The following is a 104,842-nucleotide window of genomic DNA, read 5'->3' on the forward strand; positions in this document are numbered from 1 at the left end:
CATCCCCAGCAGCACCTACTACAACTGGTACGCCCGGTGGAGCGATGGCGGCCTCGACGGGCTTGCCGATCGTTCACCACGGCCAGCGTCGGTCTGGAACCGCATCCCGGATGCGGTTCGCGACGATGTTGTCGACTTTGCGCTGGAGCACGAAGACCTGACGCCGCGCGAACTGGCCGTCAAATACACCGATGAGAAACGCTATTTTGTCTCAGAATCCTCCGTCTATCGCATCCTCAGCGCTGAGGATCTGATCACCGCCCCTGCGCATGTGGTGATCCGGGCAGCGGATGAGTTCCGCGACAAGACCAGCCGTCCGAACGAGCTCTGGCAGACCGACTTCACCTATCTCAAGGTGATCGGCTGGGGTTGGTTCTATCTCAGCACAATCCTGGACGACTACAGCCGTTACATCATCGCGTGGAAACTGTGCACGACGATGAAGGCCAGCGATGTCACAGACACGCTGGACCTGGCGCTGGAGGCGTCCGGTTGCGATAGCGCGACGATCATTCAAAAGCCTCGGCTACTCAGCGACAACGGCTCGTCTTACCTTGCCTCTGATCTGGCCGAATACCTTGAGCAAAAGGGAATGGACCATGTTCGTGGCGCGCCGCATCACCCACAGACCCAAGGCAAGATCGAGCGCTGGCACCAAACGATCAAGAACCGGGTTCTGCTGGAAAATTACTTCCTGCCCGACGACCTGGAACGACAGATCGGCGCCTTCGTCGATCACTACAACAACCACCGATACCACGAGAGCCTGGCCAACCTGACACCCGCCGATGTCTATCACGGTCGAGGCGCGAAGATCCTGAAGATGAGAGAGGAGATCAAGAAACAGACAATCCGAAAACGCCGGTTGCAGCACCAAGCCGCTGCCGCCTAAACTCTGACAGAAAGCGAACCAGAGCCTCCGATACGAAACCGCTCATGATGTCCGGAAAACTCTGACGACGGACAATTTTTGATGGCTTCCAGTCGCGCCAGTTGATCCGCGACTGGATCACCTTTGACGATTCGTAATGAGCTGATTTGTCCCTTGATCAGAAAACACCGAAGGAGACATGCTGGATTGGTCGAGATCGCAAATTCGCGGCATGGTACCCAAGCAAGGCGCACCTTGGATATGCTGTGCCCTGTCCGAAAGGATGGGAGGACTTCACTCCGGCTCGGTCACCAGGTAATTCGACCGCGCCAGCCAATCCGGATTCACTTCGACGCCCCAGCCGGGGGCGTCTGTCACTGTTGCATGGCCATTTTCGATCCGGAAGGGGGTCGACGTGAAAAGACCGTCTTGCCAAGGATAGTAATCCAGCCCCTCGATGGAGAACTCCAGATATTTTCCTGCGTTCGGGATGGCGCGCAGCAGGTGCATGGTAAAAAGCGTCACCATCGACAGGTTGGCCGCGTGCGGGGTGATCGGCATCCCGGCGGCATGGGCCATGCGGGCCACGCGCAGGGTGCGCGACAGGCCACCCAGATAGCAGATATCGGGTTGCAGCACATCGACCACCCGGTCGGCGATCATAGTCTGCCAGCGCTCCATCATGCAATCCTGCTCGCCGCCGGTGACGTCGATGTCGAGCGTCTCGGTCACTTCGCGGGTCTGCGCGAATTCCCAGTAGGGGCAGGGTTCCTCATAATGCGAGATGCCGTGCTGTTCCAGCATCCGTCCCACCTCGATGGCGCGGGCGGGGGAGTAGCAGGAATTGGCATCGACCAGCAGCGCCACATCGTCGCCCATGGCGCGGCGCATGGTCGGCACGATCTCTTCGGTGCGGCCGGGCCATTCGTCCCGGTCACGGCCGACCTCGGCGCCGATGCGGAATTTGAAGGCGTCAAAGCCCAGTTCGTCGCGGAGGCGCGCAAGCCGCGCGGCCTCGTCCACCGGCGTGATGTCGCGTTTCATCGACGAGCCATAGGCGCGCACCGGTCCGGGCGTGCCGCCGATCAACTCGCAGACCGGTTTGCCCGCGCGCCGCCCGTGCATGTCCCAGAGCGCGGTGTCGACCCCGCCCATCGCCCGGCGCAGGTAGGAGCCGGGGAACTTGTGCTCGCGGTCGCGCACGATGTCGAGCATGGCGTCAATGTCGGTGCAGTCCATCCCAAGCGCGTAGGGTGCGACCTGCCGGTGCAGCACCTGTGCGGTGATGTCGGCGTAATAGGGCGCCACCTGTCCCCAGCCCTGCGCGCCGTCCTCGGCGGTGGCCCGGACGAAGCAGACGAATTCGGTGGAAAAGGTTTCGAGTTTGGCAAGCTTCATGTGGTTTTCCGGTTTTGGCCGGCCGGGGCGGACGGGCATTGCAAAAATGCTGGCGAAAAATCGGGCTGGCAGGTATATCCATTTCGACATTTTCGCCAGACCAATTAAGAGGGCTGCCCGTGAAACATGCCGCAGGCGCCTTGCTGTCCTCGATCCGGCTGGACCGGACGCTCAGGCGCAGTGTCAGCGTTCAGCTCTACATGGCGCTGCGCGACATGATCCTGTCAGGCGCCCTGCGCGCGGGTGAGCGGCTGCCGGCGACCCGGACGCTGGCCAAGGAGGTGGGCGTGTCGCGCACAACGGTGATCGACGCCATCGACCGGCTGGTGGCCGAAGGCATGCTGGTGTCGCGCATCGGGGCGGGGACATATGTCAGCGAAACACTGGAGGACCAGAGCGTAACCGCCCCCAGTCAGGGGGCGGTCAGTGCCGGTCGCGAGCCCAGGCTGTCTTATGTCATCAGCCACGCGCAGGGCGCCTATGCCCAGCGCGCGTGGTTGCCGCACAAGCCGCGCGCCTTTGTCACCGCGTTGCCCGCGCTCGATGCCTTTCCGATGGCGCATTGGGCACGGCTGTCGGCGCGGCACCTGCGGGGCGGGCGCGGCGACGTCATGGGCTATGGCCAGCCCAAGGGGCTGGCCGCGCTGCGCCGGGCGATTGCCACCCATCTGAGCGCGCTCAAGGGCATACGCTGTGACCCCGAGCAGGTGTTCATCACCTCGGGCGCGCAACATGCGTTTTCACTGATCGGGCGGCTCTTGCTCAATCCGGGCGACCGGGTCTGGATGGAGAATCCCGGCGCCTCGGGCGCGCGCAATGCGCTGTTGTCCGAAGGCGCCGAGCTGGTGCCGGTGGATGTGGATGCACAAGGCATGGTGGTGTCTGACGGGCTGGCCAAGGCGCCACACTTCCGGCTGGCCTTTGTCACGCCCTCGCACCAGCAGCCGCTGGGCCATGTCATGTCGCTGCCCCGGCGGCTGGAGCTGTTGCAGGCGGCCGAACAGGCGCAGGCTCTGATCATCGAGGACGATTATGACGGCGAGTTCTACTTTGGCAACGCGCCGCGCCCGGCGCTGCACAGTATCGACGCCAATGGGCGGGTTCTGTATGTCGGCACCTTCTCGAAATCGCTGTTTCCCTCGTTGCGACTGGGGTTCGTGCTGGTGCCCGAGCGGATGGTCGCGGCCTTTGATGGCATGTTCGACACCTGGGCCAGCGGGCCCTCGACCGCTACGCAGGCGATCGTGGCCGAGTTCATGGACGAGGGGCATTTCGCCACCCATATCCGGCTGATGCGCCAGCTGTACAAGGCGCGCTACGAGGCCTTGATGGAGGCCGCGCACGGTCTGCCTGAAAACATCCGCCTGCAAGAGACGACCAGCGGGTTTCACACGCCTGCATTTCTAGATGCGCGCGTGGACGAGGCCGAGGTGGTCGCGCAGGCCATGCAGCAGGGTGTCACGCTGGCACCGCTGCGGCGCTACTGCCTGACCCCGATTCCGCAATCCGGTCTCGTGTTCGGCTTTGGCTGCGCCACGCCCGAGGATATCGCAAGGGGGATGGGTATCCTGGGCGGGCTTTCTGCCCTGCGCTAGGATTGGTCTGAAAGTTTTGTCATATTGGATATGAATTGTGAGCCAATACTGGCCTAGCGTTTCAATCGGAGCCAGCGGGTGGGGGATGTCCTGCCCCGGCTGTAGGGAGCGTCGCGTTCAATCCAATGCCACTTTCGACCATCAGGCAGACGCCATTCTGGCACGATCAGCTCGGCGCCATGCCAGCCTTGCAAACGCAGCCATCGGCCAGGGTCGATGTGCTGATTGTCGGCGCGGGCTATACCGGGCTGAGTGCCGCGCTGACCACGGCGCGCGGCGGCCGCTCGACGCTGGTCGTCGATGCCGAGGATCCGGGATACGGGTGCAGCAGCCGCAATGGCGGCCAGATCAGCACCAGCGTGAAACCCTCGCTGGAAAAGCTGGCCGCGAAATTCGGGTTGGAGCGGGCGCGGGGCATCCGGGCCGAGGGTGCCAATGCGCTGCGTTGGATCGGCGAGTTCGTCGCGCGCGAAGGGCTTGACTGCGACTTCCGCCGGGCCGGGCGCTTTCACGCGGCGCATACGCCGGGCCATTACGAGGAGTTGACACGCGATGCCGAGAAGCTGCGCCAGCAGGAAGGCATCGAAAGCTTCGCCGTGCCGCGATCCGAACAACGCCGCCAGTTGGGCACGGATGCCTATTTCGGCGGCGTGGTGTTTTCTGCGCATTGCTCGCTGCATCCGGGCAAGTTTCACCGCGAATTGCTGCGTCTGGCCCTCGGGGCCGGGGCGCAGGTTGTGGGCCAGTGCCGGGTGCAGGGGATATCGCGCAACGGGTCGGGGTTCCGGGTCGAGACCGCCAAGGGCGTGGTCGAGGCGCGGGACGTGATCGTGGCCACCAATGGCTATACCACCGCATTGACGCCCTGGTTGCAGCGGCGGGTGATCCCGATCGGCAGCTATATCATCGCCACCGAGGAGCTGCCCGAGGCGACCATTGACGAACTGTTCCCCGGCGACCGGATCGCCAGCGATACCTGCAAGGTGGTCTATTACTATCGCGCCTCGCCCGACCGGCGGCGGGTGCTGTTCGGGGGGCGCGTCTCGGCCTCGGAAACCACGGCGCTGGCCGGGGCGGCCCGGCTGCGGCAGGACATGTGCCGTATCTTTCCCCAATTGGAAGACGTCGCGCTGAGCCATGCCTGGAGCGGGACTGTGGCATACAGTTTCGACGAACTGGCCCATACCGGGGTGCAGGACGGTATTCATTACGCCATGGGCTATTGCGGATCGGGCGTGTCGATGGCGCCCTATCTGGGGATGCGCGCGGGGCAAAAGGTGCTGGGCCTGGCCGAGGGACAAACCGCGTTCGACGGTCTGCCCTTTCCCACCCGGCCCCTCTATCGCGGCAAGCCCTGGTTCCTGCCCGCGGCGGTGGCCTGGTATCGCTGGAAGGATCAACGACAGTTTCGAAAGGCTTTGCGCATGACCTGAACGGGCCGGGCAGGACGGCACCGCCAGCCTGACCCGGTATTAACGGATCGAAACCAAGGTTTAGGATTCGAAATTTCATTTGTCCCGCTGGTGCCCGCACTATCGCGACAGGTGGAACACGACTTGGGCGCCTTGCCCGCTGCCTGCCGATCTGGACGGGGCAGGACCCGGAAAACCACCAAAGGGAGGAAACCAATGAAAACGAGAACAATTCTGACGATCTCTGCCGCAGTCTTGGCGACGGGCGCATTTGCGCAGGGCAAGAGCGTGACCATCGCGTCCTGGGGCGGCTCGTATCAGGAGGCGCAAAGCAAGGCGCTGTTCGAACCCGCCGCCGCCAATACCGGTATCGAGGTCAAGCAGGAGACCTATGGCGGCATGTCCGATGTGCGACTTCAGGTCAGCTCGGGGCAGGTGACGCTGGATATCGTGGCCAGCGGTTCCGGTTCTGCGGCACGGGCTGCGGCCGAGGGGCTGCTGGAGAAGCTAGACTATAACGTGATCGACGTCTCGACCTTCTATCCCGGTCTTTACAACGATTACTGCATCGGCGGCGATGTGTTCTCGACCGTCTATGCCTGGAACACCAACACCTATGGCGAGAACGGACCGCAGAGCTGGGCCGATTTCTGGGATGTCGAGAAGTTCCCCGGCTCGCGCGCCTATCGCGGCAAGGTGGCGGGCGCGCTGGAGGGCGCGCTGATGGCCGATGGCGTGGCGCCTGCCGATGTCTATAGCGTGCTCGACAGCGAAGAGGGGATTGAACGGGCGATCGACAAGATCCGCGAGTTGAAGCCGCATATCTCGGTGTTCTGGACATCCGGCGCACAGCATGCGCAGCTGATGAAGGATGGCGAGGTCGATATGACCACCGGCTGGAACGGCCGGTTTGACAATGCCAAGAAGGACGGCGCCAAGGTAGCCTATAGCTTCAACCAGGCGCTGCTCGACTACGACTGTTTCGCGGTGCCCAAGGGCGCGCCGAACCGCGATACGGCGATGGAATTCCTCAACGAGATTTCCAAACCCGAGTACCAGGACGATCTGCCGAAATACATCACCTATGGGCCGACCAACAAGGCGGCCTATGAGACCGGCGTGATCACCGCCGACGTGGCGGCGGGCCTGCCTTCGTCGCCCGAAAACGCGGCGATGCAGCTGCCGGTCTCGCTGGACTGGTACGCCAAGTGGGAGACCATCGCGGCCGAGATGTATCAGGAAATGCTGACCGAGTGAGGCGGGTTTCCAGCCATTCAAGGGCGGGCGCTGCGGCGCCCGCTTGTTTCTCGAACGAAGATTGCGAGGGTTTGTCTTGACCTCCAGAACCAACGAAGCCCTGCCGATCTCGGTCAAGAACGTGACCAAGACCTATGGCCCGGTGCATGCGCTCAATGATGTCTCGCTAGAGGTGCAAAGCGGTGAGTTCCTGACGCTTCTGGGCCCGTCGGGGTCGGGCAAGACGACGCTGTTGATGGTGCTGGCGGGGTTCACCCGGCCCGATTGCGGCAGTCTGAAATTCGGCGACCGCGAGGTGATCCGCACGCCGCCGCATCTGCGCGATGTGGGGATGACATTCCAAAGCTATGCGCTGTTCCCGCATATGACGGTGGCAGGCAACGTGGGGTACCCGCTGAAGCTGCGCAAGGTGCCCAAGCCCGAGATCGCCGCCCGCGTCGAGGCGGCGCTGGACACGGTGCAACTGGGGGGCTTTGGCGACCGGCGGATCGACCAGCTGTCGGGCGGCCAGCGCCAGCGCGTCGCGGTGGCCCGCGCCATCGTGTTCGAACCGCGCATCCTGCTGATGGACGAGCCACTGTCGGCGCTGGACAAGAAGCTGCGCGACCAGATGCAGATCGAATTGCGGCACCTGCATGAGAAACTGGGCATGACCACGGTCTATGTCACCCATGACCAGCGCGAGGCGCTGACCATGTCGGACAGGATCGCGGTGGTGAACCATGGGCGGATCATGCAACTGGCCACGCCGCGCGACCTGTACGAGCGGCCCGCCAACCGCTTCGTGGCCGATTTCATCGGTGAATCCACCTTTCTGCCGGTGTCGCGCCAGGGTGACACGGTGCTGTTCGACGGAACGCCCCTGTTGCATGACAGCCCGCCGCCCGAGGCGGCCAGCCTGCTGTTGATGATCCGCCCGGAACGGGTGGTGCTGTCGCGCGAGGGGCCGCGCGAGGGGGCCAACAACTTTGCCGCCATGGCGACCGAGGTGGTCTATCAGGGCGACAGTTTCCTGCTGCATGCGGCGCTGGCCGATGGCGCGCAGATCGTGTTGCGCGGCGCCATGCGGGGCGCCAATGTCACCGCCCTGCCTGCGGTGGGCGAGGCGCTGACCCTGTGCCTGGCACCCGAGGATACGGTGCTGATCGACGGAAGCGAGGCCTAGGATGGAGGTGGTACGCACCAACGAGGCGGGGCTGAGGCGGGACGAATGGCTGGAACGGCTCAGGCTCTTTGGCCTCGGCTCGCCCGCGATCCTGCTGATCCTTGTCATTCTGGTGATCCCGGTGGGCTGGCTGTTCTATGTCTCGTTCATCGGGGCGGATGGCACGTTCTCGCTGGAAAATTACGAGCGGATGCTGAAGCGGAAATCCTATGCCCGCATCTTTCAGACCACGTTCGAGGTCAGTTTCCTGACCACCGGCCTTTGTATCCTGATCGGCTATCCGCTGGCCTATTTCATCGCGGGCCTGCCCAATCGGATCGCCAACCTGTGCTTGATCACGGTGCTGCTGCCGTTCTGGACCTCGCTTCTGGTGCGCACCTATGCCTGGCTGGTGCTGCTGCAAAAGCGCGGGCTGGTCAATGAATGGGCGATCTCGCTGGGGCTGTGGGACGAACCCATCAAGATTGTCCACAACATGACCGGTACCCTGATCGGCATGGTGCATATCATGCTGCCCTTCCTGATCCTGCCGGTCTATGGCGCGATGAAGGCGATTGACCGCGACCTGATGAAGGCGGCCTCGAACCTGGGTGCCAGCCCGCGCCGGGCGTTCTGGACGGTGTTCTTTCCGCTGACGCTGCCGGGCCTCTTTGCGGGGTCGCTGATGGTGTTCATCCTGTGCCTTGGGTTCTTTGTCACCCCGGCGGTGCTGGGCGGCGGCAAGGTGATCATGGTATCGATGAAGATCGTGTCCAATATCGAGCTGTTCGTGAACTGGGGGGCGGCCAGCGCGTTGGGAGTTGTGCTCCTGGTATCGACCATGGTGATCCTGTGGATCGCCTCGCGTTTCCTGAACCTTGAGAAGATGACCGGGGGAGGGCACTGATGCTGCGCTGGTTCCAAAGCCCCGCGACCGAGACCCAGATCACCCATGGCCAGCGCCTGTGGCTCTACGTCATTGCGGTGATCACCATGGTGCTATTGGTGACACCCACGCTGATCGTCGTGCCGATGTCATTCTCGGACAGCCAGTATCTGGAGTTTCCGCCCGAGACCTGGTCGACGCGCTGGTACGACCATTACTTCGGCTCGCCCGAGTGGATGCTGGCAACGCGCACCTCGTTCAAGGCGGCGTTCCTGACGATGCTGGTGGCGACACCGATTGGCGTGCTGGCGGCTTATGGCCTGCATTGCTCGAAAATCCGGTTTGTCCGCGCGGCTTTCGTGCTGATGATCACGCCGATGATGGTGCCGGTGGTGCTGGTCGCGATCGGGGCCTTCTACGCCTATGTGCAGCTTCAGATCCTCTACACGATCACCGGGCTGGTGCTGGCGCATACGGTGCTGGCACTGCCGCTGGTGGTGATCGTCACCGGCTCGGCGCTGAAAAGCTTCGACATGAGCCAGGAGGAGGCCGCCCGCAGCCTGGGCGCACCGCGGTGGAAGGCGTTTCTGACTGTGACGCTGCCGCAGATCCGCTTTGCCGTGGTGACGAGCGCGCTCTTGTCCTTTCTCACCTCGTTTGACGAGGTGGTGGTGGCGATGTTCGTCTCGGGCGGCGACAACCCGACCCTGACGCGCAACATGTTCAACGCGCTGCGCGACCAGATCGATCCGACCATCGCCTCGATCTCGACCATCATGATCCTGGTGACGACGGGGATGATGGTGCTGGCGCAGCTGTTTGGACAACAGAAGAAATCAACGAAACCAAGCGAGTGATGCCCGGGTTCGGGCATTCCCCCCTGATCGAGAGAGCTGCCATGATCGACCTGCAAACATTCGCCGACCTTGCCTCGGTACCGCTGGGCGCCTTTGCCGACAAGCCCACCAGCCTGACCAAGGGTCAGACCGAGGCCTCGACTGTGTTGTGGACGTCGGCCGATGGCGGCACCATGATCGGGGTCTGGGAGTGCACGCCGGGCCGGTTTACCGCAGACCGCACCGGGGGCGGCGAATATTGTCATATCCTGTCCGGACGGGCGACTGTGACAAATGCCGATGGTAGTGGCAGCCGCGACATCGGGCCGGGCGACCTTCTGGTGCTTCCGCAGGGCTGGACCGGTCAATGGGAGATACATGACCACATGCGCAAACTTTTTGTCATCAGCGCGGCACCTGCGACCTAGATGCTCGGCAACAGGGGGCGGTGCCCGCCATGAGCGAATATGACTTCATAATCGTGGGTGCGGGGTCGGCCGGCTGCGTGCTGGCCAACCGGCTGAGCGAGAACGGCCGGCACACGGTGTTGCTGCTGGAGGCGGGGGGCAGCGATCTGAACTTCTGGATCTGGATGCCGATCGGCTATGGCAAGACCTTTTACCGGCCCAGCGTCAACTGGATGTACCATACCGAACCCGATGCGGCGCTGAACGGGCGGGTCAGCTATTGGCCGCGCGGCAAGGTGCTGGGTGGGTCAAGCTCGATCAACGCGATGGTCTATATCCGGGGACAGGCACAGGATTTCGACGCGTGGCAGGCGATGGGCAATCCGGGTTGGGGCTGGGACGATGTGCTGCCCTATTTCCGGCGGTCCGAGACCAACGACCGGGGTGGAGACGCCTTTCGCGGCGACAATGGTCCGCTGCATGTGGCGACCATGGACCGGGATCTGCACCCGCTCTGCCGGGATTTCATCGCTGCGGGCGGAGAGCTTCAATTTCCGCACAACCCCGATTTCAACGGCGCCACGCAAGAGGGGGTGGGCACCTATCAGAACACCGCCAAGGGGGGCATGCGGATGTCGGCGGCGCGGGCCTATCTGCGCCCCGTTTTGCGACGCGCGAACCTGCGTGTCGAGACGAGGGCGCTGGCCGAACGGGTGCTGTTCGAGGGCAGGCGCGCGGCGGGTATTTCCTATCGCCGGAACGGGCAGGTCAAGACCGTGCGCGCCCGGCGCGAAGTGATCCTGTCGGGCGGTGCGATCAACTCTCCGCAATTGCTGCAACTCTCCGGCATCGGCCCCGCCCGCCTGTTGCGGGGCAAGGGCATAGAGGTGGTGCATGCGCTGGACGGGGTGGGGCGGAATTTGCAGGATCATCTCTGTATCGACCATCTCTACCGCTCGCGCGTGCCGACGCTGAACACCCAGCTGCACCCGTGGTATGGCAAGCTGTGGCACGGGCTGCGCTATGTGCTGACACGGCGCGGGCCGCTGTCGCTGGGCGTCAACCAGGCGGGTGGCTTCGTGCGCTCGCGTCCCGGTTTGGATCGTCCGAACATGCAGCTGTTCTTTTCGCCGGTCAGCTATACCAAGGCGCCGCCGGGCAAGCGGCCGCTGATGAACCCCGACCCGTTCCCCGGCTTCCTGCTCAGCGCCCAGCCGACCCGACCCACCAGCCGGGGGCATCTGGAGATCCGCTCCTCGGACCCGAAAGAGCCACCGGCGATCCACCCCAATTACCTCTCCACCGAGATCGACATGCAGGAGATTCTCGAAGGTACGCGGCTGCTGCGGCGGCTGGCCGAGGCCCCGGCGCTTGCCCGGCTGATCGAGGCCGAGATGCTGCCCGGTGCGGATGTTCGTTCCGATGACGATCTGATCGCCGACATCCGGCAGCGGGCCGGAACCGTGTTCCACCCGGTCAGCACCTGCCGGATGGGGCCGGACGTGGCGCGGGACGTGGTGGACGCACGCCTGCGGGTGCATGGCATCAGCGGGCTGCGGGTGGTCGATGCCTCGATCTTTCCTACGCTGACCTCCGGCAATACCAATGCCCCGGCGATCATGGTGGGCGAAAAGGGCGCCGACATGATCCTGGAAGATTGCGGTGCAGGCGGGTAAATCTTGCTGCAATGTAACAAAATGATAATCTGCCTGTCCCCTGATGTTTGGTTTCTTTTAGTCTCGCCATACATCTGAAGCTGCGCCATCTCGAAGTCTTTCATGCCGTGATGGAAGAGGGATCCGTCTCGAAGGCGGCGGATCGGCTGCACCTGACCCAGCCCGCCATCAGCATCGCGCTCTCGCGGCTCGAGGATATGCTGGGCTTTCCCCTGTTCCATCGATCCAAGGTCCTTTTTGCCCGCCCCCCATAGGCGTATCTGCTGTATATGGATGCGGAACCGTCGATCCTTGCGGTCGAGCAGTTTGCTAACCGGGCGCGCCTGATCAGGCAGGGCGGGGCCGGGCTGTCGGTGCCCGCGTGGGGCTTTGTCCCACTGATCTGCGACAAGACGGCGGCTCGGGCCATGTTGCCGATTAGCGGCCCGGTATAAGCCGGGTAAATCGCTCGTTTCCAATTCGGAATGTCCCGATCCAGAGATGCGCCGCCTTATCGGCGATCGGGTCTGCGCGGCTGGCGCCGCGCTCTGCGGCCCCAACAGCATGGGGTTTCATAACTTCAGTTGTGCGCTGCGGGTGACTCCGTTTCCGGTACCGCTGAACCCGAAACCGGGGGGGTATTGCGCAATCGGGCTCGATCCTTGGGCGTTGATGAACAACGACCGGCGGCTGCGGTTTTCGCCGGCGGTCAGCACCGGCTCCGAGACGGTGACCACCACCGCCGACTACCCGCGCTGGATGGTCGACCAGCCGGAAACCCGCGTGGTCGGCCTGTTCCTCGAAACCGTGCACGACCCGGAGGGAGTTGTCGCCGCGATGGAGGAGGTGGCCACCCGCGACATTGCGGCGGCGATCCTCAAGGCTGGGCGCTCGGCCCTGAGTGCACGCATGGCGAGCTCGCATACGGGCGCGCCGGTGGGCGACGATGCCCTGTTCCGCGCGCTGGTGCGGCGGCTGGGCGGTTATATGGCGGGGTCGATCGACGAGGTGGCGGCGATGCTGGCGCAATTTGCGCTGGGTTGGGGGGAGCATCCGCTCCGGGCATCGCCTCGATCCACAATTCCGGTTGCGAGCTCGAATTAATGGCTGACATGGCAGACGATCACCGCCTTGACTATGCCGAGCTGTCGCCCGGCACCATGGCGGCGGTTCAGGCGGTGCTCGAACCCGGTATCGCGGCAGAGAACCCGCTTGACGCCTGGGGTACGGGGTAGGGCGTGCGCGAGACCTATACGCGCTCTCTCGCCACGATCATAGCGGACGAGCGCGTGGGCACCGGATCATACGTGCTGAATTGGAGCGGTAGTTACTATCTGCACGAGATGCACGCCCAGGCCCTGGCTAAAGCCTTCGGCCAGACTGGCAAGCCGTTGGCGGCTGTCTCGAATTTTTACGCAGCGATGACGCGGTCCTGGCCGAGCGTTTCTCCAGTTGCTATGGTGAGCTTGACAGCAAGCGACATTGGATCTGGGCGATGGCTGAGTTCTAACTGCCAAAGTCAGTTCTTCAGCGTCCCGTTGGGAAAGTAGATTTGACACTTTGGCGCTGAAAGCGTCACCGCCTTATTTTCTTGGTTCTCTATAGACAATCATTTGCTGCCTTGTTACATGCTCCCAATCTTGCGCCCTGGGATTCGTCCCGGGGCTCGTGATTTTTGCAGCCGGGGACCTTCGGGGCCCTATACAATGGGCACCTACGGGGGCCTCAATACATAGGCGGGGCAACCCGCCGTTGCTAAACGGAAGACAGAAAGCATGGCACTCAAGTCGTATAAGCCGACGACGCCGGGCCAGCGCGGGCTGGTGCTGATCGACCGTTCGGAGCTTTGGAAAGGACGTCCGGTCAAGTCTCTCACTGAGGGTCTTACTAAATCGGGCGGTCGGAACAACACCGGACGGATCACCTCGCGTCGCCGCGGTGGTGGGGCAAAACGCCTCTACCGGATCGTTGACTTCAAACGGAACAAATTCGATGTGGCGGCCACCGTCGAGCGGATCGAGTACGATCCGAACCGGACCGCGTTTATCGCACTGATCAAATACGAAGACGGCGAGCAGGCCTATATCCTGGCCGCGCAGCGTCTGGCGGTCGGTGACAAGGTCGTGGCATCCGCCAAGGCCGACATCAAGCCGGGTAACGCGATGCCCTTCTCGGGCATGCCGATCGGTACCATCGTGCACAACATCGAGATGAAGCCCGGCAAGGGCGGTCAGATCGCACGTGCCGCCGGCACCTACGCCCAGTTCGTGGGCCGTGATGGCGGCTACGCTCAGATCCGTCTGAGCTCGGGCGAACTGCGCATGGTGCGTCAGGAATGCATGGCCACCGTCGGTGCCGTGTCGAACCCCGACAACAGCAACCAGAACTACGGCAAGGCCGGCCGCATGCGGCACAAGGGCATCCGTCCGTCGGTTCGCGGTGTCGCAATGAACCCGATCGACCACCCCCATGGTGGTGGTGAGGGTCGCACCTCGGGTGGCCGTACGCCGGTGACCCCGTGGGGCAAGGACACCAAGGGTACCCGTACCCGCAACAAGAACAAAGCGTCGCAAAAGCTGATCATTCGCTCGCGTCACGCCAAGAAGAAAGGGCGTTAAGCAATGTCTCGCTCTGTTTGGAAAGGTCCTTTCGTCGATGCTTATGTCCTGAAGAAGGCAGCAGCAGCGCGCGAGTCGGGCCGCAACGAAGTCATCAAGATCTGGTCGCGCCGGTCCACTATCCTGCCCCAGTTCGTGGGTCTGACCTTTGGCGTGTACAACGGCCAGAAACACATCCCCGTCAACGTCTCCGAAGACATGATCGGTCAGAAGTTCGGTGAATACTCGCCGACCCGGACCTATTACGGTCACGCGGCTGACAAAAAAGCGAAGCGGAAGTAAGTCATGGGCAAGGAAAAGAACCCCCGCCGCGTGGCCGAAAACGAAGCAATGGCGAAAACCCGCATGCTTCGCACCAGCCCGCAGAAACTGAACCTGGTTGCAGCGATGATCCGCGGCAAGAAAGTCGGACAGGCCCTGACCGATCTGACTTTTTCGAACAAGCGGATCGCGCAGGACGTGAAGAAATGCCTTCAGTCCGCCATCGCCAATGCCGAAAACAACCACAACCTGGACGTGGACGAGCTGATCGTTGCCGAAGCATGGGTTGGCAAGAACCTGGTCATGAAGCGCGGCCGCCCGCGGGCCCGTGGCCGGTTCGGCAAGATCATGAAGCCGTTCTCGGAGCTCACCATCAAGGTGCGTCAAGTTGAGGAGCAAGCCTAATGGGACATAAAGTCAATCCGATCGGCATGCGTCTTCAGGTCAACCGCACCTGGGACAGCCGCTGGTACGCAGATACCAAGGACTATGGCAATCTGCTGCTCGAAGACCTCGCGATCCGCGAGTTTATCAAGGAAGAGTGCAAGCAGGCCGGTGTCGCCCGTGTGATCATCGAACGTCCGCACAAGAAGTGCCGCGTGACGATCCACACTGCGCGTCCTGGCGTGATCATCGGCAAGAAAGGCGCCGATATCGAGACCCTGCGCAAGAAGCTGGCGAACATGACCGACAGCGAGCTGCACCTGAACATCGTCGAAGTGCGCAAGCCCGAGATGGATGCTCAGTTGGTCGCCGAGTCGATCGCACAGCAGCTGGAACGCCGCGTGTCCTTCCGCCGTGCGATGAAGCGCGCGGTGCAAAACTCGATGCGGATGGGTGCCCTGGGCATCCGTGTGAACGTCGCCGGCCGTCTGGGCGGTGCCGAGATCGCACGGACCGAGTGGTATCGCGAGGGCCGCGTGCCCCTGCACACCCTGCGCGCCGACATCGATTATGCTCTGGCCGAGGCCTCGACCCCTTACGGGATCATCGGGATCAAGGTCTGGATTTTCAAAGGCGAGATCCTCGAGCATGATCCGCAGGCGCGTGACCGCAAGGCACAGGAACTCCAGGACGGTCCGGCCCCGCGTGGCGCCGGTGGCCGCCGCTAAGGAGGATTAGAGATGCTGCAACCAAAGCGCACTAAATTCCGCAAGATGTTCAAGGGCCGTATCCACGGTCTCGCAAAAGGCGGAAGCGACCTGAACTTCGGCACCTATGGTCTGAAGGCTCTGGAGCCCGAGCGGGTTACCGCCCGCCAGATCGAAGCCGCACGTCGTGCCATGACGCGTCACATGAAACGTCAGGGCCGCGTCTGGATCCGGATCTTCCCGGATACGCCGGTGACCTCGAAGCCGACCGAAGTCCGTATGGGTAAAGGTAAGGGTTCGGTGGATTACTGGGCCTGCAAGGTCAAGCCCGGTCGCGTGATGTTCGAGATCGATGGCGTCAATGACGACATCGCCCGCGAGGCCCTGCGCCTGGCCGCGATGAAGCTGCCGATCAAGACCCGCGTCGTGGTCCGCGAAGACTGGTAATCCCGGTCTTACGACAAGTATTTGAAACCCCCGCCGGGACACCGGCGGGGGTTTTCCTTTTTCGGTATCCATCGTAGGTTTTGTGCATTCCGTGTCCGGAGGTGACCCTTGGCGCAGCCCCGCAAGACCGTTTTTCAACGTGAAATCATTACCGCGAATGCCTTCGGTGAACCTTGCCATCCCGTGACCCGGGTGGCTGTCATGGTCGCGTTTCGCAATCCGCTGGCGGGTCGGTTCTTTCGTGACCTCTCGCCCCTGTTCGAGATCGGTCGCGAATTGGGCGAAGCTCTGGCACGGCAAGCCATCGCCGAATTGGGCAATCCCCCGATTTCCTACGGCAAGGCCGCGATTGTCGGAGCAAATGGCGACATGGAACAGGGCGGGGCGGTTGTGCATCCCAAACTGGGTGCGCCGATGCGCGTGGCAGCGGGCGGCGGAGCGGCGGTGATCCCTTCCAATGTAAAACTGGGCGGACCGGGCACAACGATTGACGTGCCGCTGGGTCACAAGGACAACCCCTGGTCCTTTGATCATTTCGACACGATGACCCTGGTCATGGCGGATGCGACGGGCCCGGACGAGATTGTCATGTGCCTGGCCTATGCGGACGGCGGACGCCCGATCCCCCGCTGCGGCAAGGGTCCGGTCCAGACCTGAACAGGCAAAGGGTGGAAAGTGGTGCGCCAAACCATAAGGAGACCCGCCGATTTCCCGACGGGCGCTTTTTGTTCATTGCTGTGCATTCTACCAGTTTCTGGACTGGCGAAGCCGCGTCTGCTCAATCTGGTCAACTCCGCTGGTATCTCGTGCAACCGACATGACATCGTCGCGTGTCAGCCCGATGTCGCGCAATCCGCGGTCCGATAGCAGGGACAAAGTGGCCATCGCATGCCAGCGGAGCAATAGCCCTTGGGCGATCAAAAGTAACCGATTTACGGAAAGGGCATTATGAAGGCGGGTCTGCTCGGTTGCGGCATGTGCGAGGGAGATCATCTGTCGTAGTCCTTGTTCGGGGTTCATCTGACGACAGGGTGCCACCTCAATCATGGCGCGGGGCAGTGTAGGAAGTGAACCAGAACCGGTACAGCTTCTGTACTGGAGCGATATCCCGGGCCCGGATAGACTGTCACATATCCGACAGACCATAAGATGGAGGTACGAGATGACGACCAAACCGTTTGGTCTCTTTTGCCCGACTTCCAAGGCTTGCGAAGTCCTCAATCCCCGTTGGACCATTCAGATCCTCGGAGAACTCTCCACCGGTTCGACCCGTTTCAACGATATCAAACGCGGCCTACCCGGAATCTCGCCGACTCTGCTGGCCAAACGCCTGAAAGAGATGCAGCAGAATGGGCTTGTCGAACGGATCGATGACCCAGCCAGCGGTGTGATTGACTATATCCGTACCGAGAAGGCCGTCGAACTGGATCCGATCCTCGAAGGTCTCGCGCGATGGGCGCAGCGCAATGTATCTGTCGATGTGGCGCTCGAAGACCGTGATGCGGATGTCCTGATGTGGACCCTTCGAAACCGGATCGTGGTCGATGCGCTGCCGCCGGGCCGGACAGTTGTCCGTTTCAACTTTTCGGACGCAACCTCCCCTGCGTCGACCTATTGGCTGGTCGTTCGTCCGGGTGTTCCGGTGGAACTATGTGCTGCGGATCCCGGCTTTGAGGTGGATTTGTTCATCGAGACGGGTGTGTCCGTGATGACCGGCATCTATCTTGGCCGGATGTCTTACGGTCGCGAGATCGACAGCGGAAGGTTTTTCATGTCAGGAGACAAACGACTGGAAAAGACGATCGGAAGATGGCTCAGACTAAGCATGTACGCCGGGGTCGAGGGTCTGGCTCGGGCCGTTTGACATCGAATATTGCTGTCGCGGCGACTGGCTCTCGCGCGTGTTCCCGGGTTGGTCTATGACTCCGCCATGTCCCAGATCGAATCCCTCTTTGTCACCCGCCTCTATCGCGCCCGCCTGTCCGAACATGGCCCCGCCATCGACCCGGACGAGATGGAGGCGTCCTGCTATTCCATCGCCGAGGATGACGAGGCCGGGCAGGAGTGGTGCGAGGAAAACGGCTATCCCGGCTATACCTCCTATGCCTCGCTCACCGATCTGCCCTGGCGCTTTCCGATCTTTGCCGATCTGGTCACATCGCTCGACGCCCATGTCGCGGCTTTCGCAGCCGATCTGGAGTTCGATCTGGACGGGCGCAAACTGGTGCTCGAGGATCTCTGGATCAACATCCTGCCGCAGGGCGGCATGCATTCCAGCCACCTGCATCCGCATTCAGTGATTTCCGGAACCACCTATGTCGCCATGCCCGACGGTGCCAGCGCGCTGAAGCTGGAAGACCCCCGTTCGGGCCGGATGATGGCGGCGCCGACGCGCACCAAGACCGCCCGGCGCGAATTGCAGCCCTTTATCTATATGAAACCCGATGTGGGCGATGTGCTGCTCTGGGAAAGCTGGCTGCGCCACGAGGTTCCGATGAACATGGCTGAAGAGGAACGCATCTCGGTCAGCTTCAACTATCGGTGGGAGTGATCCTGGCGCCGGCAGCACCGGATTTGACCGAAGTCATGGGGATCATTCGCGCGTTGCTCTAAATTGGGCGCGCTGCTCCGGCGTGACGCGCCAGCGGCAGCGCTTGTCTTTGGTCGCGAATGTGCCATGCCGCGTATCTCTCTGCCCCTTTTGACTGCCCTTCTTGCCCTGTTTCTGGCTGCGCCCGCGCGGGCGCAATCGGTCGATCCGCATCGTCTGTACGAGGAACGCTGCGCCGGGTGCCATCTGCCGCATGCAGGCGATTTCGTCTTGCAGGATCTGGCGCTGACGCAAGAGGGGTTGAGGGGGCAACGGTCGGGACGCTCCGTCGCGGCCATGCTGAAGGCGGGCCATGGAGGCCTGACCCCGCAGGAGGCTGCGATCCTGCTTGCCCATTTCGACATGATCCGTGCCTCGGGGCAGCTGTTCCGGCAGAAATGCCGGGCGTGTCATGTTTCGGCCCGCGATCTGGCGCGCCAAAGTCTGATTCTGCGCGAGGGGGTGCTGACCGGCCGCTATACGGATCGGGATATCGCGACGTTCCTGGTGGGGCATGGCCGGCTGACCCCGGAACAGGTCGCCCAGATGCTTGAGGTGTTGAAACGCGCGACCGCCAACCGTTAGGCCCCCGCGCCGTGCTTGAATGCAACCGAGGGGACCGCTATCGCTGAAAGGAGGCCGGAGAAACACCGGCGGGACTAGCGGACATCGCGCGCATGGATCTGGGGTTCATCATCGAAGGCTGGGCGGGGCATCTGTCCTATCTGCTGCTCGTGCTGTCGATGCTGATGCGCCACATGCTGTGGCTGCGGCTGTTCGTGATCGCCTCGGCATTGGCGGGCATCGCGTTCGATCATTTCTGGCTGCAAAACCCGGTGGGCGTGTTCTGGCAGAGCCTGTTGGTTGTGGTGAACGTTGCCGAGCTTGCCCTGCTGTGGCGCAACGACCGGCGCGCGCGGTTCACCCCTGAGGAGGACCGGTTTCGCGAAACCCTGCTGAGCGGGCTTTCGCCGGGGCGTACCCGCCGGTTGCTGGATATGGGGCGCTGGGAAACGCTGCCATCCGAGACGGTGCTGACACATGAAGGGCAGCGACCCGAGTTCCTGACCTATGTGGCGTCGGGCGTGGTTCGGATTGAACGACAAGGTCGGCTGCTGCGGCTGGTGGGCGAGGGCCATTTCATCGGCGAGATGTCCCTGATGGGGGATGGACTGGCGGTGGCGACGGCGGTGATGCAGAACGAAGGGTGGGTCTGGCGGATCGAGCGGCCCAAGCTCGACCGCCTGCGCGAGAGCAACCCGGCGGCCATGGCGGCCGTCGAGGCGGGTGTTGCCCGCGACATGCGCGCCAAGCTGGCCTATCAGAGTACCGGTCCCGAACCCTTGGTGCGACCGGCCGGCGGCGCTATCGACTGACGACGGGTCGCCGGTCATGTGTACGGGCGAACTTTCCCTTGCCCTCCCATGGCAACTCTCCTATAGAGCGGCATCTTGCGTTCCCCCGCGCCAGCGGGGGATTCGCTTGTTTGTCATTCATCCACCAGGTCAAGGGTGACCCGGCCACGGGGCCCTCTGGTGTTTTGAGCAAAGGAAAAGGCGATGAACGCCCAGGAACTGCGTAACAAGACCCCGGATCAGCTCCGGGAAGATCTGGTCAACCTGAAGAAGGAGGCGTTCAACCTGCGCTTCCAGCAGGCCACCGGTCAGCTCGAAAGCACGGCCCGCATCCGCACCGTCCGCCGCGACGTTGCCCGTGTGCAGACCGTGTTGAACGAAAAAGCCGCTGAAGCTGCGAACTGAGGAGCCTGAGAGATGCCCAAACGTATTCTGCAAGGCACCGTGACCAGCGACGCCAACGCACAGACCGTGACCGTCCTGGTGGAGCGTCGCTTCACCCATCCGGTTCTGAAGAAAACCATCCGTAAGTCCAAGAAATACCGGGCTCACGATGAAAAGAACGCTTTCAAGGTCGGCGATACCGTCCGCATCATCGAATGCGCGCCGAAATCGAAAACGAAACGCTGGGAAGTTCTGGAAGCCTAAGAGCCTGATCCTTCAGGCTCCTGGCGACTAGGCCTCTTGGCACAGTCGAAACCCTGGGGATACCGCCACGCATCGGCGCCCCAAAGGTCGGGAGAAACCACATGATCCAGATGCAAACCAATCTGGATGTTGCTGACAACTCCGGCGCTCGCCGGGTTCAGTGCATCAAGGTTCTGGGTGGTTCCAAGCGTAAATACGCCTCCGTCGGCGACATCATTGTCGTCTCGGTGAAGGAAGCCATCCCGCGCGGCCGCGTGAAGAAAGGTGACGTCCGCAAGGCCGTCGTCGTGCGCACCGCCAAAGAAGTCCGTCGCGAAGACGGCACCGCGATCCGTTTCGATCGCAACGCCGCCGTCATCCTGAACAACAACAACGAGCCGGTCGGTACCCGTATCTTTGGCCCGGTTGTTCGTGAACTGCGCGCGAAGAACTTCATGAAAATCATCTCGCTGGCTCCGGAGGTGCTGTAATCATGGCCGCAAAACTCCGCAAAGGCGACAAGGTCGTCGTGCTGGCCGGCAAGGACAAGGGCAAAGAGGGGACCATTTCCTCGGTTGACCCGAAAGCCGGCAAAGCTGTTGTCGACGGCGTGAACATCGCCATCCGTCACACCCGCCAGACCCAGACCTCGCAAGGTGGCCGCCTGCCCAAGGCACTGCCGATCGACCTCAGCAACCTGGCGCTGCTGGACAAGAACGGCAAGGCAACCCGCGTCGGCTTCCGCATGGAAGGTGACAAGAAGGTCCGTTTTGCCAAGACCACGGGGGACGTGATCGATGCTTGATGCTGCAAACTATACCCCGCGTCTGAAAGCACAGTACGCAGAAACCATCCGGGCCGCTCTGAAAGAAGAGTTCGGCTACAAGAACGACATGATGATCCCCAAGCTGGACAAGATCGTTCTGAACATCGGCTGCGGCGCCGAGGCGGTGAAAGACAGCAAGAAGGCCAAATCGGCTCAGGAAGATCTGAGCAAGATTGCCGGCCAAAAAGCCATCACCACCACGGCCAAGAAGTCGATCGCCGGTTTCCGCGTTCGCGAAGACATGCCGATGGGTGCCAAGGTTACGCTGCGCGGCGAGCGTATGTATGAATTCCTCGATCGTCTGATCACCATCGCGATGCCCCGCATCCGCGACTTCCGTGGTGTGAAGCCGTCGTTCGATGGCCGTGGCAACTTTGCCATGGGGATCAAGGAGCACATCGTGTTCCCGGAAATCGACTTCGACAAGGTCGACGAAGTCTGGGGCATGGACATCATCATCGCCACCACTGCGAAAACCGACGCCGAAGCCAAGAGCCTGTTGAAGCATTTCAACATGCCCTTCAACGCCTAAGCGCGCGAGGATTAGACATGGCTAAGAAAAGCATGATCGAACGCGAGAAGAAGCGCGAGCGCCTGGTGGCACAATATGCCGCAAAGCGCGCCGAGCTGAAAGAAATCGCAAACGACGAGAGCCGCCCGATGGAAGAGCGCTTCAAGGCGCGTCTGCAACTGGCGAAACTGCCGCGCAACAGCTCGGCAACCCGTCTTCACAACCGCTGCCAGCTTACCGGCCGTCCGCACGCTTACTATCGTAAGCTCAAGGTCAGCCGGATCATGCTGCGCGAGTTGGGGTCTGCTGGTCAGATCCCCGGCATGGTGAAATCGAGCTGGTAAGGAGAGAGTGATATGAACGATCCTATCGGCGATATGCTCACCCGTATCCGCAACGCTCAGCTGCGCGGCAAGACCACGGTCAGCACCCCCGGCTCGAAACTGCGCGCCTGGGTTCTGGATGTGCTGGCGGACGAAGGCTATATCCGCGGCTATGAGAAGTCGACGGATGCCAATGGCCACCCGACGCTGAACATCGAGCTGAAATACTACGAAGGCGAACCCGTCATTCGCGAACTGAAGCGGGTGTCGAAACCCGGTCGTCGCGTTTACATGGGCGTCAAGGACATCCCCTCGGTCCGTCAGGGCCTGGGCGTGTCGATTGTCAGCACTCCGAAAGGTGTGATGTCGGACGCAAACGCTCGCTCCAACAATGTTGGCGGCGAAGTGCTCTGCACCGTCTTCTAAGGAGGTCTGCAAATGTCTCGTATTGGTAAGAAACCGGTCGAGCTGCCCAGTGGCGTTTCCGCCTCTGTGTCGGGCCAGACCATCGAAGTGAAGGGCCCCAAGGGCGCCCGCAGCTTCACCGCCACCGACGACGTGACCATCACCGTCGACGGCAATGTGGTGAGCGTCACCCCCCGTGGCATGTCCAAGCGGGCGCGCCAGCAGTGGGGCATGTCGCGCACCATGGTGGCCAACCTCGTCGCCGGCGTGACCGAAGGCTTCAAGAAAGAGCTGGAGATCACCGGTGTGGGTTACCGCGCCAACGCACAGGGCAACACGCTCAAGCTGAACCTCGGCTACAGCCACGATGTCGACTTCGCCGTTCCGGCGGGCGTCACTGTGAGCACCCCGAAGCAGACCGAGATCGTTGTCGAAGGCATCGACCAGCAACAGGTTGGTGAAGTGGCTGCGAAAATCCGCGAGTGGCGTTCGCCCGAGCCGTACAAAGGCAAGGGTATCCGCTACAAGGGCGAGTTCATCTTCCGCAAAGACGGCAAGAAGAAGTAAGGACGCGAACAATGGCAAACAGCAAACGTACCCTGTTTCTGAAACGCCGCCTGCGCGTTCGGAACAAGCTTCGCAAGGTCAACGCCGGGCGTCTGCGCCTCAGCGTGCACCGCTCGAACAAGAACATCAGCGCCCAGCTGATCGACGACGTTCGCGGCGTGACCCTGGCGGCAGCCTCGACCATGGAAAAGGACCTTGGCGTTGTTGGCAAGAACAACGTCGAAGCGGCCAAGAAGGTGGGTGCGGCAATCGCCGAGCGTGCCAAGAAGGCTGGCATCGAAGAGGCCTATTTCGATCGTGGCGGCTTTCTGTTCCACGGCAAGGTGAAGGCTCTGGCCGACGCCGCGCGTGAAGGCGGTCTGAAGATCTAAGACCTGAGGGGGGCGCCTGCCGCCCCCCCGATGATCCGGGGCCGCGCCCGCGTGGCCACCAGGGATCGGAGACAACGGCGCCCAGGCGCCAACAGAGAAAGAGGAATGCCGCATGGCAGAACGTGAAAACCGCCGGGGCAACCGTCGCGACCGCGAGGAAGCAGCCCCCGAATTCGCCGACCGTCTGGTCGCGATCAACCGCGTGTCGAAAACCGTCAAGGGCGGTAAGCGCTTCGGCTTCGCCGCTCTGGTGGTCGTGGGCGATCAGAAAGGCCGCGTCGGCTTTGGCAAGGGCAAGGCGAAAGAAGTGCCCGAGGCCATCCGCAAGGCAACCGAGCAGGCCAAGCGCCAGATGATCCGCGTGCAGCTGCGCGAAGGCCGCACCCTGCATCACGACATCGAAGGCCGTCACGGCGCCGGTAAGGTCGTCATGCGCGCCGCGCCCGAAGGTACCGGTATCATCGCCGGTGGTCCGATGCGTGCCGTGTTCGAAATGCTGGGCGTCAAGGACGTCGTGTCCAAGTCGCTGGGCAGCGCGAACCCTTACAACATGATCCGCGCCACCATCGACGGCCTGAAAAAAGAGCAGAGCCCGCGTTCGGTCGCACAGCGCCGCGGCAAGAAGGTCGCCGACATCCTGCCCAAGCGGGACGAAGCACCGGCTGCTGAAGCCGCTGAAGCCTAAGGAGACGCACCCATGGCAAAAACCATCGTCGTCAAGCAGATCGGCTCTCCGATCCGCCGCCCCGCCGACCAGCGCGCAACCCTGGTTGGTCTGGGCCTGAACAAGATGCACAAGACCCGCGAGCTGGAGGATACCCCCTCGGTCCGCGGCATGATCCGCAAGATCCCGCATCTGGTCGAGATCGTCGAAGAGCGCGGCTAAGCCCCTCTCGATGGAAGTTTAAACGCCCCCGGTTCGCCGGGGGCGTTTTCGTTTGCGCCGCGCGGATCAATTTCGCGTGTGCGGACATGGCGCGGGATGCGCCGCCGCTCTTTGCCGCATACCCTGCGCCTCATGGCACGCATCGACTATTTCTACTCCGCCCATTCCGCCTATGCCTATCTCGGCGCGCAGGAGCTGTATCGCATCTGCGCCGCTCATCCCGGTACAGAGCTGGTGCATCGCCCCATCCTGCTCAGCCCGGTGGTCGAGGCGGCGGGCGGCCTGTCCTTCGCCGCGCGCAGCCAGGCGCATGTCGACTATTTCTTTGGCCGTGAAATCGAACGCTGGGCCGAATGGCGTGGGCTGCCGGTGATCGACCACCGCCCGACTTATCATGACAACCCGCTCGATCTGCCCAACGGTTTGATCATCGCCGCGCAGCGGGACGGATTGGATGTGAACGCGCTGTCCTTTGCGATACTCCAGGCGCATTGGCGCGACGATGCGGATATCGCCGATCCCCGACTGTTGAGCGAGTTGCTGGCGCGGCTGGGACTGCCGGTCGAGCCGTTGATGGCGGCGGCCCGATCCGCCCCGGCAATCGACGAGCAGGCCGTCAATACGCAAGAGGCGATCGACCGCGCGCTGTTCGGATCACCCACCTATGTGGTCGATGGCGACCCATTCTATGGCCAGGACCGGCTGGAACTGGTGGCCCGCGCCCTGACGCGGCCGTTTCGGCCCGGCAATTGGCACAATCCGCCGGTTGGCTGAGCCAAGCCATGCCGCCGCTGCATGGCGGCTAGACCAAAGCACCTCTTGCTGATGCTGCGGCGCAGCACTATCTGCCAGCCATGTTCGGAATGCCCGAAAAACAGGCAGTGGGGAAGGACCCTGCTGCATCCGTATGAGGTAAGAGAAAATGGCATATGCAACCGTGACCGCCGACCGCGCCCCCTCTGTGGTGACCCGCGTCCTGTCCGCCCTGAAATCGACCCGCGCCACCTGGGCCCGGAACGCCGCCTACAAGCGTACGTTCAACGAGCTGGACCGCCTGTCGAACCGGGAACTGGCAGATATCGGCATCCGCCGTTGCGATATCGAGGATATCGCCCGCTTTCACGTCTATGGCGCCTGATCGGCCCATCTGACGGACTGCTGCACCGCCCTCGGAGATCCGGGGGCGTTTTGCATTTCGGGGCGCTTGCATGACAGGCTTTCAGCGTCTATACGCCCCCGGTGGCCGCAAGGCCGCGAGAATCAACAAGCAAGAAATGCCGAGGTTGGCCCGTCACGCTTCGTGGGTCACATCCGGCGAAGGAGAAGCGATATGAAACTGCATGAACTCAGCGACAATCCGGGCGCAGCCAAGAAACGGATGCGCATCGGCCGTGGCCCCGGCTCGGGCAAGGGCAAGATGGGTGGCCGTGGTATCAAGGGTCAGAAATCCCGTTCGGGTGTGGCCATCAATGGCTATGAAGGCGGCCAGATGCCGCTCTATCAGCGTCTGCCCAAGCGTGGCTTCAACAAGCCCAACCGCAAGGCATTCGCCGTCGTCAACCTGGGCCTGATCCAGAAATTCGTCGAGGCCGGCAAGCTGGACGGCGCCGCCGCCATCACCGAGGACGCGCTGGTCGCATCCGGCCTGGTTCGCCGCAAGCTGGACGGCATTCGCGTGCTGGCCAAGGGCGATTTCAACGCCAAGCTGAACATCGAAGTCACCGGCGCGTCGAAATCGGCTGTCGAGGCTGTCGAAAAGGCGGGCGGCTCGCTGAAGGTCACAAACGCTGCTGCGGCAGAGTAACGGCTTGTGAGCGGGCGCCGACCCGCTTACATAGACACCCAAGTTTTCCAAAACGCCGCCCGAGCCGGAAAACGGTTCCGGGCGGCGTTTGCATCAGAGAGACCGATACAACATGGTATCAGCAGCAGAACAAATGGCGGCCAACACCAGCTGGTCCGCCCTGGGCAAGGCCACGGACCTGCGCAATCGGATCCTGTTCACGCTGGGGCTTCTTATCGTTTATCGTCTGGGCACGTTCATTCCCGTGCCGGGCATCGACGGTGTGGCGCTGCGCGAGTTCATGGAACAGGCGGGGCAGGGCATCGGCGGCATGGTGTCGATGTTCACCGGTGGCGCGCTGGGGCGGATGGGCATCTTTGCCCTGGGTATCATGCCCTATATCTCGGCCTCGATCATCATTCAGCTGCTGACGGCCATGGTGCCCTCGCTTGAGCAACTCAAGAAAGAGGGCGAGCAGGGCCGCAAGAAGATCAACCAATATACCCGCCTGGGCACCGTGGCCCTGGCCACCGTGCAGGCCTATGGCCTTGCGGTCTCGCTGGAATCGGGTGACCTGGCCACCGATCCGGGGCTCTATTTCCGCTTTGCCACCATGATTACCCTTGTGGGTGGCACCATGTTCCTGATGTGGCTGGGCGAACAGATCACCGCGCGCGGCATCGGCAACGGCGTTTCGCTGATCATCTTCGTCGGCATCATCGCCGAGGTCCCCGCCGCGCTGGCACAGTTCTTTGCCTCCGGCCGCTCGGGCGCCATCAGCCCCGCCGTGATCATCGCCATCATCCTGATGGTGATCGCGGTCATCACATTCGTCGTGTTCATGGAACGCGCCCTGCGCAAGATCCACATCCAGTATCCCCGCCGTCAGGTGGGCATGAAGGTCTATGACGGCGGCTCCAGCCACCTGCCGGTCAAGGTCAACCCCGCAGGCGTGATCCCCGCGATCTTCGCAAGCTCGCTGCTGCTCTTGCCGGTGACCATCTCGACCTTCTCCTCGGGCGCGGCCAACGGGCCGGTGATGTCCTGGCTTCTGGCAAATTTCGGCCCCGGACAGCCGCTCTATCTGCTGTTCTTCGTGTCGATGATCGTGTTCTTTGCCTATTTCTACACCTTCAACGTCTCGTTCAAACCCGATGACGTGGCGCAAAACCTGAAGAACCAGAACGGCTTTGTCCCAGGCATCCGACCGGGCAAGAAGACCGCCGAATATCTGGAATATGTGGTCAACCGCGTGCTGGTGCTGGGCTCGGCCTATCTGGCCGCCGTCTGCCTGCTGCCCGAGATCATGCGCGGCCAGTTCAACGTGCCGTTCTATTTCGGCGGCACCTCGGTGCTGATCATCGTCTCGGTGACCATGGACACGATCCAACAGGTCCAGAGCCACCTGCTGGCGCACCAGTACGAAGGTCTGATCGAAAAATCGCAGCTTCGCGGCAAGAATCGCAAGCGCACGAACAGGAAGGGACCGGCGCGTCGATGAACATTATTCTGTTGGGACCCCCGGGTGCGGGCAAAGGCACCCAGGCGCGGCATCTGGTCGAAACACGTGGCATGATCCAGCTGTCGACCGGTGACATGCTGCGCGAGGCGCGCACGTCTGGCACCGAAATGGGCCAGAAGGTCGCTGCCATCATGGATGCGGGCAAGCTGGTCACCGACGAGATCGTCATTGGCCTGATCGAGGAACAGCTGACCACCAAGAAAGGTGCCGGTTTCATCTTCGACGGGTTCCCCCGCACCCTGGCCCAGGCCGACGCGCTGGCCGCGTTGCTGGCCAAGCACGGCCAGTCGCTGCATACCGTGATCGAGATGCGCGTCGATGACGCGGCGTTGGTCAGCCGCATCACCGCCCGCTCGACCTGTGGCGGCTGTGGCGAGGTCTATAACGACATCACCAAACCCATCCCGGCCGATGGCAAGTGCAGCAATTGCGGCAGCACAGAGTTCAACCGCCGCGCCGACGACAACGAGGACAGCCTGCGCACCCGGCTGATGGAATATTACAAAAAAACGTCACCCTTGATCGGCTATTACTATGCCAAGGGCGATTTGCGCCCGGTGAACGGTTTGGCCGATATCAAGGAAGTGACCGCCTCGATCGAGGCGATACTGGGCTGACATCGTAAGGCTGGAATGCCATGCGGTCGGTCGACAAGGATTTGACGCATGAAACGCATTCTTATTGGATTGGCGATTCTGGCCGGGCTTCTGGCCGGACTCGCGCTTGCTGCCACATTGCTGGCCACAGGCAAGCGCCCTGTTCCCGACCAGTTGGCGGCTTATCACGAAACCACCCTGTCGGTCGGGCATCGCGATGTCCCCGTGTCGCTGCATGTCTGGTATCCTGCCGAGCAGGGCGGAGCGGCCGAACTGGTGGGGCAGAACGCCCTGTTCTACGGACAATATGTGACCCGGGATGCAAAGCCAGCGCCTGGCGCGCATCCGGTGGTCGTCTTCTCGCACGGGTCGGGCGGCAACGCCAACAATCACAGCTGGCTGGCGACGGAACTGGCGCGCCAGGGAATGATCGTGGTGGCGCCCAACCATCCCGGTACCATGTCGCGCGACAGCGATCCGCACCGTACACCGCATATCTGGGAGCGCGTGCATGATCTGCACGCCATTCTCGACCATCTGAAGAGCAACCCGCCGCTAGGGTTGGAACCCGACATGGATCGGGTTGCCTCGGTCGGGTTCTCGCTGGGCGGCTTCTCGGCCCTCAGCGTTGCCGGGGTCCGGGTGTCCAAGACGGCCTTTATCGACTATTGCGACCGCCACGCTGGAAAGCTCGATTGCGGCTGGATGCAAGCGGCTGGTGTCGATTTCACCGCCATCGACCAGGCCGCGTATGAGGCCGATTATCGCGACCCGAGGATCAAGGTCACGGTGGCGGTCGACCCGGCATTGCCGCAGGCGATGACGGGCGAGAGCCTGGCCGCGGTCGATCTGCCGATCCTGCTGGTCTCGCTGGGGCAGGGTGAAGAGGTTCCCCCCGCGACCCGCGTCGATGCCGTGGCACGCCAGATACGGCAAGCGCGCCTTGTGGAAACGCCGGGCGCCTGGCATTTCAGCTTTCTCTCCGAATGCAGCACACTGGGTGCGATCGTCATCGGGCTGATGGGCGAAGAGAACATCTGTTCGGATGCCGGCATGCGGGATCGGGGTGTCCTGCACGAGGAACTGAAGGCGGTGATCTCATCTTTCCTGAATGAAAATCTGGCTTTGTCTCCATCCGGTTGAGGGCAGGCCTTGACGATCTTGGCAAAAGCCTCTACCCACGCCCATCCCTGACGGGAATCGATTCCTGTGGATGGATTCGTTCATCCTCAAGACCACCTCATGAAATGCTGGACCCTCTGGCGACACTGCCATGGTCAAGCGTTGTGAAAAAAGGTTCTGGCGCTACGGAACCGCAACGAAAAGGAAAGTGACACGTGGCACGTATTGCCGGCGTAAACATCCCGACTGCCAAACGGGTACCCATCGCCCTCACCTATATCACCGGTATCGGCAACACCACGGCGAAAGCCATTTGCGAAGCTGTCGGCATCGACGCGACCCGTCGTGTGAACGAGCTGAGCGATGCCGAGGTTCTGGCCATCCGCGAGCATATCGACGCCAACTACAGCGTCGAAGGCGACCTGCGTCGTGAAGTTCAGATGAACATCAAGCGCCTGATGGACCTGGGCTGCTATCGCGGTCTGCGTCACCGCCGCAACCTGCCGGTTCGCGGTCAGCGGACCCACACCAACGCTCGTACCCGCAAAGGCCCCGCAAAGGCCATTGCCGGCAAGAAGAAATAAGGGGGCGTTGAGATATGGCACGCGATAAGACCCGCACCACGAAGAAAAAAGAACGCAAGAATATCGCATCGGGCGTGGCCCATGTGAACTCGACGTTCAACAACACCAAGATCCTGATCTCGGACGTGCAAGGCAACGCCATCTCGTGGTCGTCGGCTGGCACGATGGGCTTCAAGGGATCGCGGAAATCGACCCCCTACGCCGCTCAGCTGGCTGCCGAAGATGCCGGCAAGAAGGCGCAGGATCATGGCGTCAAGACGCTGGAAGTCGAAGTTCAGGGCCCCGGTTCGGGCCGTGAATCGGCTCTGCGCGCTCTGGCTGCCGTGGGCTTCAACATCACGTCGATCCGCGACGTGACCCCGATCGCCCACAATGGCTGCCGCCCGCCGAAGCGCCGCCGCGTCTAAGCGACCCAGGAATTACGCTGGGGCCGTGTCTGGTACACGGCCCCAGCACGCCGTTTGAAACCTCGGGCGTTTGCACCTTGCTGGACATGGGGTGCGAACAGGAATGGAGGGATTACATGATCCACAAGAACTGGGCAGAACTGATCAAGCCGACCCAGCTTGAGGTCAAGCCGGGCAACGATCCGGCACGCCAGGCGACCGTGATCGCCGAACCGCTGGAACGCGGTTTCGGTCTGACGCTGGGCAACGCGCTGCGCCGCATCCTGATGAGCTCGCTGCAAGGCGCGGCCATCACCAGCGTGCAGATCGACAACGTCCTGCACGAGTTTTCGAGCGTCGCCGGTGTGCGCGAAGACGTCACCGACATCATCCTGAACCTCAAGCAGGTCTCGCTGCGCATGGATGTCGAAGGGCCCAAGCGCCTGTCGATCAATGCCAAGGGCCCGGCTGTCGTCACCGCCGGTGACATCAGCGAAAGCGCCGGTATCGAGATCCTGAACCGCGACCACGTGATCTGTCACCTGGACGATGGTGCCGACCTGTTCATGGAACTGACCGTGAATACCGGCAAGGGCTATGTCTCGGCCGACAAGAACCGCCCCGAAGACGCGCCCATCGGCCTGATTCCGATCGACGCGATCTATTCGCCGGTCAAGAAGGTCGCCTATGACGTGCAGCCCACCCGCGAGGGCCAGGTGCTGGATTATGACAAGCTGACCATGAAGATCGAAACCGACGGTTCGATCTCGCCGGACGATGCCGTGGCCTATGCCGCGCGTATCCTTCAGGACCAGCTGTCGATCTTCGTCAACTTCGACGAGCCGGAATCGGCTGGCCGCCAGGACGACGATGACGGTCTGGAGTTCAACCCGCTTCTGCTCAAGAAAGTGGACGAGCTGGAACTGTCGGTGCGTTCGGCCAACTGCCTCAAGAACGACAACATCGTCTATATCGGCGACCTGATCCAGAAGACCGAAGCCGAGATGCTGCGCACCCCGAACTTCGGTCGCAAGTCGCTGAACGAGATCAAGGAAGTGCTGTCGGGCATGGGCCTGCACCTGGGCATGGATGTCGAGGACTGGCCGCCGGACAACATCGAGGATCTGGCCAAGAAGTTCGAAGACGCGTTCTGAGAACAAGGGGCGGGCGAACAGCCCGCCCTGCCAATGCCCGGACCTGCCGGGGAATATCAGGGCCAATGCCCCAAGGAGAGCCGGTGACACGCATCGCCGGTCGGACAAAGCAAAACGCAAGTTAGGAGATAGAAAATGCGTCACGCACGTGGTTACCGCCGCCTCAACCGCACCCACGAACACCGCAAAGCCTTGTTTTCGAACATGGCCGGCTCGCTGATCGAGCACGAACAGATCAAGACCACCCTGCCCAAGGCCAAGGAACTGCGCCCGATCGTCGAAAAGCTGATCACGCTGGGCAAGCGCGGTGACCTGCACGCGCGCCGTCAGGCCGCAGCGCAGCTGAAAGAGGACAAGGACGTCGCCAAGCTGTTCGACGTTCTGGCAGAGCGTTACAAGGATCGTCAGGGCGGTTATGTCCGCATCCTGAAGGCCGGCTTCCGTTATGGCGACATGGCGCCGATGGCGATCATCGAATTCGTCGATCGTGACGTCGATGCCAAGGGTGCCGCCGACAAGGCGCGCCTGGCCGAAGAAGAGGCAGCCGCCGAAGAATAAGCTTTCCGGGACATGTCCCGATTGCGCCCCGCCCGGTCCACCGGGCGGGGTTTTTCGTTTCCGGCGTGTGTTGCCCCGGCTTGACTGCGCTTCTACCGTGAAAGCATGACCAACTCTGTTGCTGCGGGTTATTCGGGTCGACCGCTGGTGGCCAAGCTGGGGTTCAAGCCCGGCTGGATCGTCCGCGCCGTCAACGCGCCACCCCACTACGCCGACCTGATGGCCGAGGCGGTGGATATCGTCTTTGACCCCGGCGCCCGCGATGCCGATGCGGCGCATCTTTTCCTGCACGGTCCCGAACCGGTGGCCGAGGCCGTCGCGACCGAGATCGCCCATTTGCGGCTAGGCGGCATGTTGTGGCTGTCCTGGGCCAAGAAATCCTCGCCCCAACATGCGGGCATCACCGAGGACCTGCTGCGCGCCGAAGTGCTGCCGCTGGGCTGGGTCGATGTAAAGGTCTGCGCCATTGATGCGGACTGGTCCGGGCTGAAATTCCTGCGCCGCCGGGGCTGAGCGCGCGGCTTGCATTTGTGGCCCATGCCCCGCATATCGCAGGGGACTGCAAATGGAGGTCCCATGATCCGCGCCATCCTGCTTTGTCTGCCGCTTGTCCTGGCCGCGCCGGTTCAGGCGGAAACCCGGGTGCCGACCTCGCAGGCCGAGATCGGGTTGGGCTTTGCCCCGGTGGTCAAGAAAGCAGCCCCCGCCGTGGTCAACATCTATGCCCGCATCATCACCGCCGGGCGGCAAAGCCCGATCTTTGACGACCCCTTCTTTCGCGATTTCTTTCGCGGATTTGGGACGCCGCAGCCGCGGGTTCAGAACTCGCTGGGATCGGGCGTGATCCTGTCGGATGATGGCTATGTCGTGTCCAATTACCACGTGGTCGGCATGGCCTCGGAAATCCGGGTGGTCACCACCGACCGGCGCGAGTTCACGGCGCAGGTGGTGCTGGGCGACGAGGAGAGCGATATTGCCATCCTGCGCCTGGACCAGGCGCGTGATCTGCCGTCCCTGGCGCTGCGCGACAGCGACCATGTCGAGGTGGGCGAACTGGCGCTGGCCATTGGCAACCCGTTTGGCGTGGGCCAGACCGTCAGCAGCGGCATCGTCTCGGGGCTGGCACGTTCCGGGGCGGCCACCGGCAACGGGCGAGGCTATTTCATCCAGACCGATGCGCCGATCAATCCGGGCAATTCGGGCGGGGCGCTGATCGACGTGAATGGCGATCTGATCGGCATCAATACCTCGATCCTCAGCCGGTCGGGCGGCTCGAACGGGATCGGCTTTGCCATCCCCGCCAATCTGGTGGCCGAATTCCTGCGTCAGGCCCGGCAGGGCAACAGCAGTTTTGCCCAGCCCTGGGCCGGTATCGCGGGGCAGCCGATGACCGCCGACATTGCCGACTCGCTGGGGCTGGGCCTGCCCGAGGGGGTGGTGATCTCGGACCTGCATCCCGACAGCCCGCTGGCGCGGGCGGGCTTTGCCGTGGGCGATGTGGTGACCGAGGTAGATGGACAGGCGGTCAACTCTCCGGCCGAGATGAAATTCCGAATGTCGGTGGCCGGGATCGGTGGCGAGGCGCGGATGACCCGGCTGCGGCAGGGACAGCGTGAAACCTTGACGGTGGCCCTGATCGAGGCGCCCGATACGCCCCCCGCGCAGGAAACCACGCTGACGGATCGTACCGCACTGCCCGGCCTGACCGTGGCCCGGCTGAACCCGGCGGTGATCGCGCGTCTGGGCCTGCCGCTATCGGCGCGTGGGGTCGTGGTGCTTGACCCCGGCCCCTATGGCGCGCGGGCGGGGTTGCGACCGGGTGATGTGCTGGGCGCGATCAATGGCGACGCGGTTGAAACCCCGCGCGATGTGGAGCGGGCGCTGACCGAGACCGGGCGCCGGGTGCAGATCGACCTGCAACGGCGGGGCCAATGGGTCTCGCTGCGGTTCCGGCTCTGAGCGATGGCGGACCTGTTCGATACCGGCGCCAAGCCTTCGCCCGAGCGTGAGCCGCCCCGGCCGCTGGCCGACCGGCTGCGCCCACAGAACCTGGCCGAGGTGATCGGGCAGCAGCAGGTGCTGGGGCCTGAGGCGCCGCTGGGTGTCATGCTGGCCTCGGGTTCGTTGTCGAGCCTCGTGTTCTGGGGGCCGCCGGGGGTGGGCAAGACCACCATCGCCCGCCTGCTGGCGCAAGAGACCGATCTGCATTTCGTGCAGATCAGCGCGATCTTCACCGGGGTGCCCGATCTGAAGAAAGTGTTCGAGGCCGCGCGCATCCGGCGGGGCAACGGGCAGGGCACGCTGTTGTTCGTCGACGAGATCCACCGCTTCAACAAGGCGCAGCAGGACGGGTTCCTGCCCCATATGGAGGATGGCACCATCCTGCTGGTGGGGGCCACGACCGAAAACCCCTCGTTCGAGCTGAACGCCGCGCTCTTGAGTCGGGCCCAGGTGCTGGTGCTGGAGAGGCTGAGCGCCGAGGATCTGGAACATCTGACCGCGCGGGCCGAGCGCGAACTGGGCCGCGAATTGCCACTGACGCCCGACGCGCGGTTGGCGCTTCAGGAGATGGCAGATGGCGACGGGCGCGCGCTGCTCAACCTGATCGAACAGGTGGCGGCGTGGAAAGTGGCGGCGCCACTCGACCGCGAAGCTCTGGCGGCCCGGCTGATGCGGCGGGCCACCAAATACGACAAGAGCGGGGATGAGCATTACAACCTGATCTCGGCGCTGCACAAATCGGTGCGCGGCTCGGACCCGGACGCGGCCCTTTACTGGCTGGCGCGGATGCTGACCGGGGGTGAGGACCCGCGTTACCTGGCGCGTCGGATCACCCGGATGGCGGTCGAGGATATCGGCCTGGCCGACCCACAGGCGCAGTCGATCTGCCTGCATGCCTGGGAGGTTTACGAGCGACTGGGCAGCCCCGAGGGAGAACTGGCGCTGGCGCAGGCGATTGTCTATCTGGCGCTGGCCCCGAAATCGAACGGGGCCTATGTGGGCTACAAGGCGGCGATGCGGCTGGCCAAGCAATCGGGCTCGGCACCGCCACCCAAACATATCCTCAACGCGCCCACCGGGTTGATGAAGGATCAGGGCTATGGCGCGGGCTATGCCTATGACCACGACGCGGAGGACGGGTTTTCCGGCCAGAATTACTTTCCCGACGGGATGGAGCGCCCGCAGCTTTATCAGCCGGTCGAACGCGGCTTTGAGCGCGAGTTGAAAAAGCGGCTCGATTATTTTGCACGCCTGCGGGCGCAGCGCGAACAGGGATAGGGCGGGCAGTCCGCGGCCGCCCCACCCACCCGCCCGCGCCCGCGGACTGCCCTTGGTCCCTTGACTCTCGGGCGCGTGCGGGTGAGAGACGGCGATGTTTTCTTTCGATCTTCAACGAGGGGTGCGGCGGGCCGGAAACCGCCCCGCGCACGGGTTGCTGGCATGAGCGGCGTACAGATGATCACCGTGGGTGAGGGGGACGGCGACCAGCGGCTTGACCGCTGGTTCCGCCGGATGTTCCCGCATGTGGGGCAGGGGCGCATCGAGAAAATGTGTCGTAAGGGCGAGTTGCGCGTCGACGGGGCGCGGGCCAAACCCGCGACCCGGCTCGAGGTAGGTCAGCAGGTCCGTATCCCGCCGCTGCCCGCACCCGGCGAACGGCCCGAGCCGGTGAAATCGCGCGTCTCGGATGCCGATGCGAAGATGATCCGTGCCTGTGTCCTGTATCGCGACGATGATATCATCGTGCTGAACAAGCCCGCCGGGCTGGCGGTGCAGGGGGGTAGCGGCCAGACCCGCCATGTGGATGGCCTGTCCGAGGCGCTGCGCTTTGGCAATGACGAGAACCCGCGCCTGGTGCACCGGCTGGACAAGGACACCTCGGGCGTTCTGGTGCTGGCGCGCACGCGCGAGGCGGCGGCGCGTCTGACCGCCGCCTTTCGCCACCGCAACACGCGCAAGATCTACTGGGCGCTGGTGGCCGGGGTGCCGACGCCCTATCTGGGCGAGATCAAGACCGGTCTGGTCAAGGCCGGTGGGCATGGCGCCCGGGGCGAGGGCGAGAAGATGAACGTGGTGCATCTGAGCGAGATCGACGACACGCCCGGCGCCAAGCGGGCCCATACCTATTACGCCACGCTCTACCGGGTGGCGGGGCGGGCGTCCTGGGTGGCGATGGAGCCGGTCACCGGCCGCACCCACCAGCTGCGCGCACATATGGCCGGGATCGGGCATCCGATCATCGGTGACGGCAAATATGGCGGCTCAGGGCAAGAGAACCTGGGCGATGGATGGGGCGCGCAACTGGGCGGTATCATCAGCAAGAAACTGCACCTGCATGCGCGGCGGCTGAGCTTCGAGCACCCCTCGACCCGCAAGCAGGTCAGTTTTACCGCGCCCTTGCCAGATCACATGCGCGAGAGCTGGGACACGTTCGGTTGGACCGAGGATCTGGCAGCGGAGGATCCGTTCGAGGAGCTGATGTGATCCAGCCGCTGCACCTGATCCTCTTCGATGTGGACGGGACGCTGGTCGACAGTCAGGCGTCCATCGTCGGGTCGATGACCGCCGCATTCGACGCTTTGTCGCTGCCGGTGCCCGCGCGGGCGGATATCCTGTCTATTGTTGGCCTGTCCCTGCCGCAGGCGATGGCGCGGCTGGCACCGGGGCAGAGCGAGACCGATCAGGCGCGGCTGGTCGAGGCCTACAAGCAATCCTATCACGCCACCCGGCTGGCGCTGGGTGAGGCGAATTCTCCGCTCTATCCCGGCGCACGCGAGATGCTGGAGCAGCTGCATGCCGTCCCACATTACCTGCTGGGCGTGGCGACGGGAAAATCCAAGCGCGGCCTCGATGCCCTGATCGAGGCGCATGGGCTGGAGAGGGTCTTTGTCACCCGGCAGGTGGCCGATCACCACCCCTCGAAACCGCATCCGTCGATGATCGAGACCGCGTTGGCCGAAACCGGGACGGCGCCGGGGCGCGCTGTGATGATTGGCGATACCTCGTATGACATGGAGATGGCCGCCGCGGCCGGGGTCGCGGGGATCGGCGTCAGCTGGGGCTATCACCCGCCCCATGCGCTGGACCGGGCCAGCTGTATCATCGACGACTTTACGCAGTTGCCCCGGGCACTGACACAGATCTGGATGTGAAAGATATGAGCGACTGGAAACCGAAACGCTTCTGGAAACAGGCGGCCGTGGCAGAAATGGCCGAGGGCTATACGGTGGAACTGGATGGTCGCCTGGTGCGCACCCCGGCCAAGGAGCCGCTGCTGCTGCCGACACGGGCGTTGGCCGAGGCGATTGCCGCGGAATGGGACGCTCAGGAGAAAGAGGTCGATCCGACCAGCATGCCCTATACCCGCACTGCCAACGCTGCCATCGACAAGGTGCGCATTCAGCATGGCGAAGTGGCCGACATGCTGGCGGCCTATGGCGATTCGGATCTGTTGTGTTATCGGGCGGATAGCCCTGCCGAATTGACGGAACGACAGGCGCTTTCCTGGGACCCGGTGCTGGATTGGGCCGCGGAAACCCTGGGCGCGCGGCTGTTGCCGATTGAGGGAGTCATGCACCAGCCACAACCCTCGGGTGCGCTCGATACACTGACGCGACGGGTGCATGCACTGAACCCGTTTCAGCTGGCGGCCTTTCACGATCTGGTCAGCCTGTCCGGTTCGCTGGTGCTTGGCTTTGCTGCGGCGCTGAATTGGCGCGAAGCTGACGAAATCTGGCAGATTTCACGCCTCGACGAGACCTGGCAAGAGGAACAATGGGGTCCCGATGAAGAAGCGCGCGCGTTGGCCGCGCTGAAACGCGTGGCCTTTCTGCATGCCAAGGCGGTCTTCGATATCTCGACATGAGACTGATTCCGTCAGACTGACGAAAACCTCAACGGATATGGGGCGGAAAGCGACATAGAAGCCTTGACCTTTGTCGGATATTGCGCCCAAACTCCTGCCCATCGAAGGGTTAACCCCTTCGCGATCCGCTCCGGCGCCAACGTGTGCCGGTCGAACCGCCCCGGGACAGGGGTGGAAAATCAGGAAGAGGTAAAAATGAAGAAATCCGTATTTTTGGGCGCTCTCACGGTCGCCGGGATGGCCGCTGGCGTTGCTGCGGCGGGCACCATGGACGACGTCAAGGCGCGCGGCAAGCTGAACTGCGGTGTGACCACCGGTCTTGTTGGCTTTGCAGCACCGGATTCGAATGGGGAGTGGAAAGGTTTTGACGTGGCCCTGTGCCGTGCCGTTGCTGCGGCCGTGCTGGGCGACGGCAACGCGGTTGAATTCGTGCCGACCACCGGCAAGACCCGTTTCACCGCGCTGGCATCGGGCGAAGTCGACATGCTGGCCCGTAACACCACCTGGACCTTCTCGCGCGATGTGGACCTGAAGTTCGAATTCGTCGGCGTGAACTACTATGACGGTCAGGGCTTCATGGTTCCGAAATCGCTGGGCGTCAGCTCGGCAAAGGAACTTGATGGCGCCACCGTCTGCATCCAGACCGGCACCACCACCGAGCTGAACCTCGCGGATTTCTTCCGCGCCAACAACATCAGCTATGAGCCGGTTCCGATCGAAACCAACGCCGAAGCGCAGCAGCAGTATCTGGCCGGCGCCTGTGACGTCTACACCACCGACGCCTCGGGTCTGGCCGCAACCCGCGCCACCTTCGAGAACCCGGGTGACCATGTTCTGCTGCCCGAAATCATCTCGAAAGAGCCGCTCGGCCCGCTGGTTCGCCATGGCGACCACGAGTGGGGCGATGTGGTCCGCTGGACCCTGAATGCGCTGATCTCGGCTGAAGAGATGGGCATCACCTCGGCCAATATCGACGAAATGTCGGCCGGCACCAACAACCCGGAAATCAACCGTATCCTGGGCACCGAAGGGACCCTGGGCGAGATGCTGGGTCTGGACGCCGAGTGGGCCAAGCGCGCCATCAAGGTGGGCGGCAACTATGGCGAAGTGTTTGCCCAGAACATCGGTGAAAGCACCCCGATCGGTCTGGCACGCGGCCTGAACGCACAGTGGACCGACGGCGGCCTGCTGTACTCGCCGCCGTTCCGTTAACAAAACAGCGAAGGGGCGCAGGGCAACCTGCGCCCTTTTTGCATCCATTAATACAAAGTGCCTGGCTGGTGGGAGCGGGGGAGAAACCTCGCCGGAGAGAGACAAGCCAGGACCTCACGGGGATATACATAGGTCATGACGACTCTCACTGACCCGCCGAAGGAGCAGTTCCGGCTGTCCATGCTCCTTTATGACACGCGGTACCGGTCGGCCACCATCCAGGTCATTGCGATGATATGCTTCATGCTGATGGCAGCATGGCTCATAAGCAATACCGCGCAAAACCTGGCCGCCTTGGGCAAGCCCATTGATTTCGGATTTTTCAGCGAACCGGCCAGCTATGACATCAACCAGCGGCTGTTGGATTATTCCTCGCGCGACACGCACCTGCGGGCGGCCTTCATCGGTCTGCTTAACACGCTGGTCGTGGCGGTATTGGGCTGTATCACAGCCACGATACTGGGTGTGATCATCGGTGTGCTGCGCCTGTCCAACAACTGGATCGTCGCGCGGCTGATGACGTTTTATGTCGAAGGGTTCCGCAACGTTCCGGTCCTGCTGTGGATCGTGTTCATCATGGCGATCCTGATCGAGACCCTGCCGGCGCCACGGGCGTTCCGGGGCGACAATGCCACTGCCAGCATGATGCTTGGCGACAGCGTGGCCGTGACCAATCGCGGCGTCTATGTCCCCGAAGCGCTGTTTTCCAACAGTCTGGGCAATATCCACCTGTTCGGCGAAAGCAGCCTGCGGTTTGATATCAGCCTTGATCTGATGCTGATCCTGATCGTGCTCGGCGGCGGCCTGTGGGTGGCGAACTTCCTGCGCAAGCGGGCGGACCGCATCCAGGAACAGACCGGCGACCGTCCGGTGACCTGGTGGCAGCGTCTGGCCGTGGTGGTGATCCCGACCGGGCTGGTGCTGGTGCTGCTGGGCTTCCATTTTGGCTATCCCGAGCTCAAGGGCTTTAACTTCCAGGGCGGTACCCATCTGCGGAACTCGCTGATCGCGCTCTGGCTGGCGCTGTCACTTTATACCGCCGCCTTCATCGCCGAGATCGTGCGCGCCGGTATCCTGGCCATCTCCAAGGGTCAGACCGAGGCCGCCTCGGCCCTGGGCCTGCGCTCGAACAAGATCATGTCGCTGGTGATCCTGCCGCAGGCGCTGCGGGTGATCATTCCGCCTCTGATCTCGAACTATCTCAACCTCACCAAGAACTCGTCGCTGGCGATCGCCGTGGGGTACATGGATATCACCGGCACGCTGGGCGGGATCACCATGAACCAGACCGGGCGCGAGCTGGAGACGATCCTGCTCTTGATGCTGGTGTACCTGACCATCTCGCTGTCCATTTCGGCGGTGATGAACTGGTACAATGAATCCGTCAAACTGAAGGAGCGTTGAGATGTCTGACATCGGATTCGTCCGCACCGAAATGCTCCCCGAGCGCGAACCGCCGGCCTCGACCACCGGCGCGCTGGGCTGGGCACGCGCCAACCTGTTCTCGAACTGGTTCAACAGCATTCTGACGCTGGCGTCACTCTATGCGATCTATGCGATTCTCTCGGCGATCTTGCCTTGGGTATTCTCGCCCACTTGGAACGGGACCTCGCTCAACAATTGCCGCGAGATCCTGACTGCCGCCGGTTCGGTGGGAGATCACGGCACCTCGGGGGCCTGCTGGGGCGTCATTCGCGAGCGCTGGATCCAGCTCTTGTTCGGGTTCTACCCGTCCGAGCTGTATTGGCGCCCGATCCTCGCCTTTGTCCTGCTGGCCGTGGCCCTGGCCCCGGTTCTGTTCGCGGACAAGGTGCCGTCGAAGATGCTGATCTTCTCGGGTCTCTATCCGTTCATCTTCCCCTGGCTTCTGTGGGGCGGCACCATCTGGGGGCCGGTCGCGGCGCTGGGTGGCTTTGTCATTGGCTGGGTGGTCTATTCGGCCGCTAGCAAGACGATGAGCAGCCTCATGGGCATCCTACTGGGTGCCGCCGCTGCGTTGGTCTGGTGGTTCGTTCTATCCGGTTATTTCGTCGGCGCGCTGGATTCCATCCTGCCGATCGGCATCGAAGCGGTCGAAAGCCGCAAGTTCGGTGGCTTTATGCTGTCGATCACCATCGGTGTCGTCGCCATTGCCTGTTCGCTGCCGCTGGGCATCGTTCTGGCGCTGGGCCGTCAGTCGGACCTGATGATCGTCAAATATATCTGCGTGGGCTTTATCGAGTTCATTCGGGGTGTGCCGCTGATCACGCTGCTGTTCGTGGCCTCGACCCTGCTGAACATCTTCATGCCGCCCGGCACGAATTTCGACATCATCCTGCGGGTGCTGATCATGGTAACGCTGTTCGCCGCGGCCTATATGGCCGAGGTGATCCGCGGCGGTCTGGCCGCGCTGCCCAAGGGCCAGTATGAGGGGGCGGATTCGCTTGGCCTCAACTACTGGCAGGCGCAGCGCCTGATCATCATGCCACAAGCGCTCAAGATCTCGATCCCCGGCATCGTGTCGACCTTCATCGGGGTGTTCAAGGACACCACGCTGGTCTCGATCATCGGGCTTCTCGATCCGCTGGGTCTGTCGAACGCCATTCGTGCGGACGCCAACTGGAACGGCGTCGTCTGGGAACTCTACGGCTTCATCGCCCTGCTGTTCTTCGTCTTCTGCTTCGGCATGTCCCGCTACTCCATGTATCTGGAGCGCAAGCTCCACACTGGCCATCGTTAAGGAGGGCCCAATGTCTGAACTCGCAATCGATCGTGAAATCGACCGTTCGAAAATGCAGGTGAGCGACGAGGTCGCCATCGAAATCACCAACATGAACAAGTGGTACGGGGCCTTCCACGTGCTGCGTGACATCAACCTCACCGTCAATCAGGGGGAACGGATCGTCATCGCCGGGCCTTCGGGCTCGGGCAAGTCGACCCTGATCCGCTGTCTGAACGCGCTGGAGGAACACCAGCAGGGCAAGATCGTGGTGGACGGCACCGAATTGTCGAACGACCTCAAGAATATCGACAAGATCCGGTCCGAGGTCGGCATGGTGTTCCAGCACTTCAACCTGTTCCCGCATCTGACCATTCTGGAGAACTGCACGCTGGCCCCGATCTGGGTGCGCAAGACGCCCCGCAAAGAGGCCGAGGAAACGGCGATGCATTTCCTGGAAAAGGTGAAGATCCCCGAGCAGGCCAACAAGTATCCCGGGCAGTTGTCGGGCGGGCAGCAGCAGCGCGTGGCGATCGCGCGTTCGCTGTGCATGCGGCCCCGGATCATGCTGTTCGACGAACCGACCTCGGCGCTGGACCCCGAGATGATCAAGGAAGTGCTCGACACCATGATCGAGCTGGCCGAGGAAGGCATGACCATGCTCTGCGTGACGCACGAGATGGGCTTTGCCCGCCAGGTCGCCAACCGCGTCATCTTTATGGATGCGGGCCAGATCGTGGAACAGAACGAGCCGGAAGAGTTCTTCAACAATCCGCAAAGCGAGCGGACCAAGCTGTTCCTGAGCCAGATCCTGGGTCACTGAACAGGGCCTGGAATGACACGGAAAGGGCGGGGATTTCCCCGCCCTTTTTCAATCCGTCAACTCTCGTGGAACGATGAAATCCAGCACCTCGCCCTTGTGCCAGCCGATCTGCGCCCAATCGTCGGTGGCAAACTCGATCACCGTGGTTGCACTGGTCGGATAGTCGAAGAAACGGGCATGGGCGGGTGCCTCATCGACGATCTGGCCTGCGAACTCGGCGATACCGGGGTTGTGCCCCAGCAACAGCACCACCCGCCCGCTGGCCTGCCTGAGGTTGGCAAGGATATGCTCTGGTGGGGCCAGATAGAGCGCGCGGGTGAATTCAGGTTCACAGCCGCCCAGCCCCATCTCGGTCCAGGTCTCGCGGGTGCGGACGGCGTCCGAACTGATCACCTGATCCGGCAGATAGCCATGCTGGCGCAGCCAGGCCCCGATCGCCTGCGCCGACCGCCTGCCACGCTTGTTGAGGGTGCGGTCGTGGTCGCCAAGGCTGATATCGTCCCAGGCGGATTTGGCGTGGCGGGTCAGGATCAGAATGCGGGTCATCTGCGCAAAAAAGCCTTCATGTGCAATGCGGACTGCGCCGGATCACGCGCCGCGCCAGCGCTGAGCGGGCAGGCGAGTCGGGCGGCACAGCCTGACCCCATACAAGCAGACCCAGCGGCGGTGTCCAGATATCCGCGGCAGGCATCGACATCATAGGCGTGATCTGCCGCAAGCGCACCAACCGGGCAGGCCCGGCTACAGGGCGCGGCACAGCTGTCGCAGGGTGATGGGGCGTTGCCCACAGGCAGGTCGATCCGCTCTGGCAGCAGCAGCGCACCGCGCAGCGAGATCATCAGACCGACCTGGTCATGCACCATCATGCCAACCGGGCTGGTATGAAACCGGCCCGAGGCCAATGCCCAGGCGATGAAGGGCGGATAGGGCGGCCCGTCCGAGGGGTAGGCGGTCTTGGCACCCAGATCGACGGCCATCGCCCCGATCACCCGTTTTGACCAGCGGTCGACCGGGTCACTCTGGCCATCGGCATATTCAGGCGCCGCGCTGAAGACCGGCCAGAAGCCGGGACCGGTGCCAAGCAGAACGACAGTGCCTGCCTGATCGGCCGGATTGAGCGCCCCCATGACAATCAGGGCCGAGGCGGCGGCCTCTGCCGTAATCCGCTCCAGCATCATCGGCGGCGAAACGGCAGCAGCAGGCTCCAACCCAGCCGCGCGGGCCGGTCGTCCTGCCATGCCAGCCCGATGGTCATCTGGTCATGGCCCTTGGCGGGTTGTGCAACATAGGTTCCCATCATCCGGTCCCAGATCGACAAGGCAAAGCCGTAATTGCTGTCATGTTCCTCGCGCAGCACCGAATGGTGCACCCGGTGCATGTCAGGGGTCACCAGAACCTTGCGCAACACCGCGTCGAGCGCAAGCGGCAAGCGAAGGTTCGAGTGATTGAACAGTGCGGTGCCGTTCAACAGGATCTCGAACAGGACCACCGCCAGCGCCGAAGGACCCAGCAGATAGACAAGACCGATCTTGAGCAGCATCGACAGCGCGATTTCTACCGGATGAAACCGGATCGCGGTGCTGACGTCGATATCGGTATCCGCATGATGCACCCGGTGCAGCCGCCAGAGCAGCGGTATCTTGTGAGTGACCAGGTGCTGGCCCCAGATGGCAAAATCGAGGATCAGCACGGCCAGCAGCGCCTCGACCCAACCGGGCCAAGCCAGATGATTGAACAGGCCCCAGCCCTGTGCGGTGGCGTCCAGCGCCGCGCCCACCGCCAGCAGCGGCAAGCCTACCGCAAGGGCCCGCAGGGTCACGGTATTCAGCACCGATATCGTCAGGTTGGTCAGCCAGCGTCGCGGGCGCCGCGGGTGAAGCCTCCGGCGCGGGGCCAGCCGCTCGGCAAGTGCGAACAGGACAAAAAGGCCGACAAACACCGTCAGCCGGATCAGGCTTTCGTTTTCCATTCATTCACAATTCGGCATGTAAATGAAATAGGCAAGCCCGTCAGACTGACGATTGCGTCAGTCGCGGCGGATCAGCGAACCCGCGCCATGCTCGGTATAAAGCTCCAGCAGCACCGCATTGGGGGCGCGGCCGTCTAGGATGACAACAGCGCGCACACCCTTTTCAAGCGCATCCAGCGCGGTTTCCGTCTTGGGGATCATTCCGCCCGCGATGGTACCATCGGCCACCATCTCGCGGATTTGCGCTGCTTTCAGCTCCGTCAACACTTCGCCCGCGCCGTTCTTGACACCGGATACATCGGTCAGCAGCAAGAGCCGGTCAGCCTTGAGGGCGCCGGCAATCGCACCGGCGGCGGTATCGCCGTTGATGTTGAACGTCTCGCCATTCCGTCCCGCGCCCAAAGGGGCAATCACCGGGATGATGTCATGGGCAAACAGGTTGCGCAGCAGGTCGGGATTCATCTCGGCCGGGGTGCCGACAAAGCCCAGATCGGGATCGGTCTGATCGCAGACCATCAGGTTGGCGTCCTTTCCGGACAGGCCCACCGCCTTGCCGCCCTGGCGGTTGATCGCCTGCACGATCCGCTTGTTGACCACGCCGGACAGCACCATTTCGACCACTTCGACCGTGGCGGCATCGGTGACCCGCTTGCCGTTCACGAAGTCGGACTGGATGCCCAGCTTGTCCAGCATGGCGTTGATCATCGGCCCGCCGCCATGCACCACGACCGGGTTCACACCCACCTGCCGCAACAACACGACATCCCGCGCAAAGCTTTCCATGCCTTCGTCGCTGCCCATGGCGTGGCCGCCCAGCTTGATGACAACGATCGCATCATCATAGCGTTGAAGATACGGCAAGGCCGCGTTCAGCGTGGCAGCGGTGGCAATCCAGTCGCGATTCATGTCTCGTGTCTTCATGGCAAGGGTCCCTTTGGCGCCTTGTGTTAGGGGTTTTGCGCCCCTCTGCCAAGGGGCGTTGCTAAGATGCCGCGCTGTGATAGGCTCCGCCCGAAATCAGACGCGAGGCCGGATCATGACGCGCAAGACTCTTGTCCTGACAGGTGCCAGCCGGGGAATAGGCCACGCAACCGTGCGCCGATTCGTGGCCGAAGGCTGGCGGGTCATCACCTGTTCGCGCGAGCCGGTACCGCCAGGCTGCCCGTGGAGCAGCGGCGAGAACAACCATGTCCAGATCGACCTGAGCGACCCGCAGGCCACCATCGCCGGGGCCGAAACCATCCGCGCCAAGCTGGACGGGCGGCTGGACGCGCTGGTGAACAATGCCGGCATTTCGCCCAAGGGACCCAGTGGCGAGCGGTTGAGCACGCTCAGCACCGATCTGTCCGATTGGGGTCATGTGTTCCACGTCAACTTCTTTGCCCCCGTGGTGCTGGCCCGCTCGCTCAAGGACGAGCTGGCCGCAGCCAAGGGGTCGGTGGTCAACGTGACCTCGATCGCCGGGTCACGGGTGCATCCGTTCGCCGGGGCGGCCTATGCCACGTCCAAGGCGGCGCTGGCGGCACTGACGCGCGAGATGGCGCATGATTTCGGGCCGCTTGGCGTGCGGGTGAACGCGATTGCTCCGGGTGAGGTCGAAACCTCGATCCTCAGCCCCGGCACCGACAAGATCGTCGAGAAACTGCCGATGCAACGGCTGGGTCAGCCCAGCGAGGTGGCCGCCGCGATCTATTTCCTCTGCTCGCAGGAAAGCTCTTACATTTCGGGCACCGAAATCGAGGTCAACGGCGCGCAGCACGTCTAGCGACCGGACCCCGCGCGGGGTCCGGTCTGGGGCCAGTACTCAGGCCAGCGCGCGCCGGAGCGCGGGGATGTTGCTCAGGACCAGCACGTCAAAGGCAAGCGCCGCGATCAGTGCCAGCCCCGCCAGCGGGAACATCAGCGATACCAGCACCGCCACCAGCGCGGCGCCCTTCCACATCGGCATGTCGGCGGGTTCGGGCGGTGCGGCCAGCCGCAAGGCCCGCGCCGGGCGGCGCTTGACCCACATCACCACGCCCGAGACGCAGAGAAAGATCACCGACAGGCAGAACACGATGTTGAGCGCGAAGTTCCAGCCGCCCATCAGCCCCATGTGAAAGGGGATGCCCACCGCCATCGCCTTGCCCGCCCACGAGTAATCGTCATAGCGCACATCGGCCAGCACCTTGCCGGTATATTGGTCGACATGGATGGTGCGATCGATGAACGGGTCATCGGAATCACCGCTCATGCTGTCGCGGTTGATGGTCCAGACACCTGTTTCGCCCGCCGGATAGGCCAGACGGAACCGCCCCTCCATCCCCATGGCGCGGCCGAGCGCGATGAGGTTCTCGGCGTTGACCGGCTGGCCCTCGGGCAGGCCGGCAACACCGGCCTGAGACCCCGAGGCGGGCAGCGGTGTCTGTTCCAGCGCCCAGGGCACGTCATTGGTATGGCCGTGGTTCATGCTGGCATGCATATCGTCCGACAGGGGGACATTATCCCATTTCTCGGCCGGAAAGGTCGACCAGGCTTGTACCAGCTTGCCGCCCCAGATGCCGGCCCAGGACAGGCCCGACACCAGGAACACCAACAGCAGGGCCGAGATCCAGAACCCGGTGACCGCATGCAGGCTTTTCCACAAGGCCCGGCCGCGTGCGCGCAGGTTGGGCACCAGCGCCGACATCGCATCACCCCGCGGCCACCAGATATAGAGGCCGGTCAGGATCAGCACGATGCCCAGCCCGGCGGCGATCTCGATCAGGCGGTCGCCCAGATCGCCGATCAACAGGGTCGAGTGGATATTGTCGGCCAGATCGTACCAGCCCGCGCGCCGGTCCCAGATAGACAGCACCTCGCCGCTATACTGGTCGAGCGCGACCAGGCGCTGGCCCTCGGGGGTCTTGACCCGGAACACGGCGGCCAGATCGGGGGCCTTGGGGCCGATCCACTCGACGATGGTGCCGGGCTGTGCCTGAAGCACCGCAGCAGTTTGCGCGTCAAAGGACAACGCGCTTGCTTGCGGCTGAACGGCGATTTTCTCGCCATCGCGGCCGTCGACCTGGGTGATGAGCATCATCATCAGCCCGGTCACCGCCAGGATCAGCAGAAAGGGGATCACGTAGAGCGCGGCGTAGAAATGCCAGCGCCACGCGGCGAAATAGAATTTCTGTGCCAGCGGGCGCATGGTGCCCCGGGCATTGGTTTGGCTGTCAGCCATTGTCGTTTCTCCATATCAGAAGCGCTCTGCCAAAGGGGCAGAGGGGTCAGGGTGTTTCCGTCTGATCAGGAGAGGTGAGGTGGCCCGCGCGCGTCGTAGAGGGGAAAGAATCCGGCGCTGCGATGGGTGAAATCCAGATTGTCCCAGCGGGTGCGCTGGGCATGGTGCAGGGTCATCAGCAGCGGCGGCTGGGCCAGGATGGCCACTTGGTTCAGCCCGCCGAAATGGCAGCTGGGCCGCGCGTCGCTTTCGTCTTCATGGGCGGGGTTGTCGGGGGTAAGGTCGACCCATTGCCGGGTTTCCCCTTCTGCGGTGCAGATCACCAGCAGGATCCGGTCATCCTTGCGCACGGGCATCCATCCCTGCGGGATTGCGCTGGTCAGCACCACCGCAAGCAGGGACAAGACAGCAGAGAAATGCGTGAGGAATGTCATTCCAAATGGGCGATGATGGACCTGAGTGTCGCGATACCATCGCCCTTTTCCGACGAGGTCAACACAATTTCCGGATAGGCGGCGGGGTGTTTGGCCAATGCCGCGCGCACCTGCGCCAGCACCTTGTCGCGCTCGGCGGCCTTGACCTTGTCGGCCTTGGTCAGAACGCATTGAAAGGTCACGGCACTGGTGTCGAGCAGTTTCATGATCTCGTCATCGACGGCCTTGACCCCATGGCGCGCGTCGATCAGCACAAAGGCGCGGCGTAGGGTCTGACGGCCGCTGAGATACTGTTTCAGCAGTTTTTGCCATTTCTCGACCACTTTCAGCGGCGCATTGGCATAGCCATAGCCCGGCAGGTCGACCAGATACAGCTCGGGCCCCTGTGTGAAGAAGTTGATTTCCTGAGTGCGGCCCGGCGTGTTCGAGGCGCGTGCCAGCCCCTTGGTGCCGGTCAGCGCGTTGATCAGGCTGGATTTGCCCACGTTCGAGCGGCCGGCGAAGCAGACCTCGACCCGGTCGGCGGGGGGCAGGCCGGACATCGCCACCACGCCCTTGACGAATTCGGACGGGCCCGCGAACAGCTTGCGCCCCGTTTCAGTGGCGAACGCATCGGGCTCTTCGGCAACGGGAAAGGGCAGGGCGGTCATAGCGGGTGCACCTCGTCTCCAAGGCGGATGGTGCCGCCGCGGATCACCTCGGCCCGGACGCTGAAATCACGGTGACCCCAGTGATCGAGAGCGCCCAGCGTGTCGGCATCGCGAATCCCGGTTTCGGGATTGGTGGTGGTCGCGGCACAGCGGTCGGTGCGTTCGCGCACGGCAAACACCACCTCGCCGATCTGCACCTCGCGGTCGAGCCAGTCGAACTCTTCCCAAACGGGCAGGCCGTCGAACCAGATATTGCCGCGCCAGCGCAGCGGTGACAGGGTATGCCCGATCCGCTGTTCCACCGCCCGGTGCGAGGCCATGTTGCACAGCGTCACCGAGGGGAAATCGCTATCGGTCATGCCGCGCCCGGGCACCCGGATGATCCGCGCCGATTGCGCCCGGTCCTGCGGCATCAGCGGTTTGACCCACTCCAGGAAGCGGTCGGCCTCGGTCTCGGGGGCGAACTCCAGATCGGGGCGTTTGGGATGGCGCAGGGTGACGCGATCGCCGTTGAGCGTGGCAGTGATCGCCATCAGCTCGGGCACCTTGGACACCCGGCTGAAATGACCGCAATGCACCCATTCGGACCCGTCCGCCTGGGACATCTCATGCGCCACCGCCCAAACACGATCCCCGGGCATGGTCTGCCCGGGGTTGAGGGTGACGCTGTCCAGCGCCTCGCGGCCATGGCTCTTGATCGGATGCCGCCAGAGCCCGGTGACCGTACCGGTCATTTCTTGTCTGCCTTGGGCTTGCGGGCAAAGCCGGACTTGATGTTGCCGAACACGTCCGGTTTGTACCCGTGGCTGCGCATGATGATGTACTGCTGGGTAAAGGTGATCGTGTTGTTCGCGATCCAGTACACCACGAGGCCGCTGGCAAAGCTGCCCAGCATGAACATGAACACCCAGGGCATCCAGGCAAAGATCATCGCCTGGGTCGGGTCGGTGGGCGCCGGATTGAGTTTCTGTTGCAGCCACATCGAGATGCCCAGAAGCAGCGGCAGGATACCGATCAGGATGGTCGCCGCCAGCGAGCCCGCCTCGGGCCCGGCCCAGGGCAGCCAGCCGAAGAAGTTCATGATCGAGGTCGGGTCCGGCATGCTGAGGTCGCGGAACGGGCCGAACCACGGCGCCTGGCGCAGTTCGATGGTGACAAAGATCACCTTGTAGAGCGAAAAGAAGATCGGGATTTGCAAGAGGATCGGCAGACAGCCGGCGGCCGGGTTCACCTTTTCCTTCTTGTAAAGCTCCATCATGCCCTGCTGCATCTTCTGGCGGTCGTCGCCGGCGGCCTCTTTCAGGGCCTCCATCTGCGGCTGAAGCTCTTTCATCTTGGCCATCGAGACATAGGATTTAAGAGCCAGCGGGAACACGATCGCCTTGATGATCAGGGTCAGGCCGATGATCGACCAGCCCATGTTGCCGATCAGCCCGTTGAGCTGGTGCAGCAGCCAGAAGATCGGCTTGGTCAGGAAAAAGAACCAGCCCCAGTCGATGCTGTCGAGGAACTTCTGCACGCCATCCTTCTGATAGGCGCGGATGGTCTCCCATTCCTTGGCCCCGGCAAACAGGCGGGTGGTGACCTCGGCGCTTTCGCCAGGTGCCACGGTCATGGTCGGCAACACGGTTTCGGCCTGATAAATCTTGCGCCGGGCATCGTATTTCGCAGCCGCCTTGAACGCGCTGCCCGATCCGGGTATCAGGGTCGCCATCCAATAGTGATCGGTGAACCCGATCCAACCGTCGGATTTGTTCTGGAATACTTCGGCCTGCGCGCCCTCGTTCGGGTCGATGTCGAACTTGCGCACATCCTTATAGTCGATTTCCGACAGGGTGCCGTCATTCATGGCGACGACACCCTCATGCAGGATGAAGAAGTTCTTCAACCCCGGCAGGTCGGCATCCTCACCAACACCGTGACGGGCCAGGATACCATAAGGCGCGGCGCCAATCGGAGCGGTAGAGCTGTTCTCGACCGACTGGGTGACGGTGAACATGTAATCCTCGTCCACCGCCAGGGTGCGGCGGAAGGTAACGCCGCTGCCATTGGACCAGCGCAGGGTTACCGGGTTGTCCACGCTCAGGGTCTCACCGGACTCCAGCGACCATTCGGTCAGCGGGCCAGGCACGTCGGCTGCGTTCAGGCCGGTGCCGGGGGCCCAGCCATAGAGCGCGTAATAGGCCGAGGTCGAGCCGGCCGGGGTCAGCATCTCGACGATCTCTGCATCTGCGTCCAGCGAAACGCGGTAATCCTTCAACGAAAGCTCGTCGATCCGACCACCGAGCAGTGACACGCTGCCCTTCAGGCGCGGGGTGTCGATCTGAACGCGCGGGGCCTCGGCTTCGGTCGGGGCGTTGCTGTCGAGCAGGGGAACCTCGCCTGAGCCGGCTTGGGTCGTGGCGGCAGAGGGGGCCTGCACGGCGGTGCCGTCGGTGGTTGCGATCTCGGTCGCGGGCGCGTCGGTCTGTTCCGGTGGCGGGAACAGGATGAACCAGACCAGGATCACCAGAAAGCTGAGCGCTGTTGCGAGGATGAGATTCTTGTTCTGATCGTCCATCGGGGACAGCCACCTTGTGCAGTGAAAGACCACGCAGGGTTCAACAGAGTGATGGCACAAAGGTCAAGCGGAATCGGCCCTGGGTCGCGTGGGAAACGCCGGCCGAGTCGTGGTTTTGATCCGGTTCAGCCGGTTTCGCGACTGATCCTCGGGGCATCCTGCAGTTTCGCGTCGTGATGTGCGATCCAATCGAGGGTCTGGTCGAAAGGCATCGGTTTGCCGATCCCGAAGCCCTGAACATGGTCGCAACCCAGCTGCGCCAGCAGCGCATGTTCGCCGACGGTTTCCACCCCTTCGGCCAGGGTTTCCAGTTCCAGCCGCTCGGCCATGGTCAGGATGGCGGCGATCATGCGCTGCTGCTCGGGGTCGCGGTCGGCCTTCATCACAAAGGACCGGTCGATCTTGATGCGCGAGATGTCGAAGCGGCGGATCGACGCGATCGAGGCATGGCCCGTACCGAAATCGTCAAGGTCGATGCGGCAGCCAAGCTTGCCCAGCCCTGCGATGTTGCGGGTGATCACGTCATCGGGCGTGTTCGAGAACACGGTCTCCAGGATTTCCACCGACAGCCGGTCCGGGGTCAGGTCAAACCGGTCAAGCTCCCATTGCACCCGTTCGACCAGGCCGGGGTTGCGCAACTCGTCCGAGGCGAAGTTGACACCGACCCGCGGAACATCGACCTCCGCGCTGTCCCAGGCCTTGATCGCTGTCAGGGCGTGATACAGCATCACTTGCCCCAGACGCTCCATCAGTCCGGCCTCTTCGATCACCGGCAGAAAAACGTTTGGCGTCAGCAGGCCGCGCACGGGGTGGTTCCAGCGCGCCAGCGCCTCGAACCCGGTGACCTTGCCGGTGTCGGTCGAGATCTGGGGCTGGTACCAGGGTTGAATCTGCCCGTTTTCCAGCGCTGCCTGTACCTCATCGCGCAACTCGGATGCACCGCCCGGCTTGCGCTCCATGTCCGGGGCATAGGCGCGGATGGAGGAGGGGCCGGCACCCTGCGCCGCAGCCAGGGCCACATTCGCGGCATCGAGCCAGTCGCTGGCGCTGTGCCCGGGGGCCCGGCGGTTCTGACAGAAGCCGATCGAGCAGGACACATAGACGGCCACCCCATTGAGAGAGATCGGGTCCTCTACCGCGCTCTGCATCCGGCCCGCGAGTTGGATACACAGTTCCAGATCCAGTTGCGGCACCGGCGACAGGCAGACGGCAAACCGTTTGTCACCCAAGCGCGCCACCACATCGTTGTTGCGTAGCGCAGCCAGAATCCGTTCGCCGCTGCGTTGGGCGACAAGGTCGCCTGCTGTCTGACCGTGATGGTCCACCAGTTCGGCGTAATCGTCGAGTTCAATGAGAAAACAGGCCGATTTCCGGTCGGTCTCGGCCGCCATCGCGTGAATATGGGTCGCGGCGCTTTCGAACCCGTCCCGAAGCATCAGACCGGTCACGCTGTCACGCGGCACCTGATAGGTTGCGGGCCATTTGCCGAAGGCCCCGGCAAAGGCGAACATCAAAGGCAGGCCCAGAGACGCCAGCAACAGGGCAATTTCGCCCCCCAGCCAGAACGCCCCGAGAGTGATCGCCGGCAAGAAGGCCAGAATCGGCGGGCCTGTCAGCACCGGCACGATAGCATGTCGAATTCGGGTCAGGGACGGTTTTATCCGCATCGGGTCTACTGGCCTTTCGCAAGGCGCAACGCGCGCCTTGTTGGACCGTAGGAAACCAGTCTGAGTCAGACGTTAACGCAGCAGCGGAATTTCCCCAAAATTTTCGCCTTTTTCACGGGAACCCAACTCAAGTCCCTGAAAATCGAAGAGTTTCGGGTCCAGCAAATGCGACGGACGCGCATTCATCAACGCTCGGAACATCACCTGGCGCCGACCGGGTCGATTCTTCTCCCAGCCATCGAGGATCTGTTTGACCTGCTGACGTTGCAACCCGTCCTGGCTGCCGCACAGGTCGCAGGGGATGATCGGATAATTCATCGCGCGCGCGAATTTCTCGCAATCGGCCTCGGCCACATGGGCGAGCGGGCGGAAGACGAACAGATCACCCTCTTCGTTGACCAGCTTGGGCGGCATCGTCGCCAGACGCCCGCCGTGGAACAGATTCATGAAGAAGGTTTCAAGGATATCGTCGCGGTGATGACCCAGAACCACCGCCGAACAGCCCTCTTCGCGCGCGATCCGATAGAGATTGCCGCGCCTGAGCCGCGAGCAGAGCGCGCAATAGGTGCGCCCCTCGGGCACCTTGTCGACAACAACCGAATAGGTGTCCTGATACTCGATCCGGTTGGGCACACCCATGCGGTCGAGGAACTCGGGCAACACGGTCGAGGGGAAGCCGGGCTGTCCCTGGTCCAGGTTGCAGGCCAGCAGGTCAACCGGCAGCAGGCCACGCCATTTCAGCTCATAGAGAACCGCCAGAAGCGTATAGCTGTCCTTGCCCCCCGACAGGCAGACCAGCCATTTCGGCGTGCTGCCATCGGCGCGGCGCTCGACCATGCCATATTGCTCGATCGCCTCGCGCGTGTAGCGCACGATGCGTTTGCGCAGCTTCTTGAACTCGGTCGTCGCGGGGGCGCCGGCAAAAAGCGGGTGGATGTCTTCGTTCTCGTCCAGCATGGGCGGGCCTTACAGTGTTTGCATCAGCCGGGCAAGCGCCGCGCTCAGCCCTGCGCGGCCCAGACATAGGCGACATAGGCCAGCAGTAACAGGATGCCCGCGCGGCGACTGACGCCCGCGCGCCACAAGAGCAGCACGCTGAAGGCGACTGACGCGGCCAGAGCGACCGGCAGGTCGAACAGGGCAAAGCGTGCCGCTACGGGGATGGGTGCGATGACGGCCGTGGCGCCAAGGATGCCGAGAATGTTGAAGATGTTCGAACCGACGATATTGCCCACCGCGATTTCGGACTGGCGCCGGAAGGCGGCAATGACCGAGGTCGCGAGTTCGGGCAGCGAGGTGCCGACGGCAACGATGGTCAGGCCGATGAAGGCATCCGACACGCCCAGTCCCTGTGCGACCGAGACCGCGCCATCGACCAGCAACCGGGCGCCGATCATCAGGCCCAGCAGGCCCGCGCCGATCAGCAGCGGAGCGACCAGGGGGCGTGAGGGCAGTTCCGGCAGGTCGGTTTCGGTATTCTCGGCGCAAGAGCCGCCGGATTGACGGTAGGACCAGATCAGGTAGGTAGCGAGGGACAGCAGCAGGAACAGGCCCACAACCCGGGTCATCTGGCCGCTCAGCAGAAGCGGCCCCAATGCGACAGTTGCCACCAGCATCGCCGTCAGATCGCGCCACAGACCCGCAGATTTACCATTGATCGGCCAGACCAGGCTGGTGATGCCTCCGATCAACAGGATGTTTGCGATATTCGATCCCAGAATGTTACCCAGGGCGATATCGGGTACGCCACGCAACGCGGCGTCGACCGAGACCAGCAACTCCGGGGTCGAGGTGCCAAATCCGACGACGGTCAGGCCGATCAAAAGTGGCGACAGACCAAGGCGGCGGGCCAGACCGACGCTTCCACGCACCAATGCCTCGCCGCCCAGAAACAAACCGATCAGCCCGGCGGCGATGTAGAGGTAATCCAATTTCAGATATCCCGACTAGGTGGTGTCCGACTGCGACTGATACCTGTGCGCAGCATTGCTGCGCTGCAAGATGGGGCAGGAAATATACTGCCCCATGTCGGCGGAGCGGCGCGCAGCGTCAATCAGCTGGCGGATGGCTCGGTTTGCCGTTGTCGACCTTGGGGTCGGGGACCGGATCATAGCCGTCGCTGCCCAGCGGGTGACAGCGCCCGATCCGTCGCGCGGCCAGCCAGCCGCCGCGAATGGCCCCGTGTTTTTCCAGTGCCTCCAGTGCATAGGCCGAGCAGGTCGGCTGATAGCGGCAGTTGAATCCGACCCAGGGCGAAAAGATCAGCCTATAGGCGCGCACGGGCAGGGCCAGAATATGGGCAAGCGGGGTCATGGCGCCAATCTAGGGGGCGGGCCTGTCACTGCCAAGCAGGTTGCGACGAAATGCAGTAGGTCAGGGTTTGGGCGCGTGCAGCTTGCGCAGCGCCCGGCGCAGATCGTCCAGCAGCGCGTCGAAGGGGCGCGCGGCGGTGTCTGTGGGGCGCCCGATCAGCACATAGTCCCAGCCGGGGCGACCCAATTCCGGCAACACCAGCCGCGCGGCCTCGCGCAGGCGGCGTTTGGCGCGATTGCGGGCCACGGCGTTGCCGACCTTCTTGGAACAGGTGAACCCGACACGGATACCCGGCGCCTCACCCTCGGCGCGCTTGCGGGCCTGTACCATCATCGAGCCCGCGCCCTGACGGCGCGCACGCGCGGCCTTCAGGAAATCGCTGCGCTTGCGCAGGACGACTATCTCGATTGACGCGCAAACGGACACCGCCGGAGGCGTTTCCCCGTGGTTGGCGGTGCCATCCCTGGGGGCCTCCGGCGGTGTCATATCCGTCAGAACGGGTCGCAGCGCTTAGGCGCTGAGTTCCTTGCGGCCACGCGCGCGGCGTGCGTTCAGGATCTTGCGGCCGGCCTTGGTGGCCATGCGCGCGCGGAAGCCATGGCGGCGTTTGCGAACCAGGTTCGAAGGCTGATAGGTGCGTTTCATCGCTCCGTACTCCAATTTCTTGCGGTCGGGCGCGGCGCGGATTCGCCACCCGTGTGTCTGTCGAAGCCCGTCCTCTAATGCCAGAGGCCGGGCAAGTCAAACCCTCTGAGAGGGGTTTTGCGGGCTTTTGCAACAATTTCCCCCCGACCGCCAGTGGAAAGGTTTCAGTTTCCGGCTGCGGGGGCTGGTTTTCTCACGTTTTTGTCCCTTTGCGTTCAACCGGGCGTGAATGCCCTGTTGTTTGCCGGCGCGGGTCTGCATCTTGGAGCAAATGAAGCGAGACCCAGAAACAGAGCCGGATTCGATGCGCCAAACCGCTCACCCCGCGCCGCGCCGCCTGCTGCGCCATCTGCCGCTGATCGTGATCGTGCTGATCGCGGCGATCGGGGCCATCACCCTGCGAGATTATCTCAGTTTCGACACACTGGCGGCGAATCGCCAGGCGCTGCTGGCCTATCGCGAGGCGCATTACGCGGCGCTGGCCGCGATCTTTGTCGCGAGTTATGTGCTGATCGTCGCCTTCTCCCTGCCCGGTGCGGCGGTGGCCTCGATGACCGGTGGCTTTCTGTTTGGCCTCGCTGTCGGCACCGTGCTGAACGTTCTGGCGGCCACCACCGGAGCGGTGGCGATCTTTCTGGCCGCCCGCGCCGGGCTGGGGGCGATGCTGACCGCGCGGCTCGAGGCCTCGGAGGGCACGGTCAAACGGCTCAAGGACGGGTTGCGGCGCAACGAGGTCGAGGTGCTGTTCCTGCTGCGGCTGGTACCAGCGGTACCGTTCTTCGCGGCCAACCTGATCCCGGCGCTGGTCGGGGTAAAGCTGCGCAACTATGTGCTGACCACGGCGCTGGGCATCGTGCCCGGTGCGATCGTTTTCACCTGGATCGGGGTGGGGTTGGGTGGCGTGTTCGATCGCGGCGAAACCCCTGACCTGTCGCTGTTCCGGGAACCCTTCGTGATCGGGCCTATCCTGGGCCTTTGCCTGTTGGCGGCGCTGCCCATCGTCATCAAGGCCCTGCGCGGAAAGCCGGAGGAAATGTGATGGAGAGGATCGAAACCGACCTGCTGGTGATCGGCGCCGGGTCCGGCGGCTTGTCGGTGGCGGCGGGTGCCAGCCAGATGGGCGCGCGGGTGGTGCTGCTTGAAGGGCATGAAATGGGGGGCGACTGCCTGAACTATGGCTGCGTTCCCTCGAAGGCGCTGCTTGCCAGTGCCAAGGCAGCACATGCCAAAGCCAGTACCGCCCGGTTCGGCGTGACCGACCAGGTGGCGCAGGTGGATTTCGCGGCGGTCAAGGATCACGTTCGGGAGGTGATCGCGCAGATCGCGCCGGTCGACAGTCAGGACCGGTTCGAGGGGCTGGGCGTGCGGGTGATCCGCGAATACGGGCATTTCGTTTCACGGACCGAGGTGCAGGCCGGGCCGCATCTGATCGCGGCCCGGCGCACCGTCATCGCCACCGGCTCGACCCCCTTGATCCCGCCGATCCCGGGGCTGGACAGCGTGCCCTATCTGACCAACGAGACCCTGTTTGATTTGCGCGAGCGCCCCGAGCATCTGCTGATCATCGGGGGTGGTCCGATCGGGTTGGAGATGGCGCAGGCGCATGTGCGGCTGGGCTGCAAGGTCACCGTGATTGAGGCCGCCCGCGCCCTGAACCGCGAGGATCCCGAGGCCGCCGCGCTGGTGCTGGCAAATCTGCGCGCCGAAGGCGTCGAGATCGCCGAGGAGACCGCCGCCGCCCAGATGCGCGGCCGGGCCGGTGCCATCGAGGTGGTGAGCGCCGAGGGCCGTATCTTTGCGGGCACCCATCTGCTGGTGGCGGTCGGGCGCAAGGCCAGCACCGACCGGCTGAACCTTGATGCGGCGGGGGTCGAGACCACCCGGACCGGCATCCAGGTCGATGCGTCGCTGCGTACCAGCAACCGCCGTGTCTATGCCATCGGCGATGTGGCGGGTGGCCTGCAGTTCACCCATGTGGCGGGCTATCACGCCGGGGTGATCCTGCGCTCGGCCCTGTTTGGCCTGCCCTCGAAGGCGCGGACCGACCATATCCCGCGTGCCACCTATACCGACCCGGAACTGGCCCAGATCGGCCTGACCGAGGCGGAGGCCCGCGACACGCACGGCGACAGGGTCGAGTTGGCCCGGTTCGACTATCTCCACAACGACCGCGCCATCGCTGAACGCCGCACCGAGGGGTTCATCAAGGTGATGGTGGTCCGGGGCCGCCCGGTGGGGGTCACCATCGTCGGCCATCAGGCCGGGGAACATGCAAACTTGTGGTCGCTGGCGCTGGCCAATAGTCTGAAGATGAGTCAGGTTGCCGCGATGGTGTCGCCATATCCAACCATCGGCGAGATCAGCAAGCGTGCGGCGGGGGCTTATTTCTCGCCGCGCCTGTTTGAAAATCAGACAGTGAAACGGGTGGTCGGGCTGGTGCAGCGCTGGCTTCCTTGACGGGAAAGGACATCATGCTGAACTCGCTTTCGGGCCGGTTTCTGATCCTGACGGTCGCCTTCGTGATGTTGGCCGAAGTGCTGATCTTTGTGCCTTCGATCGCGCGGTTCCGGCAGGATTTCCTGCAAAACCGGTTGGAACGGGCGCAGATCGCCTCGTTGGCACTGCTGGCGGATGACATGTTGGCGACCGATCTCGAGGCCGAGCTGCTGGAAAACGCGGGCGTCTATAACGTGGTGCTGCGCCGCGACGAGGTGCGGCAGCTGATGCTCAGCTCTCCGATTCCCGGCCGGATCGGGCAGAGCTATGACCTGAGGCAGGCCTCGCCCTGGATCTTGATGCGCGATGCGCTATTGCGGTTTTTCATGCCCGAGAACGAGGTGATCCGGGTGATCGGCGAACCGGTCAAGGAGGCCGGATTGTTGATCGAGGTCACCATGGACAGCCAGCCGCTCAGAACGGCGATGATCGACTATGGCGCGCGTATCTTGCTATTGTCGCTGGTGATTTCGATCATCACCGCCTTTTTCCTGTTCCTTGCGGTGCGGGCAATCCTGGTGCGTCCGATCAGGAGTGTTGTCGACTATATGCAACGCTATGCCCGCGCGCCCGAGGATGTGCGTGGCATCATCACCCCAAATTCAGGTGTGACCGAGCTGCGAGAGGCCGAGGAAGCCTTGCAGATGCTGCAGCGGCAGCTGACCCAGGCGCTGCGTCAGCGCGAGCGGCTGGCGCAACTGGGTGGCGCGGTGGCCAAGGTCAGTCACGATCTGCGCAACATCCTGACCTCGGCGCAGCTGTTTACCGACCGGATCGAAACCAGCGAGGACCCGCTGGTGCGCCGGATGGCGCCGAAGCTGGTCAACTCGATCACCCGCGCGGTGTCGCTGTGCGAAAGCACGCTGGCCTTTGGCCGGGCCGAGGAACCCTCGCCGATGCTCACGATGGTGCGCCTGCATATGGTGGCCGAGGACGTGGTCGCCAGCGAGCGGCTTGCGCTGGGCGAGGGCGCGATCGAGATCGTCAACGAGGTGCCCGAGACGTTGAGCGCACGGGCCGACCCCGAGCAGCTGTTTCGGGTGGTGATGAACCTCGTGCGCAATGCGCGCCAGGCGCTGGAAGTCACCGGACAGCCCGGTCTGGTCGCTGTCTCGGGCCACGAGACCGAGGCGGATTGGGTGATCGAGGTGCGCGATACCGGCCCGGGACTGCCTCCAAAGGCGCGAGAGAATCTGTTCACCCCGTTCCAGGGCGGCGTGCGCAAGGGTGGCTCGGGCCTGGGCCTGGCAATTTCCGCCGAACTGGTGCGCGGCCATGGAGGTGCATTAGTTCTGAAAGACAGCGGTCCGAGCGGAACAGCCTTTGAAATAAGGCTCCCGAAAGGGGGCGAAACTTTTTGAGAGAATTTCGCAGAATCGGGTTGCGCCCCTCCGGCCTAAAGTCTAGATAGCGCCTCACCAAGCGGACCGATAGCTCAGTTGGATAGAGTACTTGACTACGAATCAAGGGGTCGGGGGTTCGAATCCTCCTCGGTCCGCCATGGCAATCTCCTAGATAGTTGAATTTGCGAGATATGTTCGCGATTGTCTAGTATGTACCCCCACACCATCTCCCGCATTAACGCGGATTGTGTCGGAACCAAGCTATCAAGTTGTCCGGAGTTGTTGAGGCGCCGACGCCCTGTGCCGCGAGGCTTTTCCAACAGGGGTTTGACAGAGTCCGCAAGGGCGCGGGCAGACTAGCCGGCTGTCTGTCCCGGGGTGACCTCTCAGGTGGTTCGCAGGCCTCTCGGACAGCGGCGATCTGGTCATGGATGCGCTATGACAGATGCCTCACGGTCTTCCTGTCAGCCATTGCTCTCACGCCGCTTGTCATCTGCTGAATGTGAAACCTGGACCTATTCCGCGCGACAAGATACGGCATTCGACCGTGAAGTTGCCCTATTTTGACCACATTCGCCAATGCCTATTTTTGCCTAGTCAAAAGAAAAGCACATTTATGCCAGTCTCTTAGATGGGCTTCTGCAGAAAACCGCCGGTTTGCGCCAAGTTAAACGCAACCCGGTTGTGCGCCAAAGAATATCCTCTTTTTGATCCTAATAATCGGAGCCGTCGAAAAAAGTGATTGGAGCATTCCGGAATGGCCGAGCTGGATTCAACGGGGCCACTTGCCTTGTCCCCCGTCTTCGCAATCGCGGGAACACGCGCTTTTACCGGGGATGAGGGCGACTATCTGGATGCGGGGCATCATGGGTCGCTGGGGTTGCGTTCCGGGACAATCTCTTTGGGTTTCTCGGTGGCACATCTTCCGGGTGACCGGGCGATCATCGGCAAGGATGGATCGGGCCGTGGCGACGGCGGGGGTTTCACGGTCTGGGTCAAGGATGGCACACTGATCGTCACGCTGGAAAGCGCCACGGATACGCGCTGGTTGAAGGTGCCGGACCTGGTGCTGGAGGCGGGTCGGCAGTACCACCTTGGCTTGGGCTTTGGCGCGGACGGGCTGGAAGTCTGGCTTGACGGGGCACTGGTTGCGGCCGATCCGGAATGGACGCAGGGTATCGAAACGAACACTCATCCGCTGGTGATCGGCGGCACGAGGGCCTGGCGCGAGGGCGACACGCAAGAGGCGCATACGCTGTTCGAAGGAGAGATCGGCGATGTCATGGTCTTCGACCAGCAATTGGGCGGGGTCGACATGCGCAGCCTGGCATCCGCGATCGACCCGGCGCTGGCTGATGCGTCGACGATGGCGGCGCGGATGGAGGCGCTGTTGCCGCTGCTGGGCGACATGCATCACGGATCGGAGACGCTGCAGGCGATGCTCAAATCCTATGGTGCCGACGACCATGGTCACCTGATGCCGATGCCGGCGCTGCAGACCGGTGGCGACGGCGCCGACACGCTGGATGGTACCGGTGGCAGTGACGGCTTGGATGGGGGGATGGATGCGGACCTTCTGACCGGCCTTGACGGCGACGACATCCTGCAGGGCGGTTATGGCAACGACACGCTGGGCGGCAATGGCGGCAACGACATTCTTGACGGCGGGCACGGCGAGGACCGGCTGTATGGGGGGGCTGGCAACGACCTGCTGATCAGCCGCGCTGATGGCCGCGAGCCGTATATCCACCCCAATCCCGCGCGTGACGAGGGCGATCCGCTGGGCGAGCTGACCCGTGGCAAGCTCTATCCCGACCAGCCGATCCCGGCAGATGATCTTCTGGTTGGCGGCGCGGGCGCTGACATCTTCTATTTCCAGACGCTGATCAATGCCAAGGAGCGCTATATCGAGAAGCATACGCGCGACGATGGCAGCATCAACTGGCACGGCGTGGCAGGCGAGAACGATAAGCTGCACGATCACTGGGTCGACGGCATTGGCCACGATGTAGTGTGGGATTTCAGCCGGGCAGAGGGCGACCGGTTGGTGATTGAGGGCCACACGACCAAGATCTTTTCGATCACCTATGGGGATGCGGACGGCAATGGTGTGATGGACCATTCGGTGATCGCGCTCTATTCCGACCAGGGCAGCGGTGGCGGCGCCCATGACAAGGACCGGCTTGGGTCAATCACGGTCTATGGTGACCTGGTGAAACGATCTGACATCGAACATACGTCGAAACCGGCCTATGGCATTGTAAAGGGCATTGATGCTCTCGCCGAGGCACTGGCGCCAAAGAACCGGGGCACCGAAGCCGCAACCATCACTGCCCCCGCCGACCTGCCAGATACCGCAGACCTCAATATCAAGGGCCTGCCCGACCCCGTCTTCGCAATCGCGGGAACACGCGCTTTTACCGGGGATGAGGGCGACTATCTGGATGCGGGGCATCATGGGTCGCTGGGGTTGCGTTCCGGGACAATCTCTTTGGGTTTCTCGGTGGCACATCTTCCGGGTGACCGGGCGATCATCGGCAAGGATGGATCGGGCCGTGGCGACGGCGGGGGTTTCACGGTCTGGGTCAAGGATGGCACACTGATCGTCACGCTGGAAAGCGCCACGGATACGCGCTGGTTGAAGGTGCCGGACCTGGTGCTGGAGGCGGGTCGGCAGTACCACCTTGGCTTGGGCTTTGGCGCGGACGGGCTGGAAGTCTGGCTTGACGGGGCACTGGTTGCGGCCGATCCGGAATGGACGCAGGGTATCGAAACGAACACTCATCCGCTGGTGATCGGCGGCACGAGGGCCTGGCGCGAGGGCGACACGCAAGAGGCGCATACGCTGTTCGAAGGAGAGATCGGCGATGTCATGGTCTTCGACCAGCAATTGGGCGGGGTCGACATGCGCAGCCTGGCATCCGCGATCGACCCGGCGCTGGCTGATGCGTCGACGATGGCGGCGCGGATGGAGGCGCTGTTGCCGCTGCTGGGCGACATGCATCACGGATCGGAGACGCTGCAGGCGATGCTCAAATCCTATGGTGCCGACGACCATGGTCACCTGATGCCGATGCCGGCGCTGCAGACCGGTGGCGACGGCGCCGACACGCTGGATGGTACCGGTGGCAGTGACGGCTTGGATGGGGGGATGGATGCGGACCTTCTGACCGGCCTTGACGGCGACGACATCCTGCAGGGCGGTTATGGCAACGACACGCTGGGCGGCAATGGCGGCAACGACATTCTTGACGGCGGGCACGGCGAGGACCGGCTGTATGGGGGGGCTGGCAACGACCTGCTGATCAGCCGCGCTGATGGCCGCGAGCCGTATATCCACCCCAATCCCGCGCGTGACGAGGGCGATCCGCTGGGCGAGCTGACCCGTGGCAAGCTCTATCCCGACCAGCCGATCCCGGCAGATGATCTTCTGGTTGGCGGCGCGGGCGCTGACATCTTCTATTTCCAGACGCTGATCAATGCCAAGGAGCGCTATATCGAGAAGCATACGCGCGACGATGGCAGCATCAACTGGCACGGCGTGGCAGGCGAGAACGATAAGCTGCACGATCACTGGGTCGACGGCATTGGCCACGATGTAGTGTGGGATTTCAGCCGGGCAGAGGGCGACCGGTTGGTGATTGAGGGCCACACGACCAAGATCTTTTCGATCACCTATGGGGATGCGGACGGCAATGGTGTGATGGACCATTCGGTGATCGCGCTCTATTCCGACCAGGGCAGCGGTGGCGGCGCCCATGACAAGGACCGGCTTGGGTCAATCACGGTCTATGGTGACCTGGTGAAACGATCTGACATCGAACATACGTCGAAACCGGCCTATGGCATTGTAAAGGGCATTGATGCTCTCGCCGAGGCACTGGCGCCAAAGAACCGGGGCACCGAAGCCGCAACCATCACTGCCCCCGCCGACCTGCCAGATACCGCAGACCTCAATATCAAGGGCCTGCCCGACCCCGTCTTCGCAATCGCGGGAACCTACGATTTCGATTCCGAGCTATTGGCGCCGTTGGTTCTGCCGCATGAGGGTTCTATGGCATTGGCCAGGGGTACGATCGCATTTAACTTCATGGCCCGCGAATTGGTCGAACACCAAGTCCTGTTCTCAAAGGACGCACAAGGCAATGGAGAAGGCGGGCACGTTACGGCCTATCTTGATGAACTCGGCAACCTCAGCGTTCGAGTTCAGGATGCGGAACGATCGTATTACATGACAGCGGATCTCGCCGTTGTTGCTGGGCGTTACTACGATTTTGCACTGACTTTCGGTGATGAAGGGGTGAAATTGCTTCTCGACGGTGTGCCCGAGGTCCACAACCCTTATGTCGAATTCGACTTGGCCAGAAACTTCGAGCATCTTGTGGTCGGGGCCAGTGGCTGGAACAACACGCCGGGCTTGGCTGACAGAATTCACAGCTCCTTCAACGGAACGATCAGCGATTTCGTCATGTTTGACCACGTCTTGACCAGTGAAGAGTTGCGCGAGGCGGGATTTGGAACCGGAGATCGTGAGCAACTGGGAAAGAGCGAGGCAACCATCGAAATGTCAGGGACCGCCGGCGACGACGTTCTGACTGGCGGTGGCAAGGCCGACAGGCTGTCTGGCGGGTCGGGGGACGACGAAATCTTCGGATTGGACAATGACGATGTTTTGAAGGGCGAAGACGGCAACGACACGATCCGCGCCGGCGATGGGTCAGATACGGTAATCGGAGGAAACGGTCACGACCGTATCCATGGCGGTGAAAGCGAACGCGATACGCGAGATGAAATCTATGCAGGCGCCGGAAACGACCATGTAGACGGAGGATACGGTAACGATCTGATCTTCGGCATGGATGGTGACGATACGATCTACGGCGACTTCGGCGTTGATGAGCTGCGGGGACAGGGTGGCGACGACATGATCACGGGCGGGGCCTTCTCGGACGTGATCTTTGGCGGCGACGGAAACGATTTTGTCAACGGCGGCTTCGGTCACGACCGGATCAATGGAGGCGCCGGTGCCGACAAGTTCTATCACGTCGGGGTAATCGACCACGGCTCGGACTGGGTGCAGGACTACAACGCCGCCGAGGGCGACGTGCTGGTCTTTGGCCAGGCCGGCGCCACTGCCGACCAGTTCCAGATCAACCTGGCCCATACCGCCAATGCTGCGGGCGAACGCTCGGGCAGTGACGATGTGCAAGAGGCGTTCGTGATCTACAAGCCCACCGGCCAGATCATGTGGGCGCTTGTGGATGGTGAGGGCCAGGGCAGTCTCAATCTAAGGGTCGGTGAGGACGTGTTCGACCTTTTGGCGTAGTGATTGGGAAACAGTAGAGCGGGATCGGGACTACTTTCAACAAGCAGTTACTTGGTATTGGCCAAGTCCTGCTTCGGCGAAGAAGTCACAGATTAATACCAATTGGTTAACACTTAACTCGGTAGGCAATTCGCGTCGCAGTCTCCCAACTGGAAACACTCTGGCGTACTCCCGAAACTCCGGTGGGCTGGCCGAGCCGGACCGATGACAGGTTGGAATGCTGTCTGTAATTCAGTTCAAGCCGTAGGTACCCAAAAGGGGGTGGTGCTGACCGGCAGACTCCCGCATTGTCGTTATCACGATTTCGTGAGCACTCCGTGAGCGCTTCTCCTTTTTTGCTTGATCGGGATACTTCGAAGATGCCAGCCGAACAATCGATTGTTGCCCAATGGAACGAAATGCTGCTGGAGGCCATCCGGTCGGGCGGCGCCAAGCCGACTGCTACGACGTACCAGCTGCATCTCACCTCTGCTGCCGTTTATGATGCATGGGCCGCCTATGACGCGGATGCCAACGGCTATTATGGCGATATAATGCGCCCAGGCGCAGAACATACCGACGTCAACAAGGCTGCCGCGGTCAGCTTTGCCGCCTATCGAATGCTGGTTGAGTTCTTTCCCGACCAAAAGGCGCATTTCGACGATTTCATGAACGATCTGGGATATGATCCGTCGGATACTGGCACAGACCCTTCGACTGCGGCCGGCGTGGGCAATCTGGCGGCGGCCACCGTCCTTGCGGCCCGAGCCGGAGACGGATCGAACTACGACGGCGAATTCGCGGACACGACCGGGTACGTGCCGGTCAACAACCCCGACGAAACCGCGTCCAACGCGCCCGGCGGACCGGATTTCGATCCCAACAAATGGCAACCCCTGCGGGTTCCCAATGGTACATTGGTCGACGAAAACGGTGTGCCGGTCTACGACAATGACGATCCCTCGACCTATGACGACCAAGTCGCGCTGACCCCACACTGGGGCGGTGTCACACCGTTCGCTCTGACCTCGGGTGACCAGTTCCGCCCCCCGGCTCCACCCCAGTTGGGCGACTTCGGCGAATATGTGGATGGGCTTGGCAATGTGACCACCGGGGACCAAGCTTGGCGCGACCAGTTCTCCGAAGTGGTAACTTATAGCGCTAATCTGACCACCGAGCAGAAGGTGATTGCGGAGTATTGGGCTGACGGGCCGCGTACGGAATCGCCTCCGGGCCACTGGAACCAGATCGCCCAAGACATCGCTCTGCGCGAAGGTCACGGTATCGACGAGGACGCCAAGCTGTTCTTTGCCCTGAATACTGCCGTGTTTGATGCTGGGATCGCCACATGGGAGGCGAAATACGCCTATGAGTTCATTCGCCCGCAATCTGCAATCCGGCATCTGTACCATGACCAGGAAATTCAGTCCTGGGGTGGCCCGAATGAGGGCACGGTGACCATGCTTGGGCAGGAATGGCAGCCTTATCAGAACGTCACTTTTGTCACCCCGCCTTTCCCAGAGTTCGTTTCCGGCCATTCCACTTTCTCGATGGCTGCCGCGCGTACCATCGCCAGCTTCGTGGGTTCGGACATCTACTATGACGGGACAACCTACGGCAGTTACGACCTTGATGATGTCGAAGGGGTCGACCTGCTGGGCGAATATGTCGCGACCCACCTTGCCTTCGAGGATTTCGGAGTTGGCGAGGATCCCATCGTTCTGCGCTGGAATACTCTGACTGAGGCTGCCGAAGAGGCGGGTATCAGCCGGTTGTACGGCGGTATCCACATCCAGGATGGCAACCTGCAAGCGCTGGAGGTTGGGCGGCAGGTGGCCGAGCAAGCTCAGAAGCGCTGGGAAGCGCTATTCACCCGCGCGGGGGACGATAAACTCTCTGCAAGCGCAGATGGTGGGCTGATGGTCGCGGGCTCCGGCGATGATCTGATGTTGGGCGAGGCGGGTTACGACCTGTTCGAGGGCGGCACTGGCAACGACATCCTGCTAGGCAAGGCAGGAGATGACACGCTTCGGGGTGGCGATGGCGCCGACACGATGAGTGGCGGAGACGGAAATGACGTGCTGCTGGGCGGAGACACCGATGCCGATTTGGGCGACCTTATCTACGCTGGTATCGGGGATGATCTGGCGGACGGCGGGGCTGGAAACGACCTGATCTATGGCATGGAAGGAAATGACACTCTCCTCGGCGGCGCTGGCGCCGACACGTTGCTAGGCCAGGCGGGTAACGACGTGATCGCAGGTGGTGCATCTTCCGACGTGATTTTTGGCGGTGAAGGCGCGGATTTCATCAACGGCGGTTTCGGCTACGACCGGATCAACGGCGGTTCGGGTGCCGACAAGTTCTATCACCTCGGCATCTTCGGCCACGGCTCGGACTGGGTGCAGGATTATAACGCTGCCGAGGGCGACGTTCTGGTCTTCGGCAATGCTTCGGCTACAGCCGACCAGTTCCAGATCGATCTTGCCCACACCGCCAATGCCGAGGGCGAACGCTCGGGCGATGACGACGTGCAGGAGGCGTTCGTGATCTACAAGCCCACCGGCCAGATCATCTGGGCGCTGGTCGATGGCGAGGGGCAGAGCGAGATCAACCTCCAGATCGGTGGGAACGTGTTCGATCTGCTTGGATAGCGTTTGAGAGGTGGCGAAGCAGGATTAGGATCAAGTCAACCGATCGGGTGTTCGGTAAAGGTCAAATCCTGCTCTCGCAACCAGTGTTGCAGAACGGCCCGACGACTGGCCAGTTGCCGAGTTTCTTGTCCCCGCGCAAGCAACCAAATCGCTGCTGTCAAAGGAACCTGACTTGAGGCGGGCAGGGCGGCACTCGCACAGTTTGCATAGCATCGCCGGCTGAAGGGCTATTTCCCCAATTTTTGACAGCATTCTCTGAATTGCCGCCTTGAAGATGGTCAACGAAGTCGGCTTGCGCGGTAGGTGGCTGCGACACTTTTATTGTTTTAGCCCGTCTTGATCCAGAAGATGACGACCTTTCCGGTCCTCAATCTCGATCACCCAAAGATCGGGGTCGAAGCTACACTGGCGGGTGATCGCGGCATCCACCTCTGATTCCCGACCACTGGCCAGCGCGGTCCAGGACCGCTCGCCGCTCATCAGGTCGTATTCCCGGTGATAGGCCACAGCCTGTCCGTCAAGGGTGTTGAGCTTGATCAACACAGCCCCCGCCGTATCGTCACCATGGGCCATCACATAGGCGGGGATGTTCATCAGGCGCAGGCGCGCCAGATAGGCATGCACCCAGAATTCCGCCGTCAGCCTTGCCATACACTTTCCTTTCGGCGGCGCGAGAGATTTTTCGTCGAAAAATCTCGGCCCGCGCGCCTCAGTTGCCGTCCTTGAAATCGAGGCCCATTTCGGAATAGCGCTCGGCCTCTTCCAGCCAGTTGGGCCGCACCTTGACCTGAAGGAAGAGGTGGATCTTGCGGTCCAGGAACTCTTCCAGCTCGGCCCGTGCCGCCTGTCCCACTGCCTTGACGGTTTCGCCGCGCTTGCCCAGCACGATCCCCTTGTGACCGTCGCGCATGACATAGATCACCTGGTCGATCCGGGCCGAGCCGTCCTTGCGCTCTTCCCAGTTCTCTGTCTCGACGGTCAGTTGATAGGGCAGTTCCTGATGCAGGCGCAGGGTCAGTTTCTCGCGGGTGATCTCGGCTGCGATCATCCGCATCGGCAGGTCCGCGATCTGATCCTCGGGATAGAGCCAGGGGCTTTCGGGCAGTTCCGCCGCCAGCCATTTGCGCAGGTCGTCGACCCCATGGCCACGTTCGGCCGAGATCATGAAGGTGCGGGCAAATTCGAAACGCGCGTTCAACGCTTCGGACAGACCCAGCAGTTTTTCCGCAGGCACCCGGTCGATCTTGTTGATGGCCAGCGCCACGGTGCGGCCCTTGGCGATCTCGGTCAGCCCTTCGAGGATACGTTCGACCCCTTCGGTGATACCGCGATGGGCCTCGACCATCAGCACCACGATATCGGCATCCGCAGCGCCACCCCAGGCGGCGGCAACCATGGCGCGGTCAAGCCGCCGGCGCGGCTGGAACAGGCCCGGCGTGTCGACAAAGACGATCTGTGCATCGCCCTCCATCGCGACGCCACGAATGCGCGTGCGTGTGGTCTGGACCTTGTGGGTGACGATCGACACCTTGGCCCCGACCATGCGGTTCAACAGGGTCGATTTGCCCGCGTTGGGCTCTCCGATCAGGGCGACAAATCCGGCGCGTGTGGTCATGGGCGGGTCCTGGTTGCAAGTCGCATCCTCTACAGGGTTTTGCGCGCGCTCGCCAGAGGGCAAATGCCCTTTAGCGACCAGAGGGCGCATTGCGGGCGGTGCCGCCCCATGTCAGCCTGTGTCTCAGGTCCAGCCAACTGACAGCCCGGCCTCTTTCCCAATTGCAGAAATGAGGTGTCGCATGTTTCGTCGCGATCTGTTGTTTGGAGGCGCCGCCCTGTTGGGGGCCGCCGGCTTGGCGCATCTGGGATCCGCCATGGCCCCACACGGGGTGCAGGAGTTGGTGGTTCAGCAAGCGACCTACCAGCTGCGCCACCAGCGGACGGCGGGCATGGTCAGCCTGTCGTCCGATGCGCCGCCGCCGGTTCTGTACGGGCGGCAGGGGCAAGAGATGCGGTTCACCGTGCGGAATACTCTGGATGAGTACACCGCGATGCATTGGCACGGGCTGAGGATCGCCAACGCGATGGACGGGGTGCCCTATCTGACCCAGATGCCGATCGGCCCGGACGAGGGGTTCGCCTATGCCTTTACCCCGCCCGATGCGGGCACCTATTGGTATCACCCGCATTGCATGACCATGGAACAGATGGCCCATGGCCTGACCGGGGTGATGGTGATCGCAGAGGCCGAGGATCCGGGGTTTGACAGTGAAGAGGTCATTAATCTGCGCGATTTCCGGCTGGACGCGGCGGATGCCTTCCTGCCGGCCTTTACCGCGCGGGGCGCAGCGCGGGGCGGTACCATGGGCAATGTGCAGACCGCCAATTGGCGGCAGGGGCCTGTCTATGATCACAGCGCCGGGTCATTGGTGCGGCTGCGGGTGGTCAATACCGACACGACGCGGATCTACAAGCTCTATCTCGATGGCGGTATGGCGAGGATCATCGCCTGGGATGGGCACCCGGTCAGCGTCGAACTGCCGGTGCCGCGCGCGGGGGCGCCGCTGTTGCTGGCGCCCGGTCAACGGGTCGATCTGGCGGTGGCTATGCCGGTGGAGGAGGGGCGGCAGGTCGGCCTGATGGCCGATCTGCCCGGCCAGCCGCCCCGGCTGATGGCCGGGCTGCGCGCTGTTGGCTCCGGGCCCCAGCGCGATCTGGCCGAGCTGAAACCGCTGGCACGGAACCCGCTGGCAAAGCCAGACCTCGACCGCGCCGAACTGCACGAGTTTGTCTTTGGCTGGACACCCGAAGGGGATGCCCCCAATGACGGGTTCTGCGGCACGCTGGGCTATACGTTCTGGTCGATCAATCGCACGCCCTGGGCTGGTGATGGGGCGACGGGCACGGCGCCACTGGCGGTGCTGGAACGCGGCAAGAGCTATGTTTTACGCCTGCGCAACGAATCGCCCAACCAACACCCGATCCACCTGCACGGTCTGGCATTCGTGCCGATCGCGTCGAACCGGCGCAGTCTGCCGCCGCTCTGGACCGATACGATGCTGCTGTTGAAGGACGAGGTGATCGACATCGCTCTGGTGGCCGACAATCCGGGCGACTGGGCGTTCCACTGCCATGTGATCGAACATCAGAAGACCGGGCTGACAGGGTTCCTGCGGGTGACCTGAGGCAACGAAAAAGCCCGGCGCTGGGCCGGGCTTTTCAAACTTTTGAAGTTGGCTCAGCCCAGCAGGCGGCGGGCGATCACCTGAGCCTGAATCTCGGCGGCCCCTTCAAAGATGTTCAGGATGCGCGCATCGCAGAGCACGCGGCTGATCTTGTATTCCAGCGCAAAGCCGTTACCGCCATGGATCTGCAAGCCGTTGTCGGCCGCAGCCCAGGCCACGCGGGCACCCAGCAGCTTAGCCATCCCGGCCTCGAGATCGCAGCGGTGGCCGTGATCCTTTTCCCAGGCGCTGAAATAGGTCAGCTGGCGCGCGATCATGATCTCGACCGCCATCATCGCCAGCTTGCTGGAGACGCGCGGGAAGGCGATCAGGGCGCGGCCGAACTGCTTGCGGTCCTGCGCATATTGCATGGCGATATCCAGCGCCGATTGCGCCACGCCAATGGCGCGGGCAGCGGTCTGGATGCGCGCGCTTTCAAAGGTCTCCATCAGCTGTTTGAAGCCTTTGCCCTCTTCGCCGCCGAGCAGGTTCTCGCCCTTGACGTGGAACCCGTCAAAGCCAAGCTCGTATTCCTTCATGCCGCGATAGCCCAGAACCTCGATCTCGCCTCCGGTCATGCCGGGGGTGGGGAAGGGCTCGGCATCGGTACCCGGCGTTTTTTCAGCCAGGAACATGCTGAGGCCGCGGTAATCCGTGGTGTTGGGATCGGTGCGCGCCAAGAGCGTCATCACATGGGTGCGCGCGGCATGGGTGATCCAGGTCTTGTTGCCGGTGACCTTGTAATCGCCGTTCTCGTCCTTGACCGCGCGGGTACGCAGGCTGCCAAGGTCGGAACCGGTGTTCGGCTCGGTAAATACGGCGGTGGGCAGGATCTCGGCGCTGGCGATGCGGGGCAGCCAGCTGGCCTTTTGTTCGTCGGTGCCGCCCGCGATGATCAGTTCGGCGGCAATCTCGGACCGGGTGCCCAGCGAGCCGACGCCGATATAACCACGGCTGAGTTCCTCGGACACCACCACCATCGACGCCTTGCTGAGGCCAAAGCCGCCGAATTCCTCGGGGATGGTCAGGCCGAACACACCCATCTCGGCCAGTTCCTCGATCACCTCCATCGGGATCAGCTCGTCATTGAGGTGCCAGTCATGGGCAAAGGGTTCGACCTTTTCCACCGCATAGCGGCGGAACTGGTCGCGGATCATCTCCAACTCTTCGTCCAGGCCAGAGGCGCCGAACATGGTGGCGCCGGCCTGCTCCTGCATCAGCTCGACCAGACGGGTGCGGGCGGCCTGTGTGTTGGCCTTCGCCATCAGGGTCTGCACTTCGGCGGCCTGGAAACCCGACAGGGCGTCCCAACCCAGGCCCAGATCCTGAAGCCGGACCACCTCGCCCTGGTTCATCGGGATGCCACCGGCCATCTGGTGCAGGTACTCGCCAAAGGCGATCTGGTGAATCAGCTGTTCGATCTCGCCGAACTTGCCCTCGGCCTGCAGCGCCTCGGCCCAGCGCTGCATCTGGCGCAGCGATTGCTGATAGGTGGCCAGCCAGGACAGGCCATGCGCGGCGGTCTGATTGGCGTCGATCAGGGCCCCGGACACACGGCCGCCTTCGCTCACCATCTCGCGCACGGAGTCGCGGGCGCGCTCGAACAGCGCATCCACCGGGGCAAGGGCCGCACCGGTCAGGCTGAGAAGGTCGGGCAAAAGAACGGTTTGCGTGGTCATCGTCATCGGGTCCTGTCCGTCATGGGCCATGAATCACATCCTCTCTTGGTCCGTCCGGTCATATCATTTTGCACATGCAGCGCAACAAAAATGCGAAGAATGAAGGGAAATGGATCGAAAATTACGTGACGACTTTGCTGCCGCAGCGGAGCGCTCAGGCGCTCCGGCCCAACAGGCGAAAGGCATAGAGCAGCGCCAGCATGCCAAAGAAAAGGCCAGAGATATCGCCGATCAGATAGGCGATCGCCTCGATCGGATCGCTGCCAAAGGCCATGTTGGTCAGGCTGGCGATGATCAGCGAGGTCACGATCCCCACCCCCATCACGCAGAGCCAGCAAGGTGCGCGGTCCTGGCTTGGAAACAGGTCCAGCCCGATGACACGAAGCAGGTGCAAGCAGAGAGGGACCGTGCACACGGCAATGGCAATGGCGATCATCCGACTGGGCAGCAAGACATCCATGCCGCCGACATAGGCAAATGCCGCGATCACCCCGGGCAGCAGGGCCGGAACCGCCCGCCAGCCCAGCAGCCAGGCGGACAGAACCCGCACCCCATGTGGCAGGAACAGCAGGCTGGCGCGGCTGGAATACTCGGGAAAGACCAGGTTCTGGAGCGGCACGACCAGTTCAAAAGTCAGCAGGATCGTGGCAAAATAGGCGCTCGAAGCAACAGCTGTTTCAACGCCAAGCCTGCCTAAACTCCCTTCTTTGTCACCCATGCGCGGGATCAGCTTTCAGGAGAGCGCACGAGATAGCAGCCCCGATTCATGGTGCTGCATTGCGTTAGGTATCCTTTGTTGACCAGCGATTTAAGCGCACGGAAGAAAGTCGGTCGCGATACGGTTTCGAGAAGTGCGTGCTCGATCAGCCCGACAGTACGGACACGGCGATCATTCTCTGACAGTTCACTCGCCGCGTAATAGATGTCACGCTCAACAGGACTCAGGTCTTGCAGGCCAAGTGTGCGTTCCATGCTATGCAATAGTCGGCGCAGCTCCGCCAGTTTTGAGAGAGTCTGCATGCCGAGTGTCGATCCTTGTTCTTGAGTCATGAAATGACATCTGCGACCGAATATAGCATTCTGGCCTATATGCCAAGTTTTGCATCAGTATCATATTGACACAATATCGAAAACCTCTAGGGTGTTGGCTCTAATAGGGCTGCGATTAGAGTGAGTGGTGGCAGCCAATAGGCACTTTCAAGATACACGCCCGGCACCGAAAGGTGTCGGGTTTTTCATATGTGTTGATAGCTGGCCGATACGCAAAATCTTGCTGTTGTTTGCCAATTCTTAGAAGAGGCTGGTGGGTGATGAGAGACTCGAACTCCCGACATCTTCGGTGTAAACGAAGCGCTCTACCAACTGAGCTAATCACCCTTGTCGCGCGGGTTTAGCCAAGCCGCGATGCCGGTGCAAGAGGCATTTGTGGTTCACGGCCCGTCAGCGGCCGATATCTTCGGGTGCGATGGCGACCGATTTGACGACCGCATGACAGGGCGTGCCTTCGTGCAGTTCCAGCGTTGCAGCAGACCGTCGCGTGATGCGGGCCAGAACGGTTCCCGCACGGGTGGATACCGAGACTAACGCACCCGGCCCGTCACCGCTGCGGATCTGCGCCACATGACCGGACAGGATATTAAGCGCCGAAAGCCCCTCGGGGCGCTGCCGGGACAGGATCACGTCCTGTGCCGGGATACGCAGGCGCAGCACCGTGCCCTCGGGCTGCGCGATGCGTGGCAGGAACAGGCGTTCGCCCCCGGACTCAAGCTCGGTCAGGCCATCGGTGTGATGGGCAATCACCCGCGCTGTCAGGATCGCGCCCGCGGCGCGGGCGCCCAGCGGAGTGACGGCGGGGTCGGCCAACACCTCGGCGGCGCTGCCCTGTCGGATCACGCGCCCGTCCTGTAGCACGATGACGGTCGTGGCCAGCCGGGCGACCTCGGCGGCGGAGTGGCTGACATAGAGGATCGGAATCCGGGTCTCGTCACGCAGCCTTTCCAGATAGGGCAGGATCTCGGCCTTGCGCGCCTCGTCCAGGGCGGCGAGCGGTTCGTCCGCCAGGATCGCGCGCGGATTGGACAGGAGCGCGCGGCCGATCGCGACCCGCTGACGCTCTCCCCCCGACAGGGCACCGGGGCGGCGGTCTAGCAAAGAGCCTATCCCCAGCATCTCGATCACCTGTGTCGGAGAGGCAGGCCCGGCCCGGCCCGCGAACCAGCGACCATATCCCAGGTTCTGCCGCACGGTCAGATGCGGGAACAGGCGCGCGTCCTGAAACACATACCCCATGCGCCGACGATGCGGCGGCAGCCAGGTTCGGCTGGCGCTATCCTGTAGAACCTGGTCCCCCAGCGCGACACGCCCGCGTTCGGGGTTCAAGAGACCGGCCACCGCGTTGATCACCGTGGTCTTGCCGCTGCCCGAGCGCCCGAACAACACGGTCAGACCAGGCGGCGCTGCAAAGGCCACGTCCAGAGTGAAACCCTGCATCGGATGGCGCAGTTCGACCTCGAGCTTCATGTGCCGGCCACCCGTCTGGCGGCGCGCCGGGCCAGTACCTCGGAGGCCAGGAGTGCCCCCAGCGCCAGCGCGACCGAGATCATAACCAGCCGTGTGGCGGCGCTCTCTCCACCGGGAACCTGCAAGAAGGCATAGATGGCCGAGGGCACGGTCTGGGTCTGGCCGGGTATGTTCGAGACAAAGGTGATCGTCGCCCCGAACTCTCCCATCGCCTTGGCAAAGCCGAGGATCGCCCCGGCGATCAGGCCGGGCAGGATCAGCGGCAGGGTGACGGTGGCAAAAACCCAGATGCGTGAGGCGCCCAGCGTAGCGGCGGCCTGTTCCAGCTTCGGGTCAACCGCTTCGATCGACAGGCGGATGGCGCGGACCATCAGCGGAAAGCCCATCACCGCCGCAGCCAGTGCCGCCCCGGTCCAGTGAAAGGCCAGTGTCAGGCCAACCGAAGCCAGCGCCTGTCCCAGCGTGCCAGTCGGCCCGAAACCGAGCAGCAGCAGATAGCCCGTCACCACCGGGGGCAGGATCAGCGGCAGGTGCACCAGCCCGTTGAGCAGCGTCTTGCCCGGAAACCGCCCGCGCGCCAACGCATGTGCCACCAACAGCGCCAGCGGAAGCGACACTGCCGTGGCCCAGGCGGATACTTTGAGAGAAAGAGCCACCGCCTGCCATTCATCGGGGCCGAGCCACGCCATGGGTCAATCCTCCACCGGCAGGAAGCCATGCCGGACAAAGACCGCCTGCGCCTCGGTGCCAAATAGATGCACAAGGAAGGAACGCGCCGCGGCATTCTCTTGCCCCGCTACCAATGCGGCTGGATAGAGTATCGGCGGATGGCTGTCGGTGGCAAAGGTCATCAGCTGAGTGACCCGCGGGTCGGCGCGCGCATCGGTGGCATAGACGATGCCAAAGGGCACGGCGCCGGTGGCCACCAGCGCCAGCGCGGCGCGGGCGTTGTCGGTCTGGACCACGCGCGGCGAAAGCTGCTCCCACAGGCCCAACTGGGACAGTGCCGCCTTGCCGTATTGCCCTGCCGGTACTGCATCGACCAGTGCCATGGCGATCCGCCCTGTCCCTGCGGACAGTTCGTCAAGTGGGTCCGACGATGTGTGTTCCACCGGGGCGACCAAGACCAGCCGGTTTGACACCAGGTCGCGCCGGCTGGTGGGGTCGATCCGGCCCTGATCAGCCAGCCAGTCCATCCAGCCGGGATTGGCCGAGACAAATACCTGCGCCGGGGCACCCAGCCCGATCTGCCGCGCCAGAACCGAGGACCCCGCAAAAGAGAGGGTAACGCTGTTGCCTGTCGCCGCCTCGAAACCGGCGGCGATCTCGTCCAGCGCGGTTTTCAGGCTGGCGGCCGCAAAGACGGTAACCTGTTCCGCGCGCGCAGGTCCGGCAAGCAGCAGGGTGCAAAGCAGGGCACGAAAGAACAGGGTAAATGGCAAGCGAGGCTCCGGCAGGCGATATGTCTGGGCGGAAATATCGCTATGGGTGCCAGCAGGTGCAAGGGCTAACTGCCGGTCTCGTCCTTTCGTAGCAGGGATTGCAGCTGCTTTGCATGTGGGGCGCCCGCGTTGTGGCAGGCGGTTTCGAACCGGCGATAGGCGGCCAAAACCTCTTGCCCGGTCGGGGTAAGCGTGGCGCTGCCGCCCTGGGCGCCGCCCCGGGCGCGCGTCACCACCGGGTCACGGAACATGGCGTTCATCGTCTCGACCAATTGCCAGGCCCGCTTGTAACTCATCCCCATCGCGCGCCCCGCCGCCGCGATCGAACCGGTCTGCGCGATATGGTCCAGTAACGCCGCCTTGCCCGGGCCAATCATGCCGGTTTCGCCAAAAACGAGGCGCAGTTTGTAGACGGGGGGTGGGCGCGTGTCGCTCATGGCCCGAGTCTGGCGCGTCATCCGCGCGGGTGCAAGAGAGGCCGGGCCCGGAGGAGAGGGAACAGGGCCCGGCCAGATGGCTCAACCCGCCAACCGCTGGGGAGCGATCAGCAACGCGCCGATCCGGCGCCCGGTATCCAGCATCCGGTTGGAAAAGCCCCATTCGTTGTCATACCAGCTGACCACCCGCACCAGCCCGTCGGCGGTGACGCTGGTCTGGGCAGCGGCAAAGCACGAGGAGTGGCTGTCGTGGTTGAAATCGACCGAGACCAGCGGATCCTCTTCATAGGCGAGGATACCGGACAGCGGCCCCTCGGCGGCGGCGCGGATGGCGGCGTTCACCGCCTCGCGGGTGGCCGGGCGTTCGGGCACAAAGCTCAGGTCGACCAGCGAGACATTCGGTGTGGGCACCCGGATCGCCGAGCCTTCGAGCCGGCCCTTGAGATGCGGCAGCACCTCGGAAATGGCCCGTGCCGCGCCGGTCGAGGTGGGGATCATCGACACCGAGGCCGCCCGCGCGCGATAGAGATCGCGATGGGCGGTGTCATGGGTCGGCTGGTCGCCGGTATAGGCGTGAATGGTGGTCATATAGCCGGTCTTGATGCCAAAGGCGCGGTCCAGCACCATCGCCATCGGCGCCAGGCAATTGGTGGTGCACGAGGCATTGGACACGATCAGATCGTCAGCGGTCAGCGTATTGTCGTTGACGCCAAAGACCACGGTACGGTCCGCATCCTTGCCGGGGGCCGAGATCAGAACCCGTTTCGACCCGTTCTCAAGATGCCGCGCGGCCTGTTCGCGCCCGGTGAAGAGACCGGTGCATTCATATGCGATATCCACATCGGCCCAGGGCAGATCCTCGGGGTTGCGGATTGCAGTCAGGCGGATGCTGTTGCGGCCCACGATCATGCGGTCGCCCTCGACCAGTACCCGCGCCCGCAGACGGCCATGCACGCTGTCGTATTTCAGCAGATGTGCCAGCGTTTCGGGGCTGGCAAGGTCGTTGATCGCCACCACCTCGATATCCTCGGCGCCGCTTTCGACCAGCGCCCGCAGCACCCCGCGCCCGATGCGGCCAAAGCCGTTGATTGCCACTTTCAGTGTCATGCCGTCCTCCATCGATGTGCCCGGTTGGCTCGGTTGAGAATCTGTTAGCGCTAACAAATCGAAAAAGCAACCGCTTTCTGGGACAGGTGAAGGGGGCGCCTGACCTGGTCAGGCGATCCTGCAGCGCAACGCTCTTGATAACCTCGGTCTAAAGAAGCTCTTGCCAGCGGTGGCAGGCAACCGCGTGGCCGCCCTCTGTTTGCAACACGGGTTCGCGGGTCTTGCACAGATCCGTCGCACGCGGGCAGCGGGTGTGGAACTTGCACCCAGGGGGCTGGTTGGTGGGAGAGGGGATCTCACCCTCAAGCTTTTGCGCACGGTCCCGGTCATCGGGGTCGAGCGACGGGATCGCTGAAAACAGCGCCTTGGTATAGGGGTGGCGCGGCGCCGCAAACAGCTTGCGGGTCGGCGCGCTTTCCACGATCCGGCCCAGATACATCACCGCCACATGGTCACAGCTATGGGCCACCACGCTCAGGTCGTGGCTGATGAACATATAAGTCAGGCCCAGCTCGGACTGAAGGTTTTTCAGCAGGTTCAGGATGTCGGCCTGGATCGACACATCCAACGCGGCTACGGATTCGTCGGCCACCACGAAACGCGGCCCCGACACCAGCGCGCGCGCGATCGAGATCCGCTGCCGCTGTCCGCCAGAGAAGGCATGCGGAAAGCGCCGCAGATGTTCCAGGTTCAACCGGCATTTCGCGGCAATCTCGCGCACGCGGGTGTCGGTCTCCTCGCGCGAGGCGGTCAGCCCCATCACCTCAAGCGGTTCGGCGATGATGTCTCGCACCGTCATTCGCGGGCTGAGCGCGGCATAAGGGTCCTGAAAGATCAGTTGCGCGCGTTTGCGGTAATCCTTCAACTCACCGCCCGACAGGGTGGCGAGGTCGTAACGCACCTCGCCATCGTCATAGGTTGCATGGCCGCCGGTGATCGGCACCGCGTTGAGCAGCGCCCGGCCCAGCGTGGTCTTGCCCGAGCCGCTTTCGCCCACCACGCCAAAGAACGACCCGCGCGGAATGCCGATGGATATCCCGTCCACCGCCTTGAGCGTCTTCTTGTTGAAGAGACGCCCGCCCACGGGAAAGCCCACCGTCAGGTCGCGGGTCTCGATCAGCAGTTCCTCGGTCATGCGGCGGTGTCCTGATGGCAGAGATGACAGGCGGTGCGGTGATCCGGGCCGGTATCGGCCCAACCCGGCACCGTCGTGCGGCAGATATCGCCGATGATCCGGGTGCAGCGGGTGTGGAAAACGCAGCCCTCGGGCCGTTCCAGCGGCGAGGGGATGTCGCCCGGCACCGGCATCAAGGGTTTGTCCAGATCGTCCAGTTGCGGCAGCGCGTCGATAAGGCCACGGGTATAGGGGTGGCGCGGGTTTCGGATCACCTCGCGCACCGGGCCCTGTTCGACCATGCGGCCCAGATACATCACCGCCACCTTGTCAGCGGTCTGCGCCACCACGCCCAGGTCATGGGTGATAAAGATGATGCCCATGCCGAACTCGGCCACCAGATCCTTCATCAGGTCGATCACCTGCGCCTGGATGGTCACATCCAGCGCCGTGGTCGGTTCATCCGCGATCAGAAGTTTCGGTCGGGTGGAAAGCGCCATGGCGATCATCGCGCGCTGGCGCATGCCGCCGGACAGTTCGAACGCATATTGGTTGAACCGGCTGGCCGCGTCCGAGATGCCGACCCGGTCGAGCATCTCGATCGACAGATCGCGCGCGGCGCGTTTGCTCAGATCGGTGTGGATCAGCAGCTGTTCCACCATCTGGCTGCCGATGGTCATAGCGGGCGCAAAGCTGGCCATCGGTTCCTGAAAGATCATGCTGACAGCGCCGCCGCGCACGATCTCCATGTCGCGCGGGCGTTTCAGCGACATCACATCCACCGGCCCGCTGTCCAGGTGCAGGGTGATCCGGGTGGCGGGGTCATAGACGGCACTGGCGGCGTTCAGCTTCATCAGCGCCTTGGCGGTCACCGACTTGCCCGAACCGCTTTCGCCCACCAGCCCCATAACCTCGCCCGGGGCGAGCGAGAACGACACATCCTCGACCGCGGTGATCAGCCCCTCGTCGGTGCGGAATTGCAGCGTCAGGTTCTCGACGTCGATCAGGCTCATTTGCGGCTCTCCGAATAGGGATCGGCCGCGTCGCGCAGCCCGTCGCCGACAAAGACAAAGGCCATGACCAGCGCGATGAAGAACAGGACCGGGATGAAATACCACTGATAGTTCAGCAGCACGTCAGCCTTGGTCACGTTCTGCAGCATCACGCCCAGGCTGTTGACCGGGTCCTTGAGGCCAAGCCCGATGAAGCTGAGCGCCGTTTCGCTGAGCACGACATAAGGAAACGAGATCACCAGATCGACGATGATGTAACTGGTGAAACTGGGCAGCAGATGGCGCCGGATGATGTGGCTGGGCGAGGCGCCGCACAGCTGGGCTGCCAGCACGTATTCCTGATTGCGCTCGGTCAAGAGATGGGTGCGCACCCGCCGCGCCAGCGTCGGCCAGCCCACCAGCCCAAGGATCAGGGTAATGACAAAGAACCGCGTCTCGGCCGACCATTCCGGCGGGATGAATGCGGCGATGGCCATGAAGAGCGGGATCGAGGGTATGGTTCGGACCGCATCCGTCACCATCTGGATCACGCTGTCCACCATGCCGCCGTAATAGCCCGCGATCCCCCCGATGGCGAGCGCCAGCACGAACGAGATCAGAACCCCTAGCGTTCCGACCTGAAGCGAGGTCCAGACCGCGTGCAGGGTGCGGCTGAAGATATCCTTGCCCGCGCTGTCCGTGCCGAACAGGTGGACATAGCCCTGATCCATGCCGAACAGGTGGATGTTGCCGGGGATGAAGCCAAAGAGCTTGTAACTGTCGCCCTGAACGAAGAACTGCACATAACGCCGTTCATCCTCGTTCACCTTTTCGACCCAGCGGAAATTGGTGGCAAGCGAGCGTTCACGGGTGACCGTATGCAGGAAGGGGCGCAGCGAGCAGCCGTTCTTGTCGCAGAACTTCGGTACCTGCGGCGCGCCGTTCAGATAATCCTTGTCGCGTCCCGCGACCGTGGGGTCATAGGGTGACAGGAAGGGGGCAAAGAGGCCCGACAGGATCAGTACCACCAACACGGTGGCCGCCACCATGGCGGCGCGCTGTTTCTTGAAACGTGCCCAGATCAACTGCCGCTGCGAGGCGGTGAAATAGGCTTCCTTGGCGGTCTGGCTTGGGGCTGTCATCGGATCACCTCAGGATGCTCTTGCGCACGCGCGGGTCGATCACCGCCAGCAGAATGTCGGTGGCAAAGTTCAACGTCACGATCGAGGCGGTCAGAAGGAAAATGATGGCGCCCGCCAGTTGCTGGTCGTTCGAGCGCGCCAGGGCTTCGAGCAGCAGCGATCCGGCCTCGGTCAGGGTCAGGATCAGCGCCACGATGGGCAGTTCGTTGAAGATACGGTTGAGGTCGAAACCCAGCGAATTGACGATCGGCCCCAGCGCGTGCCGCGCCGGATAGCGCCACAACAGGCGCCGGCCATAAAGCCCGCGCGCGGCGGCGGCGGTGACGTAAAGCTTGCCAATCTCGTCCGACATCAGCGCGCGCACCGTTTGCAGGGCAAAGGCGGTGGCCGACCAACCCAGGATAAACACCGGCAGCCAGGCGTGTTTCAGCAGGTCCAGCACCCGGTCCACCGACCAGGGCGCCTCCTTGTATTCGGGCGAAAACAGGCCCGTCAGCGTCTCGCCGAAATAGACGGTCGAGATCAGCATCACCATCAGCGCCAGCAGAAAGTTCGGCATCGCCAGCCCCAGATAGCTGACCACGCGCAGCGAGTTGTTCAGGTACGGATTGCGCGAGGCGGCCGAGATGATGCCGACCGGAATGGCGATCATATAGGCCACGAACAGCGCGCCGAGACATATCCAGAGCGAGATCCAGAACTTGTCGCCCAAGAGTTGCGCAATATCGACGCGCAGGATGCAGCTATCGCCGAAATCGCCCTGGAACGCGCCGGCCAGCCAGCTGGTCCAGCGGGTCAGGAATGGTTGATCCAACCCCAGCCGGGCGCGCTCGGCCGCGATATCGGCCAGCGTGATGGCCGAGCCTTGGGTGTTCTTGTAGGCGAGATAACGCTCGGCGCAGTCGCCGGGAACCAGCTCCATCAGCGAAAAGACGATCAGCGACACGATCACCAGAGTGACGAATGCCATGACCGCCCGTGTGGCGGCGAAGCGCGCGAAATGAAGCATCGAGACCTCGTTGAAGGGAAGGGGAAACGGGCAGCCGCGCCGCCCGTTTCCAAGGCGTCCTTATTCGCTCAGCCACCACTGGGCGGGGCGATAGGGATAGGTCCGATAGAACTCGTAGGACTGCGTCTTGAACTCGGGGAAGTTCTTGAGCTTGTTCGAGTGATAGACCGGGGCCGGGGCGTTGATGGTGCCGATGAACAGGACCTGGCCGGTCATGATCTCGACCATTTTCTGCGCGGCGGCAATCGAGGCTTCGGTGCCCGGTGCACTCGACTGGTAGGTGTCCAGTTCGCCTTTCAACTCGGCCACCCATGCGGGGGGTTCCACCCCGGCGGATCCGTTCGAGCTGATCCACTCGGCCCAGAGCATGCCGGTGCGCACATCGAAATAGCCGTCAAACGGCGGCACCCAGATTTCACCATCGCCCAGGATCGAACCGGCAGGCTGGCCCTTGCCCCACATCATCACGTCCAGCGTATTGGCCGATTGCGACGAGCGGTATTCGTCCGAGGTAACTTCCTTGATGGTGGTGGTCACGCCCACATCGGTCCAGTTCTGCGCGATCAGTTCCACCAGCTGCGAGGAACTGGCTTGGGTCGAGAACTGCCAGTCCAGAACGAACGGGTCGCCATTGGGCAGGTCACGGTCACCGTCGCCATCCTTGTCGACCAGGCCGATCTCGTCCAGCAGGGCGCGGGCGCGGTCGGGGTCAAAGGCGATCTCGTGGTTCGACCATTTCTCGTCGATGAAATCGGGGCGCGGCGAGAAGCCGATATACTGGTTGGGCGTTCCCAGGCCAAATGCCACCACCTCGTTCAGCTGATCGCGGTCGATGGCCACCGACATTGCGGTACGGAACCGCACATCGTTGAAGACGGCGCGCTTGCCCATGTCCTCGGAGGTGACGTTGAAGGTCAGCGTCGCGCTGGCGATGCCGGGTTTAACGTCGACGGTGTAATTGCCCTTTTCCTGGCCTTCCAGCAGCACCGGCGCCTGGGTCAGGTTGACCGCCTGCGACTTGTAATCCACCTCGCCGTTCAACAGTTTCAGCGTGCGGACTTCTTCGTCGCCCACATAGGTCTCGTCCATTTCCGAGATATAGGGCAGCTGATTGCCCGCCGTGTCCACCTGGAAGAAATAGGGGTTCGCGACATAGTGCCGACCCTCGGTGGTTTCCTTCACCAGGATATGGCTTTCCAGCGTCGGCATGGTGTCCTTGGGCAGCCCGGCCAGCTTGTCGCCCGCCGTCAGCATGGGCGAGGGCGTGTCCATCCAGTCCGAGTTGCCGTAATAGGCCTTGATCAGCTCATACCCGTTTTCATAGCCGAGTGCCTGCGCATTGGCGTCCGCGTTGGCGTCCAGCGCCGGGTGGAACTGTCCAAAGAAATGCTTGGGTTGGAAGGGCTGCACATAAGTGAACGAGAAGGTCTCGATCAGGCCCGGCTTGGGCGCTTCCAGCGTGAACCGGACGGTGGTGTCATCGACAGCCTCGACCTTCATCGGCTTGCCACCGGCCAGGGCATAGTCCTTGGGCTCGGCCATGACATTGGTGTCCATCATCAGGTTGTCATACCAGAACACCACGTCGGCGGCGGTAAAGGGCGCGCCGTCCGACCATTTGTGACCCGCGCGCAGATGCACCGTCAGTTGGGTGAAATCATCGTTCCATTCCCAGGCCTTGGCGACATTCGGCACCACGGTTTGCAGGTCGTCCGAATAGCGGAACAGGTTCACATGGCGCACCGAAAGGAAATCCGAGGTGCCGGATTCGGTGGCGTTCGACAGCGCGTCGAACTGACCGCCATACTGGCCGATCCCGTCATAGGGAGCGACAACCAGCGGCTCGGACGGCAGGCGTTCGGCCAGGGGCGGCAGGGCCGGGTTGCCCTTGATGCGGGCGTTCAGGTCGCCAATCGCAGGGTTTTCGGCAAAATCCATGGTGCAGCCGGCAGCGGACTGGAACTCGGCCAGATCGTATTGCTGCGGAAAGGTGCCCGAGGCGACACCCATCGGGTCGGCAACGGTCACGGCGGGACAGGCGGCAAGCGCAGCACCGGGCAGGGCCAGGGCGGCGACGCCGGAGAGAAGAATGCGTTTCATGAGACCTCCGTCGGAATGGTTAGCGTTTTGTGGTTTGTGTTTGAGTGCCCCTTGTCCCGGGGCGGCGGTGTCCGGGTCGTGATACGGCCCGATTTTGCTGCGAGGTGCGTAGCCACCCCGCAACGGTCGAGAGCGTCTTGCAGCGCATCCGGCGGTGCGGCGTCGGTCACCAGGTCGGTAACCGCCTCCAGCGGTGCGGCGATACAGGGAGCAAGGGCGGTGAACTTGCGGAAATCGGCGGCCACGATCACCCGGCTGGCATTGCCCAATAGCGCGCGGGTCAGATCGGCCTCGCGCGGATTGGCGGCAAGCACACCCAGTTCCGGCGATAGCGCATCGGCGCCGATCACCAAAGCGTCAAAGGCGAATTGGCGGGCAAACTCCTCGGTGGCACGGCCAAAACACCCCCGTTCCGAGCGCGAAACCTCGCCCCCGGCAAGAAACACGCGGCTGCCATTGTGTTCTGCCAGCGACGCGACGGTCGAGATCGAATTGGTGACCACGGTCAGGTCGCGCCGTTCCCGCAGCTGTTCGGCGACATAGGTTGTGGTCGAACCGACATTGATGAACAGGGTCATGCCGTCTCGGATCAGTTCGAGTACACCCTTGGCGATGCGGGTCTTTTCCTTGGGCTGTTGCTCCAGCGCGCCGGAGTACATCGGTGCGTCCTGCGAGCCACGCAGGTAGGTGCCGCCATGCACCCGTTCGACCTTGCTCTGCTTGGCCAGGGTTTTGACCAGGCGGCGGACCGTCTCTTCTGAGACGTCCATCACCTGCGCGATCTGGGCGTTGCGCGCGGATCCGCCGAGGCGGGCGAGAACGTCGAGAAGCTCGTGGCCCCGATGGGGGAGTTTGGGGTCTGCATCGGACATGGGGAATGAAACACACAAATGCCGTCATTAATCCACAAAAAACAAACACGTGTAACAGGCGTATGACTTACGGGTGTTATTTCTGTTAACTCTGAGAGTTTTTTGCGGGCAGTTCGCCCGGTCGGGCACAGAAAACGTCGCAAATGGAAGAGAATCGGTCGCGCCGGCGACGAGAACCTGTCTCGGTTGGGCGAAAGCTGCGGCGAGCGTTCAACAGATTCTCGACAAGGGGCACATATGGCCAGACGCATCTCCGAACCGGCGCGCGAAATCGACATCGTACATGAAACCGATGTGCTGGTGGTGGGCTCGGGGCCGGGTGGCCTTCCTGCCGCCTTGGCAGCTGCACGGGCTGGCGCCGAGGTCACGCTGGTCGAACGGTTTGGCTGTTTCGGCGGCAACCTGACCGTCGTCGGGGTCGAGGGGATGCACTGGTATCGCCACGAACAGACCATCGAATCCAACGGCATCGCCCGCGAGTTCGAGGAGAAGGCCAAGGAAATGGGGGCCGCCGTGCCCGAAAGCCAGTCGCTGAGCCACGAGATCGACAGCGAGGGGTTCAAGCTGGTCGCCGACCGGATGGTGCTGGACGAGCCCAATATCCGCCCCATGCTGCACCGCTTCTTTGTGGCACCCCTGATGGAGGGCGACACGATCATCGGCATCGTCACCGAATCGAAATCCGGGCGCGAGGCGATTCTGGCCAAGCGGGTGATCGACGCCACCGGCGATGCCGACGTCGTGGCCCGCGCCGGAGCGCCCGTTCACAAGACGCCTGCGGAACAGATGATGGCGGCCTCGGTCATGTTTCATCTGGCCGGGGTGGACAAGCAGCGGTTCATGGACGGGATCAAGGCCGATCCGCAGACCTACAAGGACTGGGGCGGCGGCGAGTGGAATATCGAGACCTCGGGGAAAGAGGATGACATGTTCTCGCCCTTCCTCAAGAAGCCGTTCCAGCAGGCGATCCGCGACGGGCTGATCCCGCCGCACCTTAACACCATCTCGGGCACCTGGGGTGCGGTGCATGACACCGGCGAACTCACCTATATGAACCTCATCCATCTCGATGGATGCGACGGCACCGACCCCGACAGCCTGACCACTTACGAGATCGAGGGCCGCCGCCAGACCATGCTGGCCATCGAGGCGCTGCGCCGCTATACGCCCGGATGCGAGAATATTCGCCTGCGCAACTTCGGCATGTCGATCGGTATCCGCGATACGCGCAAGGTCGATTGTCTTTACAACATGACCGAGACGGATGTACGCGAACAGGGCCGGTTCGAGGATTCGATCGGCATCTTTCCCGAGTTCATCGACGGCTATGGCATCCTGATCCTGCCCACCACCGGGCGCTATTTCCAGATGCCCTATCGCAATCTGCTGCCGCGCGGTGTCAAGAATCTGCTGGTGGCGGGGCGCATCACCGGCGGTGACCGGATCAGCCACGCGGCCACCCGCAACATGGCCTGCTGCGCGGTGACGGGACAGGGGGCCGGTATCGCGGCGGCGCTGTCGGTGAAATCGAACCGCCCGCTGGACGAAATCGACCCGCTGCTGATCCAGAAGGAACTGGAGCGTCAGGGCGGGCGGCACCACTGAACGAAAAAGGCCCCGCCGGGTGGCGGGGCCTTTGATCTGGTTTCCAACGGATCAGCCGATGGCGACGGCCTTCACGTCCTCGTCGATATAGGGGACATACTGTTCGAAATTGTCGGCGAACATCTGCACCAGCTTGGCCGCCTGCTTGTCAAAGGCGCCCTGATCGTCCCAGGTGCGGCGCGGATCCAGCAGAACCTCGGCCACGCCAGGCACCGATACCGGCACGTCAAAGCCGAAATTGGCGTCCTTGCGGAACTCGGCATTGTTGAGCGAGCCGTTGAGCGCGGCGGTCAGCAGGGCGCGGGTGGCCTTGATCGGCATCCGGCTGCCAACGCCATAGGCGCCGCCGGTCCAGCCGGTGTTGACCAGCCAGCAGGTTGCGCCGTGACGGGCGATCTTGTCGCGCAGCAGGTTGCCATAGACCTCGGGGCGGCGCGGCATGAAGGGCGCGCCAAAGCAGGTCGAGAAGGTCGGCTGCGGCTCGGTCACGCCCCGCTCTGTTCCGGCCACTTTCGAGGTGAATCCCGACAGGAAGTGATACATCGCCTGTGCCGGGGTCAGCCGCGCGATCGGCGGCAGCACGCCAAAGGCGTCGCAGGTCAGCATGATGATGTTCTTGGGATGCCCGCCCAGGGCCGAGGCCGAGGCGTTCGAGATGTATTCCAGCGGATAGGCGCAACGCATGTTGGCCGTCAGGCTGTCATCGTCGAAATCCAGTTCCTTGGTCTCTTCATCGAACACCATGTTCTCGATGACGGTGCCAAACTTGGTGGTGGTGGCGTAGATTTCCGGCTCGGCCTCGGGGTTGAGGTTGATGGTCTTGGCATAGCAGCCACCTTCGAAGTTGAAGGTGCCGCGATCCGACCAGCCATGCTCGTCATCGCCGATCAGCACCCGCGCCGGATCGGCCGACAGCGTGGTCTTGCCGGTGCCGCTGAGGCCAAAGAAGACGGCGGTGTCGACCGGGTTGCCGACCGCGTGGTTGGCCGAGCAGTGCATCGGCATCACGCCTTTTTCCGGCAGCATGTAGTTCAGCAGGGTGAACACCGATTTCTTGTTCTCGCCCGCATATTCGGTGCCGCCGATCAGGATCAGTTTGCGGTCGAAATTCATCGCGATCACGGTCTCGCTGCGGCAGCCATGCTTGGCCGGATCGGCCTGGAAACTGGGGCAGTTGATGACGGTGAAATCGGCCACGAACTCGTTCAGATCCTCGCGCGCCGGGCGGCGCAGCAGATGGCGGATGAACAGGTTGTGCCAGGCCAGTTCGGTGACCATGCGCACGTTGATCGAATAGGCCGGGTCGGCGCCGCCGACCAGATCCTGTACGAAGTAATCCTTGCCCTTCATATGGGCCAGCATGTCGTCATAGAGCGCGTCGAACCCTTCGGGGGTCATCTCGGCATTGTTTTCCCACCAAATGCTGTCGGCAACGCTGGCGGTCTTGACCACGTGCTTGTCCTTGGGCGAGCGACCGGTGAACTTGCCGGTGGTGACAAGGAAGGCGCCGCCATTGCCCAGCGTTCCCTCGCCCCGCTTCAGCGCCGCTTCGATCAGCGCCGGTTCCATGAAGTTGTAATAGACATTGCCCAGACCCTCGATGCCCTGATCCTCGAGGCGGAATTGCGGGTTAACCCGTCCAGATGTCATGCGTTTTTTCTCCGTGTGTCGGCGCGTGCACCGCGTGGGTATGCTGGCGCCCTTGGGGCTTGGACCCGGCAAATCGGCCGGTGAGCGGGGTCTTAACATGACGCTTTGGGACATGAACAGGACGCTTTGGCGCAGTTAGCGCAACCAAGGCATAGTTTAGCGCAACCACGAAAAGCGCGCCATTTTTCTGGGCCAGAATTCAGAACACATTAGGATTTTTTTGCACCAATTGGCGTTGTGGAGCGGGCGATTCGTAGTTTCGGATTGATTCGCAAAGCCAAAAGAGCGATGAATGGAAAAAAAATAAGGCAGATGCGAGCAGTATAGGGGCACCCAAAATGTCAAAGATTGCTTTGGTTGACGATGACAGGAACATCCTGACATCGGTTTCGATGACTCTCGAGGCGGAGGGATTCGAAGTCGAAACCTATAACGATGGTCAAGCCGCCCTTGACGCGTTCAACAAGAAATTGCCGGACATGGCGGTGCTGGATATCAAAATGCCCCGCATGGACGGCATGGATTTGCTGCAGAGATTGCGTCAGAAAAGTCAGATGCCTGTCATCTTTCTGACCTCGAAGGATGACGAGATCGACGAGGTTCTTGGCTTGCGCATGGGCGCCGACGATTATGTCAAGAAACCGTTCTCGCAGAGACTGCTGGTGGAGCGGATCCGAGCCTTGCTGCGGCGGCAAGAAGCGGTGGCGGGCGATGTGGCCGGAACCACAACTGGCGAAACCAAGGTGATGGAGCGCGGCCATTTGCGGATGGACCCGCTGCGCCATGCGGTTAGCTGGAAAGGGGCCGACGTTTCGCTAACCGTCACAGAGTTCCTGTTGTTGCAGGCGCTGGCCCAACGGCCCGGCTTCGTCAAGAGTCGCGACCAGTTGATGGATGTGGCGTATGACGATCAGGTCTATGTTGATGACCGTACGATCGACAGCCATATCAAGCGCCTGCGCAAGAAGATGCGCAGTGCCGATCCGGATTTTGCAGCGATTGAGACGCTCTACGGGATCGGTTACAGGTATAACGAAGAATAACCGCCCGGATCGGGCGCCTCTAGGGGGAGCGCGTGCGCGACACCGGCACTTCAGAAAGTGATCGCAGCGGGGACGTTGTGCTGGGCGACGATTGGGTCGCTCCGCAAAGTACTGTGTCCAAAGAACTGCGGGTCAAACGGGCTCGCCGCAGCCTGTTTTCGCTGCGCGGCTCGCCGCTGACGCGCAAGATCATTACCTTCAACCTGATAGCCCTGATCATTCTGGTTGCTGGCATTCTCTACCTTAACGACGCCCGCGACGGATTGGTTGTTCAGCGTGCTGGCGCCCTGGTGGGAGAAACCCAGCTTGTGGCCGATGTGTTTGAGGCGCAGATAACTGGCAGTGCGCCGGTCAACCTAGCCACCGGAGACGGGATCGACGTGATTGCCACGCTCGACGGTCTAAGCTTGCGCCGCGGTGCCGAGGTCTTTGTATTCGATGCCGCGCTTAATATCGTGGGCCAAACCAAAGGTATGGACGTCAATCCGGGCCTCCAAGCCCTGTTTGAGGACAAGGCTGGCAGTACGATCATCACCGATGCACTCACCGGGGTGTGGCGGGGAGTGTCGTCCGTATTTGTCTCGAGTGCGGAAACCGGGGCACCCTCTCTGGAACAACAGATTGGATTGCTGCTGCCCGATGCATTGGCAGGAGATACCCGCATCGAAACTGTCCTGAACACGGCGGGCGGCACCGTAATCGCTGCGGCTACGCCGATCCTGCAGGATGGGACACCCATAGGGGCCGTTGCAATGGCCAGCCCCGCCGGAGAGATCGATGCGCTGGCCCGCCGCGATCGCGAGCGGGTATTGCAGATGTTCGTCGTCGCTTTGCTGGTGTCGGTCGGCTTGAGCTTGGTGCTTGCTTCGACCATCGCCAATCCGCTGGCCGATCTCGCCGAGGCTGCTGAACTGGGCCGCGATCGCAATTCAAGGCGCATGAACCCGGGCCGCGTCCGTATCCCTGATCTTTCTGCCCGTCCCGATGAAATCGGCAGGTTGAGCCGCGCGATGAGAGGTATGGTTTCTGCGCTCTATAACCGGATCGAAGGGAACGAACAGTTTGCTGCCGATGTTGCACATGAGATCAAGAATCCGCTCGCCAGCTTGCAATCGGCGGTGGGGACCCTGCGCATGGTTAAGCGCGACGATCAGCGCGACAAGCTTTTATCGGTGATTGAGCATGACGTGCGTCGGCTCGACCGGTTGGTCAGCGACATCTCGAATGCCTCAAGGCTGGATGCCGAATTGGTCAAGGAAGAGGAGAAATCCTTTGATCTTCTCACCATGCTGGACAACCTCAATCAATATCTGGGCGAAGATGCCCGCTCGAAGGGCATAGACTATATCACCGACATGCCGCCTGATGCGATCATGATTCAGGGTCTTGAAGCACGCCTTGCACAAGTCTTTGTTAACCTGATCACCAATGCGATTTCGTTCTGCGAGGATGGTGATGCAATTCGTGTCTGGGCGCGCCGCCGCGCCAACCGAGTGCTAATTGTGGTTGAGGATACCGGACCAGGCATTCCCGACGAGGCCCTGTCAAAGATCTTCAAGAGGTTCTATTCGCAGCGCCCAGAAGAGCATTTCGGCAACAATTCAGGCCTTGGTTTGGCAATTTCAAAACAAATCGTCGAGGCGCATGGCGGCGTGATCTGGGCTGAGAACATCCGCCCGACCGAGGCCGATGTCACTTCGGATCCGCTGGGCGCGCGCTTTGTCGTGGGCCTGCCGATCTAAGCCTGTGGAACCCGCCGCATTGCAAGGCCTGGAGGATAGTGAGCAAGCCATTGTCCATGCCAGCTGTGTCGCCGTCGATGGACGCGGATTGCTGATCTTGGGGGTCTCTGGCAGCGGCAAGTCAGGCTTGGCGCTGGACATGATGGCCCTGGGCGCGGACTTGGTTGCGGATGATCGGGTGATCCTCTTCTCCAGCCCCGAAGGGGTGTACGCCGATGTGCCGGAACCGATCCGCAGTCTGATCGAGGTGCGTGGGCTGGGCCTGCTGAGGGCTGACGCTGCGGGGCCCGTGCGCTTATCCTATGTGCTGGACTTGGACCGCAAAGAGACGGCGCGCCTGCCGGATGCCCACGAAATCCGATTGCTGAGACATTCCGTTCCCTTGCTTTTCCGGCCGGCGCCCCCTCATTTGGCGGCATCACTAGTGCAACTCCTCAGGGCGGGGCGCGCGGCCCCGGAAGCGATTTCCTCATGAGCGCAACTTCGCAGGTCGTTTTCGTGACGGGCCCCTCAGGCGCAGGGCGCTCGACGGCCATTCATGTGCTCGAAGACCTTGGGTTTGAGGCCATCGACAATCTCCCGATGGGGCTGGTGCTGCGATTGCTTGACGGACCGGCTTTACGCCGCCCGTTGGCGCTGGGATTGGATGTGCGAAATCGAGATTTCTCAACTGACGGATTTCTCGAACTGTTGAAGCGTCTGTCAAAGCGCAACGGGTTACAGGTCACGACGCTCTATATCGACTGCAGCTCCGAGGTTCTACTGCGTCGGTTCTCCGAAACGCGTCGCCGTCATCCGATGGCTGCCGGAGCCAGCCCCGGCGAAGGAGTGGCCCGAGAACTCGACCTGTTGGGACCGATCCGCGATGTGGCAGATACGCTAATCGACACTTCAAGTATGAATGTGCATCAGCTCAGGGATGAGGTCGCGCACTGGTTCGCCCCGCCCGGTGGTGGACCGCTGGCCATCTCGGTCGAGAGCTTCTCTTTCAAGCGCGGCCTGCCGCGCGGGCTTGACATGGTGTTCGACTGCCGGTTTCTGGCCAATCCGCATTGGCAGCCCGATCTGCGTGCAGCGGATGGGCGCGACTCGGCGGTGGCCTCGTTTGTGCATGCCGATCCGCAATACCTGCCGTTTTTTTCGCGGGTCATCGACCTGCTGCAATCCCTGCTCCCGGCCTTTCGCAGCGAGGGGAAAACGCATCTCAGCGTAGGTTTCGGCTGTACTGGGGGGCAACACCGATCAGTCGTAATGGCCGAAGCGGTGGCAAAGGCCCTTGCAGAGGCGGGCGAGCAGGTGTCAATTAGGCATCGCGAAATGGACCGGCGTAAGCCGGATGCGAGGCCGGATTGATCGGAATAGTGATCGTTGCACATGGGGGGCTGGCCCGGGAGTATCTGGCCGCGGTCGAACATGTGGTCGGGCATCAACCGGGTCTGGTCGCGATTGCGATCGAGGCCGATCATGATCGGGCCGAAAAGCAGCAGGAAATCCTCGCCGCCGCCAATGCGGTCGATACCGGCGACGGTGTCGTCGTAGTGACCGATCTGTTCGGTGGCTCGCCTTCGAACCTCAGTCTGCGGGCCTGCGCGCCAGCGGACCGGCGCATCCTTTACGGTGCCAACCTGCCGATGCTGATCAAGCTGGCAAAAAGCCGGCACTTGCCGGTGGGGGACGCGGTGCGCGCGGCGATCGAAGCGGGCCGCAAATACATCAACACCCAGAACGTGACTTTGGATTGATCCTGGACGGAACCGAATGGCGCAACGTACATTGAAGATCATCAACGAAAAGGGCCTGCATGCCCGGGCATCGGCCAAGCTGGTTGAGGTTGTCGAAGGCTTCGACGCGACCGCCGAAGTGTCGCGGGACGGTCTGTCTGCCTCGGGGGACAGTATCATGGGGCTTTTGATGTTGGCAGCCGCGCGCGGAACCACTATTGACGTCGAGACCTCCGGCCCGGACGCGGATGCCCTGGCGGATGCGCTCGAGGCGCTGGTGAACGACAAGTTCGGCGAGGGTTTCTGACCCTGTCGTGCGCGACCTGAAGAACGGAACAAGACCAAGTGGTGGAAACCGCGCAGAACAGCAAATCAGGATCGGCGGCGCAACCGTCCACCCCGCCGGGCGAGGTCTATGACCGCCGGACCCTGACCTATGCCAATTCCTTTGATGACCGCTGGACCTCGACCTGGATACGGGCGATCGAGTGGATGACAGGCAAGCTGACCATCCTGCGTATGGTCAACCGCTTTGAAAAGACCAACGAACAATATCGTGGGCAGAAATTCTGGGGTGGCGCGCTCAAGACGATGGGGATCGACCTGCTGACGCCTGCGGAACAGATCGCCCGCATACCCAAGAAGGGTCCGGTCGTCGTCGTCGCCAACCATCCGCACGGGATGGTCGATGGCATGATCCTGGCCGAGCTGATCGGACGGGTCCGGCAGGACTACCGCATCCTCACCCGCTCGGTCCTGACCGGGCTCGACGAGGCCGCGACCAGCTTCATGATCCCGGTGCCCTTCCCCCATGACCCCGAGGCCCAGCGCAAGATGGTCGAGATGCGGGCCAATGCGATGGCACATCTCAAGGCCGGAGGCGTGGTGGCCCTGTTCCCGTCGGGCGTGGTGATGTCCTCGGACAGCTGGTGGGGGCCGCCGGTCGAACGGGAATGGAACGTGTTCACCGCCCAGATGATCCGCCGGTCCGGCGCGCGTGTGGTGCCGATCTATTTCCCCGGACGCAACTCGCGCGCCTACCAGATCGCATGCCAGGTCTCGCCGATCCTGCGGCAGGGTCTCCTGTTGCATGAAATCGTCCGCTCCTGCAAGAAACCGCAGGCGCCGGTGATTGGCGCGCCGATCCCGGATCAGGACATGGAGATGCTGGGCCGTGACCCGCGCGGTTTCATGGCCTGGCTGCGCCAGCACACGCTATCGCTCAAGGGATAGCACACGGCCCTTCTTTCACTTTGCTTCAAATACTCCGGGGGAGTCGCCCGGAACGGGCGGCGGGGGCAGCGCCCCCTTGACTCTTTCCCGCTTCAGCGTGTCGGAACCGGTATCTCGCCGCGATAGTCGTAGAACCCGCGCTGGGTCTTGCGGCCCAGCCACCCGGCCTCGACATATTTGGTCAGCAAGGGGCAGGGACGATACTTGGTGTCGGCCAGCCCGTCATGCAGCACATTCATGATCGCCAGGCAGGTGTCCAGCCCGATGAAATCGGCCAGTTCCAGAGGCCCCATCGGGTGATTGGCGCCCAGTTTCATTGACTCGTCGATGGAGCGGACATTGCCCACCCCTTCGTAAAGGGTATAGACCGCCTCGTTGATCATCGGCATCAGGATACGGTTCACGATGAAGGCGGGAAAATCCTCTGCGCTTGCAGCGGTCTTGCCCAGCTTGTCGACCACCGCCTTGCAGGCGGCAAAGGTCTCCTCGTCGGTGGCGATACCCCGGATCAGTTCCACCAGCTGCATCACCGGCACCGGGTTCATGAAATGAAACCCCATGAAACGCTCGGGCCGGTCGGTCCGGCTGGCCAGGCGGGTGATTGAAATTGACGAGGTGTTCGAGGTCAGGATGGTATGAGGCAACAGGTGCGGCTGCAAATCCTCAAAGATCGCCTGTTTCACGGCCTCGCGTTCGGTCGCGGCTTCGATCACCAGGTCGGTCTGTCCCAGGTCGCCCAGCGTCAGCGTGGTCGAGATGCGCGCCATCGCCGCTTCCATATCGGCTTCGCTGATCTTGCCGCGCCCGGCCTGCCGGGCCAGGTTGCCACGCACGGTAGAGAGCGCGGCGTCCAGTGCCTGCTGGCTGATATCGGTGAGCAGCACGTCATATCCCGCCAGCGCCATCACATGAGCGATCCCGTTGCCCATCTGACCTGCGCCGATCACTCCGACCTTCTGAATATCCATTACCGTATCTGCCCTTCATGTGAGGTTGTCGCGACCTTATCGGCAGGGCGGGGGGGGCGGCAAGAGGGGCTGACCGGGACAATTCGCTTCAAATCCGCGCATTAGGCGAATCGCAACGGTTGCGGCGGCAAAGTGACCATTGGGTGAAAATCGAAAATGGTGGGAGCCATGAGTTATGAATTGCCGGGCGCGGGGGCGTCCGATGCCGTAACCTGTCGCTATGGTGTGTCGAAACTGCGTTTTCGCGGTCCCGAGCGGGACCTGAACGCACCCTATGTGGCCTGTATCGGCAGCACCGAAACATTCGGGCGTTTCGTGTCCGATCCCTATCCCGCGCTTCTGGAACGGCAGCTGGGAGAAACCTGTGTCAATCTCGGAAGCATCAACAGCGGGCTCGATGCGATCCTGTTAGACCCGGAGCTGGCGCGTCTGGCCCGGGCGGCCGAGTTCTGCATACTGCAGGTGCCCGGCGCGCAGAATCTGTCTAACCGCCTCTACCGGGTGCATCCTCGTCGCAACGACCGGTTTCTCGAAGCCTCGCCCATGTTGACTGCGCTGTATGACGAGGTGGATTTTACCGAATTCCACTTCAACAAGCACATGCTGGGTCGTCTTAACGAGATCTCGGAGGAGCGGTTCGGGGTTGTCCGTGCCGAACTTCAACAAGCCTGGCAAGCGCGGATGCGCAGCGCCATAGATGCGTTGGGGGACGGCGTGGTCCTGCTCTGGCTGCGCTATCGCCACCAGCGACCTGACGATCCCGCCGAGGCTCTGGGCCCTGAGCCGCTGATGGTCTCGCCCGATATGGTTGCAGCCCTGGCGCCACGGGTCCGCTCGACCGTCGAGGTGCCAGTACAGATGGCGGGTCAGTCCGATGAATTGGACGACATGATCTTTGGCATGCTTCAGGAACCGGCAGCAGAGCATACCATCGGGCCGGTCATGCATCGCGTCATCGCCAATCGCATCTATCGCGCGCTTCAGGACATCGATACGTGAAAAGGCCCGCCACCGGGCGGGCCTTTGCAGATTTTTCGTCGAAAAATCTTGTCCCCGGCTTCAGCCGAGCTTTTCGGTCAGTTCCGGCACGGCCTGGAACAGGTCGGCCACCAGGCCAAAGTCGGCGACCTGGAAGATCGGCGCTTCTTCATCCTTGTTGATGGCGACGATGATCTTGGAGTCCTTCATGCCGGCCAGGTGCTGGATCGCGCCCGAGATGCCAACCGCGACGTAAAGCTGCGGCGCAACGACCTTGCCGGTCTGGCCGACCTGCCAGTCGTTCGGCGCATAGCCCGAGTCGACCGCCGCGCGGGATGCGCCAACCGCCGCACCCAGCTTGTCGGCCAGGGCTTCGATCAGTTTGAAGTCCGCTTCCGAACCCACGCCACGGCCGCCCGACACCACGATACCGGCCGAGGTCAGCTCGGGGCGGTCAGAAGCGGCAACCTTGTCCTCGACCCATTCGCTCAGGCCCGGGTTGGCGCCGACCGAGATGGTTTCGACCGGGGCCGCGCCACCTTCGCCAGCGGCGTCAAAGGTCGAGGTGCGGAAGGTGATGACCTTCTTGGCATCCTTCGACTTGACGGTCTGCACCGCGTTACCGGCATAGATCGGACGCTCGAAGGTCGAACCGTCGACGACGCCGGACACATCCGACAGAACCATCACGTCGAGCAGCGCGGCCACGCGCGGCATCACGTTCTTGGCGTCGGTGGTGGCGGGGGCGACGATGTGCTCGTAGCCGTCGGCGAGGCTCACGATCAGCGCCGCGGTCGCTTCGGCCAGGCGATGACCCAGCGAGGCATCCTCGGCGACCAGCACCTTGGAGACGCCGTCGATCTTGGCGGCGGCTTCGCCAGCGGCGGCGGCGGATGCGCCTGCGGCCAGAACGGTCACATCACCCAGCGCCTTGGCGGCGCTCACCGCCTTGGCGGTTGCGTCGACCGACAGTTCGCCACCGGTCACTTCGGCAAGGAGAAGAACAGCCATTACACAGCCCCCGCTTCTTTCAGTTTCGCAACCAGTTCGTCGACCGAACCCACCACGATGCCCGCGGCCCGTGCCGGCGGTTCTTCGGTCTTGACGATTTCCAGACGCGGGCTGACATCGACGCCGTAATCGGCGGCGGTTTTCTCGTCCAGCGGCTTTTTCTTCGCCTTCATGATGTTGGGCAGCGACGCATAGCGCGGCTCGTTCAGGCGCAGGTCGACGGTGATGATGGCGGGCATCTTGACCTTGATGGTCTGCAGGCCGCCGTCCACCTCGCGGGTGACCAGTGCGTGATCGCCCTCGACATTCAGTTCCGAGGCAAAGGTGCCCTGGCTCCAGCCCAGGAGCGCCGACAGCATCTGGCCGGTGGCGTTCATGTCGTTGTCGATGGCCTGTTTGCCGGCCAGCACGAGGCCCGGCTGCTCTTCCTCGACGACCTTCGCGAGGATCTTGGCAACCGCCAGCGGCTCGATATCGGTGTGTACGTCATCGGCGGCCACAACCAGGATCGCGCGGTCGGCGCCCATGGCCAGCGCGGTGCGCAGGGTTTCCTGTGCCTGCTTGACACCGATCGAGACCACGACGATCTCGTCGGCCTTGCCGGCTTCCTTCAGGCGAATGGCCTCTTCGACGGCAATCTCGTCAAACGGGTTCATCGACATCTTCACATTGGCGAGATCGACACCCGATCCGTCCGCTTTGACGCGAACCTTCACGTTGTAGTCGATCACGCGCTTGACGGGTACAAGGACCTTCATCTTTGCGTTTTCTCCTTCAAAAACGGCAAGCCGCCATGCGACTCCCAATGCTCTCGCCGCGTTTGATAGCGGCTTGGCGCGCGCCGGGACAGGGCAAAATCGTCACGTCATGTGCAATCGACGTCGCGTTTCCGCCAATTCTCGCGCCGCGAAGGAAATTTTGTTACCCTGCAGGCAGGAAGGTGCCGGGAGGGAGAGATGGAACGCGTCGACGGGTTCGGAGGCTTCTTTTTCAGGGCAAAAGACCCCAAAGCGCTGGCGGAGTGGTATCAGCAGCATATGGGGATCGACCCGGCGCCAGGGGATTGTTCCGGACGCTGCTGGCAGTAGGGCGAGGGTGCGACAATTTTTGCACCCTTTGCCCAGGACACTGCATATTTCGGCGATCCCGGAAAAGGGTTCATGCTGAATTTTCGGGTGCGCGATCTAGCGGCGATGATCGCGCAATTACGCGCGGCAGGTATCGAGGTGCAGCCGGATCCGGGTTCGCCCTATCCCAATGGCAGCTTCGCCAGGCTGACCGATCCGGCAGGCAACCCGATAGAGCTGTGGCAACCGGCCTGAACCCGGCGGGGCCAAAAAATTGCAAATTTTTTGAGGAAAATTCTTTCTCAAGAATTTTCTCGCCGCCTTGAGGGGCGCGAACAGGTTTCGGAGCTTTGGATCGGCTATGCGGTTCGCGCGTCCCGTCGCCGGGCCGTCCACTGGACGCCCCGCCGCCTCGCCATCGCTCAGCGGTTCGCGCCGGGAACCCACAAGACATCGTCCTTGCCGCCATTATTGGCGGTGCGCGCGGCGACGAAGAACCAGTCGCTGAGCCGGTTCAGATAGGTGATGGCCTGCGGGTTCACCGTTTCTGCCTGACTCAGTTCCACCGCCAGCCGCTCGGCGCGCCGGGCCACGGTGCGGCAGACATGCAGATGTGCCGCCAATGCCGATCCGCCGGGCAGGATGAAGCTGCGCAGCGGGTCGAGACCGGCGTTCATCGCGTCGATCTCGTGTTCCAGCCGGGTCACCTGCGCCGCGGCCATGCGCAGCGGCGGGTATTCCGCCTCGGCATCCTTCTCCATCTCGGGGCGGCACAGATCGGCGCCAAGGTCGAACAGATCGTTCTGAATGCGCGACAGGGCCGCGTCCATGTCACCGGCAGCCTCCAGTCGGGCCACCCCAACAAAGGCGTTCAGCTCGTCCGTGGTGCCATAGGTCGCCACGCGGTCGGAATACTTGGCGACCCGCGTGCCATTGCCCAGGGCGGTTTGCCCCTTGTCGCCAGTGCGGGTGTAGATCTTGTTCAGGACCACCATGGCTCAGCTTCCTTGTCCGCGCAGATAGACATAGAGCAGGATCAGCACCACCGCGATGAATTGAAACAAGAGGCGCAGCCGCATCATCTTGTTGCCGTATTTGGCGTTGAAGGTCCCGCCCTTGGCGAAACCGCCAAGCCCGATCATCAGCACGATGACGACGGCGCCCATCGCCATCAACATCACGATCATCAACAGATCCATGCAGAGCCTCGCTTTCCAAATCCCTGTGTCGCGCCTGATCTAGCGGTCCGGTCGCAAAAAGCGAACCGGTTTTTGCGATCAGATGCTGCCAAGTACGCGGTCGCTCAGTCGCGTGGGCAGGATTCGGCGCAGGATTCCGGCGATATAGGTGGGTGTGGTGACATAGTATCGCGGGGCCGGTCGCCGCGCTTCGACCGCGCGGATCAGCTTGGCGGTCACTGCCGCGGGCGGCAGTTCAAAACGATCCGGTCCGCGATCTTCGTAGAGCCGTTTCAGCAGGCTGCCCTCGTATTTGGCGCGCAGGGCTGACCCTTGCCAGTCGATATGACGTTCGAAATGCGGGATCGCCTTTTCGCGCAGTTTCGACGTGATCGGGCCCGGCTCGATCAGCACCACGTGAATGCCGGTGCCCTTCAGTTCCAGGCGCAGCGTGTCGCTCAACCCTTCCAGCGCGTATTTTGTCGCCACATAGGCGCCGCGCCAGGGAAAGGCGACCAGTCCAAGAACGGAGGAGCATTGTACGATCCGGCCGTGGCCCTGGGCGCGCATCACCGGGATCACCCGCCGGGTCAGTTCGTGCCAACCAAAGAAATTGGTCTCGAAAATGGCCCGCAGAGCCTCGGTCGGTACATCCTCTACCGCGCCGGGCATGCCGAAGGCGCCATTGTTGAAAAGCGCGTCAAGCCTGCCGCCGGTGGCTTCCAGCACCTCGGCCAATCCCGAGGCGATTGAGGCCGCGTCGTCATAGTCGATACGGGGGCTGTCAAAGCCCATCGCGCGCAGCCGGTCGCAATCGCGCTGTTGCCGGCAGGACGCGAAGACGTGCCAGCCCCGCGCCCGCATGCCCTGGGCGGCGGCAAGTCCGATGCCCGACGAACAGCCGGTGATGAGGATTGTCTTTGCCATGAGAAATTCCAGAACCGTCCCGATTGCTGCCTATTGCTAGGGCGCCGGGTGGGGCTGGGCAATGGGCCGGTTGCCTCAGTTGGGCTTTTTGCTGACCAGAGATGCGGCGATCCAGCCGATCTGTTGCTCGGGCAGCACGCGCAGGCGCAGCCAGCCGGTGCCCGAATCGTCCAGAACCTCGACCTTGTGACCGACGGTCAACCGGTTGATGACCGGATAGATCGTGCCCGGCCCATCGCGCATGTTGACCCTTGATCCGGTGATCTCGCGCAGATCGGGCGCAGAGCGGTCATAAGGCTGCGTTTCGGTGGTGGAGCTTGCTAGGGCGGTTTCGGGCTCGGGTTCGCCAGGCTCGACCTCGAGCGCTCTCAATCCGCCTGAGAGCGAGGCAAGTGTCAAAGTCCCCGTCTCGGTGTCATCGTCGAACAGGGTCAGCCCCTTGCTCAGGCTGGCGCGGGCGCGGGCCAGACGTTCCAATTGCTCTTCCGAGGTCAGTATCGCCTTTTCGACCGGCGCCGGTTCGGGCGTGTAGGGCGTCAGCGACACCTTGGCCACCAGCTTTGCGGGTTCGACCTGAACCAGGGGTTCGGCCTTTTCCACCGTCTTGGCCGCGACCCGCTCGGGCTTGGCCGGGCGCATGCCGCGCGGCTCGAAATCGGCGCCGCCACTCAATTCCCAGAAGGCAAAGCCCAGAACGGCGAAAGAGATGATGACAAAGCGCATACGCGCCTCCCGTGAACGCAGGAAATGAAAATCGACTGATTGAAACGGGCCGCAGACTGACCCCTCAAATCTTAGCATATCCCGTAAATGGAGTCCAAAAATGGGGTAAAGACGGATTGTTTTCCCCGGTATTGTCGATGTCCGGCAAGTTGTCCCCAGCAAAATCGCCGCCTGTCGCTTTACCAGAAACAGCAGAGCGCGTATCACATCATCTATGAGCGATACGATCGACGACCCCAACATGAAGCAAGACGGTGGCGGGCATCAGGTGTCCGAACCGCTGCGGCGCGCCATTGGCGAGCGATATTTGACCTATGCGCTGAGCACGATCATGCACCGGGCGCTGCCCGATGCACGCGACGGGCTAAAGCCGGTGCACCGGCGGATTCTTTACGCCATGCGCGAATTGCGACTCAGTTCCGGGGGCGGGTTCCGCAAGTCGGCCAAGATCTCGGGCGACGTGATGGGCAACTATCACCCGCATGGGGATGCCGCGATCTATGACGCGATGGCGCGTCTGGCGCAGGATTTCAACGTCCGTTACCCGCTGGTCGACGGGCAGGGGAATTTCGGCAATATCGATGGCGACAACCCGGCCGCCAGCCGATACACCGAAGCGCGGATGACCATCGTCGCCGAGGCGCTGCTGGATGGTCTTAACGAGGATGCGGTCGATTTCCGCGATAACTATGACGGCACGCTCACCGAGCCGGTGGTATTGCCCGCGCAGTTTCCGAACCTGCTCGCCAATGGCAGCAGTGGCATCGCGGTGGGCATGGCCACCAATATCCCGCCCCATAACATTGCCGAGCTGTGCGACGCCTGCCTGCATCTGATCAAGACGCCCGACGCGCGCGACGACACGCTGCTGAACTATGTGCCCGGTCCCGATTTCCCCACCGGCGGAATCATCGTCGAACCGGCCGAAAGCATCGCCCAGGCCTATCGCACCGGTCGGGGCAGTTTCCGCCTGCGCTGCAAATACGAGGTCGAGGATCTTGGCCGTGGCCAATGGCAGATCGTGGTCACCGAGATCCCTTATCAGGTCCAGAAATCGAAGCTGATCGAGAAGCTGGCCGAGGTCATCCAGACCAAGAAGGTGCCGATCCTCGCCGATGTACGCGACGAGAGCGCCGACGATATCCGGGTGGTGCTGGAGCCGCGCACCAAGAACGTCGACCCCGAGGTGCTGATGGGCATGCTCTATCGCAACTCGGACCTCGAGGTGCGGTTCAGCCTGAACATGAACGTGCTGATCGACGGGGTCACGCCCAAGGTCTGCTCGATGAAAGAGGTGCTGCGCGCTTTCCTCGATCACCGGCAAGAGGTGCTCTTGCGGCGTTCGCGCCACCGGCTGGGCAAGATCGACCACCGGCTCGAGGTGCTCGAAGGCTTTATCATCGCCTTCCTCAATCTCGACCGGGTGATCGACATCATCCGTTATGATGAGGATCCCAAGGCCGCGCTGATGCGCGAGGAATGGGGCATCGACCATCCCCGCGCGCTGAACGAGGCGGATTATGTCTCGCCCGCGCCGGGCGAGGGCGAGCTGAGCGAGGTGCAGGCCGAGGCGATCCTCAACATGCGCCTGCGCAGCCTGCGCCGACTGGAAGAGATGGAACTGATCCGCGAGCGCGACGCCCTGATGGCCGAGCGCGCCGAGATCGAGGACCTGCTGGCCGATCCCGCCCTGCAATGGGCGCGCATATCCGATCAGCTCAAAGAGACGAAAAAGACCTTTGGCAAGGACTATCCCGGCGGTGCCCGCCGTACCCGCTTTGCCGAGGCGGGCGAGGTCGAAGAGGTGCCGTTGGAGGCGATGATCGAGCGCGAGCCGATCACCGTGGTCTGCTCGCAGATGGGCTGGATCCGCGCCATGACCGGCCATATCGACCTGACCCGCGAGTTGAAGTTCAAGGATGGCGACGGCCCACGCTTCATCTTCCATGCGGAAACCACCGACAAGCTCTTGATCTTTGCCTCGAACGGGCGGTTCTATACGGTCAGTGCCGCCAACCTGCCCGGCGGGCGCGGCATGGGCGAACCGCTGCGGCTGATGGTGGACCTGCCCAACGAGGCCGAGATCGTCGATATCCTGATCCACCAGCCGGACCGCAAGCTGCTGGTCGCCTCGACCGCTGGCAACGGTTTTGTCGTGCCCGAGACCGAGGTGGTGGCCCAGACCCGCACCGGCAAGCAGGTGCTGAACGTGCGCGATGACGAACGCGCGCTGATCTGTGTGCCGGTCGCGGGCGATCACGTGGCGGTGGTGTCGCAGAACGGCAAGTTCCTGGTCTTCCCGCTGGAAGAGATGCCCGAAATGGGCCGGGGCAAGGGCGTGCGCCTGCAGAAATACAACATGGCGCGCGGCAAGCAGGGGGCGCTGGAACTGGATGGCGGGCTGAGCGATGTGACGACATTCGCCTGGGCCGAGGGGTTGAAATGGTCGATGGGCGGTGACAAGACCCGCCACGAAACCGACCTGAGCCAATGGCTGGCCAAGCGCGCCAGCGTCGGCAAGCGCCCACCCTACGGCTTCCCGCGCAGCTACAAGTTCAAGTGACACTTCCGCCGCGCTTTGCCATTTCCTGCCGATGCGGCTTGGCACGGGCCGCATCGGTGCGCTACATCCGCCCCAACCCAACGTGTGCCGAGATGCGATCATGATCCGAGTTCTTACCCTGCTGACCGGGCTTGCCCTGCTGGCCGCCTGTACCGCTGCAACGCCCGACGAGCCGCTCGAGGATCTGGGCGCCTTCAAGTTGGGACACAATGTGGTGGTCGCGTCCAAGGCGCAAAAAGGCCCGATCTCGCGCGATGCCACTGCCGAGGAATGGGAAACCGCGCTCAAGGCCGCGGTGGGTGAACGCTTCTCTCGTTATCAGGGGGAGCAATACTACCACCTGGGCATCAGCGTCGAAGGGTATATGCTGGCGCCGCCGGGCGTTCCGGTGATCTACAGCCCGAAATCGGCGCTGATCATCAATGTCACCGTCTGGGACGATGCCTCGCAGACCAAGCTGAACCCCGAGGTCGAGCAATTCACCGTGTTCGAGGCCACCACAGGCGAATCCTGGTTGATGGGGTCGGGTAACGCGCGCACCAAGGAAGAGCAGCTGATGGGCCTCTCGCGCAACGCCGTTGGCGAGATCGAGGACTGGCTGGTCGAGCAGCACAAGGAAAACGGCTGGTTCGCGCCTCGACCGGATGCAGAATCCGCGACCGGGACGCCGCAAGCGCCGGTGAAACCGGCGCAGGGCTGACAATCGGTCAGGATTGGCTTGATTTTCTTCTTTGAACCAAATATCCCGCGCGCGCAGTAGGAAACCGGGACGAAGGGTCCCCCAAACCGCAAAAGGGCGCCTGAGGAATGGCAAAGGAAAAGTTTGAGCGTAATAAACCGCACGTCAACATTGGCACGATCGGCCACGTTGACCACGGCAAGACGACGCTGACCGCAGCGATCACGAAGTATTTCGG

Annotated in this window: 115 protein-coding genes and 2 tRNA genes; 75 read left to right on the top strand and 42 right to left on the bottom strand. The window is 62.7% G+C overall.

The genetic code is table 11. The features are described from left to right. Nucleotides 1–892 (top strand): IS3 family transposase (locus AC2FNY_RS15855; RefSeq protein WP_496803058.1); only part of this gene is annotated, 892 nt, incomplete at its 5' end. Nucleotides 893–1,165: 273 nt separating this feature from the next. Here AC2FNY_RS15855 and AC2FNY_RS15860 read toward each other — a convergent pair. Beyond that, the gene (locus tag AC2FNY_RS15860; RefSeq protein WP_234167419.1) at nt 1,166–2,269 is read right to left on the bottom strand and encodes a mandelate racemase/muconate lactonizing enzyme family protein; all 1,104 of its coding nucleotides are present in this window, start codon (nt 2,267–2,269) and stop codon (nt 1,166–1,168) included. 119 nt (nt 2,270–2,388) lie between these two features. On the opposite strand from AC2FNY_RS15860, the gene pdxR reads away from it, so the two are divergent. The 17 genes from pdxR (at nt 2,389) to AC2FNY_RS15945 (ending at nt 16,535) form a co-directional block, all read left to right on the top strand. Next, the gene (gene pdxR / locus AC2FNY_RS15865; RefSeq protein WP_496803059.1) at nt 2,389–3,864 is read left to right on the top strand and encodes a MocR-like pyridoxine biosynthesis transcription factor PdxR; all 1,476 of its coding nucleotides are present in this window, start codon (nt 2,389–2,391) and stop codon (nt 3,862–3,864) included. A gap of 179 nt (nt 3,865–4,043) precedes the next feature. Beyond that, nucleotides 4,044–5,297, top strand: a complete 1,254-nt coding sequence (locus tag AC2FNY_RS15870) for an NAD(P)/FAD-dependent oxidoreductase (RefSeq protein ID WP_496803060.1) — start codon at nt 4,044–4,046, stop codon at nt 5,295–5,297. A gap of 195 nt (nt 5,298–5,492) precedes the next feature. Beyond that, nucleotides 5,493–6,533, top strand: a complete 1,041-nt coding sequence (locus AC2FNY_RS15875) for an ABC transporter substrate-binding protein (RefSeq protein ID WP_496803061.1) — start codon at nt 5,493–5,495, stop codon at nt 6,531–6,533. Between the two features lie 76 nt (nt 6,534–6,609). Beyond that, on the top strand, nt 6,610–7,698 hold the full coding sequence (locus tag AC2FNY_RS15880; RefSeq protein ID WP_496803062.1) for an ABC transporter ATP-binding protein: 1,089 nt from the start codon (nt 6,610–6,612) through the stop codon (nt 7,696–7,698). A 1-nt stretch (nt 7,699) separates the two neighbouring features. Next, nucleotides 7,700–8,584: an ABC transporter permease gene (locus AC2FNY_RS15885; RefSeq protein ID WP_496803063.1), complete on the top strand. Its 885-nt coding sequence runs from the start codon at nt 7,700–7,702 to the stop codon at nt 8,582–8,584. Beyond that, nucleotides 8,584–9,420, top strand: coding sequence for an ABC transporter permease (locus AC2FNY_RS15890; protein WP_234167411.1), 837 nt, complete (start codon nt 8,584–8,586; stop codon nt 9,418–9,420). Before AC2FNY_RS15885 ends, AC2FNY_RS15890 begins: the two co-directional genes overlap by 1 nt. Before the next feature lie 41 nt (nt 9,421–9,461). After that, entirely contained in the window at nt 9,462–9,827 is a 366-nt protein-coding gene (locus tag AC2FNY_RS15895) for a cupin domain-containing protein (RefSeq protein WP_234140476.1), read from the top strand. Nucleotides 9,828–9,856: 29 nt separating this feature from the next. After that, the gene (locus tag AC2FNY_RS15900) at nt 9,857–11,482 is read left to right on the top strand and encodes a GMC family oxidoreductase (RefSeq protein ID WP_496803064.1); all 1,626 of its coding nucleotides are present in this window, start codon (nt 9,857–9,859) and stop codon (nt 11,480–11,482) included. Between the two features lie 47 nt (nt 11,483–11,529). After that, entirely contained in the window at nt 11,530–11,736 is a 207-nt protein-coding gene (locus tag AC2FNY_RS15905) for a helix-turn-helix domain-containing protein (RefSeq protein ID WP_496803065.1), read from the top strand. A gap of 226 nt (nt 11,737–11,962) precedes the next feature. Then, on the top strand, nt 11,963–12,565 hold the full coding sequence (locus AC2FNY_RS15910; protein ID WP_496803066.1) for a hypothetical protein: 603 nt from the start codon (nt 11,963–11,965) through the stop codon (nt 12,563–12,565). Continuing rightward, entirely contained in the window at nt 12,565–12,696 is a 132-nt protein-coding gene (locus AC2FNY_RS15915; protein WP_275671296.1) for a hypothetical protein, read from the top strand. The genes AC2FNY_RS15910 and AC2FNY_RS15915 overlap by 1 nt, the downstream gene beginning before the upstream one ends. Nucleotides 12,697–13,236: 540 nt before the next feature. Beyond that, the gene (gene rplB, locus AC2FNY_RS15920; protein WP_496803067.1) at nt 13,237–14,079 is read left to right on the top strand and encodes a 50S ribosomal protein L2; all 843 of its coding nucleotides are present in this window, start codon (nt 13,237–13,239) and stop codon (nt 14,077–14,079) included. 3 nt (nt 14,080–14,082) lie between these two features. Further along, nucleotides 14,083–14,361: a 30S ribosomal protein S19 gene (gene rpsS / locus AC2FNY_RS15925; RefSeq protein WP_093029006.1), complete on the top strand. Its 279-nt coding sequence runs from the start codon at nt 14,083–14,085 to the stop codon at nt 14,359–14,361. 3 nt (nt 14,362–14,364) lie between these two features. Next, entirely contained in the window at nt 14,365–14,745 is a 381-nt protein-coding gene (rplV, locus tag AC2FNY_RS15930; protein WP_234140484.1) for a 50S ribosomal protein L22, read from the top strand. Next, nucleotides 14,745–15,452 (top strand): 30S ribosomal protein S3, encoded by a 708-nt coding sequence (rpsC, locus tag AC2FNY_RS15935; RefSeq protein WP_011046247.1) that lies wholly within the window; start codon nt 14,745–14,747, stop codon nt 15,450–15,452. Before rplV ends, rpsC begins: the two co-directional genes overlap by 1 nt. A gap of 12 nt (nt 15,453–15,464) precedes the next feature. After that, entirely contained in the window at nt 15,465–15,878 is a 414-nt protein-coding gene (gene rplP, locus AC2FNY_RS15940; protein WP_234140485.1) for a 50S ribosomal protein L16, read from the top strand. Between the two features lie 108 nt (nt 15,879–15,986). Beyond that, entirely contained in the window at nt 15,987–16,535 is a 549-nt protein-coding gene (locus AC2FNY_RS15945; RefSeq protein WP_496803068.1) for an amino acid synthesis family protein, read from the top strand. Between the two features lie 87 nt (nt 16,536–16,622). Here AC2FNY_RS15945 and AC2FNY_RS15950 read toward each other — a convergent pair whose 3' ends face one another. Next, the gene (locus AC2FNY_RS15950) at nt 16,623–17,114 is read right to left on the bottom strand and encodes a DUF1127 domain-containing protein (protein WP_496803069.1); all 492 of its coding nucleotides are present in this window, start codon (nt 17,112–17,114) and stop codon (nt 16,623–16,625) included. Here AC2FNY_RS15950 and AC2FNY_RS15955 point away from each other — a divergent pair. The 35 genes from AC2FNY_RS15955 to AC2FNY_RS16125 all read left to right on the top strand — a co-directional run bounded on the left by AC2FNY_RS15955 (nt 17,041) and on the right by AC2FNY_RS16125 (nt 42,643). Beyond that, a complete protein-coding gene (locus AC2FNY_RS15955) occupies nt 17,041–17,742 on the top strand; it encodes a winged helix-turn-helix transcriptional regulator (protein WP_234163769.1) in 702 nt (233 codons plus the stop codon). The genes AC2FNY_RS15950 and AC2FNY_RS15955 overlap by 74 nt on opposite strands. A gap of 66 nt (nt 17,743–17,808) precedes the next feature. Next, nucleotides 17,809–18,429: a 2OG-Fe(II) oxygenase family protein gene (locus AC2FNY_RS15960; RefSeq protein ID WP_234140492.1), complete on the top strand. Its 621-nt coding sequence runs from the start codon at nt 17,809–17,811 to the stop codon at nt 18,427–18,429. 126 nt (nt 18,430–18,555) lie between these two features. Continuing rightward, the gene (locus tag AC2FNY_RS15965; protein ID WP_496803070.1) at nt 18,556–19,053 is read left to right on the top strand and encodes a hypothetical protein; all 498 of its coding nucleotides are present in this window, start codon (nt 18,556–18,558) and stop codon (nt 19,051–19,053) included. Nucleotides 19,054–19,145: 92 nt separating this feature from the next. After that, nucleotides 19,146–19,844 (top strand): Crp/Fnr family transcriptional regulator, encoded by a 699-nt coding sequence (locus tag AC2FNY_RS15970; RefSeq protein WP_496803071.1) that lies wholly within the window; start codon nt 19,146–19,148, stop codon nt 19,842–19,844. A 183-nt stretch (nt 19,845–20,027) separates the two neighbouring features. Further along, nucleotides 20,028–20,228: a 50S ribosomal protein L29 gene (gene rpmC / locus AC2FNY_RS15975; RefSeq protein ID WP_234140496.1), complete on the top strand. Its 201-nt coding sequence runs from the start codon at nt 20,028–20,030 to the stop codon at nt 20,226–20,228. Nucleotides 20,229–20,240: 12 nt separating this feature from the next. Then, nucleotides 20,241–20,471 (top strand): 30S ribosomal protein S17, encoded by a 231-nt coding sequence (rpsQ, locus tag AC2FNY_RS15980; RefSeq protein ID WP_011046254.1) that lies wholly within the window; start codon nt 20,241–20,243, stop codon nt 20,469–20,471. 101 nt (nt 20,472–20,572) lie between these two features. Further along, on the top strand, nt 20,573–20,941 hold the full coding sequence (rplN, locus tag AC2FNY_RS15985) for a 50S ribosomal protein L14 (RefSeq protein ID WP_005621870.1): 369 nt from the start codon (nt 20,573–20,575) through the stop codon (nt 20,939–20,941). A 2-nt stretch (nt 20,942–20,943) separates the two neighbouring features. Beyond that, entirely contained in the window at nt 20,944–21,255 is a 312-nt protein-coding gene (gene rplX, locus AC2FNY_RS15990; RefSeq protein ID WP_234140497.1) for a 50S ribosomal protein L24, read from the top strand. Then, nucleotides 21,248–21,808 carry a 50S ribosomal protein L5 gene (gene rplE / locus AC2FNY_RS15995; protein ID WP_234140498.1) on the top strand — a complete coding sequence of 187 codons (561 nt, stop codon included), beginning with the start codon at nt 21,248–21,250 and terminating at the stop codon, nt 21,806–21,808. The genes rplX and rplE overlap by 8 nt, the downstream gene beginning before the upstream one ends. A gap of 17 nt (nt 21,809–21,825) precedes the next feature. Next, nucleotides 21,826–22,131, top strand: coding sequence for a 30S ribosomal protein S14 (rpsN, locus tag AC2FNY_RS16000; protein ID WP_234140500.1), 306 nt, complete (start codon nt 21,826–21,828; stop codon nt 22,129–22,131). 12 nt (nt 22,132–22,143) lie between these two features. Next, nucleotides 22,144–22,536, top strand: coding sequence for a 30S ribosomal protein S8 (gene rpsH / locus AC2FNY_RS16005; RefSeq protein WP_234140501.1), 393 nt, complete (start codon nt 22,144–22,146; stop codon nt 22,534–22,536). Nucleotides 22,537–22,548: 12 nt separating this feature from the next. Continuing rightward, nucleotides 22,549–23,082, top strand: a complete 534-nt coding sequence (gene rplF, locus AC2FNY_RS16010) for a 50S ribosomal protein L6 (RefSeq protein WP_234142733.1) — start codon at nt 22,549–22,551, stop codon at nt 23,080–23,082. Nucleotides 23,083–23,093: 11 nt separating this feature from the next. Then, complete coding sequence (rplR, locus tag AC2FNY_RS16015) at nt 23,094–23,453, top strand: 50S ribosomal protein L18 (RefSeq protein ID WP_234140503.1); 360 nt, start codon at nt 23,094–23,096, stop codon at nt 23,451–23,453. Between the two features lie 112 nt (nt 23,454–23,565). Then, complete coding sequence (gene rpsE / locus AC2FNY_RS16020) at nt 23,566–24,138, top strand: 30S ribosomal protein S5 (RefSeq protein ID WP_011046261.1); 573 nt, start codon at nt 23,566–23,568, stop codon at nt 24,136–24,138. Between the two features lie 12 nt (nt 24,139–24,150). Further along, on the top strand, nt 24,151–24,339 hold the full coding sequence (gene rpmD, locus AC2FNY_RS16025) for a 50S ribosomal protein L30 (protein WP_234140505.1): 189 nt from the start codon (nt 24,151–24,153) through the stop codon (nt 24,337–24,339). Nucleotides 24,340–24,435: 96 nt separating this feature from the next. Then, the gene (locus AC2FNY_RS16030; protein ID WP_496803072.1) at nt 24,436–25,113 is read left to right on the top strand and encodes a 2-hydroxychromene-2-carboxylate isomerase; all 678 of its coding nucleotides are present in this window, start codon (nt 24,436–24,438) and stop codon (nt 25,111–25,113) included. A 148-nt stretch (nt 25,114–25,261) separates the two neighbouring features. After that, a complete protein-coding gene (locus tag AC2FNY_RS16035) occupies nt 25,262–25,477 on the top strand; it encodes a DUF1127 domain-containing protein (RefSeq protein ID WP_234140513.1) in 216 nt (71 codons plus the stop codon). Between the two features lie 192 nt (nt 25,478–25,669). After that, the gene (rplO, locus tag AC2FNY_RS16040) at nt 25,670–26,143 is read left to right on the top strand and encodes a 50S ribosomal protein L15 (protein WP_234140516.1); all 474 of its coding nucleotides are present in this window, start codon (nt 25,670–25,672) and stop codon (nt 26,141–26,143) included. 112 nt (nt 26,144–26,255) lie between these two features. Next, nucleotides 26,256–27,623 (top strand): preprotein translocase subunit SecY, encoded by a 1,368-nt coding sequence (gene secY / locus AC2FNY_RS16045; RefSeq protein ID WP_496803073.1) that lies wholly within the window; start codon nt 26,256–26,258, stop codon nt 27,621–27,623. Next, a complete protein-coding gene (locus AC2FNY_RS16050) occupies nt 27,620–28,261 on the top strand; it encodes an adenylate kinase (RefSeq protein ID WP_496803074.1) in 642 nt (213 codons plus the stop codon). Before secY ends, AC2FNY_RS16050 begins: the two co-directional genes overlap by 4 nt. Before the next feature lie 48 nt (nt 28,262–28,309). Next, a complete protein-coding gene (locus AC2FNY_RS16055) occupies nt 28,310–29,383 on the top strand; it encodes an alpha/beta hydrolase family protein (RefSeq protein WP_496803075.1) in 1,074 nt (357 codons plus the stop codon). Nucleotides 29,384–29,577: 194 nt separating this feature from the next. Beyond that, on the top strand, nt 29,578–29,946 hold the full coding sequence (rpsM, locus tag AC2FNY_RS16060; protein ID WP_234140526.1) for a 30S ribosomal protein S13: 369 nt from the start codon (nt 29,578–29,580) through the stop codon (nt 29,944–29,946). Between the two features lie 14 nt (nt 29,947–29,960). Next, nucleotides 29,961–30,353, top strand: coding sequence for a 30S ribosomal protein S11 (gene rpsK, locus AC2FNY_RS16065; protein WP_234163766.1), 393 nt, complete (start codon nt 29,961–29,963; stop codon nt 30,351–30,353). 116 nt (nt 30,354–30,469) lie between these two features. Next, entirely contained in the window at nt 30,470–31,486 is a 1,017-nt protein-coding gene (locus tag AC2FNY_RS16070) for a DNA-directed RNA polymerase subunit alpha (protein ID WP_234140529.1), read from the top strand. A 135-nt stretch (nt 31,487–31,621) separates the two neighbouring features. Next, on the top strand, nt 31,622–32,044 hold the full coding sequence (gene rplQ / locus AC2FNY_RS16075; RefSeq protein WP_234171941.1) for a 50S ribosomal protein L17: 423 nt from the start codon (nt 31,622–31,624) through the stop codon (nt 32,042–32,044). A gap of 105 nt (nt 32,045–32,149) precedes the next feature. Next, entirely contained in the window at nt 32,150–32,557 is a 408-nt protein-coding gene (locus AC2FNY_RS16080) for a hypothetical protein (RefSeq protein ID WP_496803076.1), read from the top strand. A 63-nt stretch (nt 32,558–32,620) separates the two neighbouring features. After that, entirely contained in the window at nt 32,621–34,003 is a 1,383-nt protein-coding gene (locus AC2FNY_RS16085; RefSeq protein ID WP_496803077.1) for a trypsin-like peptidase domain-containing protein, read from the top strand. Nucleotides 34,004–34,006: 3 nt separating this feature from the next. After that, complete coding sequence (locus AC2FNY_RS16090; RefSeq protein ID WP_496803078.1) at nt 34,007–35,323, top strand: replication-associated recombination protein A; 1,317 nt, start codon at nt 34,007–34,009, stop codon at nt 35,321–35,323. Between the two features lie 162 nt (nt 35,324–35,485). Then, a complete protein-coding gene (locus AC2FNY_RS16095; RefSeq protein ID WP_234140538.1) occupies nt 35,486–36,529 on the top strand; it encodes an RluA family pseudouridine synthase in 1,044 nt (347 codons plus the stop codon). Then, the gene (locus AC2FNY_RS16100; protein ID WP_496803079.1) at nt 36,526–37,197 is read left to right on the top strand and encodes an HAD-IA family hydrolase; all 672 of its coding nucleotides are present in this window, start codon (nt 36,526–36,528) and stop codon (nt 37,195–37,197) included. The genes AC2FNY_RS16095 and AC2FNY_RS16100 overlap by 4 nt, the downstream gene beginning before the upstream one ends. 5 nt (nt 37,198–37,202) lie before the next feature. Then, nucleotides 37,203–37,910, top strand: coding sequence for an ATP12 family chaperone protein (locus AC2FNY_RS16105; RefSeq protein ID WP_496803080.1), 708 nt, complete (start codon nt 37,203–37,205; stop codon nt 37,908–37,910). 195 nt (nt 37,911–38,105) lie between these two features. After that, nucleotides 38,106–39,122, top strand: coding sequence for an amino acid ABC transporter substrate-binding protein (locus tag AC2FNY_RS16110; RefSeq protein WP_234167386.1), 1,017 nt, complete (start codon nt 38,106–38,108; stop codon nt 39,120–39,122). Between the two features lie 135 nt (nt 39,123–39,257). Next, nucleotides 39,258–40,526, top strand: a complete 1,269-nt coding sequence (locus tag AC2FNY_RS16115; protein ID WP_496803081.1) for an amino acid ABC transporter permease — start codon at nt 39,258–39,260, stop codon at nt 40,524–40,526. A 1-nt stretch (nt 40,527) separates the two neighbouring features. Then, nucleotides 40,528–41,841 carry an amino acid ABC transporter permease gene (locus AC2FNY_RS16120; protein ID WP_234167383.1) on the top strand — a complete coding sequence of 438 codons (1,314 nt, stop codon included), beginning with the start codon at nt 40,528–40,530 and terminating at the stop codon, nt 41,839–41,841. Nucleotides 41,842–41,851: 10 nt separating this feature from the next. Continuing rightward, entirely contained in the window at nt 41,852–42,643 is a 792-nt protein-coding gene (locus AC2FNY_RS16125; protein ID WP_275671688.1) for an amino acid ABC transporter ATP-binding protein, read from the top strand. Nucleotides 42,644–42,691: 48 nt separating this feature from the next. On the opposite strand, the gene AC2FNY_RS16130 is transcribed toward AC2FNY_RS16125, so the two are convergent. Genes AC2FNY_RS16130 through argB form a run of 4 tightly spaced genes read right to left on the bottom strand, consistent with a single transcriptional unit; the run spans nt 42,692 to nt 45,533 of the window. Further along, a complete protein-coding gene (locus AC2FNY_RS16130; RefSeq protein ID WP_496803082.1) occupies nt 42,692–43,189 on the bottom strand; it encodes a SixA phosphatase family protein in 498 nt (165 codons plus the stop codon). Further along, nucleotides 43,186–43,881, bottom strand: a complete 696-nt coding sequence (locus tag AC2FNY_RS16135; protein WP_496803083.1) for a ferredoxin — start codon at nt 43,879–43,881, stop codon at nt 43,186–43,188. Before AC2FNY_RS16135 ends, AC2FNY_RS16130 begins: the two co-directional genes overlap by 4 nt. Next, a complete protein-coding gene (locus AC2FNY_RS16140; RefSeq protein WP_496803084.1) occupies nt 43,818–44,612 on the bottom strand; it encodes a sterol desaturase family protein in 795 nt (264 codons plus the stop codon). Before AC2FNY_RS16140 ends, AC2FNY_RS16135 begins: the two co-directional genes overlap by 64 nt. 57 nt (nt 44,613–44,669) lie before the next feature. After that, entirely contained in the window at nt 44,670–45,533 is an 864-nt protein-coding gene (argB, locus tag AC2FNY_RS16145) for an acetylglutamate kinase (protein WP_234140556.1), read from the bottom strand. A 115-nt stretch (nt 45,534–45,648) separates the two neighbouring features. Here argB and AC2FNY_RS16150 point away from each other — a divergent pair, with 115 nt between their 5' ends. Then, entirely contained in the window at nt 45,649–46,377 is a 729-nt protein-coding gene (locus tag AC2FNY_RS16150) for an SDR family NAD(P)-dependent oxidoreductase (RefSeq protein ID WP_496803085.1), read from the top strand. 39 nt (nt 46,378–46,416) lie between these two features. Here AC2FNY_RS16150 and AC2FNY_RS16155 read toward each other — a convergent pair whose 3' ends face one another. The 11 genes from AC2FNY_RS16155 to rpmH all read right to left on the bottom strand — a co-directional run bounded on the left by AC2FNY_RS16155 (nt 46,417) and on the right by rpmH (nt 56,083). Further along, nucleotides 46,417–47,814, bottom strand: coding sequence for a PepSY-associated TM helix domain-containing protein (locus AC2FNY_RS16155; protein WP_496803086.1), 1,398 nt, complete (start codon nt 47,812–47,814; stop codon nt 46,417–46,419). A gap of 65 nt (nt 47,815–47,879) precedes the next feature. Beyond that, nucleotides 47,880–48,248, bottom strand: coding sequence for a DUF2946 domain-containing protein (locus tag AC2FNY_RS16160; RefSeq protein ID WP_496803087.1), 369 nt, complete (start codon nt 48,246–48,248; stop codon nt 47,880–47,882). Next, nucleotides 48,245–48,898, bottom strand: coding sequence for a ribosome biogenesis GTP-binding protein YihA/YsxC (gene yihA, locus AC2FNY_RS16165; protein WP_234140561.1), 654 nt, complete (start codon nt 48,896–48,898; stop codon nt 48,245–48,247). Before yihA ends, AC2FNY_RS16160 begins: the two co-directional genes overlap by 4 nt. Further along, a complete protein-coding gene (locus tag AC2FNY_RS16170; RefSeq protein WP_496803088.1) occupies nt 48,895–49,632 on the bottom strand; it encodes an MOSC domain-containing protein in 738 nt (245 codons plus the stop codon). Before AC2FNY_RS16170 ends, yihA begins: the two co-directional genes overlap by 4 nt. Further along, nucleotides 49,629–51,458 (bottom strand): membrane protein insertase YidC, encoded by a 1,830-nt coding sequence (gene yidC, locus AC2FNY_RS16175; RefSeq protein WP_496803089.1) that lies wholly within the window; start codon nt 51,456–51,458, stop codon nt 49,629–49,631. Before yidC ends, AC2FNY_RS16170 begins: the two co-directional genes overlap by 4 nt. 125 nt (nt 51,459–51,583) lie before the next feature. Continuing rightward, nucleotides 51,584–53,125, bottom strand: coding sequence for a putative bifunctional diguanylate cyclase/phosphodiesterase (locus tag AC2FNY_RS16180; protein ID WP_496803090.1), 1,542 nt, complete (start codon nt 53,123–53,125; stop codon nt 51,584–51,586). A gap of 72 nt (nt 53,126–53,197) precedes the next feature. Continuing rightward, nucleotides 53,198–54,082: a tRNA 2-thiocytidine(32) synthetase TtcA gene (gene ttcA / locus AC2FNY_RS16185; protein WP_234140569.1), complete on the bottom strand. Its 885-nt coding sequence runs from the start codon at nt 54,080–54,082 to the stop codon at nt 53,198–53,200. Between the two features lie 44 nt (nt 54,083–54,126). Continuing rightward, nucleotides 54,127–55,056, bottom strand: coding sequence for a calcium/sodium antiporter (locus AC2FNY_RS16190; protein ID WP_496803091.1), 930 nt, complete (start codon nt 55,054–55,056; stop codon nt 54,127–54,129). A gap of 118 nt (nt 55,057–55,174) precedes the next feature. Further along, a complete protein-coding gene (yidD, locus tag AC2FNY_RS16195; RefSeq protein WP_234178061.1) occupies nt 55,175–55,438 on the bottom strand; it encodes a membrane protein insertion efficiency factor YidD in 264 nt (87 codons plus the stop codon). A gap of 60 nt (nt 55,439–55,498) precedes the next feature. Continuing rightward, nucleotides 55,499–55,924: a ribonuclease P protein component gene (gene rnpA, locus AC2FNY_RS16200; RefSeq protein ID WP_496803092.1), complete on the bottom strand. Its 426-nt coding sequence runs from the start codon at nt 55,922–55,924 to the stop codon at nt 55,499–55,501. 24 nt (nt 55,925–55,948) lie between these two features. Then, nucleotides 55,949–56,083 carry a 50S ribosomal protein L34 gene (rpmH, locus tag AC2FNY_RS16205; RefSeq protein ID WP_008554144.1) on the bottom strand — a complete coding sequence of 45 codons (135 nt, stop codon included), beginning with the start codon at nt 56,081–56,083 and terminating at the stop codon, nt 55,949–55,951. A gap of 304 nt (nt 56,084–56,387) precedes the next feature. On the opposite strand from rpmH, the gene AC2FNY_RS16210 reads away from it, so the two are divergent. The 6 genes from AC2FNY_RS16210 to AC2FNY_RS16235 all read left to right on the top strand — a co-directional run bounded on the left by AC2FNY_RS16210 (nt 56,388) and on the right by AC2FNY_RS16235 (nt 67,881). Continuing rightward, the gene (locus tag AC2FNY_RS16210) at nt 56,388–57,122 is read left to right on the top strand and encodes a TVP38/TMEM64 family protein (protein ID WP_234167365.1); all 735 of its coding nucleotides are present in this window, start codon (nt 56,388–56,390) and stop codon (nt 57,120–57,122) included. Continuing rightward, a complete protein-coding gene (locus AC2FNY_RS16215) occupies nt 57,122–58,540 on the top strand; it encodes a dihydrolipoyl dehydrogenase family protein (RefSeq protein ID WP_496803093.1) in 1,419 nt (472 codons plus the stop codon). Before AC2FNY_RS16210 ends, AC2FNY_RS16215 begins: the two co-directional genes overlap by 1 nt. 14 nt (nt 58,541–58,554) lie before the next feature. After that, entirely contained in the window at nt 58,555–59,940 is a 1,386-nt protein-coding gene (locus AC2FNY_RS16220; protein ID WP_496803094.1) for a sensor histidine kinase, read from the top strand. A 63-nt stretch (nt 59,941–60,003) separates the two neighbouring features. Beyond that, a tRNA-Arg gene (locus AC2FNY_RS16225) sits at nt 60,004–60,080 on the top strand. 599 nt (nt 60,081–60,679) lie between these two features. Then, nucleotides 60,680–65,248, top strand: a complete 4,569-nt coding sequence (locus AC2FNY_RS16230; protein ID WP_496803095.1) for a LamG-like jellyroll fold domain-containing protein — start codon at nt 60,680–60,682, stop codon at nt 65,246–65,248. A gap of 359 nt (nt 65,249–65,607) precedes the next feature. Continuing rightward, a complete protein-coding gene (locus AC2FNY_RS16235) occupies nt 65,608–67,881 on the top strand; it encodes a DUF6851 domain-containing protein (RefSeq protein ID WP_234176865.1) in 2,274 nt (757 codons plus the stop codon). A 318-nt stretch (nt 67,882–68,199) separates the two neighbouring features. Here AC2FNY_RS16235 and AC2FNY_RS16240 read toward each other — a convergent pair whose 3' ends face one another. Then, nucleotides 68,200–68,532 carry a DUF1491 family protein gene (locus AC2FNY_RS16240; protein ID WP_234140733.1) on the bottom strand — a complete coding sequence of 111 codons (333 nt, stop codon included), beginning with the start codon at nt 68,530–68,532 and terminating at the stop codon, nt 68,200–68,202. 58 nt (nt 68,533–68,590) lie between these two features. After that, nucleotides 68,591–69,496 carry a GTPase Era gene (era, locus tag AC2FNY_RS16245; RefSeq protein ID WP_234140734.1) on the bottom strand — a complete coding sequence of 302 codons (906 nt, stop codon included), beginning with the start codon at nt 69,494–69,496 and terminating at the stop codon, nt 68,591–68,593. Nucleotides 69,497–69,677: 181 nt separating this feature from the next. On the opposite strand from era, the gene AC2FNY_RS16250 reads away from it, so the two are divergent. Beyond that, the gene (locus AC2FNY_RS16250; RefSeq protein WP_496803096.1) at nt 69,678–71,063 is read left to right on the top strand and encodes a multicopper oxidase family protein; all 1,386 of its coding nucleotides are present in this window, start codon (nt 69,678–69,680) and stop codon (nt 71,061–71,063) included. Nucleotides 71,064–71,116: 53 nt separating this feature from the next. Here AC2FNY_RS16250 and AC2FNY_RS16255 read toward each other — a convergent pair whose 3' ends face one another. The 15 genes from AC2FNY_RS16255 to AC2FNY_RS16325 form a co-directional block, all read right to left on the bottom strand. After that, a complete protein-coding gene (locus AC2FNY_RS16255) occupies nt 71,117–72,811 on the bottom strand; it encodes an acyl-CoA dehydrogenase family protein (protein WP_496803097.1) in 1,695 nt (564 codons plus the stop codon). Nucleotides 72,812–72,935: 124 nt separating this feature from the next. After that, on the bottom strand, nt 72,936–73,499 hold the full coding sequence (locus tag AC2FNY_RS16260; protein WP_234140738.1) for a hypothetical protein: 564 nt from the start codon (nt 73,497–73,499) through the stop codon (nt 72,936–72,938). An 8-nt stretch (nt 73,500–73,507) separates the two neighbouring features. Then, nucleotides 73,508–73,831 (bottom strand): hypothetical protein, encoded by a 324-nt coding sequence (locus tag AC2FNY_RS16265; RefSeq protein WP_234163934.1) that lies wholly within the window; start codon nt 73,829–73,831, stop codon nt 73,508–73,510. Between the two features lie 251 nt (nt 73,832–74,082). After that, a tRNA-Val gene (locus AC2FNY_RS16270) sits at nt 74,083–74,158 on the bottom strand. A gap of 63 nt (nt 74,159–74,221) precedes the next feature. Continuing rightward, the gene (gene modC, locus AC2FNY_RS16275) at nt 74,222–75,301 is read right to left on the bottom strand and encodes a molybdenum ABC transporter ATP-binding protein (protein WP_496803098.1); all 1,080 of its coding nucleotides are present in this window, start codon (nt 75,299–75,301) and stop codon (nt 74,222–74,224) included. Further along, on the bottom strand, nt 75,298–75,990 hold the full coding sequence (gene modB, locus AC2FNY_RS16280) for a molybdate ABC transporter permease subunit (protein WP_234140743.1): 693 nt from the start codon (nt 75,988–75,990) through the stop codon (nt 75,298–75,300). Before modB ends, modC begins: the two co-directional genes overlap by 4 nt. Before the next feature lie 3 nt (nt 75,991–75,993). Beyond that, nucleotides 75,994–76,743, bottom strand: coding sequence for a molybdate ABC transporter substrate-binding protein (gene modA / locus AC2FNY_RS16285; RefSeq protein ID WP_496803099.1), 750 nt, complete (start codon nt 76,741–76,743; stop codon nt 75,994–75,996). 65 nt (nt 76,744–76,808) lie between these two features. Further along, complete coding sequence (locus AC2FNY_RS16290) at nt 76,809–77,180, bottom strand: winged helix-turn-helix domain-containing protein (RefSeq protein ID WP_234167349.1); 372 nt, start codon at nt 77,178–77,180, stop codon at nt 76,809–76,811. A gap of 81 nt (nt 77,181–77,261) precedes the next feature. Further along, the gene (gene gap, locus AC2FNY_RS16295) at nt 77,262–78,287 is read right to left on the bottom strand and encodes a type I glyceraldehyde-3-phosphate dehydrogenase (RefSeq protein ID WP_496803100.1); all 1,026 of its coding nucleotides are present in this window, start codon (nt 78,285–78,287) and stop codon (nt 77,262–77,264) included. 148 nt (nt 78,288–78,435) lie between these two features. Beyond that, a complete protein-coding gene (locus AC2FNY_RS16300) occupies nt 78,436–79,422 on the bottom strand; it encodes an ABC transporter ATP-binding protein (protein ID WP_496803101.1) in 987 nt (328 codons plus the stop codon). Continuing rightward, the gene (locus AC2FNY_RS16305) at nt 79,419–80,414 is read right to left on the bottom strand and encodes an ABC transporter ATP-binding protein (RefSeq protein ID WP_496803102.1); all 996 of its coding nucleotides are present in this window, start codon (nt 80,412–80,414) and stop codon (nt 79,419–79,421) included. The genes AC2FNY_RS16300 and AC2FNY_RS16305 overlap by 4 nt, the downstream gene beginning before the upstream one ends. Then, on the bottom strand, nt 80,411–81,535 hold the full coding sequence (locus AC2FNY_RS16310) for an ABC transporter permease (protein WP_234163931.1): 1,125 nt from the start codon (nt 81,533–81,535) through the stop codon (nt 80,411–80,413). Before AC2FNY_RS16310 ends, AC2FNY_RS16305 begins: the two co-directional genes overlap by 4 nt. A 4-nt stretch (nt 81,536–81,539) precedes the next feature. Then, nucleotides 81,540–82,544: an ABC transporter permease gene (locus tag AC2FNY_RS16315; protein WP_234176860.1), complete on the bottom strand. Its 1,005-nt coding sequence runs from the start codon at nt 82,542–82,544 to the stop codon at nt 81,540–81,542. A 60-nt stretch (nt 82,545–82,604) separates the two neighbouring features. After that, complete coding sequence (locus AC2FNY_RS16320; protein ID WP_234176859.1) at nt 82,605–84,644, bottom strand: ABC transporter substrate-binding protein; 2,040 nt, start codon at nt 84,642–84,644, stop codon at nt 82,605–82,607. After that, nucleotides 84,641–85,516 carry a DeoR/GlpR family DNA-binding transcription regulator gene (locus AC2FNY_RS16325; protein WP_234145632.1) on the bottom strand — a complete coding sequence of 292 codons (876 nt, stop codon included), beginning with the start codon at nt 85,514–85,516 and terminating at the stop codon, nt 84,641–84,643. The genes AC2FNY_RS16320 and AC2FNY_RS16325 overlap by 4 nt, the downstream gene beginning before the upstream one ends. Before the next feature lie 237 nt (nt 85,517–85,753). On the opposite strand from AC2FNY_RS16325, the gene AC2FNY_RS16330 reads away from it, so the two are divergent. Continuing rightward, nucleotides 85,754–87,121 (top strand): FAD-dependent oxidoreductase, encoded by a 1,368-nt coding sequence (locus AC2FNY_RS16330; RefSeq protein WP_496803103.1) that lies wholly within the window; start codon nt 85,754–85,756, stop codon nt 87,119–87,121. Nucleotides 87,122–87,172: 51 nt separating this feature from the next. Here the strand turns inward: AC2FNY_RS16330 and AC2FNY_RS16335 are convergent, their stop codons facing one another. Then, nucleotides 87,173–88,771, bottom strand: coding sequence for a phosphoenolpyruvate carboxykinase (locus AC2FNY_RS16335; protein ID WP_234167344.1), 1,599 nt, complete (start codon nt 88,769–88,771; stop codon nt 87,173–87,175). Between the two features lie 338 nt (nt 88,772–89,109). Here AC2FNY_RS16335 and AC2FNY_RS16340 point away from each other — a divergent pair, with 338 nt between their 5' ends. The 7 genes from AC2FNY_RS16340 to AC2FNY_RS16370 are packed head-to-tail and all read left to right on the top strand — an operon-like array spanning nt 89,110 to nt 94,510. Continuing rightward, nucleotides 89,110–89,814, top strand: a complete 705-nt coding sequence (locus AC2FNY_RS16340) for a response regulator transcription factor (protein ID WP_234140766.1) — start codon at nt 89,110–89,112, stop codon at nt 89,812–89,814. A 32-nt stretch (nt 89,815–89,846) separates the two neighbouring features. Further along, on the top strand, nt 89,847–91,556 hold the full coding sequence (locus tag AC2FNY_RS16345) for a sensor N-terminal transmembrane domain-containing protein (RefSeq protein ID WP_234140767.1): 1,710 nt from the start codon (nt 89,847–89,849) through the stop codon (nt 91,554–91,556). Between the two features lie 4 nt (nt 91,557–91,560). Continuing rightward, complete coding sequence (locus AC2FNY_RS16350; protein ID WP_234140768.1) at nt 91,561–92,031, top strand: HPr kinase/phosphorylase; 471 nt, start codon at nt 91,561–91,563, stop codon at nt 92,029–92,031. Continuing rightward, a complete protein-coding gene (rapZ, locus tag AC2FNY_RS16355) occupies nt 92,028–92,909 on the top strand; it encodes an RNase adapter RapZ (RefSeq protein ID WP_234140769.1) in 882 nt (293 codons plus the stop codon). The genes AC2FNY_RS16350 and rapZ overlap by 4 nt, the downstream gene beginning before the upstream one ends. Beyond that, nucleotides 92,906–93,298, top strand: coding sequence for a PTS sugar transporter subunit IIA (locus AC2FNY_RS16360; RefSeq protein ID WP_011046464.1), 393 nt, complete (start codon nt 92,906–92,908; stop codon nt 93,296–93,298). Before rapZ ends, AC2FNY_RS16360 begins: the two co-directional genes overlap by 4 nt. A gap of 16 nt (nt 93,299–93,314) precedes the next feature. After that, nucleotides 93,315–93,584 (top strand): HPr family phosphocarrier protein, encoded by a 270-nt coding sequence (locus tag AC2FNY_RS16365; RefSeq protein WP_011046465.1) that lies wholly within the window; start codon nt 93,315–93,317, stop codon nt 93,582–93,584. A 38-nt stretch (nt 93,585–93,622) separates the two neighbouring features. Continuing rightward, on the top strand, nt 93,623–94,510 hold the full coding sequence (locus tag AC2FNY_RS16370) for a lysophospholipid acyltransferase family protein (RefSeq protein WP_496803104.1): 888 nt from the start codon (nt 93,623–93,625) through the stop codon (nt 94,508–94,510). Between the two features lie 92 nt (nt 94,511–94,602). Here the strand turns inward: AC2FNY_RS16370 and AC2FNY_RS16375 are convergent, their stop codons facing one another. Beyond that, nucleotides 94,603–95,478, bottom strand: a complete 876-nt coding sequence (locus AC2FNY_RS16375) for a 3-hydroxybutyryl-CoA dehydrogenase (protein WP_234140777.1) — start codon at nt 95,476–95,478, stop codon at nt 94,603–94,605. A gap of 168 nt (nt 95,479–95,646) precedes the next feature. Here AC2FNY_RS16375 and AC2FNY_RS16380 point away from each other — a divergent pair, with 168 nt between their 5' ends. Continuing rightward, nucleotides 95,647–96,477: a DUF6473 family protein gene (locus AC2FNY_RS16380; RefSeq protein WP_496803105.1), complete on the top strand. Its 831-nt coding sequence runs from the start codon at nt 95,647–95,649 to the stop codon at nt 96,475–96,477. Nucleotides 96,478–96,537: 60 nt separating this feature from the next. On the opposite strand, the gene AC2FNY_RS16385 is transcribed toward AC2FNY_RS16380, so the two are convergent. Together AC2FNY_RS16385 and AC2FNY_RS16390 are read right to left on the bottom strand one after the other, a co-directional pair. After that, nucleotides 96,538–97,467: an electron transfer flavoprotein subunit alpha/FixB family protein gene (locus AC2FNY_RS16385; RefSeq protein WP_234145625.1), complete on the bottom strand. Its 930-nt coding sequence runs from the start codon at nt 97,465–97,467 to the stop codon at nt 96,538–96,540. Continuing rightward, nucleotides 97,467–98,225 carry an electron transfer flavoprotein subunit beta/FixA family protein gene (locus AC2FNY_RS16390; RefSeq protein ID WP_234140783.1) on the bottom strand — a complete coding sequence of 253 codons (759 nt, stop codon included), beginning with the start codon at nt 98,223–98,225 and terminating at the stop codon, nt 97,467–97,469. The genes AC2FNY_RS16385 and AC2FNY_RS16390 overlap by 1 nt, the downstream gene beginning before the upstream one ends. A 198-nt stretch (nt 98,226–98,423) precedes the next feature. On the opposite strand from AC2FNY_RS16390, the gene AC2FNY_RS16395 reads away from it, so the two are divergent. Beyond that, complete coding sequence (locus AC2FNY_RS16395) at nt 98,424–98,555, top strand: hypothetical protein (protein WP_496803106.1); 132 nt, start codon at nt 98,424–98,426, stop codon at nt 98,553–98,555. A gap of 72 nt (nt 98,556–98,627) precedes the next feature. Next, nucleotides 98,628–98,789, top strand: a complete 162-nt coding sequence (locus AC2FNY_RS16400) for a VOC family protein (RefSeq protein ID WP_496803107.1) — start codon at nt 98,628–98,630, stop codon at nt 98,787–98,789. A 167-nt stretch (nt 98,790–98,956) separates the two neighbouring features. Here AC2FNY_RS16400 and AC2FNY_RS16405 read toward each other — a convergent pair whose 3' ends face one another. The 4 genes from AC2FNY_RS16405 to AC2FNY_RS16420 form a co-directional block, all read right to left on the bottom strand. Further along, nucleotides 98,957–99,529, bottom strand: a complete 573-nt coding sequence (locus tag AC2FNY_RS16405) for a cob(I)yrinic acid a,c-diamide adenosyltransferase (protein WP_234140787.1) — start codon at nt 99,527–99,529, stop codon at nt 98,957–98,959. Between the two features lie 3 nt (nt 99,530–99,532). Continuing rightward, the gene (locus AC2FNY_RS16410) at nt 99,533–99,733 is read right to left on the bottom strand and encodes a twin transmembrane helix small protein (RefSeq protein ID WP_234140789.1); all 201 of its coding nucleotides are present in this window, start codon (nt 99,731–99,733) and stop codon (nt 99,533–99,535) included. Nucleotides 99,734–99,811: 78 nt separating this feature from the next. Continuing rightward, nucleotides 99,812–100,639 carry an SDR family NAD(P)-dependent oxidoreductase gene (locus AC2FNY_RS16415; RefSeq protein WP_234145621.1) on the bottom strand — a complete coding sequence of 276 codons (828 nt, stop codon included), beginning with the start codon at nt 100,637–100,639 and terminating at the stop codon, nt 99,812–99,814. Between the two features lie 75 nt (nt 100,640–100,714). Beyond that, nucleotides 100,715–101,362 carry an SH3 domain-containing protein gene (locus tag AC2FNY_RS16420; RefSeq protein WP_234167336.1) on the bottom strand — a complete coding sequence of 216 codons (648 nt, stop codon included), beginning with the start codon at nt 101,360–101,362 and terminating at the stop codon, nt 100,715–100,717. A 214-nt stretch (nt 101,363–101,576) separates the two neighbouring features. On the opposite strand from AC2FNY_RS16420, the gene AC2FNY_RS16425 reads away from it, so the two are divergent. From AC2FNY_RS16425 to AC2FNY_RS16435, 3 genes are all read left to right on the top strand, one after another. Continuing rightward, nucleotides 101,577–103,925 (top strand): DNA topoisomerase IV subunit A, encoded by a 2,349-nt coding sequence (locus AC2FNY_RS16425; RefSeq protein WP_234140795.1) that lies wholly within the window; start codon nt 101,577–101,579, stop codon nt 103,923–103,925. 100 nt (nt 103,926–104,025) lie between these two features. Further along, the gene (locus tag AC2FNY_RS16430) at nt 104,026–104,625 is read left to right on the top strand and encodes a hypothetical protein (RefSeq protein WP_234140796.1); all 600 of its coding nucleotides are present in this window, start codon (nt 104,026–104,028) and stop codon (nt 104,623–104,625) included. Between the two features lie 107 nt (nt 104,626–104,732). Beyond that, nucleotides 104,733–104,842 (top strand): GTP-binding protein (locus tag AC2FNY_RS16435; protein WP_170611170.1); only part of this gene is annotated, 110 nt, incomplete at its 3' end.

The organism is Ruegeria sp. BHSC223 (assembly GCF_059613025.1).

Coding starts and splice junctions, on each gene's coding strand:
- AC2FNY_RS15860 (WP_234167419.1), bottom strand. CDS start 2,269: ATGAAGCTTGCCAAACTCGAAACCTTTTCCACCGAATTCGTCTGCTTC.
- AC2FNY_RS15870 (WP_496803060.1), top strand. CDS start 4,044: ATGCCAGCCTTGCAAACGCAGCCATCGGCCAGGGTCGATGTGCTGATT.
- AC2FNY_RS15875 (WP_496803061.1), top strand. CDS start 5,493: ATGAAAACGAGAACAATTCTGACGATCTCTGCCGCAGTCTTGGCGACG.
- AC2FNY_RS15885 (WP_496803063.1), top strand. CDS start 7,700: ATGGAGGTGGTACGCACCAACGAGGCGGGGCTGAGGCGGGACGAATGG.
- AC2FNY_RS15890 (WP_234167411.1), top strand. CDS start 8,584: ATGCTGCGCTGGTTCCAAAGCCCCGCGACCGAGACCCAGATCACCCAT.
- AC2FNY_RS15895 (WP_234140476.1), top strand. CDS start 9,462: ATGATCGACCTGCAAACATTCGCCGACCTTGCCTCGGTACCGCTGGGC.
- AC2FNY_RS15900 (WP_496803064.1), top strand. CDS start 9,857: ATGAGCGAATATGACTTCATAATCGTGGGTGCGGGGTCGGCCGGCTGC.
- AC2FNY_RS15910 (WP_496803066.1), top strand. CDS start 11,963: ATGCGCCGCCTTATCGGCGATCGGGTCTGCGCGGCTGGCGCCGCGCTC.
- AC2FNY_RS15915 (WP_275671296.1), top strand. CDS start 12,565: ATGGCTGACATGGCAGACGATCACCGCCTTGACTATGCCGAGCTGTCG.
- rplB (WP_496803067.1), top strand. CDS start 13,237: ATGGCACTCAAGTCGTATAAGCCGACGACGCCGGGCCAGCGCGGGCTG.
- rpsS (WP_093029006.1), top strand. CDS start 14,083: ATGTCTCGCTCTGTTTGGAAAGGTCCTTTCGTCGATGCTTATGTCCTG.
- rplV (WP_234140484.1), top strand. CDS start 14,365: ATGGGCAAGGAAAAGAACCCCCGCCGCGTGGCCGAAAACGAAGCAATG.
- rpsC (WP_011046247.1), top strand. CDS start 14,745: ATGGGACATAAAGTCAATCCGATCGGCATGCGTCTTCAGGTCAACCGC.
- rplP (WP_234140485.1), top strand. CDS start 15,465: ATGCTGCAACCAAAGCGCACTAAATTCCGCAAGATGTTCAAGGGCCGT.
- AC2FNY_RS15955 (WP_234163769.1), top strand. CDS start 17,041: ATGACGACCAAACCGTTTGGTCTCTTTTGCCCGACTTCCAAGGCTTGC.
- AC2FNY_RS15950 (WP_496803069.1), bottom strand. CDS start 17,114: ATGGTCCAACGGGGATTGAGGACTTCGCAAGCCTTGGAAGTCGGGCAA.
- AC2FNY_RS15960 (WP_234140492.1), top strand. CDS start 17,809: ATGTCCCAGATCGAATCCCTCTTTGTCACCCGCCTCTATCGCGCCCGC.
- AC2FNY_RS15965 (WP_496803070.1), top strand. CDS start 18,556: ATGCCGCGTATCTCTCTGCCCCTTTTGACTGCCCTTCTTGCCCTGTTT.
- AC2FNY_RS15970 (WP_496803071.1), top strand. CDS start 19,146: ATGGATCTGGGGTTCATCATCGAAGGCTGGGCGGGGCATCTGTCCTAT.
- rpmC (WP_234140496.1), top strand. CDS start 20,028: ATGAACGCCCAGGAACTGCGTAACAAGACCCCGGATCAGCTCCGGGAA.
- rpsQ (WP_011046254.1), top strand. CDS start 20,241: ATGCCCAAACGTATTCTGCAAGGCACCGTGACCAGCGACGCCAACGCA.
- rplN (WP_005621870.1), top strand. CDS start 20,573: ATGATCCAGATGCAAACCAATCTGGATGTTGCTGACAACTCCGGCGCT.
- rplX (WP_234140497.1), top strand. CDS start 20,944: ATGGCCGCAAAACTCCGCAAAGGCGACAAGGTCGTCGTGCTGGCCGGC.
- rplE (WP_234140498.1), top strand. CDS start 21,248: ATGCTTGATGCTGCAAACTATACCCCGCGTCTGAAAGCACAGTACGCA.
- rpsN (WP_234140500.1), top strand. CDS start 21,826: ATGGCTAAGAAAAGCATGATCGAACGCGAGAAGAAGCGCGAGCGCCTG.
- rpsH (WP_234140501.1), top strand. CDS start 22,144: ATGAACGATCCTATCGGCGATATGCTCACCCGTATCCGCAACGCTCAG.
- rplF (WP_234142733.1), top strand. CDS start 22,549: ATGTCTCGTATTGGTAAGAAACCGGTCGAGCTGCCCAGTGGCGTTTCC.
- rplR (WP_234140503.1), top strand. CDS start 23,094: ATGGCAAACAGCAAACGTACCCTGTTTCTGAAACGCCGCCTGCGCGTT.
- rpsE (WP_011046261.1), top strand. CDS start 23,566: ATGGCAGAACGTGAAAACCGCCGGGGCAACCGTCGCGACCGCGAGGAA.
- rpmD (WP_234140505.1), top strand. CDS start 24,151: ATGGCAAAAACCATCGTCGTCAAGCAGATCGGCTCTCCGATCCGCCGC.
- AC2FNY_RS16030 (WP_496803072.1), top strand. CDS start 24,436: ATGCGCCGCCGCTCTTTGCCGCATACCCTGCGCCTCATGGCACGCATC.
- AC2FNY_RS16035 (WP_234140513.1), top strand. CDS start 25,262: ATGGCATATGCAACCGTGACCGCCGACCGCGCCCCCTCTGTGGTGACC.
- rplO (WP_234140516.1), top strand. CDS start 25,670: ATGAAACTGCATGAACTCAGCGACAATCCGGGCGCAGCCAAGAAACGG.
- secY (WP_496803073.1), top strand. CDS start 26,256: ATGGTATCAGCAGCAGAACAAATGGCGGCCAACACCAGCTGGTCCGCC.
- AC2FNY_RS16050 (WP_496803074.1), top strand. CDS start 27,620: ATGAACATTATTCTGTTGGGACCCCCGGGTGCGGGCAAAGGCACCCAG.
- AC2FNY_RS16055 (WP_496803075.1), top strand. CDS start 28,310: ATGAAACGCATTCTTATTGGATTGGCGATTCTGGCCGGGCTTCTGGCC.
- rpsK (WP_234163766.1), top strand. CDS start 29,961: ATGGCACGCGATAAGACCCGCACCACGAAGAAAAAAGAACGCAAGAAT.
- AC2FNY_RS16070 (WP_234140529.1), top strand. CDS start 30,470: ATGATCCACAAGAACTGGGCAGAACTGATCAAGCCGACCCAGCTTGAG.
- rplQ (WP_234171941.1), top strand. CDS start 31,622: ATGCGTCACGCACGTGGTTACCGCCGCCTCAACCGCACCCACGAACAC.
- AC2FNY_RS16080 (WP_496803076.1), top strand. CDS start 32,150: ATGACCAACTCTGTTGCTGCGGGTTATTCGGGTCGACCGCTGGTGGCC.
- AC2FNY_RS16085 (WP_496803077.1), top strand. CDS start 32,621: ATGATCCGCGCCATCCTGCTTTGTCTGCCGCTTGTCCTGGCCGCGCCG.
- AC2FNY_RS16090 (WP_496803078.1), top strand. CDS start 34,007: ATGGCGGACCTGTTCGATACCGGCGCCAAGCCTTCGCCCGAGCGTGAG.
- AC2FNY_RS16095 (WP_234140538.1), top strand. CDS start 35,486: ATGAGCGGCGTACAGATGATCACCGTGGGTGAGGGGGACGGCGACCAG.
- AC2FNY_RS16105 (WP_496803080.1), top strand. CDS start 37,203: ATGAGCGACTGGAAACCGAAACGCTTCTGGAAACAGGCGGCCGTGGCA.
- AC2FNY_RS16110 (WP_234167386.1), top strand. CDS start 38,106: ATGAAGAAATCCGTATTTTTGGGCGCTCTCACGGTCGCCGGGATGGCC.
- AC2FNY_RS16115 (WP_496803081.1), top strand. CDS start 39,258: ATGACGACTCTCACTGACCCGCCGAAGGAGCAGTTCCGGCTGTCCATG.
- AC2FNY_RS16120 (WP_234167383.1), top strand. CDS start 40,528: ATGTCTGACATCGGATTCGTCCGCACCGAAATGCTCCCCGAGCGCGAA.
- AC2FNY_RS16125 (WP_275671688.1), top strand. CDS start 41,852: ATGTCTGAACTCGCAATCGATCGTGAAATCGACCGTTCGAAAATGCAG.
- AC2FNY_RS16130 (WP_496803082.1), bottom strand. CDS start 43,189: ATGACCCGCATTCTGATCCTGACCCGCCACGCCAAATCCGCCTGGGAC.
- AC2FNY_RS16135 (WP_496803083.1), bottom strand. CDS start 43,881: ATGGCAGGACGACCGGCCCGCGCGGCTGGGTTGGAGCCTGCTGCTGCC.
- AC2FNY_RS16140 (WP_496803084.1), bottom strand. CDS start 44,612: ATGGAAAACGAAAGCCTGATCCGGCTGACGGTGTTTGTCGGCCTTTTT.
- argB (WP_234140556.1), bottom strand. CDS start 45,533: ATGAAGACACGAGACATGAATCGCGACTGGATTGCCACCGCTGCCACG.
- AC2FNY_RS16150 (WP_496803085.1), top strand. CDS start 45,649: ATGACGCGCAAGACTCTTGTCCTGACAGGTGCCAGCCGGGGAATAGGC.
- AC2FNY_RS16155 (WP_496803086.1), bottom strand. CDS start 47,814: ATGGCTGACAGCCAAACCAATGCCCGGGGCACCATGCGCCCGCTGGCA.
- AC2FNY_RS16160 (WP_496803087.1), bottom strand. CDS start 48,248: ATGACATTCCTCACGCATTTCTCTGCTGTCTTGTCCCTGCTTGCGGTG.
- yihA (WP_234140561.1), bottom strand. CDS start 48,898: ATGACCGCCCTGCCCTTTCCCGTTGCCGAAGAGCCCGATGCGTTCGCC.
- AC2FNY_RS16170 (WP_496803088.1), bottom strand. CDS start 49,632: ATGACCGGTACGGTCACCGGGCTCTGGCGGCATCCGATCAAGAGCCAT.
- yidC (WP_496803089.1), bottom strand. CDS start 51,458: ATGGACGATCAGAACAAGAATCTCATCCTCGCAACAGCGCTCAGCTTT.
- AC2FNY_RS16180 (WP_496803090.1), bottom strand. CDS start 53,125: ATGCGGATAAAACCGTCCCTGACCCGAATTCGACATGCTATCGTGCCG.
- ttcA (WP_234140569.1), bottom strand. CDS start 54,082: ATGCTGGACGAGAACGAAGACATCCACCCGCTTTTTGCCGGCGCCCCC.
- yidD (WP_234178061.1), bottom strand. CDS start 55,438: ATGACCCCGCTTGCCCATATTCTGGCCCTGCCCGTGCGCGCCTATAGG.
- rnpA (WP_496803092.1), bottom strand. CDS start 55,924: ATGACACCGCCGGAGGCCCCCAGGGATGGCACCGCCAACCACGGGGAA.
- rpmH (WP_008554144.1), bottom strand. CDS start 56,083: ATGAAACGCACCTATCAGCCTTCGAACCTGGTTCGCAAACGCCGCCAT.
- AC2FNY_RS16210 (WP_234167365.1), top strand. CDS start 56,388: ATGCGCCAAACCGCTCACCCCGCGCCGCGCCGCCTGCTGCGCCATCTG.
- AC2FNY_RS16215 (WP_496803093.1), top strand. CDS start 57,122: ATGGAGAGGATCGAAACCGACCTGCTGGTGATCGGCGCCGGGTCCGGC.
- AC2FNY_RS16220 (WP_496803094.1), top strand. CDS start 58,555: ATGCTGAACTCGCTTTCGGGCCGGTTTCTGATCCTGACGGTCGCCTTC.
- AC2FNY_RS16230 (WP_496803095.1), top strand. CDS start 60,680: ATGGCCGAGCTGGATTCAACGGGGCCACTTGCCTTGTCCCCCGTCTTC.
- AC2FNY_RS16235 (WP_234176865.1), top strand. CDS start 65,608: ATGCCAGCCGAACAATCGATTGTTGCCCAATGGAACGAAATGCTGCTG.
- AC2FNY_RS16240 (WP_234140733.1), bottom strand. CDS start 68,532: ATGGCAAGGCTGACGGCGGAATTCTGGGTGCATGCCTATCTGGCGCGC.
- era (WP_234140734.1), bottom strand. CDS start 69,496: ATGACCACACGCGCCGGATTTGTCGCCCTGATCGGAGAGCCCAACGCG.
- AC2FNY_RS16250 (WP_496803096.1), top strand. CDS start 69,678: ATGTTTCGTCGCGATCTGTTGTTTGGAGGCGCCGCCCTGTTGGGGGCC.
- AC2FNY_RS16255 (WP_496803097.1), bottom strand. CDS start 72,811: ATGGCCCATGACGGACAGGACCCGATGACGATGACCACGCAAACCGTT.
- AC2FNY_RS16260 (WP_234140738.1), bottom strand. CDS start 73,499: ATGGGTGACAAAGAAGGGAGTTTAGGCAGGCTTGGCGTTGAAACAGCT.
- AC2FNY_RS16265 (WP_234163934.1), bottom strand. CDS start 73,831: ATGACTCAAGAACAAGGATCGACACTCGGCATGCAGACTCTCTCAAAA.
- modC (WP_496803098.1), bottom strand. CDS start 75,301: ATGAAGCTCGAGGTCGAACTGCGCCATCCGATGCAGGGTTTCACTCTG.
- modB (WP_234140743.1), bottom strand. CDS start 75,990: ATGGCGTGGCTCGGCCCCGATGAATGGCAGGCGGTGGCTCTTTCTCTC.
- AC2FNY_RS16290 (WP_234167349.1), bottom strand. CDS start 77,180: ATGAGCGACACGCGCCCACCCCCCGTCTACAAACTGCGCCTCGTTTTT.
- gap (WP_496803100.1), bottom strand. CDS start 78,287: ATGACACTGAAAGTGGCAATCAACGGCTTTGGCCGCATCGGGCGCGGG.
- AC2FNY_RS16300 (WP_496803101.1), bottom strand. CDS start 79,422: ATGACCGAGGAACTGCTGATCGAGACCCGCGACCTGACGGTGGGCTTT.
- AC2FNY_RS16305 (WP_496803102.1), bottom strand. CDS start 80,414: ATGAGCCTGATCGACGTCGAGAACCTGACGCTGCAATTCCGCACCGAC.
- AC2FNY_RS16310 (WP_234163931.1), bottom strand. CDS start 81,535: ATGACAGCCCCAAGCCAGACCGCCAAGGAAGCCTATTTCACCGCCTCG.
- AC2FNY_RS16315 (WP_234176860.1), bottom strand. CDS start 82,544: ATGCTTCATTTCGCGCGCTTCGCCGCCACACGGGCGGTCATGGCATTC.
- AC2FNY_RS16320 (WP_234176859.1), bottom strand. CDS start 84,644: ATGAAACGCATTCTTCTCTCCGGCGTCGCCGCCCTGGCCCTGCCCGGT.
- AC2FNY_RS16325 (WP_234145632.1), bottom strand. CDS start 85,516: ATGTCCGATGCAGACCCCAAACTCCCCCATCGGGGCCACGAGCTTCTC.
- AC2FNY_RS16330 (WP_496803103.1), top strand. CDS start 85,754: ATGGCCAGACGCATCTCCGAACCGGCGCGCGAAATCGACATCGTACAT.
- AC2FNY_RS16335 (WP_234167344.1), bottom strand. CDS start 88,771: ATGACATCTGGACGGGTTAACCCGCAATTCCGCCTCGAGGATCAGGGC.
- AC2FNY_RS16340 (WP_234140766.1), top strand. CDS start 89,110: ATGTCAAAGATTGCTTTGGTTGACGATGACAGGAACATCCTGACATCG.
- rapZ (WP_234140769.1), top strand. CDS start 92,028: ATGAGCGCAACTTCGCAGGTCGTTTTCGTGACGGGCCCCTCAGGCGCA.
- AC2FNY_RS16365 (WP_011046465.1), top strand. CDS start 93,315: ATGGCGCAACGTACATTGAAGATCATCAACGAAAAGGGCCTGCATGCC.
- AC2FNY_RS16375 (WP_234140777.1), bottom strand. CDS start 95,478: ATGGATATTCAGAAGGTCGGAGTGATCGGCGCAGGTCAGATGGGCAAC.
- AC2FNY_RS16380 (WP_496803105.1), top strand. CDS start 95,647: ATGAGTTATGAATTGCCGGGCGCGGGGGCGTCCGATGCCGTAACCTGT.
- AC2FNY_RS16385 (WP_234145625.1), bottom strand. CDS start 97,467: ATGGCTGTTCTTCTCCTTGCCGAAGTGACCGGTGGCGAACTGTCGGTC.
- AC2FNY_RS16390 (WP_234140783.1), bottom strand. CDS start 98,225: ATGAAGGTCCTTGTACCCGTCAAGCGCGTGATCGACTACAACGTGAAG.
- AC2FNY_RS16395 (WP_496803106.1), top strand. CDS start 98,424: ATGGAACGCGTCGACGGGTTCGGAGGCTTCTTTTTCAGGGCAAAAGAC.
- AC2FNY_RS16400 (WP_496803107.1), top strand. CDS start 98,628: ATGCTGAATTTTCGGGTGCGCGATCTAGCGGCGATGATCGCGCAATTA.
- AC2FNY_RS16405 (WP_234140787.1), bottom strand. CDS start 99,529: ATGGTGGTCCTGAACAAGATCTACACCCGCACTGGCGACAAGGGGCAA.
- AC2FNY_RS16410 (WP_234140789.1), bottom strand. CDS start 99,733: ATGGATCTGTTGATGATCGTGATGTTGATGGCGATGGGCGCCGTCGTC.
- AC2FNY_RS16415 (WP_234145621.1), bottom strand. CDS start 100,639: ATGGCAAAGACAATCCTCATCACCGGCTGTTCGTCGGGCATCGGACTT.
- AC2FNY_RS16420 (WP_234167336.1), bottom strand. CDS start 101,362: ATGCGCTTTGTCATCATCTCTTTCGCCGTTCTGGGCTTTGCCTTCTGG.
- AC2FNY_RS16425 (WP_234140795.1), top strand. CDS start 101,577: ATGAGCGATACGATCGACGACCCCAACATGAAGCAAGACGGTGGCGGG.
- AC2FNY_RS16430 (WP_234140796.1), top strand. CDS start 104,026: ATGATCCGAGTTCTTACCCTGCTGACCGGGCTTGCCCTGCTGGCCGCC.